General features: G+C 59.6%; 119 protein-coding genes and 1 tRNA gene (2 of these 120 cut by a window edge). 68 read left to right on the top strand and 52 right to left on the bottom strand.

Going from position 1 to position 108,727, the window contains the following annotated elements; genetic code table 11:
* From Q0792_RS11185 to Q0792_RS11175, 3 genes are all read right to left on the bottom strand, one after another.
* Nucleotides 1–47, bottom strand: the 5' portion of a protein-coding gene (locus Q0792_RS11185) for a DUF2145 domain-containing protein (RefSeq protein ID WP_298840209.1). It extends 760 nt beyond the left edge of the window; the window shows 47 of its 807 coding nt (coding positions 1–47); the start codon lies at nt 45–47; its stop codon lies off the left edge, out of view.
* Nucleotides 48–73: 26 nt separating this feature from the next.
* A complete protein-coding gene (locus tag Q0792_RS11180) occupies nt 74–400 on the bottom strand; it encodes a hypothetical protein (RefSeq protein WP_298840208.1) in 327 nt (108 codons plus the stop codon).
* Between the two features lie 188 nt (nt 401–588).
* The gene (locus Q0792_RS11175; protein ID WP_298840205.1) at nt 589–2,067 is read right to left on the bottom strand and encodes an NAD-dependent succinate-semialdehyde dehydrogenase; all 1,479 of its coding nucleotides are present in this window, start codon (nt 2,065–2,067) and stop codon (nt 589–591) included.
* Nucleotides 2,068–2,150: 83 nt separating this feature from the next.
* Between Q0792_RS11175 and Q0792_RS11170 the strand changes: the two genes are divergently transcribed.
* Nucleotides 2,151–2,945, top strand: coding sequence for an alpha/beta hydrolase (locus Q0792_RS11170; RefSeq protein WP_298840202.1), 795 nt, complete (start codon nt 2,151–2,153; stop codon nt 2,943–2,945).
* A 446-nt stretch (nt 2,946–3,391) separates the two neighbouring features.
* Here Q0792_RS11170 and Q0792_RS11165 read toward each other — a convergent pair whose 3' ends face one another.
* Nucleotides 3,392–3,820: an organic hydroperoxide resistance protein gene (locus Q0792_RS11165; RefSeq protein ID WP_298840199.1), complete on the bottom strand. Its 429-nt coding sequence runs from the start codon at nt 3,818–3,820 to the stop codon at nt 3,392–3,394.
* A gap of 106 nt (nt 3,821–3,926) precedes the next feature.
* Between Q0792_RS11165 and Q0792_RS11160 the strand changes: the two genes are divergently transcribed.
* From Q0792_RS11160 to Q0792_RS11150, 3 genes are all read left to right on the top strand, one after another.
* Nucleotides 3,927–4,391, top strand: coding sequence for a MarR family winged helix-turn-helix transcriptional regulator (locus tag Q0792_RS11160; protein ID WP_298840196.1), 465 nt, complete (start codon nt 3,927–3,929; stop codon nt 4,389–4,391).
* Nucleotides 4,392–4,507: 116 nt separating this feature from the next.
* Entirely contained in the window at nt 4,508–4,771 is a 264-nt protein-coding gene (locus Q0792_RS11155; protein WP_298840193.1) for a hypothetical protein, read from the top strand.
* A gap of 13 nt (nt 4,772–4,784) precedes the next feature.
* Nucleotides 4,785–5,435 (top strand): DUF1523 family protein, encoded by a 651-nt coding sequence (locus Q0792_RS11150; protein WP_298840190.1) that lies wholly within the window; start codon nt 4,785–4,787, stop codon nt 5,433–5,435.
* Nucleotides 5,436–5,439: 4 nt separating this feature from the next.
* On the opposite strand, the gene Q0792_RS11145 is transcribed toward Q0792_RS11150, so the two are convergent.
* Both Q0792_RS11145 and Q0792_RS11140 read right to left on the bottom strand, forming a co-directional pair.
* Nucleotides 5,440–5,820 carry a histidine triad nucleotide-binding protein gene (locus tag Q0792_RS11145; protein ID WP_298840187.1) on the bottom strand — a complete coding sequence of 127 codons (381 nt, stop codon included), beginning with the start codon at nt 5,818–5,820 and terminating at the stop codon, nt 5,440–5,442.
* A gap of 15 nt (nt 5,821–5,835) precedes the next feature.
* On the bottom strand, nt 5,836–7,413 hold the full coding sequence (locus tag Q0792_RS11140; protein WP_298840185.1) for a DUF5928 domain-containing protein: 1,578 nt from the start codon (nt 7,411–7,413) through the stop codon (nt 5,836–5,838).
* A 128-nt stretch (nt 7,414–7,541) separates the two neighbouring features.
* Here Q0792_RS11140 and Q0792_RS11135 point away from each other — a divergent pair, with 128 nt between their 5' ends.
* Nucleotides 7,542–8,360, top strand: coding sequence for a sulfotransferase family protein (locus tag Q0792_RS11135; protein ID WP_298840182.1), 819 nt, complete (start codon nt 7,542–7,544; stop codon nt 8,358–8,360).
* Nucleotides 8,361–8,366: 6 nt separating this feature from the next.
* Here the strand turns inward: Q0792_RS11135 and Q0792_RS11130 are convergent, their stop codons facing one another.
* Entirely contained in the window at nt 8,367–9,221 is an 855-nt protein-coding gene (locus Q0792_RS11130; protein ID WP_298840180.1) for a hypothetical protein, read from the bottom strand.
* A 130-nt stretch (nt 9,222–9,351) separates the two neighbouring features.
* Here Q0792_RS11130 and smpB point away from each other — a divergent pair, with 130 nt between their 5' ends.
* The 3 genes from smpB (at nt 9,352) to Q0792_RS11115 (ending at nt 11,944) form a co-directional block, all read left to right on the top strand.
* On the top strand, nt 9,352–9,840 hold the full coding sequence (smpB, locus tag Q0792_RS11125) for an SsrA-binding protein SmpB (RefSeq protein WP_298840177.1): 489 nt from the start codon (nt 9,352–9,354) through the stop codon (nt 9,838–9,840).
* Nucleotides 9,841–9,905: 65 nt separating this feature from the next.
* A complete protein-coding gene (gene sseA / locus Q0792_RS11120) occupies nt 9,906–10,760 on the top strand; it encodes a 3-mercaptopyruvate sulfurtransferase (RefSeq protein ID WP_298840174.1) in 855 nt (284 codons plus the stop codon).
* Entirely contained in the window at nt 10,760–11,944 is a 1,185-nt protein-coding gene (locus Q0792_RS11115; protein ID WP_298840171.1) for an amino acid aminotransferase, read from the top strand. The genes sseA and Q0792_RS11115 overlap by 1 nt, the downstream gene beginning before the upstream one ends.
* Nucleotides 11,945–11,992: 48 nt before the next feature.
* Here the strand turns inward: Q0792_RS11115 and Q0792_RS11110 are convergent, their stop codons facing one another.
* From Q0792_RS11110 to Q0792_RS11100, 3 genes are all read right to left on the bottom strand, one after another.
* Nucleotides 11,993–12,460, bottom strand: coding sequence for a hypothetical protein (locus Q0792_RS11110; protein WP_298840168.1), 468 nt, complete (start codon nt 12,458–12,460; stop codon nt 11,993–11,995).
* Nucleotides 12,461–12,625: 165 nt separating this feature from the next.
* On the bottom strand, nt 12,626–13,936 hold the full coding sequence (locus Q0792_RS11105) for an ammonium transporter (RefSeq protein WP_298840166.1): 1,311 nt from the start codon (nt 13,934–13,936) through the stop codon (nt 12,626–12,628).
* Between the two features lie 27 nt (nt 13,937–13,963).
* Complete coding sequence (locus Q0792_RS11100) at nt 13,964–14,302, bottom strand: P-II family nitrogen regulator (RefSeq protein WP_298840163.1); 339 nt, start codon at nt 14,300–14,302, stop codon at nt 13,964–13,966.
* Nucleotides 14,303–14,559: 257 nt separating this feature from the next.
* On the opposite strand from Q0792_RS11100, the gene Q0792_RS11095 reads away from it, so the two are divergent.
* Nucleotides 14,560–16,761 carry a transglycosylase domain-containing protein gene (locus tag Q0792_RS11095; protein WP_298840161.1) on the top strand — a complete coding sequence of 734 codons (2,202 nt, stop codon included), beginning with the start codon at nt 14,560–14,562 and terminating at the stop codon, nt 16,759–16,761.
* A gap of 18 nt (nt 16,762–16,779) precedes the next feature.
* On the opposite strand, the gene Q0792_RS11090 is transcribed toward Q0792_RS11095, so the two are convergent.
* Nucleotides 16,780–17,379: a phospholipid-binding protein MlaC gene (locus Q0792_RS11090; protein WP_298840158.1), complete on the bottom strand. Its 600-nt coding sequence runs from the start codon at nt 17,377–17,379 to the stop codon at nt 16,780–16,782.
* Complete coding sequence (locus Q0792_RS11085) at nt 17,369–18,139, bottom strand: VacJ family lipoprotein (protein ID WP_298840155.1); 771 nt, start codon at nt 18,137–18,139, stop codon at nt 17,369–17,371. The genes Q0792_RS11090 and Q0792_RS11085 overlap by 11 nt, the downstream gene beginning before the upstream one ends.
* 337 nt (nt 18,140–18,476) lie before the next feature.
* Between Q0792_RS11085 and Q0792_RS11080 the strand changes: the two genes are divergently transcribed.
* The 5 genes from Q0792_RS11080 to Q0792_RS11060 are packed head-to-tail and all read left to right on the top strand — an operon-like array spanning nt 18,477 to nt 22,073.
* A complete protein-coding gene (locus Q0792_RS11080) occupies nt 18,477–18,935 on the top strand; it encodes a RidA family protein (protein ID WP_298840152.1) in 459 nt (152 codons plus the stop codon).
* Nucleotides 18,932–19,702 (top strand): glycerophosphodiester phosphodiesterase family protein, encoded by a 771-nt coding sequence (locus Q0792_RS11075; protein WP_298840149.1) that lies wholly within the window; start codon nt 18,932–18,934, stop codon nt 19,700–19,702. Before Q0792_RS11080 ends, Q0792_RS11075 begins: the two co-directional genes overlap by 4 nt.
* A gap of 48 nt (nt 19,703–19,750) precedes the next feature.
* Entirely contained in the window at nt 19,751–20,938 is a 1,188-nt protein-coding gene (locus tag Q0792_RS11070; RefSeq protein ID WP_298840146.1) for a GNAT family N-acetyltransferase, read from the top strand.
* Nucleotides 20,935–21,219, top strand: coding sequence for a 4a-hydroxytetrahydrobiopterin dehydratase (locus Q0792_RS11065; protein WP_298840143.1), 285 nt, complete (start codon nt 20,935–20,937; stop codon nt 21,217–21,219). Before Q0792_RS11070 ends, Q0792_RS11065 begins: the two co-directional genes overlap by 4 nt.
* Before the next feature lie 5 nt (nt 21,220–21,224).
* The gene (locus Q0792_RS11060; RefSeq protein WP_298840141.1) at nt 21,225–22,073 is read left to right on the top strand and encodes a mechanosensitive ion channel domain-containing protein; all 849 of its coding nucleotides are present in this window, start codon (nt 21,225–21,227) and stop codon (nt 22,071–22,073) included.
* Between the two features lie 85 nt (nt 22,074–22,158).
* Here Q0792_RS11060 and Q0792_RS11055 read toward each other — a convergent pair whose 3' ends face one another.
* A complete protein-coding gene (locus Q0792_RS11055; RefSeq protein ID WP_298840140.1) occupies nt 22,159–22,647 on the bottom strand; it encodes a peroxiredoxin in 489 nt (162 codons plus the stop codon).
* A gap of 95 nt (nt 22,648–22,742) precedes the next feature.
* On the opposite strand from Q0792_RS11055, the gene Q0792_RS11050 reads away from it, so the two are divergent.
* Genes Q0792_RS11050 through Q0792_RS11040 form a run of 3 tightly spaced genes read left to right on the top strand, consistent with a single transcriptional unit; the run spans nt 22,743 to nt 24,705 of the window.
* Nucleotides 22,743–23,951, top strand: a complete 1,209-nt coding sequence (locus Q0792_RS11050; RefSeq protein ID WP_298840139.1) for an FAD/NAD(P)-binding oxidoreductase — start codon at nt 22,743–22,745, stop codon at nt 23,949–23,951.
* Nucleotides 23,948–24,505, top strand: a complete 558-nt coding sequence (rsmD, locus tag Q0792_RS11045) for a 16S rRNA (guanine(966)-N(2))-methyltransferase RsmD (protein WP_298840138.1) — start codon at nt 23,948–23,950, stop codon at nt 24,503–24,505. Before Q0792_RS11050 ends, rsmD begins: the two co-directional genes overlap by 4 nt.
* Before the next feature lie 17 nt (nt 24,506–24,522).
* Complete coding sequence (locus Q0792_RS11040) at nt 24,523–24,705, top strand: hypothetical protein (RefSeq protein WP_298840137.1); 183 nt, start codon at nt 24,523–24,525, stop codon at nt 24,703–24,705.
* Here Q0792_RS11040 and map read toward each other — a convergent pair.
* Together map and sfsA are read right to left on the bottom strand one after the other, a co-directional pair.
* Nucleotides 24,696–25,514 (bottom strand): type I methionyl aminopeptidase, encoded by an 819-nt coding sequence (map, locus tag Q0792_RS11035; RefSeq protein ID WP_298840136.1) that lies wholly within the window; start codon nt 25,512–25,514, stop codon nt 24,696–24,698. The genes Q0792_RS11040 and map overlap by 10 nt on opposite strands.
* A 66-nt stretch (nt 25,515–25,580) precedes the next feature.
* Entirely contained in the window at nt 25,581–26,288 is a 708-nt protein-coding gene (gene sfsA, locus Q0792_RS11030; protein WP_298840134.1) for a DNA/RNA nuclease SfsA, read from the bottom strand.
* 48 nt (nt 26,289–26,336) lie between these two features.
* Between sfsA and Q0792_RS11025 the strand changes: the two genes are divergently transcribed.
* Genes Q0792_RS11025 through Q0792_RS11010 form a run of 4 tightly spaced genes read left to right on the top strand, consistent with a single transcriptional unit; the run spans nt 26,337 to nt 29,329 of the window.
* Nucleotides 26,337–27,062, top strand: coding sequence for a molybdopterin-binding protein (locus tag Q0792_RS11025; RefSeq protein ID WP_298840132.1), 726 nt, complete (start codon nt 26,337–26,339; stop codon nt 27,060–27,062).
* On the top strand, nt 27,059–27,799 hold the full coding sequence (locus Q0792_RS11020; RefSeq protein ID WP_298840129.1) for a GNAT family N-acetyltransferase: 741 nt from the start codon (nt 27,059–27,061) through the stop codon (nt 27,797–27,799). Before Q0792_RS11025 ends, Q0792_RS11020 begins: the two co-directional genes overlap by 4 nt.
* The gene (locus tag Q0792_RS11015; protein WP_298840126.1) at nt 27,792–28,364 is read left to right on the top strand and encodes a peroxidase-related enzyme; all 573 of its coding nucleotides are present in this window, start codon (nt 27,792–27,794) and stop codon (nt 28,362–28,364) included. The genes Q0792_RS11020 and Q0792_RS11015 overlap by 8 nt, the downstream gene beginning before the upstream one ends.
* Nucleotides 28,361–29,329, top strand: a complete 969-nt coding sequence (locus Q0792_RS11010) for an OmpA family protein (RefSeq protein ID WP_298840124.1) — start codon at nt 28,361–28,363, stop codon at nt 29,327–29,329. Before Q0792_RS11015 ends, Q0792_RS11010 begins: the two co-directional genes overlap by 4 nt.
* Before the next feature lie 66 nt (nt 29,330–29,395).
* Here the strand turns inward: Q0792_RS11010 and Q0792_RS11005 are convergent, their stop codons facing one another.
* Together Q0792_RS11005 and Q0792_RS11000 are read right to left on the bottom strand one after the other, a co-directional pair.
* Complete coding sequence (locus Q0792_RS11005; RefSeq protein WP_298840121.1) at nt 29,396–30,301, bottom strand: LysR family transcriptional regulator; 906 nt, start codon at nt 30,299–30,301, stop codon at nt 29,396–29,398.
* Between the two features lie 270 nt (nt 30,302–30,571).
* Entirely contained in the window at nt 30,572–32,599 is a 2,028-nt protein-coding gene (locus tag Q0792_RS11000) for an NADPH-dependent 2,4-dienoyl-CoA reductase (RefSeq protein WP_298840119.1), read from the bottom strand.
* A gap of 97 nt (nt 32,600–32,696) precedes the next feature.
* On the opposite strand from Q0792_RS11000, the gene Q0792_RS10995 reads away from it, so the two are divergent.
* Together Q0792_RS10995 and Q0792_RS10990 are read left to right on the top strand one after the other, a co-directional pair.
* Nucleotides 32,697–33,155 (top strand): GNAT family N-acetyltransferase, encoded by a 459-nt coding sequence (locus tag Q0792_RS10995; protein WP_298840116.1) that lies wholly within the window; start codon nt 32,697–32,699, stop codon nt 33,153–33,155.
* Nucleotides 33,152–33,634, top strand: coding sequence for an RNA pyrophosphohydrolase (locus tag Q0792_RS10990; protein ID WP_298840113.1), 483 nt, complete (start codon nt 33,152–33,154; stop codon nt 33,632–33,634). Before Q0792_RS10995 ends, Q0792_RS10990 begins: the two co-directional genes overlap by 4 nt.
* On the opposite strand, the gene Q0792_RS10985 is transcribed toward Q0792_RS10990, so the two are convergent.
* From Q0792_RS10985 to nth, 3 genes are read right to left on the bottom strand one after another with little or no spacing between them, the layout of a single operon-like run.
* Nucleotides 33,625–34,227 carry a GNAT family N-acetyltransferase gene (locus Q0792_RS10985; RefSeq protein WP_298840110.1) on the bottom strand — a complete coding sequence of 201 codons (603 nt, stop codon included), beginning with the start codon at nt 34,225–34,227 and terminating at the stop codon, nt 33,625–33,627. The genes Q0792_RS10990 and Q0792_RS10985 overlap by 10 nt on opposite strands.
* Before the next feature lie 2 nt (nt 34,228–34,229).
* Nucleotides 34,230–35,219 carry an adenosine kinase gene (locus Q0792_RS10980; RefSeq protein WP_298840107.1) on the bottom strand — a complete coding sequence of 330 codons (990 nt, stop codon included), beginning with the start codon at nt 35,217–35,219 and terminating at the stop codon, nt 34,230–34,232.
* Nucleotides 35,216–35,860, bottom strand: a complete 645-nt coding sequence (nth, locus tag Q0792_RS10975) for an endonuclease III (protein ID WP_298840104.1) — start codon at nt 35,858–35,860, stop codon at nt 35,216–35,218. The genes Q0792_RS10980 and nth overlap by 4 nt, the downstream gene beginning before the upstream one ends.
* Nucleotides 35,861–36,007: 147 nt before the next feature.
* On the opposite strand from nth, the gene Q0792_RS10970 reads away from it, so the two are divergent.
* The 4 genes from Q0792_RS10970 to Q0792_RS10955 all read left to right on the top strand — a co-directional run bounded on the left by Q0792_RS10970 (nt 36,008) and on the right by Q0792_RS10955 (nt 39,332).
* Complete coding sequence (locus tag Q0792_RS10970) at nt 36,008–36,982, top strand: Hint domain-containing protein (protein WP_298840101.1); 975 nt, start codon at nt 36,008–36,010, stop codon at nt 36,980–36,982.
* 50 nt (nt 36,983–37,032) lie between these two features.
* Nucleotides 37,033–37,899, top strand: coding sequence for a bifunctional helix-turn-helix domain-containing protein/methylated-DNA--[protein]-cysteine S-methyltransferase (locus Q0792_RS10965; RefSeq protein ID WP_298841850.1), 867 nt, complete (start codon nt 37,033–37,035; stop codon nt 37,897–37,899).
* Between the two features lie 132 nt (nt 37,900–38,031).
* Entirely contained in the window at nt 38,032–38,685 is a 654-nt protein-coding gene (locus Q0792_RS10960) for an OmpA family protein (protein WP_298840098.1), read from the top strand.
* A 104-nt stretch (nt 38,686–38,789) separates the two neighbouring features.
* Nucleotides 38,790–39,332 (top strand): NADPH-dependent FMN reductase, encoded by a 543-nt coding sequence (locus Q0792_RS10955; RefSeq protein ID WP_298840095.1) that lies wholly within the window; start codon nt 38,790–38,792, stop codon nt 39,330–39,332.
* Here the strand turns inward: Q0792_RS10955 and Q0792_RS10950 are convergent.
* Nucleotides 39,329–39,745 (bottom strand): VOC family protein, encoded by a 417-nt coding sequence (locus tag Q0792_RS10950; RefSeq protein WP_298840092.1) that lies wholly within the window; start codon nt 39,743–39,745, stop codon nt 39,329–39,331. The genes Q0792_RS10955 and Q0792_RS10950 overlap by 4 nt on opposite strands.
* Nucleotides 39,746–39,774: 29 nt before the next feature.
* Here Q0792_RS10950 and Q0792_RS10945 point away from each other — a divergent pair, with 29 nt between their 5' ends.
* Nucleotides 39,775–40,584 carry an acyl dehydratase gene (locus Q0792_RS10945; RefSeq protein ID WP_298840088.1) on the top strand — a complete coding sequence of 270 codons (810 nt, stop codon included), beginning with the start codon at nt 39,775–39,777 and terminating at the stop codon, nt 40,582–40,584.
* Here the strand turns inward: Q0792_RS10945 and Q0792_RS10940 are convergent.
* The gene (locus Q0792_RS10940) at nt 40,579–41,610 is read right to left on the bottom strand and encodes an FAD-binding oxidoreductase (protein ID WP_298841848.1); all 1,032 of its coding nucleotides are present in this window, start codon (nt 41,608–41,610) and stop codon (nt 40,579–40,581) included. The genes Q0792_RS10945 and Q0792_RS10940 overlap by 6 nt on opposite strands.
* 63 nt (nt 41,611–41,673) lie before the next feature.
* Here Q0792_RS10940 and mnmD point away from each other — a divergent pair, with 63 nt between their 5' ends.
* Together mnmD and Q0792_RS10930 are read left to right on the top strand one after the other, a co-directional pair.
* Nucleotides 41,674–42,351 (top strand): tRNA (5-methylaminomethyl-2-thiouridine)(34)-methyltransferase MnmD, encoded by a 678-nt coding sequence (gene mnmD / locus Q0792_RS10935; RefSeq protein WP_298840085.1) that lies wholly within the window; start codon nt 41,674–41,676, stop codon nt 42,349–42,351.
* Nucleotides 42,352–42,386: 35 nt separating this feature from the next.
* Nucleotides 42,387–43,217 carry a DMT family transporter gene (locus Q0792_RS10930; RefSeq protein ID WP_298841845.1) on the top strand — a complete coding sequence of 277 codons (831 nt, stop codon included), beginning with the start codon at nt 42,387–42,389 and terminating at the stop codon, nt 43,215–43,217.
* Here Q0792_RS10930 and Q0792_RS10925 read toward each other — a convergent pair.
* Nucleotides 43,182–45,155 (bottom strand): lytic transglycosylase domain-containing protein, encoded by a 1,974-nt coding sequence (locus Q0792_RS10925; protein ID WP_298840082.1) that lies wholly within the window; start codon nt 45,153–45,155, stop codon nt 43,182–43,184. The two genes, Q0792_RS10930 and Q0792_RS10925, sit on opposite strands and share 36 nt — an antisense overlap.
* A 125-nt stretch (nt 45,156–45,280) precedes the next feature.
* Here Q0792_RS10925 and dapA point away from each other — a divergent pair, with 125 nt between their 5' ends.
* Together dapA and Q0792_RS10915 are read left to right on the top strand one after the other, a co-directional pair.
* Nucleotides 45,281–46,156 (top strand): 4-hydroxy-tetrahydrodipicolinate synthase, encoded by an 876-nt coding sequence (dapA, locus tag Q0792_RS10920; RefSeq protein ID WP_298840079.1) that lies wholly within the window; start codon nt 45,281–45,283, stop codon nt 46,154–46,156.
* Nucleotides 46,157–46,257: 101 nt separating this feature from the next.
* Nucleotides 46,258–47,433: a M20 aminoacylase family protein gene (locus Q0792_RS10915; RefSeq protein ID WP_298840077.1), complete on the top strand. Its 1,176-nt coding sequence runs from the start codon at nt 46,258–46,260 to the stop codon at nt 47,431–47,433.
* Here Q0792_RS10915 and Q0792_RS10910 read toward each other — a convergent pair.
* The 6 genes from Q0792_RS10910 to Q0792_RS10885 form a co-directional block, all read right to left on the bottom strand.
* The gene (locus Q0792_RS10910; protein ID WP_298840074.1) at nt 47,418–48,290 is read right to left on the bottom strand and encodes a DmsC/YnfH family molybdoenzyme membrane anchor subunit; all 873 of its coding nucleotides are present in this window, start codon (nt 48,288–48,290) and stop codon (nt 47,418–47,420) included. The two genes, Q0792_RS10915 and Q0792_RS10910, sit on opposite strands and share 16 nt — an antisense overlap.
* Entirely contained in the window at nt 48,290–49,042 is a 753-nt protein-coding gene (locus Q0792_RS10905; RefSeq protein ID WP_298840072.1) for a 4Fe-4S dicluster domain-containing protein, read from the bottom strand. The genes Q0792_RS10910 and Q0792_RS10905 overlap by 1 nt, the downstream gene beginning before the upstream one ends.
* A gap of 256 nt (nt 49,043–49,298) precedes the next feature.
* Complete coding sequence (locus Q0792_RS10900) at nt 49,299–52,112, bottom strand: molybdopterin oxidoreductase family protein (protein WP_298840069.1); 2,814 nt, start codon at nt 52,110–52,112, stop codon at nt 49,299–49,301.
* Between the two features lie 16 nt (nt 52,113–52,128).
* Nucleotides 52,129–53,127, bottom strand: a complete 999-nt coding sequence (gene pta, locus Q0792_RS10895; protein ID WP_298840066.1) for a phosphate acetyltransferase — start codon at nt 53,125–53,127, stop codon at nt 52,129–52,131.
* Nucleotides 53,128–53,167: 40 nt separating this feature from the next.
* The gene (gene xsc / locus Q0792_RS10890) at nt 53,168–54,946 is read right to left on the bottom strand and encodes a sulfoacetaldehyde acetyltransferase (protein WP_298840063.1); all 1,779 of its coding nucleotides are present in this window, start codon (nt 54,944–54,946) and stop codon (nt 53,168–53,170) included.
* Between the two features lie 83 nt (nt 54,947–55,029).
* Nucleotides 55,030–56,514, bottom strand: coding sequence for a PLP-dependent aminotransferase family protein (locus Q0792_RS10885; RefSeq protein ID WP_298840060.1), 1,485 nt, complete (start codon nt 56,512–56,514; stop codon nt 55,030–55,032).
* Between the two features lie 264 nt (nt 56,515–56,778).
* Here Q0792_RS10885 and Q0792_RS10880 point away from each other — a divergent pair, with 264 nt between their 5' ends.
* Together Q0792_RS10880 and Q0792_RS10875 are read left to right on the top strand one after the other, a co-directional pair.
* Nucleotides 56,779–57,138, top strand: coding sequence for a nuclear transport factor 2 family protein (locus Q0792_RS10880; protein ID WP_298840057.1), 360 nt, complete (start codon nt 56,779–56,781; stop codon nt 57,136–57,138).
* A 79-nt stretch (nt 57,139–57,217) separates the two neighbouring features.
* The gene (locus Q0792_RS10875) at nt 57,218–57,706 is read left to right on the top strand and encodes a GNAT family N-acetyltransferase (protein WP_298840055.1); all 489 of its coding nucleotides are present in this window, start codon (nt 57,218–57,220) and stop codon (nt 57,704–57,706) included.
* 110 nt (nt 57,707–57,816) lie between these two features.
* Here Q0792_RS10875 and Q0792_RS10870 read toward each other — a convergent pair whose 3' ends face one another.
* Nucleotides 57,817–59,211: an aminotransferase class III-fold pyridoxal phosphate-dependent enzyme gene (locus tag Q0792_RS10870; protein ID WP_298840051.1), complete on the bottom strand. Its 1,395-nt coding sequence runs from the start codon at nt 59,209–59,211 to the stop codon at nt 57,817–57,819.
* 586 nt (nt 59,212–59,797) lie between these two features.
* Between Q0792_RS10870 and Q0792_RS10865 the strand changes: the two genes are divergently transcribed.
* From Q0792_RS10865 to Q0792_RS10855, 3 genes are all read left to right on the top strand, one after another.
* Nucleotides 59,798–60,799 carry an ABC transporter substrate-binding protein gene (locus tag Q0792_RS10865; protein WP_298840046.1) on the top strand — a complete coding sequence of 334 codons (1,002 nt, stop codon included), beginning with the start codon at nt 59,798–59,800 and terminating at the stop codon, nt 60,797–60,799.
* Nucleotides 60,800–60,909: 110 nt separating this feature from the next.
* The gene (locus Q0792_RS10860; protein ID WP_298840043.1) at nt 60,910–61,716 is read left to right on the top strand and encodes a taurine ABC transporter ATP-binding protein; all 807 of its coding nucleotides are present in this window, start codon (nt 60,910–60,912) and stop codon (nt 61,714–61,716) included.
* On the top strand, nt 61,713–62,981 hold the full coding sequence (locus Q0792_RS10855) for an ABC transporter permease (protein ID WP_298840040.1): 1,269 nt from the start codon (nt 61,713–61,715) through the stop codon (nt 62,979–62,981). Before Q0792_RS10860 ends, Q0792_RS10855 begins: the two co-directional genes overlap by 4 nt.
* An 88-nt stretch (nt 62,982–63,069) precedes the next feature.
* On the opposite strand, the gene Q0792_RS10850 is transcribed toward Q0792_RS10855, so the two are convergent.
* Nucleotides 63,070–65,298 (bottom strand): DEAD/DEAH box helicase, encoded by a 2,229-nt coding sequence (locus Q0792_RS10850; protein ID WP_298840038.1) that lies wholly within the window; start codon nt 65,296–65,298, stop codon nt 63,070–63,072.
* Between the two features lie 164 nt (nt 65,299–65,462).
* On the opposite strand from Q0792_RS10850, the gene Q0792_RS10845 reads away from it, so the two are divergent.
* Nucleotides 65,463–66,917 (top strand): aldehyde dehydrogenase family protein, encoded by a 1,455-nt coding sequence (locus tag Q0792_RS10845; protein WP_298840036.1) that lies wholly within the window; start codon nt 65,463–65,465, stop codon nt 66,915–66,917.
* Between the two features lie 307 nt (nt 66,918–67,224).
* Here the strand turns inward: Q0792_RS10845 and Q0792_RS10840 are convergent, their stop codons facing one another.
* From Q0792_RS10840 to Q0792_RS10830, 3 genes are all read right to left on the bottom strand, one after another.
* Entirely contained in the window at nt 67,225–68,049 is an 825-nt protein-coding gene (locus Q0792_RS10840) for a peptidylprolyl isomerase (protein WP_298840034.1), read from the bottom strand.
* Nucleotides 68,050–68,465: 416 nt separating this feature from the next.
* Nucleotides 68,466–68,541 (bottom strand) — tRNA-Ala (locus Q0792_RS10835).
* A 93-nt stretch (nt 68,542–68,634) separates the two neighbouring features.
* The gene (locus Q0792_RS10830; protein ID WP_298840031.1) at nt 68,635–68,964 is read right to left on the bottom strand and encodes a TIGR02300 family protein; all 330 of its coding nucleotides are present in this window, start codon (nt 68,962–68,964) and stop codon (nt 68,635–68,637) included.
* A 112-nt stretch (nt 68,965–69,076) separates the two neighbouring features.
* Between Q0792_RS10830 and Q0792_RS10825 the strand changes: the two genes are divergently transcribed.
* Together Q0792_RS10825 and Q0792_RS10820 are read left to right on the top strand one after the other, a co-directional pair.
* A complete protein-coding gene (locus Q0792_RS10825) occupies nt 69,077–69,769 on the top strand; it encodes a M48 family metallopeptidase (protein WP_298840027.1) in 693 nt (230 codons plus the stop codon).
* A gap of 48 nt (nt 69,770–69,817) precedes the next feature.
* The gene (locus Q0792_RS10820) at nt 69,818–70,468 is read left to right on the top strand and encodes a GntR family transcriptional regulator (RefSeq protein WP_298841843.1); all 651 of its coding nucleotides are present in this window, start codon (nt 69,818–69,820) and stop codon (nt 70,466–70,468) included.
* A 15-nt stretch (nt 70,469–70,483) separates the two neighbouring features.
* Here the strand turns inward: Q0792_RS10820 and Q0792_RS10815 are convergent, their stop codons facing one another.
* Nucleotides 70,484–71,446: an acetyl-CoA carboxylase carboxyltransferase subunit alpha gene (locus tag Q0792_RS10815; protein ID WP_298840025.1), complete on the bottom strand. Its 963-nt coding sequence runs from the start codon at nt 71,444–71,446 to the stop codon at nt 70,484–70,486.
* A 59-nt stretch (nt 71,447–71,505) separates the two neighbouring features.
* Nucleotides 71,506–72,102: a LysE family translocator gene (locus Q0792_RS10810; protein WP_298840022.1), complete on the bottom strand. Its 597-nt coding sequence runs from the start codon at nt 72,100–72,102 to the stop codon at nt 71,506–71,508.
* A 72-nt stretch (nt 72,103–72,174) separates the two neighbouring features.
* Between Q0792_RS10810 and Q0792_RS10805 the strand changes: the two genes are divergently transcribed.
* A complete protein-coding gene (locus Q0792_RS10805; protein ID WP_298840019.1) occupies nt 72,175–72,627 on the top strand; it encodes an Lrp/AsnC family transcriptional regulator in 453 nt (150 codons plus the stop codon).
* Nucleotides 72,628–72,683: 56 nt separating this feature from the next.
* Here Q0792_RS10805 and Q0792_RS10800 read toward each other — a convergent pair whose 3' ends face one another.
* Complete coding sequence (locus Q0792_RS10800) at nt 72,684–73,148, bottom strand: DUF302 domain-containing protein (RefSeq protein ID WP_298840017.1); 465 nt, start codon at nt 73,146–73,148, stop codon at nt 72,684–72,686.
* A 60-nt stretch (nt 73,149–73,208) separates the two neighbouring features.
* A complete protein-coding gene (locus Q0792_RS10795; protein WP_298840015.1) occupies nt 73,209–74,165 on the bottom strand; it encodes an L-malyl-CoA/beta-methylmalyl-CoA lyase in 957 nt (318 codons plus the stop codon).
* A 252-nt stretch (nt 74,166–74,417) separates the two neighbouring features.
* Between Q0792_RS10795 and dgcN the strand changes: the two genes are divergently transcribed.
* The 6 genes from dgcN to Q0792_RS10765 all read left to right on the top strand — a co-directional run bounded on the left by dgcN (nt 74,418) and on the right by Q0792_RS10765 (nt 80,820).
* Nucleotides 74,418–75,419: an N-acetyltransferase DgcN gene (gene dgcN, locus Q0792_RS10790; RefSeq protein WP_298840013.1), complete on the top strand. Its 1,002-nt coding sequence runs from the start codon at nt 74,418–74,420 to the stop codon at nt 75,417–75,419.
* A 62-nt stretch (nt 75,420–75,481) separates the two neighbouring features.
* Complete coding sequence (gene dgcA / locus Q0792_RS10785) at nt 75,482–76,447, top strand: N-acetyl-D-Glu racemase DgcA (protein WP_298840009.1); 966 nt, start codon at nt 75,482–75,484, stop codon at nt 76,445–76,447.
* A 205-nt stretch (nt 76,448–76,652) separates the two neighbouring features.
* Nucleotides 76,653–77,513 carry a D-amino-acid transaminase gene (locus Q0792_RS10780; RefSeq protein ID WP_298840007.1) on the top strand — a complete coding sequence of 287 codons (861 nt, stop codon included), beginning with the start codon at nt 76,653–76,655 and terminating at the stop codon, nt 77,511–77,513.
* A gap of 51 nt (nt 77,514–77,564) precedes the next feature.
* Entirely contained in the window at nt 77,565–77,993 is a 429-nt protein-coding gene (locus tag Q0792_RS10775; protein WP_298840006.1) for a MaoC/PaaZ C-terminal domain-containing protein, read from the top strand.
* Nucleotides 77,994–78,054: 61 nt separating this feature from the next.
* Nucleotides 78,055–78,558, top strand: coding sequence for an aggregation factor core (locus Q0792_RS10770; protein WP_298840004.1), 504 nt, complete (start codon nt 78,055–78,057; stop codon nt 78,556–78,558).
* Between the two features lie 135 nt (nt 78,559–78,693).
* The gene (locus tag Q0792_RS10765) at nt 78,694–80,820 is read left to right on the top strand and encodes a sterol desaturase family protein (protein WP_298840002.1); all 2,127 of its coding nucleotides are present in this window, start codon (nt 78,694–78,696) and stop codon (nt 80,818–80,820) included.
* On the opposite strand, the gene Q0792_RS10760 is transcribed toward Q0792_RS10765, so the two are convergent.
* On the bottom strand, nt 80,821–81,132 hold the full coding sequence (locus Q0792_RS10760) for a DUF1244 domain-containing protein (RefSeq protein ID WP_298839999.1): 312 nt from the start codon (nt 81,130–81,132) through the stop codon (nt 80,821–80,823).
* A 211-nt stretch (nt 81,133–81,343) separates the two neighbouring features.
* On the opposite strand from Q0792_RS10760, the gene pyk reads away from it, so the two are divergent.
* The 8 genes from pyk (at nt 81,344) to Q0792_RS10720 (ending at nt 86,747) form a co-directional block, all read left to right on the top strand.
* A complete protein-coding gene (pyk, locus tag Q0792_RS10755; protein WP_298839996.1) occupies nt 81,344–82,792 on the top strand; it encodes a pyruvate kinase in 1,449 nt (482 codons plus the stop codon).
* Between the two features lie 33 nt (nt 82,793–82,825).
* On the top strand, nt 82,826–83,050 hold the full coding sequence (locus tag Q0792_RS10750; RefSeq protein ID WP_298839994.1) for a hypothetical protein: 225 nt from the start codon (nt 82,826–82,828) through the stop codon (nt 83,048–83,050).
* A gap of 128 nt (nt 83,051–83,178) precedes the next feature.
* Nucleotides 83,179–83,379, top strand: a complete 201-nt coding sequence (rpmI, locus tag Q0792_RS10745) for a 50S ribosomal protein L35 (protein WP_189368062.1) — start codon at nt 83,179–83,181, stop codon at nt 83,377–83,379.
* A gap of 18 nt (nt 83,380–83,397) precedes the next feature.
* Nucleotides 83,398–83,763: a 50S ribosomal protein L20 gene (rplT, locus tag Q0792_RS10740; RefSeq protein ID WP_219504822.1), complete on the top strand. Its 366-nt coding sequence runs from the start codon at nt 83,398–83,400 to the stop codon at nt 83,761–83,763.
* Between the two features lie 120 nt (nt 83,764–83,883).
* Nucleotides 83,884–84,288 (top strand): rhodanese-like domain-containing protein, encoded by a 405-nt coding sequence (locus Q0792_RS10735; RefSeq protein WP_298839981.1) that lies wholly within the window; start codon nt 83,884–83,886, stop codon nt 84,286–84,288.
* A 111-nt stretch (nt 84,289–84,399) separates the two neighbouring features.
* On the top strand, nt 84,400–85,209 hold the full coding sequence (locus Q0792_RS10730; protein WP_298839979.1) for an ABC transporter substrate-binding protein: 810 nt from the start codon (nt 84,400–84,402) through the stop codon (nt 85,207–85,209).
* A gap of 4 nt (nt 85,210–85,213) precedes the next feature.
* A complete protein-coding gene (locus Q0792_RS10725) occupies nt 85,214–86,023 on the top strand; it encodes an amino acid ABC transporter permease (RefSeq protein ID WP_298839977.1) in 810 nt (269 codons plus the stop codon).
* A complete protein-coding gene (locus Q0792_RS10720; protein WP_298839975.1) occupies nt 86,010–86,747 on the top strand; it encodes an amino acid ABC transporter ATP-binding protein in 738 nt (245 codons plus the stop codon). Before Q0792_RS10725 ends, Q0792_RS10720 begins: the two co-directional genes overlap by 14 nt.
* 9 nt (nt 86,748–86,756) lie before the next feature.
* On the opposite strand, the gene Q0792_RS10715 is transcribed toward Q0792_RS10720, so the two are convergent.
* Nucleotides 86,757–87,776, bottom strand: a complete 1,020-nt coding sequence (locus Q0792_RS10715; protein WP_298839973.1) for a LacI family DNA-binding transcriptional regulator — start codon at nt 87,774–87,776, stop codon at nt 86,757–86,759.
* Between the two features lie 338 nt (nt 87,777–88,114).
* On the opposite strand from Q0792_RS10715, the gene pheS reads away from it, so the two are divergent.
* The 5 genes from pheS to Q0792_RS10690 all read left to right on the top strand — a co-directional run bounded on the left by pheS (nt 88,115) and on the right by Q0792_RS10690 (nt 93,819).
* The gene (gene pheS / locus Q0792_RS10710; RefSeq protein ID WP_298839972.1) at nt 88,115–89,188 is read left to right on the top strand and encodes a phenylalanine--tRNA ligase subunit alpha; all 1,074 of its coding nucleotides are present in this window, start codon (nt 88,115–88,117) and stop codon (nt 89,186–89,188) included.
* 40 nt (nt 89,189–89,228) lie between these two features.
* Nucleotides 89,229–90,002, top strand: a complete 774-nt coding sequence (locus Q0792_RS10705) for a type 1 glutamine amidotransferase (protein WP_298839970.1) — start codon at nt 89,229–89,231, stop codon at nt 90,000–90,002.
* 54 nt (nt 90,003–90,056) lie between these two features.
* Nucleotides 90,057–90,866: a polyhydroxybutyrate depolymerase gene (locus Q0792_RS10700; RefSeq protein WP_298839968.1), complete on the top strand. Its 810-nt coding sequence runs from the start codon at nt 90,057–90,059 to the stop codon at nt 90,864–90,866.
* Between the two features lie 76 nt (nt 90,867–90,942).
* A complete protein-coding gene (gene pheT / locus Q0792_RS10695; RefSeq protein ID WP_298839966.1) occupies nt 90,943–93,342 on the top strand; it encodes a phenylalanine--tRNA ligase subunit beta in 2,400 nt (799 codons plus the stop codon).
* Nucleotides 93,343–93,369: 27 nt separating this feature from the next.
* Nucleotides 93,370–93,819 carry a YtoQ family protein gene (locus Q0792_RS10690; RefSeq protein WP_298839965.1) on the top strand — a complete coding sequence of 150 codons (450 nt, stop codon included), beginning with the start codon at nt 93,370–93,372 and terminating at the stop codon, nt 93,817–93,819.
* A 53-nt stretch (nt 93,820–93,872) separates the two neighbouring features.
* On the opposite strand, the gene Q0792_RS10685 is transcribed toward Q0792_RS10690, so the two are convergent.
* Nucleotides 93,873–94,577 (bottom strand): glutathione S-transferase N-terminal domain-containing protein, encoded by a 705-nt coding sequence (locus Q0792_RS10685; RefSeq protein ID WP_298839963.1) that lies wholly within the window; start codon nt 94,575–94,577, stop codon nt 93,873–93,875.
* Between the two features lie 148 nt (nt 94,578–94,725).
* Between Q0792_RS10685 and mscL the strand changes: the two genes are divergently transcribed.
* Complete coding sequence (gene mscL, locus Q0792_RS10680; protein ID WP_298839961.1) at nt 94,726–95,154, top strand: large conductance mechanosensitive channel protein MscL; 429 nt, start codon at nt 94,726–94,728, stop codon at nt 95,152–95,154.
* A gap of 66 nt (nt 95,155–95,220) precedes the next feature.
* On the opposite strand, the gene Q0792_RS10675 is transcribed toward mscL, so the two are convergent.
* Complete coding sequence (locus tag Q0792_RS10675; protein ID WP_298839959.1) at nt 95,221–96,465, bottom strand: peptidoglycan-binding domain-containing protein; 1,245 nt, start codon at nt 96,463–96,465, stop codon at nt 95,221–95,223.
* A 203-nt stretch (nt 96,466–96,668) separates the two neighbouring features.
* Nucleotides 96,669–96,950, bottom strand: a complete 282-nt coding sequence (locus tag Q0792_RS10670; RefSeq protein WP_298839957.1) for a DUF1330 domain-containing protein — start codon at nt 96,948–96,950, stop codon at nt 96,669–96,671.
* 88 nt (nt 96,951–97,038) lie between these two features.
* Here Q0792_RS10670 and Q0792_RS10665 point away from each other — a divergent pair, with 88 nt between their 5' ends.
* The gene (locus Q0792_RS10665; RefSeq protein ID WP_298839955.1) at nt 97,039–97,956 is read left to right on the top strand and encodes a LysR family transcriptional regulator; all 918 of its coding nucleotides are present in this window, start codon (nt 97,039–97,041) and stop codon (nt 97,954–97,956) included.
* Here the strand turns inward: Q0792_RS10665 and ald are convergent.
* Entirely contained in the window at nt 97,936–99,054 is a 1,119-nt protein-coding gene (gene ald, locus Q0792_RS10660) for an alanine dehydrogenase (RefSeq protein WP_298839954.1), read from the bottom strand. The genes Q0792_RS10665 and ald overlap by 21 nt on opposite strands.
* Before the next feature lie 139 nt (nt 99,055–99,193).
* Here ald and Q0792_RS10655 point away from each other — a divergent pair, with 139 nt between their 5' ends.
* On the top strand, nt 99,194–99,655 hold the full coding sequence (locus Q0792_RS10655; RefSeq protein ID WP_298839952.1) for an Lrp/AsnC family transcriptional regulator: 462 nt from the start codon (nt 99,194–99,196) through the stop codon (nt 99,653–99,655).
* Nucleotides 99,656–99,720: 65 nt separating this feature from the next.
* Nucleotides 99,721–100,851: a hypothetical protein gene (locus Q0792_RS10650; RefSeq protein WP_298839950.1), complete on the top strand. Its 1,131-nt coding sequence runs from the start codon at nt 99,721–99,723 to the stop codon at nt 100,849–100,851.
* Nucleotides 100,852–100,923: 72 nt separating this feature from the next.
* Here Q0792_RS10650 and rpsU read toward each other — a convergent pair whose 3' ends face one another.
* Entirely contained in the window at nt 100,924–101,130 is a 207-nt protein-coding gene (gene rpsU / locus Q0792_RS10645; RefSeq protein WP_008207378.1) for a 30S ribosomal protein S21, read from the bottom strand.
* 115 nt (nt 101,131–101,245) lie between these two features.
* Between rpsU and Q0792_RS10640 the strand changes: the two genes are divergently transcribed.
* Together Q0792_RS10640 and Q0792_RS10635 are read left to right on the top strand one after the other, a co-directional pair.
* Nucleotides 101,246–101,944, top strand: a complete 699-nt coding sequence (locus Q0792_RS10640; RefSeq protein ID WP_298839946.1) for a COQ9 family protein — start codon at nt 101,246–101,248, stop codon at nt 101,942–101,944.
* A gap of 74 nt (nt 101,945–102,018) precedes the next feature.
* Nucleotides 102,019–103,002: an NAD(P)H-quinone oxidoreductase gene (locus Q0792_RS10635; RefSeq protein ID WP_298839944.1), complete on the top strand. Its 984-nt coding sequence runs from the start codon at nt 102,019–102,021 to the stop codon at nt 103,000–103,002.
* Between the two features lie 20 nt (nt 103,003–103,022).
* Here Q0792_RS10635 and Q0792_RS10630 read toward each other — a convergent pair whose 3' ends face one another.
* Both Q0792_RS10630 and Q0792_RS10625 read right to left on the bottom strand, forming a co-directional pair.
* Nucleotides 103,023–103,310 carry a hypothetical protein gene (locus Q0792_RS10630; RefSeq protein WP_298839942.1) on the bottom strand — a complete coding sequence of 96 codons (288 nt, stop codon included), beginning with the start codon at nt 103,308–103,310 and terminating at the stop codon, nt 103,023–103,025.
* Nucleotides 103,307–103,939 carry a ribonuclease T2 gene (locus Q0792_RS10625; RefSeq protein ID WP_298839941.1) on the bottom strand — a complete coding sequence of 211 codons (633 nt, stop codon included), beginning with the start codon at nt 103,937–103,939 and terminating at the stop codon, nt 103,307–103,309. The genes Q0792_RS10630 and Q0792_RS10625 overlap by 4 nt, the downstream gene beginning before the upstream one ends.
* Before the next feature lie 140 nt (nt 103,940–104,079).
* On the opposite strand from Q0792_RS10625, the gene Q0792_RS10620 reads away from it, so the two are divergent.
* Complete coding sequence (locus Q0792_RS10620; RefSeq protein ID WP_298839939.1) at nt 104,080–104,856, top strand: DUF1013 domain-containing protein; 777 nt, start codon at nt 104,080–104,082, stop codon at nt 104,854–104,856.
* Between the two features lie 97 nt (nt 104,857–104,953).
* On the opposite strand, the gene Q0792_RS10615 is transcribed toward Q0792_RS10620, so the two are convergent.
* Both Q0792_RS10615 and Q0792_RS10610 read right to left on the bottom strand, forming a co-directional pair.
* Nucleotides 104,954–105,634 (bottom strand): cupin domain-containing protein, encoded by a 681-nt coding sequence (locus Q0792_RS10615; RefSeq protein ID WP_298839938.1) that lies wholly within the window; start codon nt 105,632–105,634, stop codon nt 104,954–104,956.
* 10 nt (nt 105,635–105,644) lie between these two features.
* Complete coding sequence (locus Q0792_RS10610) at nt 105,645–106,265, bottom strand: glutathione S-transferase (protein WP_298839936.1); 621 nt, start codon at nt 106,263–106,265, stop codon at nt 105,645–105,647.
* A gap of 104 nt (nt 106,266–106,369) precedes the next feature.
* Between Q0792_RS10610 and Q0792_RS10605 the strand changes: the two genes are divergently transcribed.
* A complete protein-coding gene (locus Q0792_RS10605; RefSeq protein ID WP_298839934.1) occupies nt 106,370–106,912 on the top strand; it encodes a TetR/AcrR family transcriptional regulator in 543 nt (180 codons plus the stop codon).
* Nucleotides 106,913–106,925: 13 nt separating this feature from the next.
* Here Q0792_RS10605 and recR read toward each other — a convergent pair whose 3' ends face one another.
* From recR to Q0792_RS10590, 3 genes are all read right to left on the bottom strand, one after another.
* On the bottom strand, nt 106,926–107,519 hold the full coding sequence (gene recR, locus Q0792_RS10600) for a recombination mediator RecR (protein WP_298839933.1): 594 nt from the start codon (nt 107,517–107,519) through the stop codon (nt 106,926–106,928).
* 39 nt (nt 107,520–107,558) lie between these two features.
* Nucleotides 107,559–108,482 (bottom strand): hypothetical protein, encoded by a 924-nt coding sequence (locus Q0792_RS10595; protein ID WP_298839931.1) that lies wholly within the window; start codon nt 108,480–108,482, stop codon nt 107,559–107,561.
* Nucleotides 108,483–108,546: 64 nt separating this feature from the next.
* On the bottom strand, nt 108,547–108,727 hold the 3' portion of the coding sequence (locus Q0792_RS10590) for a YbaB/EbfC family nucleoid-associated protein (protein WP_298839929.1). The gene runs 164 nt beyond the window's last position; the window shows 181 of its 345 coding nt (coding positions 165–345); the start codon falls outside the window, past its right edge; it ends in the stop codon at nt 108,547–108,549.

Here is a 108,727-nt window from a genome sequence, read left to right as displayed (position 1 = left end):
AGCATTGCCATAAGCATGATCATTGCGGCACAAAAAATGCGTTTCATATGAAATCTCCTTTTCGTTTTTCAGCTCAGTCGAGCGTCGGTGCCGCGCCGGGCGCCACGATGATATTGACAGTATGGGGCTGACCCACACGGCTGAGATCCGAGCCTGTGTGCACCGTGCTGGTGCCGACTTCTTCGAGAGCCGCGCCGGTGATTGCGATCGCAGAACCCACAGCGACGATAGGGACTGAGGCAACAGTGGCGGCGCCGGACACCACTGCAGTACCCGCGTGGCTCGCGGCCTGACCGCTGTGTTCCACTGCCTGAGCGGAGTGCTGTCCACTGGGGCCGGCTGTGGCGGCAGCAGCAGTTACGACAAGGGCGAGGCCAGCAAGGGCAGAGCGAATGAACATTGTAGATCTCCTTTTGTGAACAATGTTCATAACACTTAGAGATCGGATGACGTTGTATCAACAGTTTTGTGAACAAAGTTCACAAAAAGCATAGTTTCCCACCGAAATCTGGATTTAACCAATTGTAATCAAACAAAAGAAAAGGGGCCGCAAAAAGCGGCCCCTTTGTAACATTATGGGTTTTCCGGTCAGACGGACATACAGATGTACTTCATTTCGAGGTAATCCTCGATACCGTGGTGGCTGCCTTCGCGGCCCAGCCCGGACTGTTTGACACCACCAAAAGGGCCGACTTCGGTCGAGATAATCCCGGTGTTTACACCGACGATACCGTACTCCAGCGCCTCGGCCACTTTGTACACTCGGCTGAGGTCTTTGGCGTAGAAATACGATGCGAGACCAAAGATCGTGTCATTCGCCATAGCGATAACCTCATCCTCGTCCTCGAACCTGAAGAGCGGGGCCAGTGGACCAAAAGTCTCTTCCTGAGCAACTTTCATATCCTGGGTCACACCTGTGACCACGGTTGGTTCAAAGAAAGTGCCGCCTTTTTCATGCGCCTTGCCGCCGGTCAGGACTGCGCCGCCATGAGCGACAACGTCTTCCATGTGCTCTTTAACCTTGTCCACGGCTTCGGCGTTGATCAGCGGGCCGGTCGTCACACCGTCTTCAAGACCATCGCCAACCTTCAGGTTCTCAACCGCGACCTTCAGTTTCGCGGCAAAGGCATCATAGACACCAGCCTGCACATAAATGCGGTTCGCGCAGACGCAGGTCTGACCGTTGTTGCGGAATTTGCACATCATTGCACCTTCGACAGCGGCATCCAGATCGGCATCATCAAAGACAATGAAGGGGGCGTTGCCACCCAGTTCCATAGAACACTTCATCACCTGGTCCGCGGCCTGTTTGAGTAGGATTCGCCCTACTTCTGTCGAGCCGGTGAAGGTCAGTTTACGCACTGCAGGGTTCTCGCAGAATTCCTTGCCGATCTCGGATGAGGACGATGAAGGAACGACGTTGAACACCCCGGCGGGAATGCCCGCCCGTTCGGCAAGGACCCCCATCACAATTGCGCTGAGTGGTGTTTCCTTGGCGGGACGTGCCACAAAGGAACAGCCAACCGCGAGGGCCGGGGCCGCTTTGCGCGTGATCATTGCATTGGGAAAGTTCCACGGCGTGATGGATGCGGCGACACCGATGGGCTGTTTCAGAACGGTGATGCGCTTATCAGCCTGGTGGCCCGGGATCGTTTCGCCGTAGACCCGCTTGGCCTGCTCGCCCATGAACTCGATGAAGCTTGCGCCATAACCGATCTCGCCTTTGGCTTCGGCAAAGGGTTTGCCCTGCTCGGCAGTCAGGATGGTCGCCAGATCGTCGGCGTTTTCCATCATAAGATCATACCATTTGCGCAGGATGACTGCCCGCTCTTTTGCGGGGCGTGCGGCCCATGCTTTCTGGGCAGCTTCGGCCTGTGCGATGGCGCCGGCGACCTGTGCGCGGCTCAGGTCAGCAACTTCGGCGATGACGTCCCCGCGGGCAGGGTTTATTACGTCAAACGTGCCCTGTTCCCCATCGACCCATGCGCCACCGATATAGGCGCGGGTCTCCAGCAAAGAGGGGTCTTTGAGCAGAGATTTCAGGTCGGTGTTTAGAATATCTTTCATTTCGGGTCCTCCACGAAAATGGCTGTAGTTCTCAAACCAACTCTGGGTATGATTGTCCAGTTCCCAAATTGCAGGTGTAACAAATGAAGCCACTGGACGACGCATATGCCAATGCTCCCTACATACCTGGCGCAGACAGCTTTCTTCCGCGCTGGACTGCCGATGCCGCAGCCTTTCGGGACGGGTTAGGAGGCCGGGCTGAAACGGGTGTCTCCTATGGCGACACTCCGCGTCAGGTGTTTGATTTCTTCAACGCGGAAAGTAATCCGCGGGGTACCGTGGTGTTTGTGCACGGGGGGTACTGGAAAGCATTCGATCACACGATCTGGTCACATTTTGCGGGTGGGGCCATGGCGCGGGGCTGGTCTGTTGCGATGCCCGGGTATGACCTGTGTCCTGATGTCAGGATCCGGGACATCACCCGCCAGATCGCACGGGCAGTAACAGCGGTGGCGGACCGGACAGAGGGGCCAATTGCGCTTACCGGTCACTCTGCAGGGGGACACCTGGTGTCACGTATGACGGGACCCGGTGTGCTGCCCGAAGCTGTACGGATGCGTCTGGCCTGTGTTGCTCCGGTTTCGCCCGTAGCAGACCTGACCCCATTAACAGAAACCACCATGAACGACATTCTTTCTCTGGATGTCGATGAGGCCGCTGCGGAAAGCCCTGTATTTATGCCGGCCCCAGACATCCCGGTGGAAATCCATGTCGGCGCAGATGAAAGGCCGGTATTCGTCGAAAACGCCGAGCGCCTCGCACGCGTGTGGGGAGTGGAAGCAGTCGTCGAGCCAGAACGACACCACTTCGATGTGATTGACGCGCTCAGGCACCCGGACAGCAGGCTCACCCGGTTTCTGACGGCATCCGGGAGATAAACTGCGACTGTATCTGCCTGGTGCCAGCTGCAACCCGGTTGCGTTGCCCGGCTGTTCTGCCGGCTTTGTGGTGCAGGTCCGGACAGAACTGCGGAAAAGGGCGGAAATGGTTTTTCCGTCCGCGCCAGAATGACCGGGAGGAAACTGCCTCTTCCGGGGCGGGAACGGTCTGCCACCCGATGGTGTACGGAACCGACTGTACTCCATCGATGCCTGGCCTGACCCCTCGTCGGGTTTCGCGACAACGTCATGCAAACTTATGGAAAGCGCGATACGCCCCGGGATTTCCTCCCGGCACTGACGTCCAATTGTCTGTGCCGGGTTGCGATGCGATGGGGCATGCGCAGATCGGGGGCAGAGGTCGCGCCTTACCGGAATCCACGCACTCCCCGAACTACGCTTTTGCATCGCCACGGCTGTTTCTGCTGTGGCGATGCAGAATTGAATTACGCAAGAACCGGGGTGATGGTCAGGCTGCCCCTGGTTGCGTGGCTGTACGGGCAGACACCATGAGCGCCTTGAATCAGGTCCTGAGCAATATCTGCGCTTACACCCGGAAGAGAAACACTGATCCCGACTTCGAGGCCAAACCCCGGATCTTCTCTGGGGCCGATGCCTACACTGACACTCACGGTCGCGTTGTCCGGCACGCTGATCTTTTTCTGTCCGGCATAGAACCGCATCGCGCCGAGGAAGCATGCCGCGTATCCGGTTGCAAACAGCTGTTCGGGGTTCACGCCGTCGCCGCCGGCGCCCCCCAGTTCTTTCGGGGTCACCAGTGTTGCGCTGAAGCTGCCATCGTCGACAGTGGAAGTACCTTCCCGGCCACCACCTGTCGCGGTTGCACTGGTGCGGTATAAAATCTCTTTAGGCATATTTGCCTCCTGTTCTATGTGAGCGATTAAATCGTGTACGATATAAAAGTCTGACGGGCGCTTTGTCAAGCTTGTGATTTAATCGTTCGCGATATAAATGCGGTGTATGGACAACGAACTGAGCAGCAACGTCGTGGCAGATGACCCCATGGAACAGATGATCTGTTTTGATCTCTATGCAGCGTCGCAGGCCTTTACACGCGTCTACAAACCACTGCTGGAGCCTCTGGGGCTGACCTATCCGCAATACCTCGTGATGCTGAACCTCTGGTCGGATGCGCCGCTCACCGTTGGGGAAATCGGACGGCGTGTGAGCCTGGAGAGCAATACGCTGACACCATTGATCAAACGTCTTCAGGAGGCTGACCTTGTCACGCGCCGGCGCGATCCCGCAGACGAACGGCGCGTTGTGGTGGGGCTGACGCCGCGAGGCCACGCCCTCAGCGAGCAGGCGGCGCACGTTCCGTCGTGCATTCTGCAGGCGACGGGCATGGAGCCCGTGGAACTGGCAGATCTGCAGCGCCGGTTGCGTGGGCTTACCAGCAGAATGCTGACCTACAACAACAAATAGCACTTCCTCCTTTCTCCGGCATTTGCCATTCAGGGGCAAAAGTTGACGCAGGCGGATGTAAGTCCACTTTACATGTCTATATCTGTTCAGAAGAATTCGGGAAAAGGATAGTCACTATGGCGCTCGCCAGACTGGTTGTGATCGGCTTTGTCGTACTGACTGTGGTTTATATCTGCCTGTCGTTTTATTCCCGCGCGCGGCGTCGTGAAAAACTTGAAGCAGCGTGGGACGATGACGGCGGACCGGGTGCGCGCGCCGAATTTGTGCGCCGGGGTCTTGAAGACTATGATGGGTCATTGCGGCGCAAACTGATCCTGGGGGTCTATGTTGTGCCCACTCTGGTGGTCGCGCTGATCATCTACTTTACCAATTTCGCCTGAAAAGGATCCGCGTATGGCGTATGTAAAATGGAGCCTGATCCTCGCATTCTGGCTGATCGTGGCCGGCTTTTTTCACTATACACTGCCGCAGGTCGATATCGTGCGGATCACCGATACCTATGAAAAGCGTGAAAATCCCGGTGCGAACAGTCTGTTCTGGTCGAGCGGGGATGCCGGCAGTGCGTCCGGCACCAGTGGCCGGGACGTGTTCTTTATCCAGACGCGTCAGGTCGGCGACAGGGTGATGGTCTATCGCAATGAGGACACCGGCTGGAGCTGGCCTCCCTATTTCAAGTTCGACACATCAAATCTCCAGGCCGAGGCTGCTGATCTGCGCTCTACTGCCGCAGATCCGCAATACGTGGCGATCAGGCACTATGGCTGGCGCAACGAGTTTCTGTCGATTTTCCCCAACGCAGTTTCCGTCCGGCCGGTTGATGGCCCGGATGCCGCGAAACCACTGCCATGGGTCAACATTCTTATTCTGACACTGGTCGCGGCTGTCTGGTACGGCCTCTGGGTGCGCTGGCGGCGGTTCCGCGCACGCCGGATTGACCCGACGCTGGAGGAAATCCAGGACAGCTGGGAAGCAACCGAGGATGCGGTGGCTGAAAAACGCGGACGCCTGCGGCAGTGGTGGGCAGAGAAACGGCGCGGTTACTGAGCCGTCAGTCCGCTTTGGCGACCATCCGGCCCATGGGCCGACCGCCCAGAACATGTACATGCAGATGCGGGACTTCCTGAACACCGTGTGCGCCCGCGTTTGAGATCATCCGGAAGCCTTCCCCTGCTGTCAGAGTGACGCCTTCCATGCGGCACACTTCGCCAACCGCACGGGTGAAGTCGACGATTTCAGCATCTGACGCCTCTGCCGCAAAGTGATCAAAGCTGACATAGGCGCCCTTCGGGATCACCAGCACATGCGTAGGGGCCTGGGGGTACAGGTCGCGGAATGCGAGGCTGTGATCGGTTTCCAGAACCGTCGTATTGGGGATCTCGCCGCGCAGAATTCTGGCAAAGATGTTCTGGTCGTCATAGGAATAGCTCATGATCACTCCGTCATATCAGTCTGCGAACAGCGTATCCGCACCGGTAATTTCCAACGCACGTTCCGGCGGTATCGACAGGAAACCGGCAAGTGCCTGTGCATTCTCTGCATCGTCCCCGTTTTCCCGCATACGGGCAAAATTCTCAAACCCGGAATCCCGCAGCGCGTCACTTTCAAAGGTGATGTCGTTCCGGATGGTCGGCAACAGACGCTCCAGCGCTTCGCGTGAAGTATGTGGCCCTGCAAGACCTACGCGCATGGCATGACCGATCAGATAATCCTCGGTGAAGTTGCATTCGATTTCGAGCATACGCGTCACAGAACGGTCTGAGGCAAAGTCGCGCAGCAGATCTGTGTTACCGGGGTCGATACAGACAATCAGCCGGTCGGTCCCGTAGTAATCGAACAGCATCCGCATCAGTGCGCGTCTGTGCCGTGACCGTTTTTCGAGCGTGGCCTGGATGCCGCCCAGATCGGGCAAAGGTGTATCCTCTTCATTAAAGAGGTATTCGACCGCCGGAATGTTGGTGACCTGCCGCATCCGGTCGAGCACGCGTTTGGCCACATGCCATTTCTTGCAGATGATGATCATCAGCTCGCGTTCGCGCCCCAGGGTAGATTCCTTTTCCCAGAAACGCGGTGCAAACCGGCGGCCAACACGACCGCGCCCCGTCAGAAAACGGAAAAGGCCGGGGCCTTCGTCGGATATGCGGAATTCCATTCCCGTGGCTGAATAAAGCAGGCCAAGCCGGCGCTTGAGGTCCTGAGCCTCGGGGCTGATTTTCCGCGCAAAAAGAAAATCCTGACTGAGCAGCATGTCGTAATGATCGTTATAGAAGGTCAGTGGCATGCCGTAGTCGGTGAACATCAGAAATGTCAGCGGCCGGCTGCGAATTTCGTCATGTGGTGTCACATGCGGTACCACGGTCTGAAAGAAGGTTTCGTCCGGGATCCACGTGGTCGAAAAAAACCGCAGTACATCTTTGCGCGTTTGCGCAAATTCCAGAACGCGGGCGACCGTAGCACGGCGCAGGCACCACCACTGGCTGCCGATACGCATTTGCAGATCGTCCGGGATCCTGCGGGCCAGACCAAACCGTCGTTGCAGCGCCATTGCGCCGTAAAACAACCGGCTTTGCGCGCGTTCATTGAAAAAGTGGCGGTAGATCAGCCGCTCTTCCTTCATGCCGGTTTTGATCCAGTCGCTTTCAAAGTAGTCAAAGCTCTCGATGAAATCGGCATCGTTCCCGTCGAGATAGCTGTGCGTGTACTCTGCTGTTTTGATGGCCATGCAATCGCCGGACAGCATGTAGAAGTGCGTGGCCCTGGGATATGCGGTGCAGGCCACCTCGAGAGTGTTCAGCGTCGCCTGTACCAGCGACCATTCACCCCAGCCGCATTTCACACGCCTTCGGGCAAACGTAACGGCTGCATTGCCTGCCAGAGCCGTGCGGATCCGCTCATAGTCTGCGGCACTGGCGCTCGCATCAAAGTGGATCGCCATGTAATCGCCCGCCGCTGTCAGACGCTCCGCCTGCCGGATAATTGCGTCCGGGTCCTTGTGGCACAGCAGGATATAGGCGATTTTTGCCATTAGTTTTTCAGACGGCCGTTTTTTGACTGCTCATTATACTGATAAGGCCGAAGCCCAATTGAATAAACCTTGTTTATTTGCTTTTTTCGGGCGTAAGCGCACAGGCCTGTCATCAAAAGGAATTGCACATGGGTTTCCCGGGTACCTGGATGACCACAAGCCAGAGCATTGTGTATCGCGTTGTGCCCAAATGCGCCTGTTCGACCATCGGGCAGATCATGTATTTCTCGGACCATGGCAGATACTTTGACGGTGACATCCACGATGCCAGAGACGGCATGCACAAATGGGCGATGGACGACAGCAAAGAGCTGATCGAGGCCAATGTGCATGATCACAGGTCTTTTGCCTTTACCTGTGTGCGCAATCCCTACGCGCGCATTCTCAGCTCGTTCTTTGACAAAATCTGCGGGATTCAGCGGAACGGCAAAAGGTACAGGGGGAACCTCGTACCACAGCTGGCTCAGACCTATGGGGTCAGCGTCGGAGGTGAGGACGGCTCAGAGGAGTTTGATCAGATCGCGGCATTCCGCAGATTTGTGCTGTTCGCCCGTGATACCATCCGGTTCCGCAAGCCGATGGATCCGGACATCCACTGGTCTGCGATGTCAGGTCACATAAGCACTTTCATCGTGAACGGTGGTACCTATGACCGCATTATCTGGACCGAGGCATTCAACGACGGGATGCAACAGGTGCTGGACGCTGTGGAGACACCGCATCAGGTGGTGCTGGATGAAGTGCCGAGGTTCAATGAAAGTGCCGGGCACGGACCGCGACGTGCGCATCCGGTCGAGGACTACTTTGACGACCTGACAATGCATCTCGTCTATGAGATGTACAAAAAAGACTTCGAGCTTTTCCGATACGATTTTGAGAATCCGTCCAACAGGGCTCCGGACGGAGAGATCGATCTGGACGAGGTCCACGCCATACTGGGAGACTGACGCGCGTCAGGATTTGCCGGTAAACGGCCCCAGCATACTGGTCCTGTGGTCTACCTGGAAAATGTGGTTGTAAAGCTGGGCAACCCACTGTTTGCCTTCCATCGTCTGTTCCAGATGACCGAGCGCGGGTCCGATAAGTGGCTGCACGCGCGACCAGAAAAAGTCCGGAAACTGTTCCATCAGGTCAACAGCGCTTTCGTAACCCAGCTCGTCATTCATGCCGGTTTCGCTGAACTCCTGATAGAGCGCGCCGATTTTGCGGTGATAGAACGGGTCAGCCATCTGTCCGATCAGATCGGCAGCGCGCAACAGGGCTGGTTCGCTTGTTGTTGAGCCATAGTGCGGGTCATCCGGAACGGGAAACCGCGTATAGTCAATCGCTGCCGCAATGCGCTCTTCATCTATCAGGTCAGTGCCCGCAAAACGCTGCCGGACGTACATCATACCGCGATCAACGTGATAGGGGGCCAGAAAGGCATCAGACGCGCCACGTGGCGGTTTGACAGTGTCCCCCTTGTCGTTGATCACGACAAGATTGTCCTCGTCGCCTTCGACGATGTCCCGCAGGTACCCGATGTCGTGCAGCAGCAGGGCGATCACATAGTGCAGCCAGTCTTCTGCCTGAACCGATTCAGTTACCAGACGCCCCCGCATGATCTGCTGGCCCACCAGTGTGACCATGATTGTATGCTCGGCGTTGTGATAAAGCGCATCAGAATTGCCCAGCCTTTCCAGCACCATTCTTGCACAGCCGCTGATAAATGCGGCGTACTCCGGCTGGCGCCCCGAAAAGTAATCCAGGAACGTGTCGGACAGGTGGTTGGCAAAGGAAGAAGCCAGTTCTGCGGTCGGGTTAAACATCCATCGCTTCGGGTATGCTGTTTGTCAGTTCTCCCTGCATACACTATTTCAGCCAATGTGGGTATGCACTTCCCGCCCCGCGGGAGCGCATGGCTTGCGCGCACTGTCCCGAGCGCCTAAGTCTGCGCGCATGGCACAGGTGAAATCCGCTTCGAAATCAGACCCGAACTACAAAGTCGTCGCCGAGAACCGGCGCGCGCGATACGACTATGCGATCGAGACGGATCTTGAGTGTGGCATCATTCTCGAGGGTTCGGAGGTCAAATCCCTGCGCGAGGGCGGTGCCAATATCGCAGAGAGTTATGCGGCGGTTGAGGACGGTGAACTGTGGCTCGTGAACGGCTATATCGCGCCCTACAAACAGGCGAAAACCTTTCAGCATGAAGAACGCCGGCGACGCAAGCTGCTGGTGAGCCGTAAAGAGCTGGCAGACCTGTGGAACGCAACGCAGCGCAAGGGCATGACCCTCGTGCCGCTGGTGCTCTACTTCAATCACCGCGGTATGGCCAAGATCAAGATTGGCGTGGCAAAGGGTAAAAAGCTGCACGACAAGCGCGAAACTTCGGCCAAGCGGGACTGGTCGCGCCAGAAGTCCCGCCTGCTGAAAGACAACGGCTGACGGGCTTGCCAGCGGGGTCGCCTGGCGTTAGTCAGAGGCGTTTGCTCTTTCCGGGAAACCGTCTCATGTCCGATGATCCGAAAACGCTTGTTTCCACCGACTGGCTCGCGCAGCACCTGAAGGACCCTGATCTGCGGATTCTGGATGCATCCTGGTATCTGCCAGAGGCCGGTCGCAATGCGCGCGATGAATACAACGAGGCGCATATTCCGGGCGCGCGGTTCTTCGATATTGATGAGATTTCTGACAGCCGCTCTGACCTGCCGCATATGGCGCCCCCGGTAGAAAAGTTCATGTCGCGCATGCGTGCGATGGGTGTCGGCGACGGGCATCAGGTTGTTGTTTACGATGGTGCCGGTCTTCTGTCCGCTGCACGCGTCTGGTGGCTGTTCCGACTGATGGGTCAGGTGAACGTCGCTGTTCTCGACGGTGGGTTTCCGAAGTGGCGGGCCGAAGATCGCCCCACCGAGGACATGCCGCCTGTTGTGCGTGACCGCCACATGACCGTCCGCTTTCAGAACCACCTCGTGCGCGATGTCACGCAGGTGTCTGCGGCGTCCAAGCTCAGAGACCATGCCATTGTAGATGCCCGCGCGGCCATCCGGTTCCGGGGTGAAGCGCCTGAGCCCCGCGAGGGTCTGCGGTCCGGCCACATTCCCGGATCGCGCTCGGTGCCGTTCACGACGCTGCTCAATGATGACAAAACGATGAAGACCCCCGCCGAGACCCGCGCGGTGTTCGAGGCGGCCGGTGTTGACCTCGATAAGCCGGTGATCACTTCCTGTGGTTCTGGCGTGACAGCGGCCATTCTGGCCCTGGCGCTTGAACGCATGGGCCATTCCCGGTGGTCGCTTTATGATGGATCCTGGGCCGAATGGGGTATGTTCCCCACGGTCCCGGTGGCAACCGGAGAAGCCTGATGTTTGAGACCCTTCAAGAACGCCCCGCAGACGGCATTCTGACCCTGATGCAGCTGTACAAGGACGACCCGCGTCAGACCAAGATCGACCTTGGTGTGGGCGTCTACAAAGATGCCACGGGCCTGACGCCGGTCATGCGCGCGGTCAAAGCCGCCGAGCATCAGCTGTGGGAAACGCAGGACAGCAAGGTCTATACCGGCCTCGCCGGTGATCCCGCTTTTGGCGATGCGATGGTGCGTCTGGTTCTGGCCGATACGGTGGCACGCGACAACATCGCCGCCGTCGCCACACCGGGTGGGACGGGTGCGGTACGCCAGGCCTTTGAACTGGTGCGGATGGCGCGCCCGGACGCGCGGGTGTTTGTGTCGGACCCGACCTGGCCCAACCACCTGTCGATCCTGAACTATCTGGAAATGGAACGCGTCGATTACCGCTATTTCGACGACGAGAGCCGCGGCGTTGATTTTGACGGCATGATTGCCGATCTGAAGACCGCCAAAGCGGGTGATGTGGTGCTGCTGCATGGCTGCTGTCACAACCCGACCGGCGCCAACCTGAACATGACAGAGTGGCAGGCTGTGGTGGATGTGCTGGTCGAAACCGGCGCGGTGCCGATGATCGACATTGCCTATCAGGGCTTTGGGGACGGGCTGGAAGAGGACGCGGCAGCGACCCGTCTGGTGGCGTCATCGGTGCCGGAGTGCATCATCGCGGCGAGCTGTTCGAAAAACTTTGGTATCTACCGCGAGCGCACCGGGCTGCTCATGGCGGTGAGCCAGAACGCCGGCGCGCGTAAACTTCATCAGGACACCCTGGCCTTTCTGAACCGCCAGAACTTCAGCTTTCCGCCCGACCATGGTGCACGGATCGTAACGATGATCCTGAACGACGACGCGCTGCGGGCCGACTGGATGGCCGAGCTGGAAGAGGTGCGGGGCAACATGCTGGACCTGCGAAGCCAACTGGCAGGCGAATTGCAGCGTCTGTCCGGCTCGGACCGTTTCGGGTTTCTGGCACAGCACCGTGGTATGTTCTCGCGTCTTGGCACGACCAAAGACAAGGTCGAGCAGATGCGGAGCGAGAACGGAATTTACATGGTCGGTGACAGCCGCATGAACATCGCGGGCCTGAATGCGGACACCATTCCGATCCTGGCCAAAGCGATTATCGACGCGGGGGTCTGAGACCTGACGCATTGATTGCAGCCGGTTGGTAAGTGTGAGGTGACTCCGTCAGATATACATTGACGGCCGTGGCAGCTTTGACTTTCGATATATGACAGCTGCGGAGAGGGCACCGCTGGCAAGTGCCGGTAGGGCAAGAAGCATATAGTCGGCATCCGTCGGATCTGGTGGCCATCCACCGGGCATTCCCAACGTGCCACAACCAGCAGCCAGGCAACCGCTCAGTATGCTGGACGGATAGCGGGGTATTCCAAGCCGTCGAAGCACCAGCCGGCCGGTAACCCATCCCGCCAGTGCTGGTGGCAATGTCCACTGCCACGCAAGTACCGCAGCCATCAGTCCCAAAAATAGGAGAGTAGTGAACATTTCGAAGGTTTCTGAAAGCGTTCGGCCGAGTTCGTCGGCAGAAAGGTACATGGCCGCCAGAACAAGAAACAACACCGTTAAGACCGTCGAACAAGGGATCAACAACAGCAGCCTTGTGTCGAGACCGGCATCCAAAAGAGTCCGTTTCATATATGCTCTCCGATCAGTAAACGCATTCTGCAGTCGGGTCGCTCACGGTTGCGGCATGAATACGGCCTGATCATGGGCATCGCCTGCAACTGAAACGGATTTCAGAATAAAAAAACCCGGGCGCGAACGCCCGGGCCAGTGCTGTTCCTCGGGAGGAGAGGAAAATCAGCCTTTTGAGAAGTCCGGATAGGCTTCCATGCCCAGCTCGGATGTGTCGAGACCGTTGATCTCCTCTTCTTCGCCAACGCGGATGCCCATGACGGATTTGAGGATGAACCACAGGATCAGCGATGCGACAAAGGTGAACACACCGTAGGCCACAATACCTGTCAGCTGTGCGCCCAGTGTCGCGCTGCCGCTGAAGACGACCGCGATGGTGCCCCAGATACCTGCAAAGAGGTGGACCGGGATTGCGCCGACGACGTCATCGATTTTCATCTTGTCGAGCATCGGGACAGTGATGACCACGATCAGGCCGCCGACTGCACCGATCAGCAGAGCACCCAGCAGGCTTGGCGCCAGCGGTTCCGCTGTGATGGACACCAGACCGGCCAGTGCGCCGTTGAGTACCATTGTCAGGTCGACCTTTTTGTACATCAGCTGTGTGAGGATCAGAGCCGCGACAGCACCGGAAGCAGCTGCCATGTTGGTGTTGGCAAAGATGCGGCCCACGTCTGTGATGTCGCCCACGGTACCAGCTGCCAGCTGCGAGCCGCCGTTAAAGCCGAACCAGCCGAGCCACAGGATGAACGTACCCAGTGTGGCCAGCGCAAGGTTTGAGCCGGGCATCGGGTTGATACGGCCTTCTTTGTACTTGCCAATACGCGGACCGAGGATCAGAGCGCCTGCCAGAGCCGCCCATCCGCCGACAGAGTGCACGACGGTCGAACCGGCGAAGTCGGAGAAGCCCAGTTCAGACAGCCAGCCGCCGCCCCACTGCCAGGATCCGGATATCGGGTACAGAACGCCGGTCAGGACGACCACGAATACCAGAAAGGGCCAGAGTTTGATGCGTTCAGCAAGTGCGCCCGACACGATCGACGCGGTTGCCGCCACAAACATCAGCTGAAAGAAGAAGTCGGATGCAACCGAGGCATAACCGAGGTCAGCATCAGCAGCGGCAAGTCCCACCGGCTCCAGCGAGGTGAACAGATCACCTACTGCAAAATAGCCGTTGAAATCGCCGGGATACATGATGCCATAGCCGCAGAGCCAGTACATGATGGAAGCAATCGAGAAGAGCGCGATATTCTTTGTCAGCTGCATCGTCACGTTCTTGGAGCGCACGAGGCCAGCTTCGAGCATGGCAAATCCCGCAGCCATCCAGAAAACCAGGAAGCCGCCCACGAGGAACAGCAGCGTGGTCATGATATAGGGGCCGACCTCGTCAAAGGACGGAGCGGCATCCTGTGCCAGCGCCAGCGATGGCAGCACGGTAAGCGCGCCCGCGATGGCAAGAGTTTTCAAGTTTGTCATAAGTCTTATCCCTGAGTTGCGGCCGCTTTACAGCGCATCTTCATTGGTTTCGCCGGTGCGGACGCGCACCGCCTGATCAACACTCAGCACAAAAATCTTGCCGTCACCGATCTTGCCGGTGTGCGCAGTCTTTGTGATGGTATCGACGATCTGGTCGACGCTGCTTTCCGGCACCACGATCTCGATTTTCACTTTTGGCACGAAATTCACGGCGTATTCAGCACCACGGTAGATCTCTGTGTGACCTGACTGTGATCCGAAGCCTTTGATTTCTGTGACCATCATCCCGCGTACGCCGGCGTCGGTCAGCGCTTCGCGCACCTCTTCCAGCTTGAACGGTTTTATCGTTGCAATGATGAGTTTCACCTAACGTCCCCTCGACTTGAGCAGGTCTCCCCGCAGTTCTGTGCCCGAAGGTGTGGCCTGTGGGGGTCCGTACATGAAAGATCAGGGGCCGTCTGAAGGTTAAAATTGGAGCCATTCTGCACAAATTTTAAACACAGCGAAAAATATGCCCAAAAAATGTGCGAAAAAATGATGCAAGTTGGGTGAGAGTTCTCCTCAACAATCCTTCAAAAGCGGAGTAAGCTGCGCAAAACAACAATGGGCCGGGCAGGTTCTTCATGAGTGATTCACCCAGAGGCAGGAAGCCGCTGGTAGCTGACAGGCGCTACGGTAAAGCGCCCGCCACAAAAAAACGTGGCAAGGCCAGCGCGGCAAAAAGAAAACCTGCGAAACAACGCAGACGCGCGCGTCCCCAGCGGCGTGGGCTGATCGGTCTGTTCCAGCGTCTTGTACGCTGGATCGTGCGACTGGTGTGGCGGATTACGTGGCGCGCTGGTCTGCTGGCTGGTGCTGTTCTTGCACTGTTTGTGGGTTATTATTACACGACGCTGCCCCCTGTTGAGGACCTGCTTGACGGGCGCGCGCGCGGCTCAGTTACACTGCTGGATTACGAAGGCCAGGTGTTTGCCTGGCGCGGGGATCAGTTTGGCGGTGCAGTCACCGCACAGACCGTTTCCCCGCATCTCAAAAACGCTATTGTTGCGACAGAAGACAAACGGTTCTACCGGCATTTCGGTGTAAGCCCACGCGGTGTCGCCAGTGCTGTGCGCATTAATCTGCGCGAAGGACGGGGGCCACTGTCCGGCCACGGCGGGTCAACGATCACACAGCAGACCGCAAAGCTGTTGTGTCTGGGTGTGCCCTATGATCCGGCCACGCAGACAGAGGCCGAATACGAACGCGAGTGCCGCCGTGGCACGATTCAGCGCAAGGCCAAAGAGGCGATCTATGCGCTGGCGATGGAAGCGCGGTATTCCAAGGACGAGATCCTTACGATTTACATGAACCGGGCTTTTCTGGGCGCCGGTGCCCGCGGATTTGAGGCTGCTAGCCAGCGGTACTTTGGCAAATCTGCTGCCAATGTCGATCCGGCCGAAGCCGCCATGCTGGCAGGTCTCCTTGTTGCACCGACACGATTTGCGCCGACAAATGACCTGACGCGATCGCGCAACCGGGCAGCGACCATCCTGCGTCTGATGAACGAGCAGGGGTACCTTTCGGACGCCGAGACTGCGCAGTTCCAGAACGATCCGGCACAGCTGTCAGAGGCCGCAGAGGAACGGTCCGGCGGATATTTCGCGGACTGGGTCATGTCCACCGGTCCTGAATTCTTTACCCGCAAGACGACGGAAGACGTGATCATCCGCACCACGCTCGACCAGCGCATTCAGCGCAGCGCCGAGCAGGCCATGACCTGGGTTTTCGACAACAAGGTCCGTGAAGGCAGCAAAGCACAGGCGGCCATTGTTGTGATGTCAGCCGATGGTGCTGTCAGAGCGATGGTCGGAGGACGTCGTACAAGAGCGGACGGCGCATTCAACCGGGCAGTGCAGGCCAAACGCCAGACCGGCTCGGCGTTCAAACCGTTTGTTTATGCCGCGGCCCTCGATCTTGGGTATTCGCCCAATGATACGGTTGAGGACGCGCCGCTTACGATCGATATCCCGGGATCGGGCCCATGGTCGCCGCGCAACTACACGAACAGGCACTATGGCACAGTGACCCTGACACGGGCGCTGCAGGACAGTCTGAATATTCCGGCGGTCAAGGTTTCTGAATTTGTCGGGCGGGATCTGGTGCGCCAGGTCGCGAGCGAGTTTGGCCTGCAGAGCGATCTGGCGGCTGGTCCCGCGCTGGCGCTTGGTGCATCCGAGAGCACACTGATTGAAATGACCAGCGCGTATGCGGGTATTCTGAATGGTGGTTCTTCGGTCGAACCCTACGGCCTGATCGATCTGCGTCTGCTGGGTGACGAGGAGCCGCTGATGGGGACCGGGGGCGGCATCGGCGAGCGTGTCATTCAGGAGGACGCTGCGCGCCAGCTCATCTGGATGATGGAAAAGGTCGTGTCAGAAGGCACGGGCCAGCGCGCGCAGTTCGGAGGAAGGCAGCTTGCCGGAAAAACAGGAACGACCCAGGCCGCGCGGGATGCCTGGTTTGTCGGTTTCTCGGCGGATTATGTGGCCGGCGTATGGATGGGGTACGACGACAACACGCCCCTGACTGGTGTGACCGGCAGCGGGCTGCCTGCGGAAATCTGGCGCGAAACGATGCAGCGGGTGCACGAGGGCGTGCCTGCGCGCCCGTTGCCGATGATGGCGCCTGATGCGGGCGGTGAAACACGCGATCCGGGTGCATCGACCGGTGGCGGGTCGGGTGGTGGCGTCGGAGGGTTACTGGAAAACCTGCTGCGCGACATCCTGGGTGGAGATTCCAGTAACAGGCCGCCCCCCGTTGCGAGGAGCGGCTCTGATCGCTGAGCTGGTTCAAGGCAGATGTCAGCCGGTGGTGCGCAGATCGCTGATCAGCTGGTCGATGTTGCCGCGCCGGTTATCCAGCATCGCGCCGATCTCGGTACGCTCTGTCAGCAGCAGGTTCACGCCCTCAACAAAGATATTGTAGAGTTTGTCCGAACCGGACCGGTCTGACACCAGAAAGGTGACGTTGACCGGTTCCTGGCCCTGCAGGAAGGCTGTCGACTGGATTTCGTATCCGGAGCGAATTTCGCGCGAAGACCGGAACTCAATCCGACCGCCGATAAAATCGCGGAACTGCTTGCCGTACTTGCGGGCCAGATAGCCCTGAAAAGCCTCTGCAAACGCCCGGTGCTGGCTCGCTGATGCGCTGCGACCGTCGTTGCCCAGGGCATACCGTGCCATGGTCGGCACATCCGCGTATTTCGCAAACAGCTTTTCAAAGTCCCGGATGGTTGCCGCTTCGGACTTGCCAGCTGAAATCACGCGGTTGATCTCGCCAACCACGGTATCTACCAGCTTGCGCGCCTCTGCTTCGCTCAGTGCATAGGCCGGCGCGGCGGCAGCCAGGGCTGCTGCAGTTGTACCGGCAAGAAAAGTGCGTCTGTTCAGATCATTCACCATAGATATCCTCATACGGGTCAGCTGCATCGGCCTGATCGTCCCCAAGCTCGAACCGGCGGTTCTGCAGGTAGATCTGACGGGCCTGTGCGTAGCTGTCCTCACTTTCATAAAGAACAGAATCGATCTGGCGGCTGAACTTTTCGCGATCATTCAGGACCGAGGCAGCCAGCGCCGTGGGCGGTACATACCGTTCCGGATCGTCGTCGATCGTGTAAATTGTCAGCGGGTTGGTAAAGAAGTCCACCACAAGGCCCACTGCGTCGCGCTGGGTCGACGGGCCAAAAACCGGCAGTTCGATATAAGCGCCTTCGCCGCTGCCCCAGACAGCAAGCGTTTCACCAAAATCGGTTTCACGCGACGGGATGTTCAGCTCGCCCGCGGCATCAACCAGTCCGCCGATGCCGATTGTCGTGTTCATGAGAAAGCGCGTCAGCGAAACGCCCGCGCTTCTGAAATCACCCTGCAGCAGGCTGTTTACAACATAGCCCGGCGTAGAGAGGTTTTCTGAAAAATTATTGACGAGATCGCGCATTTCCACAGGTACAACAGCGCCGTAGCCTTTGGCGACAGGGCGGACCAGATTGCGGTCGAGGCCCTTGTTGAAAGCGTGAATACTGCGGTTCGTTGATTCATAGGGATCATTGATCCCGTTGCTGCGTGTTGCGACATCCTGGGATGTCGCGCATGCGCTGATGAAAAGTGCGGCGGTCAGGGCCAGAGCAATACGGCCGGTGGCCTGGCGGAAAAGTGAAAGTGACAATGGTGCAATCCTGCGAATCTGATCAGTGCTGTAACTAGGCATATTATCGGCAAAGCCCAGAGGGCGTTTACATGGAATTCTGGTGTTGTGGCAGTTGAGCGACATGGAAAGAACCAGACGCCAGTGACATTACCGTAAGAATGTTGGCAGATCGTGAAAATCGCAACCATCGGCGGTTGAAATACTACTGCCAAGGATGACAGATGTGAAGCAGTCTCGGCTGTCACTTTCATGGCGGCGGGCGATCCCGCGCCTGGATGGTCGCGGATTGGGCAAATACATGCCGGATGCGACGGGGTGAGACACACCTGGCACCGGCGAACGGAAAGGACCAGAAATGAGCATTTCGGAAAGACTTGCGGAACTCGGTGTCAGCCTGCCTGACGCACCGGCCCCTGCCGCCAATTACGTGCCTTTTGTGCAGGTTGGCAGCACTCTTTATGTCTCCGGCCAGGTTTCGGCGGGTCCGGATGGACTGATCACCGGCAAACTTGGTGATGATATGTCTGTTGAGGATGCCGCTGGGGCCGCCCGTCAGTGCGCAATCAGCCTGCTGGCGCAGGTCCGGGCTGCCTGCGGTGGTGACATTGAGCGTCTTGTCAGGGTCGTCAAACTCACCGGTTTCGTCAATTCGACACAGGATTTCGCAGATCAGCCAAAGGTAATCAACGGCGCCTCCGATTTCCTTGTGGAAGCACTGGGTGATGCAGGGCGCCACGCGCGGTCGGCTGTTTCTGCTGCGTCGCTGCCGTTCGGTGTCGCTGTCGAAATCGAAGGCATTTTTGAAATCCGATGAAGCAGCCGCTGCCTGATGTATTTTTGCAGGTGCCTCTGGCGCACCGGGCGTTGCATGATGTGAACAACGGTCGCCCGGAAAACAGCCGTGCTGCTGTCCGGGCGGCAGTCTCTGCCGGGTATGGCATAGAAATCGATGTGCAGTGCAGCGCGGACGAGGATGCGCTGGTATTTCATGACTACAGCCTTGAGCGACTTGCGGAAGCCGACGGACCGGTCCGGGGCCGGGCCGCCGCTGACCTGCGGTCGATCCGGCTCAGAGGCGGTGACGGCGAGGGAATACCAACCCTGCCCGAAGTGCTGGAGCTTGTGGCGGGTCAGGTGCCATTGCTTATTGAGATCAAGGATCAGGACGGCGTCATGGGCCCTGACATCGGCGGTCTTGGTGCCAGGGTGGCTGAGGCGCTTGGTGGGTATGCAGGTCCGGTTGCTGTGATGTCTTTCAACCCGCACGCTGTCGCGGAAATGGCCAGACTTCTGCCGCAGGTGCCCCGAGGACTGGTCACTGATCCTTATGAACCAGCCGACTGGCCTTTGCCCGACGCGACCTGCGAACGGCTTCGCGCCATCCCGGATTATGGCCACACAGGCAGCAGTTTCATCAGTCACAAATGGCAGGACCTTGGCAGGCCACGGGTTGCCGAGCTGAGGGAGCAGGGCGCTGATATTCTTTGCTGGACGGTGAAATCTGCCGCAGACGAGGCCGAGGCGCGCCGGATCGCGCAGAATATTACCTTTGAGCAATATACCGCACCACTCCGGGCTTGAACCCGTCGTCCGCGACCACAGGTTAGGTGCAAACGTCGGGGCGCGGGCATGCACGAACAGGAAGTAGAAATTTCGGTGGTGGCCAGTCTGCGCGATATCAGTGCCGCGGACTGGGATGCCTGTGCCTGTCCGGAGGCCCGCGACGGAGCAAGACCGGATGATCCGTTCACGACGCACCGGTTCCTGAGTGCGCTTGAGGAGAGCGGGTCTGTCGGAACCGGCACGGGGTGGCAGCCCCAGTACCTCGCGGCGCGCATCGGAGGTGAACTCATCGGCGTCGCGCCGATGTACGTCAAATCGCACAGTCAGGGCGAGTATATCTTTGATCACAACTGGGCGCATGCCTATGAACGCGCCGGTGGGCGGTATTACCCCAAGCTGCAGATCGCGGTGCCGCACACACCGGCAACCGGTCGTCGTCTGCTGGTCCGCCCGGGTTTTGAGGAGACCGGCACCGCGGCACTGATCCAGGGCGCCGTGCAGCTTGCCCACAACAACCGGGTGTCTTCTCTGCATCTGACGTTCTGCACCGAAGAAGAGAGCCACCGTGGCGCGGATCTTGGCCTGATGGTCCGGAAAACGCAGCAGTTTCACTGGCACAACGACGACTACGCGACGTTTGATGATTTTCTGGCGGGTCTGAGTTCGCGCAAACGCAAGAACATCCGCAAGGAGCGCGCACAGGCGCAGGGATTTGGCGGCACGATCCGGACGTTTTCGGGCGATGACCTGGAACCTGAACACTGGGACGCTTTCTGGGCGTTCTACCAGGATACGGGCGCGCGCAAGTGGGGCACGCCCTATCTGACCCGACGGTTTTTTGACATCGCACAGGAAACGCTGCGCGACGATATGGCGCTTGTGATGGCCGAGCGGGACGGCCGCTGGATCGCAGGCGCCCTCAATTTTATTGGCGCGCAGGCGCTTTACGGTCGGTACTGGGGATGCACGGAGCATCATCCCTGCCTGCACTTTGAGCTTTGTTACTATCAGGCCATTGATATCGCGATCAGGCTCAGACTGGCGCGGGTGGAGGCAGGTGCACAGGGAGAGCACAAACTGGCCCGCGGATACCTGCCAAAGCCGACATGGTCACTGCACTGGGTCGGAGATCCGGGTTTCTCTGATGCAATTGCGCGCTACCTCGAAGCGGAACGGGACGCTGTCGATGAAGAGATCAGCGTTCTGACAGATTACGGACCCTTTCGCAGGGCAGATGTGGAGGAACAGCAATGACCGGAAAGATGACAGATGGAGACCGCGCCGATCTGCTTGCAAATGGCTGGCAGATGGTAGATGGACGCGACGCAATCGCCAAAACCTTTGTTTTCGGCAATTTTGTCGAAGCATTCGGATGGATGACCCGCGCGGCCATCTGGGCGGAAAAACTGAACCATCATCCCGAATGGGACAACGTGTACAAAACTGTAAATGTAGTGCTGACCACGCATGATACCGGCGGGCTGAGCGACCTGGACGCGCAGCTGGCGCGCAAGATGGACAGCCTGACGGAGTAAGACCAATGAACGAACTGCTGTCGACGGAAATCTGGCAGGGAAAAACCCTGGCGGACGTCCTTTCTGTTGATTTTCTGCTGAGCACTGTCGGCTCGATTTTTGCCGCCATTGCCATTCTTCTGCTCGGCTGGATTGTTTCCGCCTGGCTGCAACGACGTGTCCAGAACCTGGGACGCAGGCACAGACACCTCGACGACATGCTGTTCGACTTTTTGTCGTCCATCGTGCGCTATGTGGTCCTGGGCTTCACCGCGCTTTTCGTGCTCAACACCTTTGGCGTTCAGACCACATCGGTGGTTGCGGTCATTGGTGCTGCGGGTCTTGCAATCGGTCTTGCCCTGCAGGGGACGCTGTCCAACGTGGCCGCCGGTGTGATGCTGATCCTGTTCCGCCCGATCAAAATGGACGATTTTGTGGACGTCGGCGGCACAATGGGTACCGTCAAAGCCATCACGCTGAATTTTACCGAGCTTGCTGATCTGAGCAACGTGCAGGTGATCATCCCCAACTCGATGGTCTGGGGCAATATCATCACGAATTACTCGACAAACAAAACGCGCCGGGCCGAATGGACCTTTGGCGTGGGATATGGCGCGAATCTCGCGCAGGCTGAAAAAATTATCCGCGATACCATCATGGCTGATCCGCGGTCGATGGCCGATCCGGAGCCTTTTATCCAGGTGAACAACCTGGGCGACTTCTCGGTCGATTTTCTGGTCCGGGTCTGGGTCGAATCGTCGGAATTCTTTGCCTACCAGGCTGATATGAAGCGAGCGGTCAAAGAAGCTCTGGACAGTGGCGGAGTGGATATTCCTTTCCCGACGCGCACAGTGATCCAGTCAGCCGCAGAATAATCAGGCGGAAACCCCTTATCAGACAGTGAAAAGGGCCGGGAAACGCCCGGCCCTTTCTTGCAGTGCGGGTCAGCGACCCGGGCGTTTACATGCTGGCCAGAAGGCCTTCTCCGGCAGAGACTTCGCAGACGCCGGGGCTTTCTTCGGGCTGGAAGAGCATCACCTTGCCGTCGTCGACGAGCATGGCATAGCGCTTTGAGCGGTCATTGAGGCCGGCTGGTGGTGCACTGAATTCCATACCGATGTCTTTCGTAAAGGTGCTGTGCGGGTCGCCCAGCATCGTGATGCCCGCAGCAGTGGCACCCGTCGCCTCACCCCAGGATTTCATGACAAACGGATCATTGACGGACACGCAGATGATTTCCTGCACGCCTTTGGCCTCAAGCGCCTCTTTCGTGCGGATAAAGCTGGGCACATGCGCAGAGTGGCAGGTCGGCGTGTAAGCGCCGGGCACGCCGAAGATGACGACTTTGCGACCCTTGGTCTTGTCCGCCAGAGAGACCGGTGCCGGTCCTTCCGCGCCCATTTCAACCAGAGTTGCGTCGGGAAGCTGATCGCCCTGTGAAATCGTCATGTGATACGCCTTTCCTGTAATTGCGTTCGTTCTCCTGCCCGATATAGGTTGCCGGCAGTGGGTGGACCACAGGAAATGAAGTCACGGAGGCCGGAATGGGACATGTTATTGTGATCGGAGCAGGCCAGGCAGGTGCTTCCTGTGTTGCCCGGCTGCGCAGTGGTGGCTACGGCGGTGGCATTACGCTGATCGGTTCCGAGCCCGTGCCCCCCTATCAGCGCCCGCCCCTGTCCAAGGCCTATCTGATGGGGGACATGGCTCTGGAACGCCTGTTCCTGCGCCCGGAGTCTTACTACGCCGAAAACGACATCACGCTGAGAATGAACACAACCGTCACGGCAATTGACCGCGCAGCGCGCACCGTCCGGATCTCTGATGAGACCCTGACCTATGATCACCTTGTACTGGCCACCGGGTCTGTGCCGAACCGCCTGCCAGCCGCAATCGGCGGTGATCTGCAGAATGTCTTTGCCGTGCGTAACATTGCAGATGCAGACGCGATGGCCCCGCATTTTCGCGACGGCGCGCATGCACTGATTGTGGGCGGCGGGTACATCGGTCTCGAGGCCGCAGCAGTTGCCGCAAAAAGCGGTGTTCAGGTAACGCTGATCGAAATGGCGGACCGTATTCTGCAGCGTGTCGCAGCCCCACAGACCAGCGATTATTTCCGTGCGCTGCACATGGCGCATGGGGTGGATATCCGGGAGAGCACCGGCCTTGAACGTCTGCTCGGCGACGATGCTGTGTCTGGTGCCAAACTGTCAGACGGCAGCAATATTACCGTCGATTTCGTGATTGCCGGTGTCGGTATCCGCCCTGCAACAGCGCTGGCAGAAGCGGCGGGCCTCACGCTGGACAACGGTATTGCCACCGACGCACAGGGCCGCACGTCAGATCCGAACGTCTGGGCTGCCGGTGACTGTGCATCATTCCCGTTCAGAGGAAACCGTATCCGGCTGGAAAGCGTGCCCAACGCCATTGATCAGGCAGAACAGGTGGCGGACAATATCCTCGGCGCGGACGCGGAATATGTCGCAAAACCGTGGTTCTGGTCGGACCAGTACGATGTCAAGCTGCAGATCGCCGGTCTGAATACAGGCTACACCGATGTGGTGACCCGCACCGGTGAAGGGCAGACGGCATCCTTCTGGTATTTCCGCGATGACGTGCTGGTGGCCGTAGACGCGATGAATGACCCGCGGGCCTATATGGTGGGCAAACGTCTGATCGAAGCGGGCAAATCGGCAGACCCGTCGGTGATTGCCGATGCATCGGCAGATCTGAAAGTGTTGATGCGCCCGTGAGGATCATCGCCGGCAAACACCGCAGCGTACCACTGGCGGCCGTGGGCAAGGGAGATGCCGGCGCGCATCTGCGGCCCACCACGGACCGTGTGCGGGAAAGCCTGTTCAATGTCCTGAACAGTTATGACGTGATTGATGGGGCACATGTGCTGGATCTTTTTGCGGGTACCGGCGCACTGGGCCTGGAAGCATTGTCCAGAGGTGCGGCGTCAGTGACCTTTGTGGACGATGGCCGCGCAGCGCAAAAACTCCTGCGCGAAAACATCGCAAAGCTGCGTGCAAAGGATACAACGCGCATCATCGCGCGGGATGCCCTGCGGTTGCCGGCCTGTAATGCGACGCCCTGCGATCTGGTTTTTCTGGACCCGCCTTATGGGAAGGGGCTGGGCGAGAAGGCTCTGGCGGTTGCAGACGACGGGGGATGGCTGGCACCGGATGCGCTGGTGGTCTGGGAGGAATCAACTTCCGTCGGGACGCCGCACGGCTTTGAGCACAGGGATCACCGACGCTATGGCGATACCCATGTGACACTGTTGTCGAAATTTTCCGGATGATCTGCCAGGATAGGGCCATGTTTGCCACGGCTCGCTTCTCTATCCGGTTTTTTGATGCGGACACCGCAACCGCGCCGGAAAGACCCGTGCGCCGCAAATCACCGGTGTTTATCGGCGATGCGGTCCAGCCCTGGGGCCCGGATACACTGCTGCTGGATCTGATGCGCCGCGACGCGGAGAGCGATACGGATCAGTCCTGAGGCTGTGTGGGGTGAAACCTGCCGCCGGGCGACAGCGTAAAGATCTCGCAGCCATCTGCGGTGACACCGATGGAATGTTCAAACTGCGCAGACAGCGATTTGTCGCGGGTCACAGCCGTCCAGTCATCTGCCAGTGTTTTGGTCTCGGGCCGGCCAAGGTTGACCATCGGTTCGATCGTAAAGAACATGCCCTCTTCAAGCACGGCGCCGGTGCCCGGGCGCCCGTAATGCAGCACATTGGGGGGCGCATGAAAGACGCGGCCCAGCCCGTGCCCGCAGAAATCGCGCACCACTGACATGCGGTGGCTTTCCGCATAGGTCTGGATGGCATGCCCGATATCGCCGAATGTGTTGCCGGGCTTTACGGCTTCGATACCCAGCATCAGTGCGTCATGCGTCACCTGAATGAGGCGCTCTGCCTTGCGGGGCAGTTTGCCGGCGACATACATCCGGCTGGTATCGCCAAACCAGCCGTCTACGATAACGGTGACGTCAATGTTGAGAATGTCTCCGTCTTTGAGAGATTTGTCGCCCGGAATGCCGTGACAGACCACGTGATTGACCGAGATACAGCTTGCGTGCTGATAGCCCTTGTAGCCTATCGTTGCAGATGTTGCGCCGGCTTCCTCGACCATTTCGGTAATACGTTTGTCGATTGCGCCGGTTGTCTGCCCGACGAAAACGTGGTCCGCGATGTCGTCGAGGATACGCGCTGCAAGTGCGCCCGCGGCATGCATGCCTGCAAAGTCGCCGGCTTCATAAATGCGTATGCCGTCTTTGGTCTGACGGCCCCGAAGATCTTCGTTCACGTGGGTCTCCATCGTGGTGTCGTTTTGCGGCTTCTAGCGTGCCTTCACGTCAGGCACCAGTCGCGTTCAGAGCCTGAAAGGCAGCGGTTTACCGACCTCTACCCCTTTGGGCGAGATATTGGTGCCAAAGCACAGAGTTTCAACGCCCGAAGATGTCGCAGCCTCCCAGGCAGCCATATAGGCAGGATCAATATCACCCGCGAGGGTCACTGTCTGCGCGTCTGTTCGCTGGACCAGATAGAGCATGACGGCGCGGTGGCCTGCGCCGGCAACCCGTGCCAGTTCGCCCAGATGCTTTGCACCACGCGCGGTGACGCTGTCGGGGAATTCCGCGACACCGGCCGCGCGGCTCAGCGTTACGCTTTTGACCTCGATGTAGACATCCCTGAGACCTTCACCGCTCAGCAGAAAGTCGATGCGGCTCTTCTCACCATAGGGCACTTCGGGCCGGACAAGCGGCCAGTCGGCAAAAGGGGCAAGCTCACGGGCCATCAGCGCCATTTTCAGCGCGCGGTTTGGCACGCTGGTGTCGACACCGGTGAAATGACCGTTTTCGTGATCAACCAGCCGCCAGCCGAATTTCAGTTTCTTTTTCGGGTCGTCATTTGGCTCCAGCCAGACGCGTGTACCGGGCTCTGCAAGTCCCATCATCGAACCGGGATTTGCACAGTGGGCGGTAATTTCGCGCCCGTCTGATTCCAGAACGCAGTCGGCGAGAAATCTTTTGTAGCGGCGTGTCAGCCGGGCTGGCACAAGATCGGTTTGAAAGCGCATGATGCCCCGTCTATACCTCTGAGAGGAAGGGACGCAAGGAGGGTGCTCATGGCAAATCCAACGGCTGCGATGCTGGTGATCGGTGACGAAATTCTGTCTGGCCGCACGCGCGATGCAAACATGTATCACCTCGCGGGCAAGCTGACCGAAGCGGGTATAGATCTGCGCGAGGTCCGGGTCGTGAGTGACGACGCCGAGGCCATCATCTGTGCCGTACAGTCACTTGCGGCGAGCTTTGATCACGTGTTCACCAGCGGTGGCATCGGCCCGACTCATGACGATATTACTGCCGACTGCATTGCGCAGGCTTTTGGTCGGGACATCGACGTGCGTGAGGACGCCCGCCGGCTGCTGGCCGATCATTACGCACGGACGGGCAAAGAGCTGAACGCGGCGCGCCTGCGCATGGCGCGTATTCCCGAAGGAGCGGCGCTGATTGAAAATCCTGTTTCAATAGCGCCCGGTTTCATCCTTGAGAACGTCTATGTCATGGCTGGCGTGCCATCCGTATTTCAGGCGATGGTCGAGACCATGCTGCCCAGGCTGGCGGGCGGCGCACCGCTGGTTTCCGAGACACTGCGGATAGATCAGGGAGAGGGCGATATCGCCGGCCCGCTTGGTGTTCTGGCGCAACAGTATCCGGCGCTGAGTATGGGCTCGTATCCTTTTCAGCAGGACAACGGTGCCTACGGCTCGAACGTCGTGATCCGGGGACAGGATCCGGCGATGGTAAAGGCGGCCATGGACCAGCTGTCGGCAGCCTTTCCCGGATGATACCGGATACCGCTGATCTGCTTGCGGCAGTTGATGCAACATGGCCCCCGGCGGCTGCTGTGCGGATCGGGCCATGGACAATCCGCGATGGGCAGGGCGGCGGAAAACGGGTTTCGGCAGCAACGGCAGAGGCCGAGGTTGCCGGCGATGATCTGGCGCTTGCCGAAGAGCAGATGCAGGCACTGGGCCAGCCGCCGCTTTTCATGATCCGCGCTGGCGAAGAACGTCTGGATACGCTGCTTGCGGCCCGGGGCTATGTGGTGGTCGACCCTGTGCGGTTGATGGTGATGCCGGTTGCGGGCCTGACCGATAAACCGGTTCCCCCCGTAACCGCTTTTGAAATCCGCGAGCCACTGGCGATTATGGCGGAAATCTGGGAGGCAGGCGGCATCGGTCCGGCACGTCTGCGGGTGATGGGGCGTGCCAGAAACGGAACGGGTATATTGCTGCGCTGGAACGAGAAACCTGCCGGAACGGGTTTTGTGGCCCACAGCGCCAATATCGCAATGGTGCACGCTGTCGAAGTTCTGGAACATCAGCGCAGGCAGGGCGTCGCGGCCTGGATTATGCGCGCAGCGGCCTTCTGGGCTGAACGTCAGGGCGCAGATCAGATGGCCGTGCTCTGCACAGAAGCCAACAGCGCTGCAAACGCCTTGTATTCCGCGCTGGGCTTTGAGCCGGTCGCACAGTACCATTACCGTATGAAACCCACGTCAGGAGCCGCCGACTATGGCTGAGACAGATCTGCCCACAGCACTGAACCTCCCGGCTGTTGACCCGCTTCCGGAACCAACGCGAAAATATTTTGAGGTCTGTCAGGAAAAGCTGGGCATGATCCCGAATGTCCTGCGCGCATATGCTTTTGACATTGAAAAACTTGATGCGTTCACTGGCATGTACAACAATCTGATGCTGGCGCCTTCGGGACTGAGTAAGCTCGAGCGTGAGATGATCGCGGTGGTCGTTTCATCGATCAACAGGTGTTTTTACTGTCTGGTGGCACATGGCGCTGCAGTGCGCGCGATGTCGGGAGATCCGATGCTGGGCGAGGCTCTGGTGATGAATTACCGGGTTGCTGCGCTGTCTGCCAGGCACCGTGCCATGCTGGATTTTGCGGCAAAGATGACCACTGCCAGTGCCACAATCGAAGAACCGGACCGTCAGGGTCTGAGGGATGTGGGGTTCACTGAACAGGACATCTGGGACATTGCCAATGTGGCAGGGTTTTTCAACATGACAAACCGGGTTGCCAGTGCAACTGATATGCGCCCCAACGACGACTACCACGCTCAGGCCAGATGAGTGCACCGGCGTCAGCCTGGCGCGCAGCCCTGCTGGTTGCCTGTACCGCCCTTGTTCCCCACCCGGGGTACGCATTTGCGCCGGAGCTGCCGCTGGGCGCGCGTCAGACCGTGGAACGCGACAGCGAACTGGACAGTTTTGACGCGCCGGTCGGGCGATTTGCAAACGGCGTGCTCCCGTCAGTCACAATCGAAGGCGCCATTTCGCGGCGTGCATGGCGTATCGGTACGGCTGGGATGACTCCGCTGCAGATCATTGTGCCGCTGCGGGATCAGATCGAAGCCGCCGGCTACGAGGTTATATTCGAATGCTCGGCACGGACCTGTGGTGGCTTCGATTTCCGCTTTGCCACCGAAGTTCTGCCCGGGCCGAACATGTATGTGAACCTCGCGCGGTTCCGGTACCTGACCGCGTTTTCCGGACCGCGCGACGCGCCGGACGGAGCCATCGGTATTCTCGTGAGTGCGACGTCTGCGTCGTCCTATGTGCAGATCATCACTGCTGGAACAGGGCCGCAGGCAGAGGCGCTGCTGCCCGAGACCGCCGTTGTGGCGCCCGGCGATGCCGCACCTGAACCTGTCCCGCTGCCGGTAACCGGCGAAGCTCTTCTGGAACAGGGTCATATGGTTCTGGAGGATCTGATATTTGCCACCGGATCAACGGACCTGGGAGATGGGGAATACACCTCTCTGGCAGATCTTGCAGCTATCATGACCGAGCAACCCGGCATGCGGATCGCGCTGGTCGGTCACACCGACACCGTTGGGGGGCTGGAGCCGAATATCGCTTTGTCCCGCGCCCGTGCGCGTTCTGTCCGGCAGCGGCTGATCAGCGGTTATGGCATTGATCCGGGCAGGATGGAGGCAGAAGGCATGGGGTATCTCGCGCCCATGGCAAGCAATCTGACCGAAGAGGGCCGCCGTCGGAACCGCCGTGTCGAGGCGATTGTTCTGAGCGTCGAATAAAAAAGCCCCCGATGCACGAAGACACCGGGGGACAGGGTGGTCACCGAGGATTGGTGGATTGTTCTGTTACCAGTCCGATGGGCCTTTTTCTGCAAAGGCATGGACAAGGAAATCGATGAAGGCGCGGACTTTGGGCTGGGTAAAACGACCCGGTGGATACACGGCATAGATGCCCTGGGTCTCCATCGGCAGATCAGGGATGGCGTCTTCGACAAGCCCCTGTTCCATCGCTTCGGCGTAGAGGAAACTGGGCAGGTAGGCGATGCCAAGACCTGAGATGGCCGCATTGAGCAGCGACTGACCGTCGTTGACACTCAGCCAGCCGGCAGTACGCACGTGGCGTTTCTCACCGGAAGGTGCCGTCAGTTTCCAGACATTTCCGGACGACTGGTTGGAATAGTGAAGCAGTTTGTGATCGTTCAGATCGTCAATCTTCTCGGGACGGCCGTATTTTTCAAAGTAGTCCGGGCTGGCGATCATACGTTTTGTGGTTTCCGTCAGCTTGCGTGCACGCAAGGTGCTGTCTTCCAGCTCTCCGATACGCACCGCCATATCGAACCCTTCGGAAATCAACTCGACGTACCGGTTGTTGAGCACCATGTTTACGGTGATATCCGGGAAATCGGACAGAAACTCACTCAGAACCGGCGACAGGTGGTTCACACCAAAATCTGTAGCAACAGAGATGCGCAACAGGCCCGACGGCGCGCTTTGCATAGACGTGACAAGGGCGTCCGCCTCGCCTGCATCGTTCAGAACGCGGCGCGCGCGATCATAATAGGCAAGACCGATCTCAGTGGGGCTGACACGGCGAGTGGTCCGGTTCAGCAGGCGCGCACCAAGACGTGCTTCCAGTGATGATACGTGTTTGGAAACAGCGGACTTGGAGATTCCCATCTTTTTGGCCGCATCTGTAAAGCCGCCCTGGTCCACGACCGTTGCGAATGCTTCCATTTCTGTGAGGCGGTCCATTGCCGATCCCTTCAATCTCTGCGTTGAAGGCTTGTATGGCGGTGAAATCGGGCAGGATCGGGGCGTATCTGAGACAGTATCGCGGTTTTTGCTAGGATCGTTCAGAACGCGGAAACGCTGAGCGCCCCACGTCAACCGTGGAAATCACACCCCTAAGAATTTAATAATATTGAATATATTCTCCTCAGGGTTGTCGGCCTGCGACGTTTGCTGTGTTTACACTTTGGGCAAAACGATGCCGGAAAGGGGAGATTCAGTTGTGTCAGGGCTTCAGAGAACGGCCGCGAGCCGCGTACCCTGGTCGATTGCTCGTTTCGCATCCAGTTCTGCTGCTACATCTGCCCCCCCAATAACATGACAGGATATTCCCCTGGCCTGTAACGCGTCCGCGAGGCTGCGGTCCGGCAATTGCCCGGCGCACAGAACGATTGTATCCGCTTCGATAAGTTCGGGGTTCTCTCGCGCCTCGCCGCGCGAGACGACCAGACCGCCCGCCTCAATGCGCTCGTAGTTCACACCGCCGATCATTCTGACGTTTTTCATTGCCAGTGCCGCCCGGTGGATCCAGCCGGTGGTTTTCCCCAGACGTTTTCCGGGTTTCTCGGCCTTGCGTTGCAACAGCACAACATCCCGGGCAGGTGCTCCGGGCTGCGGGCCTTCGGGGGCGAGACCAGAGCGATGCTCGGCCGGATCGGTCACACCCCATTCGCGCATCCACTCCGGCAGGTTCACCGTCGGGCTTTCCCCTTCGTGCACGAGGTATTCGGCGACGTCGAAACCGATCCCGCCTGCACCAATAACGACCACGCGCCTGCCAACAGGGGCTTTGCCCTGCAGGACGTCGATATAGCTCAGCACATTCGGCGCATCCTGACCCGGGATTTCAGGATCGCGGGGGACAACACCGGTGGCGACGACGACGTCGTCAAATCCCGTCAGATCATCCGCGGAAACGTCACGGCCCAGTTCGACGGTGACACCCGCCGTATCAACCATCGTGCGATACCAGTCTACCAGCCCGTGGAATTCTTCCTTTCCGGGCACCTGACGGGCCATGTTCAGCTGTCCGCCGATCTGGTCAGCACGGTCGAACACCGTAACGGCATGGCCGCGTTGTGCCGCTGTGATCGCCGTCGACAGACCAGCGGGACCAGCGCCGACAACAGCGATCTTTCTTGTGCTCGCGGCAGGTGAAATTGTCAGCTCGGTTTCATAGCAGGCGCGTGGATTGACAAGGCAGCTTGATATTTTCCCCGAGAAAGTATGATCAAGGCACGCCTGATTACACGCGATACACGGTGCGATCTGCGCATTGTTGCCCGCAATCGCCTTGGCGACGAAATCGGCGTCAGCAAGCATCGGGCGGGCCATCGAGACCATATCAGCACAGCCTGTTGACAGAACCTCTTCTGCCACGTCGGGCGTGTTGATCCGGTTTGAGGTGATAACGGGGATGCCAACTTTTCCCATCAGCTTTTTGGTCACCCAGGCAAAAGCAGCACGTGGCACCGAAGTTGCGATGGTCGGGATACGCGCTTCGTGCCAGCCGATACCGGTATTGATGATCGTGGCACCTGCGGCCTCGACTGCCTGCGCCAGCTGCACGACCTCTTCATGCGTCGAGCCGTTGGGTACAAGGTCGATCATCGACAGCCGGTAGATCAGGATGAAATCCGTGCCGACCGCCTCGCGCACACGGCGCACCACCTCAACCGGCAGGCGCATCCGGTTCTCATAGGATCCGCCCCAGCGGTCCGTGCGTTTGTTGGTATGTGTGACCAGGAACTGGTTCAGGAAATAGCCCTCGGAGCCCATGATCTCGACACCGTCATACCCGGCCTCGCGCGCCCGCATGGCACAGGTGACAATATCGCTGATCTGTTTTTCGATACCCTCCTCGTCCAGTTCGGTCGGCGGAAAGGGTGAAATGGGGGATTTGATGGCCGAAGGAGCCACGCATTTCGGGCCATATGCGTATCGTCCGGCATGCAGGATCTGCATGGCGATTTTGCCGCCTGCCTCGTGGACGCGATCCGTGACAACACGGTGGTTGGCCACATCATCATCCGAGACCATCATGGCAGCGCCCGGCAGAACGGAGCCTTCGAGGTTCGGGCCGATCCCGCCGGTGACCATCAGTGCGACCTCGCCGCGGGCACGCGCCGCATAGAACTCGGCAACACGGTTCCAGTCTTTGGTTTCTTCAAGACCCGTATGCATAGACCCCATCAGGACGCGGTTTTTCAGCGTGGTGAAACCCAGATCCAGCGGCGCCAGCAGATGCGGATAATTGGCCATCGGAAAAACCCTCCCTGGTTTTGATTGCGCTCACTTCACATTTTCACATATCCGGTGTCACGTCGAACGCCGCGTCACAGCAGAGCAGGAAAAGAGAATGATCAGATGGGCAACTGCTGCAGACGCGGATCTGCTTGGTCACGTCTTCTTTCGGGCAGTGCGCGAAGGCCCGAGCCCTTATACCGAGGCCGAACGTGCCGCATGGATGCCCCATGTGCCCGAAGCGGTATCATGGGCCGCGCGCCTTGCGGAGAAAAGCTGTATCCTCAAAGAAACTGAATCCGGCCCGGTTGGTTTCATGACCATTGAATCCGGCGGCTATATCGATTTTGCCTACATCCTGCCGGACTATCGCGGACGGGGTGTTTTCCGTGCGCTTTACCTTCCTGTTGAAGAGCACGCGCGCGCCAGCGGCGAAAACCGGCTGCACACCCATGCCAGTCTAATGGCTCAACCAGCTTTCCACGCTGTTGGCTTTCGGGTAGTCCAGCACGAAACAGCAGAACGTGCAGGTCAGTTTCTGCGCCGCGCTGAGATGGAGAAGAGCCTGATATGACGCCAGACGAAATCGCCGGACTACCGTACCGCCCCTGTGTCGGTGTCATGCTGATGAACCCGGCGGGCGAGGTGTTTGTCGGGCAGCGCATCGACAGCCGGATTGCAGCATGGCAGATGCCCCAGGGCGGGATTGACGACGGAGAGCAGGCGCAGGACGCCGCGCTGCGCGAGCTTACCGAAGAAACCGGCGTCACCGCCGACAAGGTCACCGTCGTTGCCGAAAGCCCGCGTTGGCTGCCCTATGAACTGCCTCATGAACTGGTGCCCAGACTCTGGAAAGGCCGGTTCCGCGGTCAGCAACAGAAATGGTTTCTGCTGCGGTTCCACGGCACAGACGATGACATCCGGATTGAACAGAAGCATCAGGAATTTTCTGAATGGCGCTGGCTGCCGGTTGACGATCTTGTCGACAATATCGTGCCGTTCAAGCGGGATGTTTACGTCGCTGTACTTGAGGATTTCCGCGACTATTTCTGAGCGCGGAAGATCGGCACATTGGGTCCGTGGTCTTCGGGCAGCACACCGATGACGCGCGGGTCGTCGTCTATCTCGACCTGCTGGCGGCAGGGTGTGAACCCACTGCGTCGGTAAAACGCAAGGGCCTGCGGGCTGTCGATGGTACAGGTATGCACGTGGAACCGGGTGATCGGTTTCGCCCAGGCGCGTGTGATCGCCTCGTTCATGAGGTACCTGCCTGATCCGGTGCCGATCAGTGCTGCGGTCAGGCCGAAATAGGCAAGCTCGCATTCACCCGGCACTCTGAAATCCAGCTCCAGCAAGGCTTCATCGTGACCATCGTGGCGCAGGGTAAAGACCTCGACGCCGGGGTCACCCAGAATATCCATGAGTTCCGCATCGTTCTTACGCAGGCGGCCATACCAGAGCCAGTCCTGCGAGCCGACGCGCCGGAAAACGTCACGGTACCACTCAGGCCTGGCGTCAACCTTGTGAAAGCTGACCCCTTCGGGCAGCGGGATCTGTCGTGTGTCCGCCCTCGACGTCATCTCCAGATGGGTGACGATCATCGCCACTTTGCCTGGCGGAACGTCATGGAAGCCATCCGCGATCATTTTCAGACGAGACCTTCTGCCTGGAAAACCTGCATCATGTCCTTTTGCGGGCGCGGACCGATATGGCTGATCACTTCGGCGGCACAGGCGTTGCCCATGCGTGCACAGGTCTCGATGTCCCGCGATGTGGCCAGGCCATAAAGAAAACCCGCAGCGAACTGATCACCGGCACCGGTGGCGTCGACGGGGGTTACTTCCTGCACGGGTATGTCGTGACGGCTGCCGTCGGCAATCACCGAAACACCGTCGCCTGAACGCGTGCAGACCACCAGCGGACAGATCTCAGCCGTTTTGCTCAGCGCCAGCTCCAGGTCATCTGTTTCGAACAGGGATTTGATTTCGTGTTCATTGCCGATCACGTAGTCGAGGTCGTTCCCGATCAGTGTAAGAAAGTCTGCCCGGTGGCGTTCGACACAAAAGGGGTCCGAAATGGCAATGCCGGCAATGCCATTACCTGCCTTGGTCGCCCGGGCAGCTTCGCGGAATGCGGTTTTGCCGGCGTCGTGGTCAAAGAGGTATCCCTCTAGGAACATGATCTGTGTATTGCCGGAGACCTCGACCGGCACATCATCAGAGGTCAGTCCTGTGGAAATACCCAGGTAAGTATTCAGCGAGCGCTCACCGTCAGGCGTGACAAAAATCATGCATCGCGAGGTTGGTGTTTCACCGTCCTGCACCGGCGGGTTGACGAAATCGATGCCATTGTCGGTCATAGCACTGGCATAGAATTTTCCCAGCGCATCGTCGCGGACACGGCCGATGAATGCGGTCTGCAGGCCCAGAGCACCGACGCCTGCAACCGTATTCGCCACAGCGCCGCCAGGCGTCTGCAGGCGGTCGGACATAGAACCATAAAGCGCCTCTGACCGGTCCCGCTCTACCAGCTGCATGATGCCTTTTTCGATTCCCATGTGGTCGAGAAAGCTGTCATCGGCGTGGCTGATCACATCGACAACGGCGTTGCCGATACCCACTAACTTGTATTTTTTCATTCGGTTTTGTCCTCAAAAGAGCAGAGATCACGGATAATACAGGTGGGACACTGCGGCTTGCGCGCTTTGCAGTGATAACGCCCGTGCAGGATCATCCAGTGGTGCGCATGGAGCTGAAAATCAGCAGGAATATTGTCTTCGATGGCCCGTTCGACGGCTTCGACTGTCTTGCCGGGTGCAATGCCCGAACGGTTGCCCAGCCGGAAAATATGCGTATCGACCGCCTGCGCCGGTTGCTGCCACCACATGTTCAGCACCACATTGGCCGTTTTGCGCCCGACGCCGGGCAGGCCCTGAAGTGCGGCGCGGCTGTTGGGCACCTCGCCGCCGTAATCGTCCACCAGGATCTGGCTGAGCTTCATGACGTTCCTGGCCTTCTGGCGGTAGAGACCAATCGTTTTGATGTGTTCGGTCAGACCCTCAAGCCCCAGATCCAGCATCTTCTGCGGTGTGTCCGCGATCGGGAACAGTTTGCGTGTTGCTTTGTTGACACCTGCGTCTGTGGCCTGAGCGCTGAGTGCAACCGCTACAACCAGAGTATAGACGTTCACATGTTCCAGCTCGCCTTTAGGGGCCGGATCGGCCTCGTGAAAGCGGGTGAAAATCTCGCGGATCGTATGATAGCCGAGTTGTTTTGCCATGGTGCCGCGTTATGCGTGGATTCACCGGGCGGGGCAAGCGCAACGCCGGCGGGATAGCTAAAAGCAGAGATAAATCCCGGGTTTTTTATGATGTGACTGTTTACGCGACTCTGGCAAAACAGGGGGACCCATTCAGCCGGAGCCACCATGACTTTTCCAGACCGTTTTGTCTGCGCGCCTGACGCGCTTGTTTTTGATCCGCAGGCGCAGACACTCACCCTGGACCCGGCGAAATCCTATGATGTCTGCGCCACGGGCCTGGCTGTGGCCCCGGGCAGCGATCGGGGGCAACCCTCGCGTGGCGCGGGCTGGTGCATTGCGGATGACGGGCACGTGTCCCTGCGGGCGCCGGATGGGACCGGCGTCACTCTTTTCTGCGTAAAGCGGAACGGGAACTTGTGCGGGTATCTCGTACCCGAAACGATGGCGCCTGGTGCACCTCTGAAGGTCGTGAGTGGGTGGAACGGGCATGAGGCGGCTGGCGGCAGAACGCGCCCGGTGCCGGGCCCTGCGTTTTTTGGTCCCGGCACAATGATCCGGACTGAAGAGGGTCCGGTGCCTGTAGAGTGGCTTGAGACGTCGGACCGGGTACTGACCCGCGATAACGGCTACCAGCCGATACTGTGGATTGACCGGACAAAAGCCGACCCGGGCGTTCTGCGACAGAATCCTGATCTTGCGCTGGTGACCGTCCCGGCGGGTTCAGTTGCACCGGGTGTACCGGCGCATGATCTGCGGGTGACCGGAGGGTTGCGGATCATTCTGCGTGGTGTCGGTGATGGTGCCGCCGACCGGCTGAACGAAGTTCTCGCGCCGGTGCAGGCATGGCGTGACTGTGGCGTCGCGGCGCCGGTACGGCCAGCGCGCAGCTGCCCGATGACGCGCGTTCTCTGTGCAAACCACGAGATCATTCTTGCTGAAGGAACCTGGGTGGAAACCTTCTGTGCAGACGCAGACACATATGATCAGATTGCGGAGGGCAAACAGAACAGATTGTCACAACTGCTGGGGCCACACCTGCATAACGGGCGGACCGCACGGCCCTGGATCGACCGGTCACAGGCCGGGCGCATGATCACAAAAGCGCGCAACGCCTTCCAGGCCTTCGACGAAAGCGCTTAAACCGCAGGTTTCGGGTCGAAAGCCCGAGCGTGACAGATTATTCTGAGGGCATGACACAGCACAGCCAGATAGCCGACACACCCGAGAGCGCCTACCATTACCAGGTGATCCGCCGCGCGATCAACATGATTGACAGTGCCGAGGAAAATGTCTCGCTGGAAAGTATCGCCGCCGATATGGGGATGAGCCCAGCACACTTTCAGCGCGTCTTTTCCCGCTGGGTTGGTGTCTCCCCCAAACGGTATCAGCAGTATCTGATGCTCGGACATGCCAAATCGCTGCTCAGCGAGCGCTTTACCACGCTGGAGGTGTCGCAATCTGTCGGGCTCTCGGGGTCAGGCCGTCTGCATGACCTGTTTTTACGCTGGGAGGCGATGAGCCCGGGAGACTTTGCGCGCAAGGGCGACGGGCTGACTATATTCTGGGGCTGGTTTGAAAGCCCCTTTGGCCCGGCGATTGTAATGGGGACCGAAAAAGGGATCTGTGGCATCGGCTTTGCCGCTGAGATGGGCGAGGAAGCAGCTTTTGAGGATATGCTGAAGCGCTGGCCCAAGGCCGAATTCACAGAAGATCCCATGATGCTGCGCCCGTGGGTCCTTCAGGCCTTTGGCGCGGGGGACGGCTCGCTGGATGCAGCACCATTGTTCCTGATAGGCGCACCTTTTCAGATCAAGGTCTGGGAGGCGTTGCTCAGCATTCCGTCCGGGCAGGTCACGACTTATTCGGAAATCGCCCGTGTCGTGGGCGCTCCCCGCGCCGTGCGTGCCGTCGGAACGGCCGTCGGGCGTAACCCGATCAGCTGGCTGATCCCCTGCCACAGGGCTCTGCGCAAATCAGGCGGGCTGGGCGGATATCACTGGGGGCTACCCATGAAGCGCGCCATGCTGGCCATGGAAACGGTGTATGCTGAACACTGAAAAGTGACACAGGCAGGTTTCTGCCTGGCGGAAATTCCCCTTTGTTTGCGGCGGAACCACGCCCATATATACTGCGTTCCTACAACGACGCCCCGCCCGAACGGGGCCGCAACCACAGAAGGCAGTACGAATATGACACGTTTAAAGACCCCGGCAGCACTCGCACTCGCGGGAACACTGGCTCTGGCAGCCTGTACCGATCCAGGGCAGCTCGGCGCAGGATCTGAAACGCCGAAGGCGCAGCAGGGCGCACTGATCGGCGCAGGCGTAGGTGCCATCGCGGGCCAGATCGCGGGCGGTGATACAAAAGCGACCATCCTTGGTGCCGCACTTGGTGCCGCAGTGGGCGGCGCGGCGGGCTATAACCTCGACAAGCAGGAAGCGGAGCTGCGCAACCAGCTCGACAGTGACGTGACCATCACAAACACAGGTGACCGGCTGATCGTGTCCATGCCGCAGGACCTGCTTTTCGCCACTGACAGCTTTTCGGTAAGGCCGGATCTGCAGGATGACCTTGTTTCGGTAGCGCGGAGTCTGAACCAGTATCCCGCCTCGATCGTCCAGGTTATCGGTCACACTGACAGCGACGGTGATGCGGCGTACAACCAGGGGCTTTCGGAGCGGCGGGCGGGTTCTGTTGCCAGTGTTCTGATCAACGCGGGCGTCCCCGGCAGTCGTATACAGACAATCGGTCGCGGCGAGACGCAGCCTGTTGCGAGCAACCTCAACGCAGGCGGCAAGGCGCAGAACCGCCGTGTAGAGATTGTAATTCTTCCAACCGCCTGAGCAGCGACATTCGCTGACAGGGGCCACACCAGCGGGTGTGGCCTCTTGCTTTTGTGCGGCGTCGCGCCACCTCTGCGACGTGGAGTGTAACCAAGGATGAGATGATGGCTGATGTAAAACTGCTGGGCCTTTCCGGCTCGCTGCGCGCAGAGTCCGCAAACACAATGCTGGTGAAAGAAGCAGCCCGTCTGTTTGGCCCCTGCAGTTTCGGGCTCGGAGACCTTCGGATGCCACTCTATGACGGTGACGCCGAAACCGCAGATGGCATACCTGACATGGTGCAGGATCTGTCTGACAGGATCGCGGCGGCTGATGCGGTGATTATCTCAACGCCTGAGTACAACAAAGGACCATCGGGGGTTCTTAAAAACGCGCTGGACTGGGTGAGCCGGACAGAGGGTAATCCCTGGGCGGGGAAGCCACTGGCCGTGATGTCGGCAGCGGCCGGACGCGCGGGCGGAGAGCGCGCGCAGATGGTTTTGCGCGGGTTTATGGTACCTTTCAGGCCACGCATCCTTCAGGGGCCGGAGATTCACCTCGCGGACTGCACAAACCAGTTCGACGACAATGGTCACCTGACCGGTGAAGTCTACCGTCGGGAACTGACAACACTGATGCAAGCACTGGCCGAGGAGGTTGCGCGCTAGTCTGCCGGCACCGAGATTTCGATCAGGTTTCCGTCCGGGTCACGCACATAAACCGACCGGATAGGGCCGGTTGCGCCTGAACGGTCTACGGGGCCGTCAATAATATCAACCTGATGCACTGACAGATGCGCCACCCACTCTTCCAGTGGCGCATCCGTCAGAAAACACAGGTCTGCGGTCCCGGGATGCGGATGGGCTGCTTTAGGCTCAAACTCGCGCCCTTTCTGGTGCAGGTTGATCTTGTTCTGCCCAAAGGTCAGCGACCAGCGGCGGGACCCGTCAGCGGCATCAAACTGGCGGCCGCGCATTCCCAGCACCTGTGTGTAGAAACGGACGGTTTCGGGGATACTGGCAACGGTCAGGACCAGGTGATCAAAGGTCCGGACACGGCATTGAAATTCGCTCTGGCTCATGGCACCTGTTTCGCAGGGAGAATACGTGCATGCAGGATGCAATGCTGGCCAGCACAAGTCAAAGTGACCCTGTTGATCCGTCGCGCGCCAATGCGCTGCTCGCAACGCTGGAGCATGCCGGCAGGATCGTGTCGGGTGATCCGCTGCCGCCTTTTTTCCATCAGCTTTATTTCTGGGATGCGCGTCCGCCGTCGGAACTGGGTCCGGACGGGCATCCGAAAACGGGCGGACTGATCCCTGATACGGGTCTGCCGCGCCGGATGTGGGCCGGAGGGCGCCTTGTTTTTGACGCTCCGTTCAGGGCAGGCATCGTGGCGAAAAAAACAAGCGTTTGTGAAAATGTAGTTCGCAAGACCGGTCGGAGCGGACCGCTGGCGCTCGTGACACTGCGTCATGAATTTCGGCAGAACGGCAGGCTTTGCGTCACGGAATGGCAGGATCTGGTGTATCGCGAACCGGCGCGGGTAGGCGCCCCGGATCCCGCCGTGGCTCTGTCACCCGTGAACGAAGAGACTTCAGAAACAGTGAAGTTTACGACCACTCAGCTTTTCAGGTACTCGGCGCTTACGTTTAACGGACACCGGATACACTATGACGAAACCTATGCCCGGCAGGTCGAGGGTTACGATGGTCTGGTGGTGCATGGGCCTTTGCTGGCGCAGATGCTGATGTTGTTTGCATGCACGGACAGTGTGCCGCTGCGACGGTTTTCGTTCAGGGCGACGGCACCGCTTATGCACCACGAAAGTGCCATGCTTTGCCGGCGTGGTGGTGAGCTGTGGGTGCGTGCTGTCGACGGTCGCCAGTGCATGCAGGCAACGGCCGAATTTGCGTCATAGCGACGCTTCGACACCGAAACCTTCCGGAATGGTGTTACGGTTTTCCAGTATCAGGTCTGCCATGACGACGGCGATGCGTGGCGCCATACCGAAGCCGATCTTGAACCCGCCATTGGCGATGAAATGCCCGGGCCTGTCGGGCCAGGGGCCCAGCATTGGCGCACGGCTGCGCGCTCTGGGACGCACACCGGCCCAGCGTTCCAGAACGGGGGCATTGGCCAGAACAGGAACGAGGCGTCTCGCTTTTTCGATGAGATCATCGAGCTGGCTGTCGGTTGAAACCGGATCTGAATAGTCGCGCTCTGACGTAGAGCCGATCGCAACGGTGCCGTTGAGATGCGGGATGATGTGCAGGCCGTCAGCAAAAAGCTGCGGCTGGCCGGATGCGTCATAACCGAGCACTGCCGCCTGTCCTTTTACACCGTTTCCGACCGGTCTGTGGTTCTGTGCGTTGAGCATCTCAAGGCCTTGCAACCCGGCGGCCCAGACAACCTGCCCGCGGTCTTCCCCCTGCGTGCTTATGCTGACGCCCCGCGTTTGCAACGCCGCTACGAGGGCGGCGCAGCCCAGACGGGGATGCACAAGCGCGCTCAGCGTATCCCGGATCAGAAAACCCGCAGGACTGGGCGGTGCCCAGCCAGTGTCGGGTACCGGCTCGACGCTCCAGTCGGCGTGATCGCCCCAGAGTTCGCGCGCCGAGGCACACCGGCTCTCAGCCAGTGCCAGAGCCCTGGCATCAGCAATGGGCTGCAGGCGTCCGCTGCGCAGGTAACCGGGCTCAGCGCCGCTGACGTTCCTGACATCTGCCCAGAAGGTTTCTGCCGACAGCAGGCTGTCCAGCTGGAAGGCTTTTTTGGCGTTCCAGTTTTCCGGCACATGCGGGGCCAGCGCGCCGACGACACCACCGCTGCTGCCTGCCGCAGGGCCGCCCGGGTCAATGATCTGTACTTTTGCGCCGCGTTCTGTGCAGATCCATGCGATGCTCAGGCCTAGAATACCCGCTCCGCGTATCGTAATTTCGACCATTGCCAAAGACTGCCTTGTGCCCCAGTGTCGCGCCTGATTGCGGGCACCTTACAGGGTCGGATAGTGCGGAACCAGATGGCTGAACTGAGCTGGAATCCCGGGGATGTACCGGTGTCGGAGCAGTTTGATGACCCTTACTTCAGCCTCGAGAACGGCTTTGAGGAAACGCGCCACGTGTTTCTGGGTGGTAATGACCTGCCTGCACGCTTCGCGCCGGGGTTTCACATTGCAGAGCTCGGCTTTGGAACCGGGCTGAATTTTCTGACGACGGTGCTGGAATGGCAGCGCGCGGGTCGCCCCGGAACGCTGCATTTCACTTCATTTGAAGCCTTCCCGATGACACCGCCTGAAATGGCACGCGCACTGGCGGCGTTCCCCGTGCTTGCTGATCTGGTGCCGCGGCTGGTCGCGCACTGGTCTGCGGAAGGCTGTTGCGCTGACATCGTGCCGGGTGTGCGTCTCGAGGTGCTGATCGGTGATGCGCAGGCGTCCCTGTCTGACTGGGACGGAAAGGCTGATGCGTGGTATCTGGATGGTTTTTCCCCGGCAAAGAACCCGGACCTGTGGTCGCCGGATCTTATGCGGGCGGTTGCCGGGCATACGTATCCGGGAGGCACTTTCGCAACCTATACTGCAGCGGGGTTTGTGCGTCGCAGTCTGGAAAGCAGCGGTTTTGACGTTGTCCGCAGCCCTGGGTTCGGCCGCAAGCGCCATATGAGCCGGGGTGTGCTGCGCCCGTGATACAACCCGACAATCTGCGCGCCGCTGTCCTGCTGATGCTGCTCACTACTTTTGTGTTTGCGCTGCAGGATGGAATCTCACGGCACCTCGCCGGCAGCTACAATGTGATCATGGTGGTCATGATCCGGTACTGGTTTTTTGCAGCATTTGTAATCGCTGTGGCTTCGCGCCGAGAGGGCGGTGTACGTGCCGCTGCGGCCACCAGACAACCGGTTTTGCAGGCCTTCAGGGGTTTCCTGCTTGCTACAGAAGTCTGCGTGATGGTGGCTGGATTTACGCTGCTGGGACTGGTCGAGAGCCACGCGGTCTTTGCCTGCTATCCTCTGCTTGTCGCGGCACTCAGCGGTGTAATCCTGGGTGAGCGCGTTGGATGGCGCCGCTGGCTGGCCATTGCCGCCGGTTTTGCCGGGGTGATGACCATTCTGCAGCCCGGATTTGGTGTGTTTGACCCTGTGGCTGTTGTGCCGCTGATCGCCGCGATAATGTTTGCGCTCTACGCGCTGCTGACGCGATACGCGGCACGCCTGGATACAACAGCAACAAGTTTTTTCTGGACGGGTACGGTCGGAGCGGTGACCCTGACTGTTCCCGGCCTCTGGTTCTGGGAGCCTATGATCGCTTCTGACTGGGCGTGGATGTCGGTTCTGTGCGTGACAGGCGCGCTGGGCCACTGGTTGCTGATCCGGTGTTATGAACTGGCCGAGGCCAGTGCGGTGCAGCCCTTTGCATATTTCCAGCTGGTGTTCGCAGCGGCCATCGGGCTGCTGGTATTTGGCGAAAGTATCCGGACAGAAGTGGCACTGGGCGCGCTGGTGATTGTCGCCGCCGGGTTATTCACCCTTTGGCGCGAAAGACAGCAGCGTTGAACCTGTGAGCTCTTCGGTAAACGAAACGGGCATCGGCTCCTTGCCAAGCATTGCACGATAAACAGGGAGACTTTCGGCAACGCGCATCACATAGTTCCTGGTTTCCCGGAAAGGAATATGTTCGATCCAGTCCACCACATCCACAGTGCCCCGACGCGGGTCGCCATAAATCTGCATCCATCGGTCCGGTCGGCTGGGGCCCGCGTTATAAGCCGCAGACATCATGACGATGTTGCCGCGAAACCGACCCGCCATAACGGAAAGATAAGTAGCGCCCAGTTCAGCATTATATGCGGGGTCAGATATCATACGCTCCGTGCTGTGCTGCGACAGTCTTCCAAGCCGCCGGGCGACTTCGCGGCCGGTTGCAGGCATGATCTGCATCAGGCCCCTGGCGCCAACGCCGCTCTGAACGGAGGGGTCAAATTCGCTTTCACGTCGCGCGATGGCCAGCGTCATCTCAGGCGCCATCGGAAGATCCTGGCGCGCAACCGGGTGCAGTGGATAGTATCCGCCCGGGATAACGATGGCCTGCCGCGCGGCGCGTTTTCCGATCGTTACAGCGAGGTGCGGCTCGCCCAGGTCAAGAGCCGCCTGGGCCAGAAGACCGGCATCATTCCGGTCAAGGCTTTCAGTGAGATGAGTCCAGAACCTTTCCGCCAGGCTCAGTTCGCCGGACGCCTGCAGCAGCAGACCTGCCTGAAACACATCATTGTTTGTCAGGATGGAATTCCGCCAGTCGCCTGACGCCGTTTCGCCGGCCAGGTCCATGTCGAACCCGATACCAGCGCGTTCTGCTGCCAGCAGGCCGTAGAACGACGTCTGGTACTGCGCCGCGTCCAGGTATGCCTGATCCGCGCCGGCCACATTGCCCATGGCTTCGAGGGCGCGTCCGCGCCAGTATCCCGCGCGCCCTTTCGAAATCGGTGACTTCACTGCGGCATTGTGGTTTTCAAAATGCCTGAGCGCCGTCTCCGGTTCGCTCAGTTTGCGCAACGCAATAAACCCGGAAAGCCATTCCAGATCGGCATAATCGGATCCGGCTTTCAGGAAATGACGCGAGGCCAGCTCATATGCCAGTTCCGGGTCGCCATCGCGCATTTCATCGCGTGCAAGCGACCTGCGGCGGTTTGCCCATTCGCCCGGGCGGCCGAGCGCCTCTGCACTGACGGAGGTGGCCCGCAAAAGCGTTTTCGCATCAGCTGTGCGGCCTTTCCGGGATCGCCAGATAAACCTGTCATACTGCAACCCGCCGTCCTCTGCGTGCGTATCAGGTATCGCCGCAATCAGTCCGTCGACACCTTTTTCGCCCTCCCGCAGGGCGATCCGGGCCTTTGCAACAGCGACCGCCGCGTCGGATGCGAGCGGGAACATACGCCGCGCATTGCTGTAGGCACCCTTCCAGAGCATCGAATCCAGCCGCGCGTCGTGATGCCCGCGCAGGTAGCCGGCGTACCGGGCCTGAAAGGTCGACTGTTCGTCCGGGCTCATCGGGAAATTGCGCCAGGCATTGATCACCAGTGCGCGGGCCTCCTCGGGCGCGCCGGCCTCATTTCGCGTATCGGCAAATGCGAGAACGCCCGTCGGAGTCTGCGGTGGTGTTTCCGAGAAAAAGGCGGCAATGCCTGCTGTGCCGGATCGCGCGATTGCTTCCTCTGACTGGCGGCGGAGATACCGCTCGCCCGGCCAGTCCGGTCTTCGTTTCAGAAAAGCAGCAACTTCTGCAGCACTGCCCCGTCCGTCCCGCAGGCGCGCCCATTCGACAATATCTGCGGCCACTGCGCCGTCTCTGGCGGCGACGCGGGCTGCATTGTCCCAGTTGCCACTGCGCAGCGCATCAAAGGCGATCGCAAGTGGTCTTGGTCGCTCTGCCGCGGCGGGCAGGGCCATCAGTAAAACGACCCCGAGAATCGTCAGCTGGCGTCTGATCACTTGCATTTCCCAACGTTTGAAGGCTAGAGCCTCTGAGCATAGACCGTCGTCAGTAACGATCAAATCACGATCGTGCTTAAAAGATGGTAAAACCCAGGCCATTTGCCGGCCACAACTAAAGGAGCGTGAACATGTTCAAAGGCTCGATGCCTGCCCTCGTCACGCCGTTTCGGAACGGCGAGCTGGATCTGGATACACTCAAGAAACTTGTCGAATGGCATATCGGAGAAGGCAGTAACGGCCTTGTTCCGGTTGGCACTACCGGTGAAAGCCCGACCCTGACGCACCGCGAACACGAAACCGTGGTTGAGGAAGTCGTGAAGGCTGCTGCGGGTCGCGTGCCGGTTATTGCCGGTGCAGGTTCCAACAATACAACCGAGGCGATCCGGCTCGTCCGGCACGCGGAATCGGTCGGTGCAGACGCGGCACTTGTGGTGACACCTTACTACAACAAGCCCACACAATCCGGCCTGATTGCGCATTTCACCGCCCTGCATGATTGCGCGGAACTGCCGATAATCATCTACAACATTCCCGGACGTTCGGTTGTCGATATGACGCCGGAGACCATGGGCAAACTGGCCGAACTGCCGCGCATTGTCGGCGTCAAGGACGCCACTGGTGATCTCGCGCGTGTCTGCGACCAGCGTATGACCTGCGGGCCGGACTTTATTCAGTTGTCGGGCGAGGATGCGACAGCGCACGGGTTCAATGCCCAGGGCGGTACGGGATGCATTTCTGTCACGGCCAATGTCGCACCGAAGATGCTCAGCCAGATGCAGGCGGCCTGTCTTGCGGGCGATTACGCGACTGCGCTGGAAATTCAGGACCGTCTGATGCCCCTGCACAAGGCCATCTTCACCGAGCCAGGCCTCGTCGGCGTTAAATACGCCATGTCCCGCCTCAATCTGTGTTCGGATGAGGTCCGGCTGCCGCTTACCGGTCTGTCGGATTCGACACGCGCGCTGGTCGAAGATGGCCTGCGTCATGCTGGCCTGACGAACTAACCCGACAAAGGCGGGGTTTTGTGCCCCGCCTTACCCGGGCGTTGACCCGGAGCCGAACATCTCCAATGGTAGGGCATGGCACCCGGACATGGAGAAACCCTTTGAATATTCTGCCTGAAATTGAAAACGAAACGGACACGCTGACTGCGCTTTACCGTGATCTGCACGCGCATCCTGAGATCGGGTTTCAGGAAGTGAGGACCAGCCGAATTGTTGCAGAAACGCTGGAAAAATGGGGCGCCGATGAGGTGCACAGCGGCATTGCCGGAACCGGCGTTGTAGCACTGATCCGCGGGCGCGGGCAGGGGAACCGCCGGGTAGGTCTGCGCGCAGATATGGATGCCCTGCCCATCGTTGAAGACAGCGGACTGGCATGGGCATCCGGGAACGAGGGCGTCATGCACGCCTGCGGCCACGACGGTCATACAACCATGCTGCTGGGGGCGGCAAAACACCTGGCGGCGACACGGGAATTCGACGGCACTGCCGTGCTGATTTTTCAGCCAGCCGAAGAAGGTCTGGGGGGCGCGCGGGGCATGATTGCTGACGGCCTTTTCGAGCGGTTTCCCTGCGACGAGGTTTATGGTCTTCACAACTACCCCACAGGTGTTCCCGGAAAATTCGGAATCTGCAAAGGAGCCGCACTGGCCGGGGCTGCGTTTTTCGATATCGAAGTGCGGGGTGCCGGCAGTCACGCGGCTCATCCGCACGAATCCCGCGATGCGCTGATGGTGGCGGCGAGCCTGGCCACAGAACTGAATACTGTTCTGGCGCGCAGCATCCCGCCCCAGGACACCTGTGTTCTGTCCGTGACCCAGCTGCACGCAGGAACAGCCTACAACATCGTGCCGGGCGCGGCCTCGCTCGCGGGTACGATCCGGTACTTCCGGGACGAAATTTACACGTTGGCGGCTGAACGCATGCAGGCGATCTGTGATGGGTTCGCGCTGGCGCATGGCGTGAAAATCGATCTGGAACTGCGCAACGTTTTTGACGTGCTGGTCAACGACCACGATCTGTCAGACGCCTATGTCGAGGCGGCCGCCGACATTGTGGGCCCGGAGAATGTGTCGGTGAATGATGCGCCGACCACGGGGTCTGAGGATTTTGCGGATATGCTGCGGATCGTGCCGGGCGCCTATTGCAGCCTGGGGCACAGCGGCACGTTGCCGCTGCACAACCCGGGGTTTGTTCTGGGCGAGGAAATTCTGCCCGTTGGTGCCTCGATCATGGCAAGGGTTGTCGAACGGCGTATGCCGCTTCAGCGCTTACCGTAGTAGAGCCCGACCACATGTTCGGCTTCGGCAAAGAAAAGCCAGCGGGCGGTCAGAACACCGGCCACGTGGCTGATCACCGCGAGCAGGGCAAGGAAATGTGAGAACGGCAGCGCCAGCAGGATCACTGGCAGAGCGACCATAAGCACCAGCGAAATGATCCGCAGTTTCTGGCTGTGTTTGCGACCAATTTCGTGCACGAATTCGCGCAGCAGATAGTTGGTGCCGGTGTGCGGAGGCTCAAAGGCGCGGACTTTGCCGATGCCGCCCAGTCCGGTTGCAGATGCCATATCGGTGCCGGAGGCAGCGAGAGCTTTGTCTCCCATGCTCCAAGTCAGAAGCTGCACGGCACCGGCAATGATCAGCAGCACGAGGGCAGCCGTGACCTGGCCCGAGAGCAGCGCGCCGCCCGCAAGCGAGAGGGACAGGAACTTGACCGGTGTGACGGGCATATTCCAGCGTGGGATGGTTTTCAGCTGGGTGTAGATCATCGAGGTTGTAAAGACAGTCGCCATCGACAGGGCCGCACCGATGATGCCCAGAAGGCTGTAACGTTCGCCCAGAAAAACAAGGCCTGCGCCGTAGAGACCCATGGCCACCAGCGCACCAACGGCACACCAGGCCTCGCGGCTGAGCCAGCTGGAACGCCATTGCGTAAAGGCCTTGATGGCCCGTTCAGGCCGGCCGAGGTGGAAGGTCGAGGACAGCAGACCGCCCACCGCCATCGCATAGGCGATGGCGAAAAAAGCAAAGGCTGTCCAGCCGGTGACAGAAGGGTATCCCAGCCCCAGCCAGGTCAGTAAACCAAAGCCCAGGCCGCTGAAAACAGTGAAGAAAATGACGGAAGGTGCGGGATGCATCAGAGTTTCTCCAGTGTTTTGTCGAGCCAGCCGAGGAAGCCCTTGGGCTCCTGGGCGACAGGTTCCAGGAAGGGGGCCAGAACGTCAAACTCGGGCATAGCGTCTTTGGGCCGTGGGGGCAGATATTTGTTCACCGGCTTTGTGCCCTGCTCGGGCATCAGGTCCATGCCGCCACGCTCGGCGACGAGTTTGCTGACGTCGCTGTCCGGATCACCCAGATCACCGAAGTGGCGCGCGCCTGCCGGGCAGGTGCGCACACAGGCGGGCTGGCGGTCTTCTTCGGGCAGGTTCTCGTTGTAGATCCGGTCCACGCAGAGGGTGCATTTCTTCATCACCCCTTCGGCCTGGTCGAGTTCGCGCGCGCCGTAGGGGCAGGCCCAGGCGCAGAGACCGCAGCCGATGCAGTCGGATTCGTTCACCAGAACGATGCCGTCTTCGACCCGTTTGTAGCTGGCGCCTGTGGGGCATACGGTCACGCAGGGCGCGTCTTCGCAGTGCAGGCACGATTTGGGAAAGTGAATGAGCTGGGCCGCGGCATCTGCGGCTTCTGGCTGGACCTCAAACGAGTGCACACGGTTGAGGAAGGTGCCGGAGTTATCCGCACCATAGGCATTCTGATCACTGAGAGGCGCGCCGTAGTTTTCCGTGTTCCAGCCTTTGCAGGAGATCACACAGGCATGGCAGCCGACGCAGGTATCGAGGTCGATCACAAGGCCCAGTTTCTTGTCGGTCTGTGTTGGCAGAGTGGTCATTTCGGGCCCTCTTTTCTGGCCGTCGGTGCGGCGTCGTTAACACGTCGGTTGAACGTCGGTATTCCGTCAGTGCGTCGCGTACGGTTGGGTAACTGAGGAGAAAGGGTTGTGGGCTCTGCCCCTGCGCGCCGGATTTGGTGAGAGGACGCACCTTCCGGAATGGGGCTCCGCCCCGCTGCGGGCCTGAAACGCTCCGCCGGAGCGTTTCCGGGACGGCCCTCGCCCCCCGGAGTATTTCGGGAAGGGTGAAGAAGTATCATTTGCCCACCTTCCATTTCAGGTCTTTGGGACCTTTGCCGACCGGCGATTTTATGGCGTCAAAGCCGGGTTTGGATTCGTCGGGAGCAGGGGTTTTTTCGATCCGGACTTTGAGGTCGAACCAGGCCGCCTGGCCGGTGATCGGGTCGGAGTTGGCCCACCGCAGTCCGTCGCCTTTGGGGGGCAGTAATTCGTGGATCAGGTGGTTCAGAAGAAAACCGCGGGTGGCTTCGGGCGCGTTTTCTTCGAGCGCCCAGGCGCCTTTGCGTTTGCCGATGGCGTTCCAGGTCCAGACGGTGTTTTCGTTGAGTGCGGCCATTTCCAGGACGGGTACCGTGATCTCGCCGTGCGGCGATGTCACTTTGGCCCAGTCGCCATCCGCGAGGTTGTTTTCGCGCATCAGTTTTGTCGGCAGGTAGAGCGGGTTGTGGCCGTGCAGCTGGCGGAGCCAGGCGTTCTGCGAGCCCCAGGAGTGGTACATCGCCATAGGGCGCTGGGTGAGCGCCGTGACGGGGAACGCATCCGCTTTGTTCTCTTCTTCAGAGGAATACCAGATTGGCAGGGGGGACATTTTCTCTTTGATACGCTCGCGCAGGTGTTCGGGCGGCTGGCGTTCGCCATGGCCTTCCGCGGCCAGCTGGAATTTGCGCATCGGCTCGGAATAAAGCGAAAAGAGGTAGGGTTCGGGCTTGTCATAAAGCCCCATGCCCACGGCCCAGTCCTGGTAGGCGGCGTTCCAGGGTTTGTAGTAGTTGGCCCCGGCAGGGATATGTTCGACAAAGAAGCCGCCGTTTTCGATGTAGCGGTCGAGCTGGTTGGGGTTCACTGCACCCCGGCCGGCCTGGTCGCCGTTTTCGCCCCGGAAGCCCGCCAGTGGGCCAATGCCCGGCTTGCGTTCGTGGTTGACGATATAGTCGCCGTAGTCGGCATATTTCTGGCTGCCGTCCTCGTTGGTGAAGCCGGGAAGTTTCAGCATCGCGCCCAACTCGCAGAGCATGGACTGGAACCCTTTGACATCGCGGTCAGGTTCGATCACCGGCCAGCGGATGGCGTCTGCGGCGGCATCGGCCTCGCAGATCGGACGGTCGAGAAGCGAGATACAGTCGTGGCGCTCCAGATAGGTGGTGTCGGGCAGCACCAGATCGGAATAGGCGACCATTTCGGAGCTGTAGGCATCCGAGTAGATCAGTTTCGGAATAACATACTCGCCGTTCTCGTCCGTGTCCGTCAGCATATCGATCACGCCCCGGGTGTTCATGGACGAGTTCCAGGACATGTTGGCCATATACATGAACAATACGTCGATCTTGTAGGGATCGCCCGCATAGGCGTTCGAGATTACCATATGCATCAGCCCGTGGCTGGACATGGGGTTTTCCCAGGTAAAGGCCTTATCGATCCGCGCCGGCGTGCCGTCGTCCTTAAGAGCCAGGTCGGCGGGGCCGTGTACGAAACCGAGGTGCGGGCCGTCGAGTGGTGCGTCCGCCGTGACTTTGCAGTGCGGTTTCGGGTGCGCGGTGGCCGGTTTCGGATAGGGCGGTTTGAACCTAAAGCCGCCGGGCACTTCGACGGTACCCAGAATGATCTGCAGCGTGTGCAGGGCGCGGCAGGTCTGGAACCCGTTGGCGTGGGCCGAGATACCGCGCATGGAGTGGAAGGAGACCGGGCGGCCGATCATTTTGTCGTGCTTTTCGCCGCGGAAGTCGGTCCATGCGTGGTCCAGCTCGAAGCTTTCCTCGAAGGCGACGCGGGCAAGTTCAGCGGCGATGGCGCGGATGCGGTCGGCGGGGATGCCGCAGCGGTCGGCCACGTTTTCCGGTGCGTACTGATCATCTAGATACATATCCGCCATCTGGTGGAAGACCGGGCGGTGGGTCCGGCCGTCTTTTTCGTAGGTGGCCGCGAGATCGGGTTTCACGCCGGGCTGATCAAAGGGCGTGAGCTTGCCGGTGGCGCGGTCGATGACCAGCTCTTTGCCGTTCTCGTCCCGCATCAGCAGGCCATGATCGTCCGCTCCGGGGTTATTGATCACCAGCACTGGCGCGTTGGTGTATTGCGCCAGGTAGTTGAGATCCATTTTGCCCGCCTTCATCAGGCAGTGGATCATCGACAGGATAAAGAGCCCGTCGGTGCCGGGGGTGATGCCGACCCAGTCATCGGCCACGGCGTTATAGCCGGTGCGGATCGGGTTCACGCCGATCACACGGGCGCCCCGCTTTTTGATTTTGCCGATGCCCATCTTGATGGGGTTGCTGTCGTGATCCTCGGCCACGCCGAAGAGCATAAAGAGTTTGGTGTGATCCCAGTCCGGCTGGCCAAACTCCCAGAAGGCACCGCCCATGGTGTAGATGCCCGCCGCAGCCATGTTCACGGAGCAGAAGCCGCCGTGGGCTGCATAGTTACAGGTGCCGAAATTCTGGGCCCAGAAGGACGTAAAGGACTGTGACTGATCACGGCCCGTGAAGAAGGCCAGCTTTTCGGGATTGTCGCGGCGGACGGGCTCGAGCCATTCAGTGGCGATCTTCAGGGCCTCGTCCCATTCGATCTCCTCGAACTCGCCGGAGCCGCGCGGGCCCACACGCTTCAGCGGTTTGCGCAGACGCGAGGGCGCGTTGACCTGCATGATCCCTGCCGAGCCTTTGGCGCAGAGCACGCCCTGGTTCACCGGGTGGTCCTTGTTGCCCTCGATATAGGCGACCTTGCCGTCTTTCATGTGCACGTTGATGCCGCAGCGGCAGGCGCACATGTAACAGGTGGTCTTGCGCACCTCGTCAGAGACTTTCGGGCTCAGATCAAGGACTGGCTGGTTCATGGAAAAATCCCTTCGGTTAGCGCGCGACCTGAAGGACAGTCACGGCGATCATATTGGTCACGTCGGCAGCGTTGCAGCCCCGGCTGAGGTCGTTGGCGGGTCTGGCCAGCCCCTGCAGCACCGGGCCGATGGCCTCGGCCCCGCCGATGCGCTGTGCGATCTTATAGCCGATATTGCCCGCATCGAGGTTGGGAAAAATCATCACATTGGCCTGGCCTGCCACATCGGAGCCTTTGGCCTTGGAGGCGGCGACTTCGGGCACAAAGGCCGCATCAAACTGCAGCTCTCCGTCAGCTTTGAGGTCGGGATGGTTTTCTTTCAGCAGTGTCACAGCGTCGGTCACTTTGGTGACCTTCGAGTGTTTTGCGGAGCCCATCGTCGAGAAAGACAGCAGAGCCGCGACCGGCTCCACACCAAGCAACTGCCGGCACGACGCAGAAGAGGCAACGGTGATTGCGGCGAGTTCTTCGGCGGAGGGATCAATAACAAGACCACAGTCACCAAAAATCATCGCGTCCCGGCCAGAGGGGTGATTGTCCGGCAGAGCCATAAGGAAAAAGCTGGAAACCAGCGGCGCCTCAGGCGCTTTGCCGATCACCTGAAGGGCCGCGCGTACGGTGTCGGATGTGGTCGCAACAGCGCCGCCAACGGTGCCGTCGGCGTGGCCCTGGCGGACCATCATCGCGGCAAAGACCAGCGGGTTGCGGACCTGGGTCTCAGCGATCTCGGGTGTGACACCCTTGTGCTTGCGAAGTTCAAAAAAGGCGGTGGCAAATTCAGCGGACAGCGCGGATGTTTCCGGGTCCTGGATCTGAATTGCGGGATTGTTGGGGGTGCCGGCGTCCACAAGCTGTGCGGCGACATCGTCCTGCGGACCCACAAGGGTAATACGGGCAGTACCGGCCTTGACGGCGGCAATGGCGCCGGCCACGATCCGGGGATCGTGGCCTTCGCTCATCACGATGTGGGCAGGCCGGGCGTTGGCGCGTTTCGTAAGATCGCGCAGTACGCTCATGGCCTCATCCCTTTCTTTATGCAGGTGCGTTGATGCACCCTCAGACAGTCTGCTGACGCATGTCGTCTTTGCTGATGCCAGCAACGGCAACCGGCTTCTTCATCGCGTCGCGACGGAAGGGGTCACCCAGTTCCTGGTTGATCATGGCTTCGATCAGCGTGGTCACGCCGTTCTCCATCTGGTCCTTGATCGCCTGGTCCAGCGCCGCTGTCAGTTCGTCCATTGTGCGGGCGACAACACCTTTGAGACCACAGGCGCTCGCGATACCGGCATAGGAGACTTCCTCGTCCAGTTCGGTACCGACGAAGTTGTCGTCGAACCAGAGCGTCGAGTTCCGCTTTTCAGCGCCCCACTGGTAGTTGCGGAAAACGATCTGTGTGATCGCGGGCCAGTCGCCGCGGCCGATAGCCGTCAGCTCGTTGACCGAGATGCCGAAAGCACCGTCGCCTGCGAAACCAACAACCGGTACGTCCGGCTTGCCGATTTTCGCGCCAACGATCGAGGGCAGGCCGTAGCCACAGGGGCCAAAGAGGCCGGGGGCCAGATATTTGCGGCTCTCGTTGAAGGACGGATAGGCGTTACCGATCGCGCAGTTGTTGCCGATATCCGAGGAGATGATCGCCTCGACCGGCAGAGCGGCCTGAATGGCGCGCCACGCCATGCGCGGGCTCATCCAGTCCGGCTTGGCCGCACGCGCACGCACGTTCCAGTCAGTGCCGGGGTCGTCCTGCTCTTCGTTCATGGACGTCAGCTCCTGCGCCCATGCGGATTTGGTTGTCGCAATGGTGTTCTTGCGCTCGTCCCGGTTGGTATCGCCCGCATCGTCAGCAAGTTGCGCGGTGATGCCGCTTGCCACTTTCGCTGCGTCCCCGACGATACCCACGGTGACCTTCTTGGTCAGCCCGATCCGGTCGGGGTTCAGGTCAACCTGGATGATCTTCGCATCCGAGGGCCAGTAATCGATGCCATAACCCGGCAGTGTCGAGAACGGGTTCAGACGCGTGCCGAGGCACAGAACAACGTCGGCCTGGCTGATCAGCTGCATGCCGGCTTTGGAGCCGTTGTAGCCCAGCGGACCTGCAAAGAGCGGGTGGTTGCCGGGGAAGGCGTCGTTGTGCTGGTAGCCCACGCAGACCGGTGCATCGAGGCGCTCGGCCAGCACGCGGGAGGCTTCGATGCCGCCTTTGGACAGCACAGCACCGGCGCCGTTCAGGATGACCGGGAATTTCGCTTCGCTGAGCATTTTCGCAGCTTCGGCCACGGCGGCGTCACCACCCTGTGGCAGTTCAAAGTCAACGATGACCGGCAGTTCGATGTCGACCACCTGGGTCCAGAAGTCGCGCGGGATGTTGATCTGCGCCGGCGCAGAGGCGCGTTTGGCCTGCATGATGACACGGTTCAGCGTTTCCGCGATACGCGACGGGTCGCGGACTTCTTCCTGATAGGCAACGCAGTCAGCGAACAGGTTCATCTGTTCCATTTCCTGGAAGCCGCCCTGGCCGATTGTCTTGTTGGCCGCCTGTGGCGTGACCAGCAGAACCGGTGTGTGGTTCCAGTAGGCTGTCTTTACAGCTGTCACAAAATTGGTGATGCCCGGGCCGTTCTGCGCGATCATCATGCACATTTTGCCTGTGGCACGTGTGAAGCCGTCGGCCATCATGCCGCCGGAGGTTTCGTGGGCGCAGTCCCAGAATTTGATGCCTGCATCCGGGAAGATGTCAGAGATCGGCATCATGGCTGAACCGATAATGCCGAATGCATTGTCGATGCCATGCATCTGGAGAGTTTTTACAAAGGCTTCTTCGGTCGTCATCTTCATGGCGGTAGCTCCTGAGGGCTGGGTTGGCGATTCTTGGTTTGGTGAGACAGTAGTGTTTACATAATGGTGGTGTTAGGGCCAGATCAGGATCGGGCTAGTGCCAGATTGGCCATCTCCTCGATTTCTGATGCTACCAGTGAAACACCTTCGGCAATGCGCTGGGCGGGTATCGAGGAATAGGCCAGCCGGTAGAACTCACCTGGCTGAGCAGGTCCTGCGAAAAAAGAATGGCCCGGCTCGATCAGAACGCTGCGGTTCTGCAGCCTGCGGGCCAGTTCCTGGGTGTCCACATGCTCGGGAGCGCGCATCCAGAAAGATGAGCCGCCGTTGGCCCCCTGACCGGCAATCTGCAGGCCGTGATCGGCGATGGCGCGTGTCATCACCTCGCGGCGCTCATGCAGGGCGTTTCCCATGCGTCGGATCAGGGCGTCGTGGTGGCCGAGTGACAGGAAGTAAGCGGCGGTGCGCTGGACGTGTCCCGGCGGGTGTCTCAGGACCGAGGCGCGCAGGGCGCGGGCTTCGCGGATGAAGGGTTCTGAACCAACCAGATAGCCCAGCCGCAGCCCGGGAAAGAGGGACTTTGAGAAGCTGCCCACGTAGATGACCCGCCCGTCGGCGTCCAGGCTCTTGAGCGCCGGAGACGGACTTTTGAGAAAAGACATCTCAAATTCATAGTCATCTTCCACGATCAGCGCATCCATCTCCGCGGCCCGTTTCAGCAGATCGTGCCGGCGGTGCATCGGCATTGTCCCGGTTGTGGGACACTGATGGCTGGGGGTTGTGAAGATCACATCTGTGTCCGGAGGAATGGCGTCAGGTGGCATGCCATCGGGGTCGACGCGCACTGGCGTGACATGACAGCGGGACTGCGACAGAATGTCCCTAAGTGCATGATAGCAGGGATCTTCCAGCGCAGCCCTGCGCCGCTGTGTCAGCAGAATCTGCGTCGTCAGCCAGAGTGCGTTCTGAGCGCCCAGTGTGATCAGAATCTGCTCGGGCCGGGCTGCAATTCCACGTCTGGGCAGCGTGTGCCGCGCGATAAACTCAATGAGCTGAGGGTCGTCCTGGTCGTAGTAATCGGTCGTCAGCGCTGTGAAATCCTTCTGACCCAGCGCTTTGAGTGCGCAGATCCGCCAGTTGGCGTGATCAAAAAGCGACGGATCGGCCTGGCCGTAAATGAATGGAAAGCGGTAGCTGGCCCAGTCTGGCGGCTTGCGCGGCATGTCTCCGCCAGAGAATTTCTGGCCGATGGCCCGGGTCCAGTCGATGGCGTCGGGCCCGGCCTGACTGGGCGCGAAAGCAGGTGGGACCGGGGCGTTTTCAGAAACATAATACCCCGACCGCCCGCGTGAGGAGAGATAGTCGTTTGCCAGCAGTTCGGTATAGGCGATCGTCACTGTGATCCGGCTGACCCCGAGGTGGGTAGCAAGCTTGCGGGTCGACGGGAGTTTTTCGCCGCGCTGAAACCGTCCCGACAGGATACCCTGAGCGATCATCTGCTGGATCTGCGACTGCAGCGTGCCCTGAGCATCAGGATGCAGAAAGAAAGTTTCGACCGGAAGCGCCATATGGCAAGCGTACACTGGACTTATCGGTGAAGCAATCTGGTATTAATTTTTGAGGAAAATGCTTAGATGTGACTTAGTATTCAAAGCGTTGCGGCGCCTTTGATATCTATTATTGAAACTATTTGTATCATTAATCGTGAAAATTGCAAGTCTGATGTGCGGGCTTTGGCGAATCTGCCGGCGAAACCAGCACGAAAGCAAAAGAGCTGAGCCGCCCCGGCAAAAAAAGTGGTAACTGTCGGGCATACCGGAGGGAGTATTGCAATGTCTGTTGGACAACTGATTGAGACATATGTGAAGGCCTGGCAGGCAGAGGATGCGACGGATCGTGCAGATTTTCTGGCAGCTTGCTGGCACATTGACGGGCGCTACCAGGATCCCGGTGCCGATGTGAATGGCCGCGATGCCCTGGCCGATCATATTGCCGGTGTACACAAGCAGTTTCCCGGCGCGCGCATCGAACTGACCAGCGGCGTCAGCACCCATCATGACAATTTTTACTTTGCCTGGCACCTGGCGCTGGCGGACGGCAGTATGCTTGTGGCGGGCGTGGATTTCGGCACGCTGTCGCCCGATGGGCTGATCATGTCGATCTGTGGTTTTTTCGGGCCGCCGGGTGGGTAGGTATTATGCGGGGTTGTGTGTTTTGAGTGTCCGGTCGGAGCCCACACTTTCCCCGGAAGTGATGTGCTAAAGTGTCGGAATGACAGCCGCCAGAAAATATAATTTCCGCAAAGTGACGATGGGCGATCTACCCATGCTGCTGGGGTGGCAGGCGCAGCCACATGTCCGCGAATGGTGGGCTTCAGACGAACCTTACAGCTATGAGGAAATAAGCGATCCCCGCGTGTCGCGCTGCATTGTCTCTGTTGATGGACATCCATTTGCCTTCATGCAGGATTATTCCGTCCACGGGTGGGAGGAGCACCATTTTGCGCATCTTCCAACGGGCGCGCGGGGGATCGATCAGTACATCGGCGATCCCAACATGATCGGAGTTGGGCATGGGACAGCTTTCATCGGCGCGAGAATGAGGTTTCTCTTTGATCGCGGTGCACCGGTGATAGCGACCGACCCTCACCCGAACAATGCACGGGCGATTGCAGTTTATAAAAAGCTGGGATTTGCCCCAACAAGGCAGCCTCAGGAAACGCAATGGGGAAGTATACTGCCAATGCTGGCAAGGCCCTGAACCCGATATAGCGAATTGCAGTGGTGTCCTGGACTGCTGATCTTCCTCCACCCCCACAAAAAAGGCCCCGGCGGAAAACCGGGGCCTTTCTGCGCAGTAGGTCGTGTGCGTCAGCTGAACACGCGGGTCAGCGCGGTGTCGACCGCTTCGACGATCTGGTTGATGTCGTCTTTGGTCGCGATCAGGGCGGGCGAGAAGCACAGCGTGTTGTTCTTGCTCGGGATCGAGCGGTTGGTGGCACCGATGATGACGGCCTGGCTCATGCAGTCTTTGACAACGGCCTGAACCTTGGCTTCGGCCAGCGGCTCTTTGGTGTCGCGGTCTGCCACCAGTTCGGCGCCCAGGAACAGGCCCTTGCCGCGCACGTCGCCGATGACGGCGTGTTTGTCTTGCAGCGCGCGCAGTTGGTCGAGCATATAGTCACCCATGGCCACGGTGTTGCCGAGCAGGTCCTCATCCTCGATGATGCGCATGTTTTCCAGTGCTGCCGCCGGACCCGCCGTGCAGCCGCCAAAGGTGGAGATGTCGCGGAAGTAGTTCATGTGATCCGTCGCGTCGTCCATGAACATGTCAAAGACGGCGTTCGTGGTCGCCAGGACAGAGATCGCCGCATAGCCCGAGGCCACGCCCTTGGCCATGGTGACCATGTCGGGCTGGATGCCGTAGTGCTGGTAGCCGAACCATGTGCCGGTCCGTCCGACGCCGCAGACGACCTCGTCGATGTGCAGCAGGATGTCGTACTTTTTGCAGATCTCGGCAACGCGGGGCCAGTAGCCGTCGGGGGCCTCGATCACGCCGCCACCGGCTGTCACCGGCTCAAGGCAGAGCGCGCCCACGGTGTCGGGGCCTTCGCGCAGGATGACTTCCTCGATCTGGTTGGCTGCCCATTCGCCGTAGTTCTGATCGGGCGCGCCTTCCTGCTCGTGTTTGCGGTATTCGAGGCAGTGCGGCACACGCACGAAACCGGGGGCAAAGGGGCCGTATTGCGCATTGCGCTCGTCCTGGCCGCCTGCTGACATCGTGGCCAGCGTGGAGCCGTGATAGTCGCGGTCACGGTAGAGGATTTTGTATTTCTTGCCGCCATAGCGTTTGTGCGCGATCTGGCGCACCAGTTTGAACGCCTTTTCGTTCGCCTCGGAGCCGGAGTTGGCATAGTAGACGCGGTCGAGGCCGGGCATTTTGGAAATGAGCTTTTCCGCAAAAAGCGCGCCGGGCACGGTGCCGACCGTGCCGCCGAAGAAGTTCATTTTGACGATGGCGTCGCGCACGGCGTCGCCCATGCTTTCGCGGCCATAGCCCACGTTGACAGTCCAGACGCCGCCGGAGACCGCGTCAATGTGCTCGACGCCTTTCTGATCCCAGACGCGCAGGCCTTTACCCTCGATAATGATCTTGGGGTCAGCACCCGTGAAAAAGGGCTGGTGCTGAACCAGGTGGTGCCAGACGTTCGCGCGGTCCGCTTCGATCACGCGGCTGATGTCGTTCTCGTTGAAATTGCCGTCCATGGGTCAGGCCTTTCCTTATACATAGAATCAGGTGAAATCGGATCGCATTTTATCCGGATTAAACTGAGATGACTGTTTTTGCGGCACTGGAAGTAGGGCCAGAAGTGTAGCAAAGATAAGGCCAGAATGTTGCTTCACACAAGTGCCTGGGCCGACAAGGACCGGTAAAAACAAGGTTACAGGAGGTTTTGCAGTGTTTTCCTGCAGAATATCACCTGTGTTGTCGTTCAGGACAGATCGGCAAAGCGACCATAAGCGAGGCTGTCAGCCTTGTCTGGACTCATCAGGGTCCGGCAACTGGACATTTGTTCTGAGTCAGCAACGTCATCAGTATGTCCGCGCGCGCGGCGGGTGACCAGAGGATCCCTGGCAGGGCCCCGATGCACAGGCAGCACGCAGGGAACGTAAGATGGATTTTGTGGCATGTGCCGGTTAATTCAGCCTTTCGTCTCAATAAGGCACTTGCAGGCTCAGGAAATCTGACATTGGATGGAAGTGTGCACAGGAAGAAAATAAGCGGCAGCAGGCCGTAAAGCACAAACAGGCCGGTTCACACTGGCCGGTATATGATCAACGGGAGAACACAATGATCAAAAAGACAGCATGCGCTTTTGTAGCAGGCGCAGTAATGGCGATGACGGCCCAGTCGGCAGTCGCGGATGGCCACGGTGAGATCACCGTCGGTTACTTCCTCGAGTGGCCGATGCCCTTCCTCGCCGCCAAGGCATCCGGTGCCTATGATGAAGCGTTGGGCATGAAAGTAAACTGGGTCAGCTTCGAGACCGGGACAGCGATGTCCGCAGCAATGGCGTCCGGCGACGTTCAGATCTCCGTCAGCCAGGGTGTACCGCCCTTCGTGGTTGCCTCATCCGGTGGTCAGGACATCCAGATTGTGGATGTCGCGGTTTCCTACTCTGAAAACGACAACTGTGTTGTTGCTGAAGCGCTGGAAATCGACAAAACAAGCGCGGGCGAACTGGCCGGCAAGAAAGTCGCCGTGCCGCTTGGAACGGCTGCACACTATGGCTTCCTGCGTCAGATGGACCACTTCGGTGTTGATGTCGCCAGCCTGCAGGTTGTTGACATGGCACCACCAGAGGGTGCTGCTGCACTGAGCCAGGGCGCTGTTGATTTCGCCTGCGGCTGGGGCGGTGGTCTTGCCCGCATGAAAGAGTACGGCAACGTGCTTCTGACAGGCACCGAAAAACAGGAACTGGGTATTCTGGTGTTTGACGTAACATCTGCGCCCGCATCCTACATTGCGGAAAACGGCGAGACTGTTGCCAAGTTCCTCAAGGTGACCGCTGACGCCAACGCAGAGTGGGCCGCAAACCAGAGCCCCGAGATGCTGGCGGTGATCGCCGAACAGTCCGGTATGGACGCTGACGCGGCTGGAGCTTCCATGGCAACTTTCGAATTCCCAACAGTTGAAGAGCAACTCTCTGACGCCTGGCTGGGCGGTAATGCTGCTTCCTTCATGAAGGGTGTTGCAGACGTGTTCGTGGGCGCCGGTTCCATTGACTCTGCGCTCGACAGCTATGTGGACACGGTCAACACCGGTCCGCTGAAGGCTGCCAGCGAAATGTAAAACAAACCGGAACGGCGCGGGACATTCCGCGCCGTTCCTCTTTCAGGCCCGAGGCGGGGCAAACCCCGTCCGGTCAGCAGCTCCGAAAGAGCGTACCAGGTGGGGACAAAATGACTGGTTTATCCATAAACAATTTATCCATGCGCTTTGATCTTCCCAACGGAGATCATGTTCAGGCGCTGCAGGATGTATCTCTGGATCTCAAGGCGGGCGAGCTGCTGAGCGTTCTGGGGCCGTCCGGATGCGGCAAGACCACACTTCTGAACATCGTGGCAGGTTTTCTGGCGCCGACTTCAGGGGAACTGATCCTGAACGGGCACAAGGTCACCGGGCCGGATGCAGAGCGGGGCATGGTGTTCCAGCAGGGCGCACTCTTTGAGTGGATGTCCGTGCGGGAGAATGTCGGGTTTGGCCCCTCGATGAAGGGCACGCCGAAAAAGGACAAGGATGAGACAGTCAACCACCTGCTGGATGTTGTCGGTCTGCAGGATTTCAAGGAAAAGGCGGTCTATGAGCTGTCCGGCGGCATGCAGCAACGTGTTGCTCTGGCCCGGTGTCTGGCCAACGACCCCGATGTCATTCTGATGGACGAACCGCTGGGCGCGCTCGACGCGCTGACCCGCGAGAAAATGCAGAGCCTGGTGCTCAAACTGTGGAAAGAGACCGGCAAGACGATCATCCTGATCACCCACTCGGTCGAGGAAGCGCTGCTGCTGGGCGAACGTCTGATTGTCATGGCGCCGCGTCCGGGCCGGATCCACAAGGAATACCGTCTGCCTTTTGCGGACCTCGGCGTCGATGCAGACCTGCGTGAGGTCAAGAAACATCCCGAGTTCGGCCCCCGCCGCGAAGAAATCCTGAACATGATCTGGGATATGGAAGAAGAAATTATGGGCGGAAAGGAGGATGCGGCATGATCCCTCTCCTTATTTACATCGTCATCTTTGTTGCCGCGTTCTTTATCGTGACCAAAGTGGTCCAGGGCGCGGGTCTCAAGGATTATACGTCGCTCAAGACCGTAACGTTCGGTGACGAGAGTGCGGTGCGGCCCAACCGTGCGGCCGGCATTATCTCGATCCTGACTATATTCCTGATGTGGGGGATTTTCACCGGCTCCAGCCTGTTGCCTGGCTTTCTGCATGCACCGGGTCCTTTTGAGGGGACGACTACATTTACCTACACCGCGCAGGTCGAGGGCCAGGCCCCCGATGATGCGACCGTCACAGTCATCGTTCATCCGCGCGAGGTGGAAACCGACGCGCCAGAGGTCGATCCTGGGGATGGTTTTGCCAAGAACGACTCTGCGGCTATTGCACAGTGGCGTACCGGCCTGATCAATGTGGCCCGCAATGACGATATCTCCAAAGCGGACGGCAACAGGGTCATCGCAATCAACGGGCAGAAGATCGCGCCCGGCGAAACCGTGAAGGTCGACGGTGGATCCGTGACACTCAGCGACAAGGGCACGCCGAACTTTGAACCGATCAAGGGCTGGCAGATGGAACCGCTCTATCTGCCGTCGCCCGAGGCCGTCTGGGTGCGCTCCATCGAGATTGCGAAAGAGGGCTTCCGGAACTTCACCCTGCTGGAGCATCTGGGCTATTCGCTCTTCCGCGTTGTCGTGGGCTTCTTCTTTGGCGCGCTGGTGGGTATTCCGCTGGGTTATGCCATGGGTCTGAGCGACTGGTTCCGCGGCTGGTTTGATCCGATCGTGGAATTCATGCGCCCGGTGCCGCCGCTCGCGCTTATTCCGCTGGTAATCATCTGGGCCGGGATCGGGGAGGCCGGTAAGATCATTCTGCTCTTCCTGGCTGCCTTGTGGATCATGGCCATTGCGGCGCGATCCGGTGTGTCGGGCGTCAAGATTTCCAAGGTGCACGCGGCCTACTCGCTGGGCGCCAGCAAGTGGCAGATCATGCGTCACGTCATCGTGCCCAACTCGCTGCCGGAGATCTTTACGGGCGCGCGGGTTGCGATGGGTGTCTGCTGGGGCACGGTGGTTGCGGCCGAGCTCGTTGCCGCCGAACAGGGTGCCGGTATGATGATTATGACAGCGTCCAAGTTCCAGAACACCGACATTGTGATCATGGGTATTATTCTGATCGGTGTCATCGGTTTTGGCATCGACATGCTGATGCGCTGGGCCGAGCGTCTGCTGGTGCCCTGGAAAGGCAAAGGCTGATCTGTCCCAGGCAGTTATTCAGAAATGGCGGGGCCCCCCTGGGGCCCCGTTTTTTTTAGCGACGGGCAAAAGCGCGCCCGTCTGTATCTCAGCCCCGCCGTTTGGGTGTGGCGTTCGGCCCTTTGCCGGCCTTCGGGCCAGGTTTCTGCCCACGCTTGTTTGGTGGCACGAAACGTTTTGAGGTGTCTGCGGCACGTTTGCGGCTGGCGCTGTCGTCCCGGCCACCTTCCGGTTTTCCGGCAGGTTTGCCACCAGCTTTTCCGCCCGGCCTGCCAAAGGATTTGCCGCCGGGTTTTGCGCCATGTTTAGCGAACGGCTTACCACCTGGTTTGCCGCCCGGCCTGCCCGGCCGCTTGTCTCCGGAGCGCGCTGCGGGGCGCTCGTCTCTGTCGCCGCGGTTCTCGGCATCGCGTTCTCTGCGGGCGGTTTTCGCTGCATCACGGTTTTCTTTGGTCCAGACCGCTTTCGTACGCGTGCCCGACCGTTCCGGGCTGTCCGGAGCGCGTGATTTCGGTTTGGGTGTTTCGCCCGGCTTCATCGGAGACCGGTCTGTTTTGTGCGATTTCGGTGGCTTTTTGCCCTTGGGCGCGGCTGCTGGCTTATGCGGTTTATCCGTTGCAGCAGATTTCTCGCGGCGGGGTGCGCGCGGGGGTGCTGCATCAGGGTCATAGGCGGGTTTTGCCGGCCGCGGGCCGCGGTCGGTTCTGCCTTTTCCGCGTTCCTCGCGCGGCCCGCGTTTGTCGGGTGCGGGCGGGCCGTCGCGACGGGTCAGAGTGACGCCCTCCTCCAGTTGCATATCCGGCCCGAGCGCTGCTGTCAGTGCATCAACCCGGCTCTCCAGGACCTCGATGAAACTCTCTGTGGGGCGTATCCGGATCGCGCCGATATCGTCTTTGGTCAGGTCGCCACGGCGGCAGATCATCGGCAGCAGCACCCGCGGCTCTGCGCCGTCGTTGCGTCCCATCTGCACGGAGAACCACACAGAAGGACCAAAGGCCTGGCGTGGCCGGTCATCGGGCGTACCTGCATCGGTGAGTTCCTCCGGCGCCGAGAGGCGCGTGCGGAACAGGTTGACGAACCCTGCCGCCAGCTGTTCTGCGGTGAACTCGCCCGCCAGCCGGGTTGCCAGTGCGCTCATGTCTTCAGGGACCGGGTCTGTCCAGACGCTGTCCTCCATCAGTCGGGCTTCATCCATGGATGTGACATCGGCTGCCGAAGGCGGGTCTGCCCATTCGACTTTCAGTTTGGCCCAGCCGATCAGCCGGTTTGCCTTGGTCCGGAACTTCGGTGGAACGATCAGGGCCGAGACACCTTTGCGTCCCGCCCGCCCTGTCCGGCCCGAACGGTGCAGCAGGGTATCCGCGTTAGATGGCAGTTCTGCGTGGATCACCAGTTCGAGGTTGGGCAGGTCGATGCCGCGTGCGGCAACGTCGGTCGCCACGCAGACCCGCGCGCGCCCGTCCCGCAGCGCCTGCAGGGCATTGGTCCGTTCGGATTGTGTCAGCTCGCCTGAAAGCGCCACGACCGAAAAACCGCGGTTCGTCAGTTTCGTGGTCAGCCGGGCGACAGCGGCGCGGGTGTTGCAGAACACGATCGCATTGCGCGCTTCATAATAGCGCAGCACGTTGATGATGGCGTTTTCGGTATCGCGCGGATGTGTGTTGAGCGCGCGGTATTCAATGTCGGCGTGCTGGCGGGCTTCACCTGCGGTTGCGACGCGCCGGGCGTCTCTCTGGTAGCTTTGTGCGAGCTTTGCAATGGCGGCTGGCACTGTCGCGGAAAAGAGCAGGGTGCGGCGGTCTTCCGGTGCTTCGGACAGGATAAACTCCAGCTCTTCACGAAAGCCCAGATCAAGCATCTCGTCTGCTTCGTCCAGCACCACGGCGCGCAGGGCAGAAAGGTCAATATTTCCGCGTTTTATGTGATCACACAGACGCCCTGGCGTGGCCACGACCACATGTGCGCCCCGGTCCAGCGCACGCCGCTCGGTACGCTGGTCCATGCCGCCCACACAGGAGGTTACGACAGCGCCCGCGTCTCCATAGAGCCAGGTCAGCTCGCGGCACACCTGCATGGCAAGTTCGCGCGTTGGCGCGATGATCAGTGCCAGCGGGGCGCCGGCAGCGTCAAAATGGGTCTGATCGCCCAGCAGTGTCGGTGCAATCGCAAGGCCAAAGGCCACGGTTTTGCCGGATCCTGTCTGGGCGGAGACCAGCAGATCGGCATCGCCCAGGCCGGGATCGGTGACCGCCTCCTGAACAGGTGTCAGTGTTTCATAGCCCTGTCGGGCCAGTGCATCGGCGAGTGTGGTGATCACGGAAGGTTCCAGTCTGTTTCGCGGCACATGCCACGTTTGCCGCGTCGTTATGCTTTTCCTTGGCGGGAGTCGACCCATTCCTGTCCGGCACAGTGCGCGTCGGCCATTGCCGGCGTGCGGTGTCCGGGGCAGACTGATGTCATCTGATCGCAAAGGATTGCTGCATGACCATCCGCCCCCTTGGCCTTGATCCGTCTCACTGCCTGATCGCAGGACGCTGGCAGGTACCCTCTGCCGGGGAAAGAATTGCGCTGATCAACCCGTCGGACGGCAGTACTCTGTGTGGTGTTGCAGCGGGTAATGCTGACGATATCAACGCCGCTGTCGCCGCGGCGCAGGCCGCGCGGGACGGCGAGTGGGGCCGCCTGACGGCCTCCGAGCGGGGCCGCATCCTTGCCCGCATCGGTGTGCTGGTGGCAGAGAATGCAGGACATCTGGCTGAACTTGAAGCACTTGATGTGGGCAAACCGCTGACCCAGGCGCGTGCAGATGTGGCTGCCCTCGCGCGGTATATGGAGTTTTATGCCGGAGCTGCCGACAAGGTGCACGGGTCAACCATTCCCTATCTGGAGGGGTACACTGTCTACACCCTGCGCGAAGCGCACGGCGTCACCGGCCACATTATTCCCTGGAACTATCCTATGCAGATCATTGGCCGGTCCGTGGGAGCCGCACTTGCGATGGGGAACGCCTGTGTGCTCAAGCCCGCAGAAGAGGCCTGTCTGACGGCTCTGGCCTTCGGAGAACTGGCCCGACAGGCCGGATTGCCTGATGGGGCGCTGAATATCGTACCGGGCAGTGGCGCGGTAGCCGGAGCGGCGCTGAGCGCGCATCCCGGCATACAGCACCTTTCGTTCACCGGTTCCGTGGCCACAGGGCGCCTGGTGCAGCAGGCTGCCGGGTCCAATGTGGTGCCGGTCACGCTGGAGCTGGGGGGGAAATCGCCGCAACTCGTGTTTGACGATGCCGACATCGACGGGGCGCTGCCTTTTCTGATCAATGCAGGTATCCAGAACGCGGGCCAGACCTGTTCTGCCGCTTCGCGTATCCTCGTGCAGCGGGGTGTCTATGATCAGGTTCTGAGTGCAATGGCCGAACGCTACCGCGCGCTGACAGTGGGCCCGGCACTGGGCGATCCGAATGTGGGGCCGCTGATCTCGTTGCGGCAGAAGGACATTGTGACTTCTTATATTGATGCGGGGGCCGATCTGTCCGTGGCAGCCACAGGGCAGATTGCGGAGGACGCGCCCGCGGGTGGCGCCTATGTGACGCCAACGCTGTTCGGAGGGGTGCCGCCTTCACACAGACTGGCGCAGGAAGAAATTTTTGGCCCGGTGCAGGTTGTCATCCCTTTTGACGACGAGGCCGAAGCGCTCGGGATAGCCAATGGTACGGAATATGGCCTCGTCGCCGCCGTCTGGACGCGTGACGGCGCGCGCCAGATGCGACTGGCCCGCGCGCTGAGGGCAGGGCAGGTGTTTCTCAACAATTACGGTGCCGGTGGTGGCGTGGAGCTGCCGTTCGGCGGCAGCGGACTCTCGGGCCACGGACGGGAAAAGGGATTTGAGGCTCTCTACGCCTTCTCCTCGCTGAAAACGGTTGCCGCGCTGCACGGCTGAATTTGCTGTGGCACAGGTCAACGTGGTGCAGGGGGCGTAACCCGACCTCTGGGTGGCTTTCCCGGAAGCGCTCGATACACCGACAGCGGTACTCTGGCCCGGTAGCCGGAATGCCTGTTTTGCGGACAAAGGCGCAGTTCGTGTCCGGCGCCATGCACATGCGGGCGACAATCAATCAGATTTCGAAACCAAAGCGTGGTGGCTCGGTTTGATCTCCTTCGGAGTACCGCCCTTCGAATGTCCTCAGCGCGCGGGTAATGCGCACTCCTTTCGCCCGGCGGTTTGCATGAGGTCTGCCGCCTGCGCGTCAGTCTGCAATCAGATCCAGGTTGCGGATAAGGGACGGATCGACCCCGGAATCCGAATTGACGATTGTTGCTGCTGCCATGGCCGCGTCAACAGCCGATTGAGCACGTCCCTCGGCGAGTTGTTCCTCGAGGTTACGGCGCACTGCCTCAAAGGCGGGCGGCCCGACTTCGCGTTTGTCGTTGAGGATCAGAACATGCCAGCCAAACTGGGTTTCAACCGGCGGTGATACTTCGCCCACCTCCAGCGCCAGCGCGGCCGCTTCAAAAGGTGGCACCATCTGGCCCATCCCGAACCATCCCAGATTGCCACCATTTGGTCCGGACGGACCGGTCGAGAAGGTTCTGGCCAGCTCTGCAAAATCCTCACCCTCTGCCAGCTGCGCGACGAGCGAGGCGGCCTCAGCTTCGGTTGCGACCAGAATATGGGAGGCGTTGAATTCAGGCTGCGGGGCAGCGTTGCCGTAGGTTTTTTCGTATTCCGCGCGCAGGTCTTCTTCGGTCATGTCGGTCGCCTTTGTGATAGCGAAATTCGCTATCATTGCGGTTTCCTGCGCTTCGATTTGGAGTCGCAGCGCACGGTCAAGGTTGTCACCAAGGCTTGCCGCAAGGGCCTCCTGCCGGATTGACTGCGAAAGCAGCCCGCTGAAAAGCTGTTCATCCGGCAAATCCTTAAACTGCTGCGGCAGGCTGTCGAGTATGGCAATCAGTTGTCCCAGCGTAATCTCCTTGTCATTGACGGTCGCGAGGACCGTATCGGCATCCTGCGCAACTGCAGGCGCAGCGAGAGAGGCAACAAGGGCGGCGGAAGCAACAAACTGTTTCATGGGTGTCCTTCTGGATTTTACAGCACGCACTGTGCAAATGATCTGCCCGCTCTTTAAAACTCTGCCTGTGCGCCTGACCGGGACTTCGCGTTTACACCCGAAGACAGCATGTTGTTCTCAGAGGAATGGAACGCACATGGCGTTTTGTGAGCCGTACATTCAGCAATAACCGCGCCGTGTCGCGCGGACAAGCAGGCGTCACTAAGTTTTTACCCGCCCGGGCAACAGCCTGCAGGGTCGCGAGGCTGACTTTGCAGGCCTGATAAAGCGCCAGTCTGAATGGGCGCAAAGCGGCCCTGCACTGGCTGCGATCGGAAAGGGCGGTCCTGGTGTCCTGAAGAGCTACTCTGCCGAACGACAACTTCCACGGCGCCGCCAAAAGGGTAACCGCAATGCCTGGAACAATTCAGAAGATTTGGTGGAGCCTAGCGGGATCGAACCGCTGACCTCCTGCATGCCATGCAGGCGCTCTCCCAGCTGAGCTAAGGCCCCAAACCTGGACATATGTCCGGTGCGCCGCTGAATAGGCGCAACGCGGGGCGGGATCAAGCGTAAAAATGACCCGCCACGCGAGATGTCAGAAAATCAGCTGTCTTCGTCTTCCGACGCGACATCTGCAATCTCGTCAAGCGAGACGTTGTCATCATCTTCGTCGTCGTCGTCCAGGATGTCGTCGCCGAGATCCACATCAACGTCGTCGTCGTCATCAAGGACCACGTCTTCTGAATCCGCAGCCGCTTTGGCTTTGGTTGTGGCCGCGTCTTCGGCATCAGCAGCGATCATACGCGACTTGGACTGGTCAACCTCGACCTGTTCGCCTGTGTAGGGGCTGATGATCGGATTGGCATTCAGGTCATAGAAACGTTTGCCGGTTGTGGGGCAGAGGCGCTTCGTTCCCCATTCTTCCTTGGGCATGAAAAACCCCCTTTGCAATTGCGGTTCGTCTGTAGATGATTCCGGCCAAGTGCCATAAGCAGCGGGGGCTGTAAAGACCTCGCCTGCTCCAGATGACCACAGGAAGCGTGACATGTCCGATATCATCCTGCCGGGGAACCCGCCAATTCCCCTTATCCTGCGCCGCTCAGGACAGGCGCGTCGGATTTCGCTCCGGGTCTCGCAACTCGACGGGCGCGTTACGCTGACCTTGCCGCGCCGGGTATCCGAACGCGAGGCGTTGCGCTTTGCCGAAGAAAAGCAGGGCTGGATTCGCAGGCACCTCGCATCCCGAGGCGAGGACGTTTTGGTCGGACCGGGAACTGTCGTTCCAATCGGCGGTGAACCCCATGAGATTATTCAGGGCGCTGGGCGCCGGGTGGTGATTGCAGATGGCCGTGCAGAGGTGCCCGGTGATCCTGCGCGGGCCGGTCTGCGGCTTGCCGCCCATCTGCGCGCCATCGCCCGCGACCGGTTGTCAGAGGCATCGGATAATTACGCTGCCCTTCTGGGCAGGCCCTACAGTGCAATAACGCTGCGTGACACCCGTTCGCGCTGGGGTTCCTGCACGTCCGAAGGCCGGCTGATGTATTCCTGGCGCCTTATTCTCGCACCGCCGGAAGTGCTGGACTATGTTGTGGCGCATGAGGTTGCGCATCTCGCGGAAATGAATCACTCGGCGGCTTTCTGGGACGGTGTGCGGCGGATTTACGGGGATTATGAGGCTCCACGTCGCTGGCTGCGCCAGAACGGCAATGCGCTGCACCGCTACAGATTTGTGACGTGATCACAGATTCTCTTGACCTGTGGAATGTTTGTGATCACAAAAAGAAGCATGCTGCCTTTGCAACGCCAAACCGATGCCGCGCCCGCCGCCCACGACAGGGTGTACCGCACCCTGCGGGGGCGGATCATGCAGGGCGAGTTGTCCCCTGGCCAGGCCCTGACCCTGCGGGGTATCGGCCGCGAGTTCGGTGTCTCGATGACGCCGGCGCGGGAATCGGTGCGACGGCTGGCGGCCGAGGGGGCGCTGACAATGTCCTCGTCTGGCCGTATCTCGACACCCGAGCTCAGCAATGAAAGGATAGAAGAGCTTGCCGCGCTGCGTGCGCTGATTGAGGTCGAGCTGGCCAGCAGGGCACTGCCGCGCGCGCACATGGCGCTGATTGAGCGGTTGCAGACCATCAATACCGCTGTGGCGGAGACTGTCGCGCACCGCGACGCGGTGAGCTACATCCGTACCAACCTGGAATTTCACCGCACGCTTTATCTGCGGGCGCAGGCCCCCGCGATGCTGGCCATGGCGGAAACGGTCTGGCTGCAGCTCGGTCCAACGATGCGGGCGCTCTATGGCAAGCTGCGCAAGACGGAACCGCCACAGTTTCACCGGCTGATCATAGCAGCCCTGCGTGCTGGCGACGAGCCGGGTCTGCGGCTGGCGGTGCGGTCGGATGTGACGCAGGGCCTGCGGATGCTCGCCAGCTGAGACTGGTTGCCGTCGTCAGGCGGCAAGGCCCTGGTTGCCCAGATCAATAAACTTGCGGCGACGGTCCGCGACCAGCGCCGCAGCATCCTTGCCCTCGAGATCCGCGAGCATGCCTGCGATGGCTTTGCCTACTGATTTGATCGACGTGACTGCGTCGCGGTGTGCGCCGCCCCTGGGCTCGGGGATGATACGGTCGATCACGCCCAGCTGTTTGAGATCCTGCGCAGTAAGACGCAGCGCCTCGGCGGCCTCGCGCATCTTTTCGGCGTCCTTCCAGAGGATAGAGGCGCAGCCCTCGGGACTGATCACAGAATAGACCGAGTGTTCCAGCATCGCCACGCGGTTGGCCGTGGCAAATGCTACCGCCCCGCCGGATCCGCCTTCGCCGATCACAACAGAAACCAGCGGGACGCCGATCTGCAGACATTTTTCGGTGGCGCGTGCAATGGCTTCAGACTGGCCGCGTTCCTCTGCGCCTTTGCCCGGATAGGCCCCGGGCGTATCCACCAGAGTGACCACGGGCAGGCCAAAGCGGTGCGCAAGATCCATCAGACGAATGGCTTTGCGGTAACCTTCCGGCCGCGCCATCCCAAAGTTGCGTTCGATGCGGGATTTGGTGTCGTTGCCCTTTTCGTGACCGATCACCATAACGGGGCGGTCGTCGAGCCGGGCCAGCCCACCCATCACCGCGTGGTCATCGGCAAAATTACGGTCGCCGGCCAGCGGAGTGTAATCGGTGAACAACGCGTCGATATAGTCCTGGCAGTGTGGTCGCTCCGGATGACGGGCAACCTGGCATTTCCGCCATGGTGTCAGCGATTTATACAGTTCTTCCAGCATAGCCTGGGCTTTGAGGTCGAGCGCCGCTGCTTCTTCGGTGACGTCCATGTTCTCGTCGGCCCGCGCCATCGCCCGCAGTTCTTCTGCCTTGCCTTCAATTTCGGCCAGGGGTTTTTCAAAGTCCATATACTGGGTCATGGCGCACTCCGCTCTGTGTCCGTTGTATATGGCGGGCATTGGCGGGCAATGCAACGGCCTCAGACCGGCAGCAGCACCGGCAGCAGCGAGGCGATCAGCAAAGCCGCCATGGTCAGATTAAAGATCCGCAGCCGCCTGCGACTGGTCAGGATGCGTGCGACCTGCTGTCCCAGAACCGTCCACATCGTGATTGCGGGCAGGTTCACCATCGAGAACACCAGCGCGACGATGCAGAACGCCAGCAGGGTCGCATCGCCTGCGTATACCGTCAGCGCTGTCAGCGCCATGGCCCAGGCTTTTGGATTGACCCACTGAAAGGCGGCAGCCTGAAGAAAGGTCATCGGGTGCCCGGTCGCCGCGTGTCGGGTGATGGGGGCTGCGTTGGCGATTTTCCAGGCAAGCCACGCCATGTAAATCACCGACAGTGCCTGCAGGATTGTGTAGCTGACCGGCCAGGCATCAAAGATCTGAACCAGTCCGGCCCCGACGAGAATGATCATCACGCCAAAGCCGATGGAGATGCCCAGCATATGTGGCACCGACCGCACAAAGCCATAGTTTGCACCGGATGCCATCAGCATCAGGTTGTTGGGCCCCGGCGTTGCAGAGCTGACAAAGGCGAAGGTCGCGAGGGCGAGGAGTATATCGGGTGTCATCGCGCAACTATCGCCGCGTCTGAACCGAATGTGGTTGCAAAGGTGATCGGACACGGGCAATTATTGCAACTTATGGCAGGAAAAGATGCAAAAACTGATCAGATATTGCGTGAACTTTCGCGCGATGGTCGGATCAGCAATATCGAACTGGCGGAACGTGTCGGGCTTTCGCCGTCAGCCTGTCTGCGGCGGGTGCAGGAACTGGAACGCTCGGGCGTGATAAAGGGCTACCGGGCGGTGCTGGACCGTGCGGCCATGGGGGCAGGGTTTGTTGCCTATATTGGTGTGGGGCTTGGGTCGCATACCAAGGACAGTCAGGAATCGTTTGAGCGTGCTATTTCGCGGGCACGAGAGGTGGTTGAATGCCACAATATTACTGGCACGATTGAATATCTGTTGCGCGTGGAATGTGCCGACCTGCCGGCCTACAAGCATTTTCACACCGATATTCTCGGGGCTATGCCCCAGGTGACTTCGATCACATCCTATGTGGTGATGGGATCGCCCAAGGATGAACGTGCGTGACCCCCCGGGTCGGGGTTTTTGTCTCTGAAAGGGATATTTTCAGCCTGAGGTAACGGTTATTCCGCAGCCGCTCGGGCGATCGATTCGAACCTGGTGTCCAGTTCAGCAGCAAGGGTTTTGAGCGCGTCCCCGCCCTCGTCGTAGTAGGGCGCAAAAACGAAGCCTGGTGTCTTGTACGACAGAGTCGCAGTGCCGTCCGCGTTTTCTGTGACATAAAACCGGATCGGCGCCTCAATCATCGCAGGCGTCGACAAAGCCAGAATTTTCACAGCAAAATCATTGTTAAAGACGCCGACCACCCGGTTTCCGGGGATGTCGATCCCACGTTTGCGCGCGGTCGCGGTGGGTCCTGCCTGTGTCACGACGCCCATGCGGTTCTTTTTGACGGCGGACTTCAGATCACCCAGCAGGGTCGCGTGATCTTTGGTGGTTGGCAACACGGCCCAGCCGTCACGTGGTGCCATTTCCGCTGTGGCAGGGGTGCCAAGGCAGAGGGCCAGAAGGATAAGGAAACGGCGCATGAGGAACTCCTTTCCAACGAGAGAGCCACGCAGCGCGCCGCCTGCCAAGTCACATCTGCGTCAGCCCGCGATCATCTCGGACTGGCGTACGATCACCTCGGCCTGTTTGATCGAAGCGATATCTACCAGGCGGCCTTTGTAAACGGTCGCGCCTTCGCCGTTCGCCTTTGCCTGTTCCATGGCGGCAAGGATTTCGCGTGCCTCTGCCACGGCTTCGTCGGACGGGGTAAAGACTTCGTTGGCGATGGCCACCTGTTTGGGGTGGATCGCCCATTTGCCGACCATGCCGAGGGTGGCGGACCGCCGTGCCTGTGCGCGGAAGCCTTCATCGTCCGAAAAGTCTCCGAACGGGCCATCGACGGGCAGTACGCCGTGTGTCCGGCATGCAGCAACAATGGCAGCCTGGGCCCAGTGCCAGGGATCCGACCAGTGCTTTTCACCGTCGCGGATCATGTAGTAGTTTTCCTGTGTACCACCGATGCCGGTGGTCGCCATGCCCATGGAGGCGGCAAAATCTGCGGCGCCGAGGCTCATGGCAGCAAGGCGGGGCGAGCTGGCCGCGATCTCTTCGACATGGGCGATGCCGGCCGCGGATTCGATGATCACCTCGAAGGTGACTTTCCTGGACCGGCCCTTCGCAGCTTCGATTGCTGTTGCAAGCGCGTCCACAGCGTAAACATCTGCCGCGCATCCGACCTTGGGGATCATGATCTGGTCGAGGCGGTCTCCGGCCTGTTCGAGCAGGTCCACGACGTCGCGGTACCACCACGGCGTGTCCAGGCCGTTGATCCGAACAGAAAGGGTTTTGCTGCCCCAGTCGATGTCCGAAATCGCAGCGATTATGTTGTTCCGTGCGCTGTCTTTGTCGGAGGGCGCTACGCTGTCCTCAAGATCGAGGTTGATCACATCGGCTGCCGAGGCGGCCATTTTCTCAAAGATTGCCGGTCGCGAGCCTGGTCCGAAAAGCTGACAGCGGTTCGGGCGGGCAGGGGGGGCAGGTTGGATACGGAAGCTCATGGAGGCTCCTTGGGTAATAAAATTACAGGTTCGTTGCTTTGCGTGGTATTAAATTGCGCGACATGCTGCAAGTGCATTTTGCAGTCGCAGCATGTGAGTCGATGTCGCCTCGGAGACTTCTCCGCTGAATTATTCACCAGATATCGAGTTTTTTCGAAGAAATTTGCGTGATGGGTATGAATTTCGTCGATTTCACGATGTCATTGCGGCTGCTTCGGGTGAAATTGCGACAAACCTGACGGAGGCTTACTCATGATCCAGACACCTTACCTTTTGTTCCTCGGGGACGCTCCTGACCAGCTGGCGGCCAAGGTCGCTCAGGGTATCAAAGACTGGCGTCCAGAGAATGCTGTCGGTCAGTTCCGACTGCCGGGCTGTGGTGCGGACATGGGCCTGACGGACATGTCTCTGGAAGAGGGCCTGAGGGCCGGAGCCAAAACGCTGGTGATCGGCGTTGCCAACCGCGGCGGCGTTATCTCGGATGAATGGAAAGTGGTTTTGGTCAAGGCGCTGCAGATGGGTTATGACCTGGCCGCGGGCCTGCACAACCTGCTGCGTAACGAAGACGAGCTGCAGGCGGCGGCCAAAGTCAACGGCATGACCCTGCACGATGTGCGTGTCCCCTCGGTCGCCTATCCCATTGCCAATGGTCAGAAGCGCACCGGCAAACGTGTGCTGGCGATCGGGACCGACTGCTCCTGCGGAAAAATGTACACTGCGATGTCGATGGATGCCGAAATGGTCAAACGCGGCATGAAGTCCGATTTCCGCGCTACCGGCCAGACGGGTATTCTGATCACCGGCAAAGGCGTGCCGCTGGATGCTGTGATCGCCGATTTCATGGCTGGTGCGGTCGAATACCTGACACCCGATAATGATGCAGATCACTGGGATCACATCGAAGGTCAGGGCAGCCTGTTCCACGTGTCCTACTCGGGTGTAACGATGGCCCTTATCCATGGTGGGCAGCCTGATGCACTGGTGCTGTGTCACGAACCCACACGGACGCATATGCGGGGCTTGCCCCACTACAGTCTCCCGACGCTTGAGCAGTTGCGCGATACAGCGCTGCCGATTGCCCGCGTGGCCAACCCGGCATGTCAGGTGACCGGTGTTTCGGTGAACACCAAGGCACTGGACGAGGCAGCGGCCAAAGCCTGCCTGCAGGAAATCGAAGACCGGATGAACCTGCCCGCGACCGACCCATTCCGGTTCGGGGCAGAAAAGCTGGTCGACGCGCTGCTGGCGATGTAAGAGCCGCTTTGCGGCGGTCTGATGCCTCCGGCGGGGACAGTGACAGCCAGGAGAGAGCTGCGATGCAGATAGAAGTGACACGCGATGTTTTCCGGCTGGCGCAGGTTTTCACCATCAGCCGGGGATCGCGTACCGAAGCGAAAGTTCTTACGGTCCGGATCCGTGACGGTGGTGTCACGGGTGTCGGGGAATGCGTTCCCTATGCACGGTATGACGAGACACTTGAGAGTGTCACAGCCGAAATCGAGGGATTGCCGGGATCGTTCACACGCGCGGATCTTTATGATCTGTTGCCAGCGGGTGCTGCACGGAATGCCGTTGACTGCGCGCTGTGGGATCTTGAGGCGAAGCGCGCTGGTAAACGTGTGTGGGAACTTGCGGGGCTGCCAGTGCCGGGGCCGGAGATCACGGCCTACACGCTGTCGCTGGATACGCCTGAAAAAATGCGGGCCCAGGCGGCCGAGAACGCCTTCAGGCCGCTTTTGAAGATCAAGCTCGGCACGCCCGATGATATGCCACGCCTTGAGGCCGTGCGCGCAGGTGCGCCGGATGCAAGGATCATCATAGACGCCAATGAGGGCTGGAGTGCCGCCGTCTACGCCGAACTTGCACCGCATCTTGTGCGTCTGGGGGTGAGCCTGGTGGAACAGCCGCTGCCCGCAGGCGAAGACGAAGCGCTCATTGGCATGGAACGTCCGGTGCCCGTCTGCGCCGACGAGAGCTGTCACGATCGCGCCAGCCTGCCGGGCCTCAAAGGCAAATACGATGTGATCAACATCAAGCTCGACAAAACCGGAGGGCTGACAGAAGCGCTGGCCTTGCGCGAAGAGGGTCTGGCGCTGGGCTATGACGTGATGGTGGGCTGCATGGTTGGCTCGAGCCTCGCGATGGCCCCGGCGACCCTGGTGGCCCAGGGCGCACTGGTCACGGACCTGGACGGGCCGCTTTTGCTGGCTGAGGACCGGGAGACACCTCTGGTATTCGACGACGCCGGTGTTCATCCGCCGGGAGCAGCGCTCTGGGGATAAGGTTATGGTGTCCGGGTCCTGTGCGACTGTAAAACGCTGACCTGTTGCACCGTCCTGTCGCGGTCCGGCAACACCTGCTTGCAACCGGGCCGCGCACATGCCTGGATGTGACCAAATTCTGTGGTCAGGGGCCCAGGCACCCTGCCAAAAAGCAATACACCCGGATTCCTGATTTCCGGGCAGGACGAACGTCAAGGAGAGAACGATGCGCACTGTATATCTGAACGGCGAGTATATGCCCGAGAACGAGGCACAGATCTCGATCTTTGACCGCGGCTTTCTGATGGCGGATGGCGTCTATGAGGTGACGTCGGTGCTGGGTGGCAAGCTCATCGATTTTGACGGTCACGCGGTACGCCTGCAACGGTCTCTCGATGAGCTGGAAATGCAGAACCCGATCAGCAGGGAAGATCTGCTGGAAGTACACCGCGAACTGGTGCGCGTGAACGGGATCGACGAAGGCATGATCTATCTGCAGATTACGCGTGGCGCACCGGGCGACCGGGATTTTGTGTTCCCTGACCCTGCAACAACTGCCCCGACCATTGTGCTCTTTACCCAGAACAAGCCTGGTCTTGCCAACAGCCCGGCAGCGCAAAAGGGCATGAAAGTGATCAGCATTGATGACATCCGCTGGGGGCGGCGTGACATCAAAACCGTCCAGCTTCTTTATCCGTCGATGGGCAAGATGATGGCGAAAAAGGCCGGCGCCGATGATGCCTGGATGATCGAGGACGGCTATGTGACCGAAGGAACCTCCAACAACGCCTATATCGTGAAAGGCAACAAGATCATCACGCGCGCGCTCAGCAACGATATCCTGCACGGGATCACGCGTGCGGCGGTGCTGCGGTTCGCGCAGGAAGCGCAGATGGAGGTAGAAGAACGCAACTTTACCATCGACGAAGCGAAAGAGGCGGATGAAGCCTTTATCACTTCGGCCAGCACCTTCGTGATGCCGGTGGTCCAGATTGACGACGCGGTTCTGGGGGATGGTACGCCCGGTCGCGTGGCACCTCGCCTGCGTGAGATATACCTTGATGAGAGCATGAAGGCGGCGGTCTGACCGCTGCCGGGGCCGGTTTATAACGCGGGGTATCTCTCCCGCGATGCGCTGATGGCGCGTGTCGGTCACGAGATTGGCCGGTCCGGTTCTGTAACCGTCAGTCAGGAACAGATTGCCCGGTTTGCCGATGTCACCCGTGACGGTCAGGAGATCCATCTAGACTCCAAAGCCGCCCGGGACGCTGGCTTTGCCGGACCGGTAGCGCACGGGTTCCTGACGTTGTCGCTGCTCTCTGCCTTTGCCTACGATGCTGTGCCGCGCGTCGAAGGTCAGACCGCGTCGGTCAACTATGGGTTTGACCGCGTCAGGTTCATTACCCCCGTAGTGACTGGCGATGAGATAGCAGCCCGCTTTATACTCGAGGGGGTCGAGGAGCGTGCGGATGGCAGTCTGATGCTGGTTCTTGATGTCGCAGTGTCCATTCCGGGAAGCGACGCGCCTGTACTCAGCGCCCTGTGGCGGATTCTGATCCTTTTCTGACGAGCTCTGTGCAGACGGCGCAGCAGCGCTATCTGCAGCGTAACAGGAAAGAGGAAAAAACATGTTCAGATACGCGGCGGTCGCCATTTTGCTCTCCACACAGGCTTCCTTTGCCGATATTGCGGTACGGTTTGTCGAAAGCGCGCCCAAGGACCGGTTCATTATTGAAAACACAGGTGACTGTGCGCTGACTGCGTCGGGTCTGACGCTGGACATGACCGGGTCTGCCGGTGGTCTGATCTTTGACGTCACAGGCAGTGGCGCAGGGGTTGAAGTCTTTCAACCGTTCGATCTGGTCGCGGGTGCGGCTTCGCTGGACGGCGTCCCTCAGGTCCGCGATGGTGACCGCGCCATATCGCTGAGCATCAGGGCGCTGGCGCCCGGTGATCAGATCGCCTTTACCATCGATGTAGACGATACGGCCGAGGCACGCGGGATCATGGTGTCGGGTGCCGAAATCACAGGTGCGGCGGTACGTATTACCGGGGAATCCGGCACACGGTCCGCTGAATTTGATGCCGGGGCCGCGGCAACGGTCGTTGCAGAACCCTGCGCATCTACCTGAGCCCGGATGAGCTGTCCGGGTGCTGCGGATAGTCTGATACTGATGTCAGATCCGGGCTATTTTCGCCTGAACAGCCCTATTGTTGACAGAATCCGGGTGTATCCCGACTCCTGAGAACACGCAGGGGCGCCACCCATGGACACCGTTTTCGGGTACTTTCGGTATCTGCTGAATATCTTTTTCAACATGAACGAGCGATTTGCGCTCCTTTACATCGGCTGCACGGTGTTGCTGGCGTTTGCTGTCTGGTGCTGGCGTGGCCGGCCCGGCTCTTTTCTGAAATGGCTGGTGCCGGCGCGTATTTATCTGCACCGCTCGAACCTTCTGGACATAAAGCTGTTTCTCGCGGTGCGCTGCATTGCGTTTTTCGGCGTACTGGGAAGCCTGTTTTTCCCTACGGCAGTAGCCTATTTCGTCCTGTCCTGGCTGTCCGAGAGCTTTTCCGGCGGGTTCAGTCAGCCGCCGGTGACCTGGGAGCGCAGTCTGATCGCGACAGTCGTGATCGTTATGGCATCGGATTTCTGCAAGTACTGGGCGCACAGGCTTCATCATGAATGGAAAGTGCTCTGGCCCTTTCATGCCGTGCATCACTCGGCCGATGTTCTGACCCCGCTGACGGTGCAAAGGGTACATCCCATCGAACCGATCATCCGCAATCTGTTCATTACCGTGCTCGTTGGCATTGTGCAGGGCGTACTGCTCTACGCACTGATCGGAAAAATTGATCTGGTCACGCTGGGCGGGGCAAACGCGATGTATGTGTTGTTCAACGCCCTGGGTGCCAATCTGCGCCACAGTCATATCTGGCTGAGCTATGGCCGTGTCATGGAGCATATTTTTATCTCGCCTGCCCAGCATCAGGTCCACCATTCGGTCGCCCTTGAGCATCACGACAAGAACTACGGCTCGATGTTCGCCATCTGGGACTGGATGTTCGGCACATTGTATGTGCCCGAAAAAATGGAACACATCACCTATGGGGTTTCCGATGGTACAGGCAAGCCGTTGCCCCAGCCCTATGTGACGCTGCGCGATGCCATGATCAAACCGTTCATCGAGGCGTGGCAGGCATTCCGGCAACAGCAGGCAGAGCATGCAGCCCGCCGCGCAGCGATGCCACCCGTTGTCATGTCGCAGGGGTTTTCGATCTGGCTGGATTTTCTGCGGGCCGCTGCCGCCCTGACGGTTCTGTTCGGCCATATGGCGCACATTCGTTTCACGCGCGGGGACTATTATTTTCTGCGCGAAATCAATATCGCCAGCGACTCTGTGATTGTGTTCTTCGTATTGTCAGGTGTGGTGATCTCCTATGCCGCCACCCGTGACGGAACGCTCGAGCGTTTTGCCTTTAACCGGCTGACCCGCCTCTGGTCTGTCGTGCTGCCGGCACTGGTGCTGACGGTCATCTTTGATGCCGTCGGGACCAGCATCCGCATGGAGGCCTATCCGGCCGGGTACTATAACCCGGCGCCCGTATCCGAGATGTTCCTGCGGGGTCTGACCTTTACCAATGAGTGGCAGGGGCAGTGGGACAGGGTCCGGCTGGGCACGAACGGGCCACTCTGGTCGCTGAGCTATGAGGTTGGCTTCTACATGATGTTTGGCGTGGCGGTCTTCCTGCGCGGGGCTCTGCGCTGGGTGCTGCTGGCCCTGCTGATGCTTCTTGTGGGACTCCCGATCCTCGCGCTGCTGCCCGCCTGGCTTATGGGCGTTCTGGTCTGGCACGGATCGCGCAGACCAGCCGGGGAAGCAGCCGTGCCCGCACGGGACTGGGCGCGCGCGGTTCTGAGCGTCGGCGCTCTGATCCTTCTCAGGCTCAATGGTGTGCCGGAACTGCTTTCAGAATTCACCGCGCAGGCGCTGGCGCCTGTCAGCCATCACAAGCTGCTGAACTATTCGGATGAAGTCCTTTGGAATTCGATCATCGCAGCCTTTGTGGCGCTGCATCTGTCGGGGGTGAAGAACATTGCTGACCGGATGACGATCCGGAGCGAGGGCTGTACTGTCCGCGCCATACGCTGGATCGCCGGTGCCAGTTTCTCGCTCTATGTGATGCACTATCCCACACTGCATCTGCTCGATGCGACCCTGCCAGAAACGCTGCCGGGGTATGACCTCTGGCTGCTCGGGCTGACCTTGCTGATCTGTTTCGGGTTCGCCGCCCTGTTCGAACGCCCGCTGAAAACTTTCAGACGGCTCGCCGACCCGGTCTGGCGCCGGGCCGGATCGCCGTTCGGGCGCGCGCCGGCCGCACCGTCCTGATCAGCTCTTGCCGACGTTCTCTTCAAAGGACTTCTCAAAAGCAGTCTTCTGAGCGCCGGTTGCTTCGGTCTGATATTTCGTTTTCCACTCGTCCATTGTCATGCCGTAGAAAAGCTCGCGCGCGGCGTCTTTGGACATGTCGATGCCCTTTTCCGCAGCGGCTTCCTGATACCAGCGCGACAGGCAGTTGCGGCAGAATCCAGCGAGGTTCATCATATCGATGTTCTGCACATCTGTGCGATCTTCCATGAGGTGCTTCTGCAGGCGCCGGAACGCGGCAGCCTGGAGCTCGATCTCTGTCTGCGTGGGCATATAGGGGACTCCGTGATGATCAGACATCAAAAGTGGGCACGCCCGCCGCGTTGTCAAGCGCTGCGCCGTCATGACGCTGTCATGTCTGCCGATGCACTCTCTGTGCTGTTGCGCCCTGCGCCGCGATGCGGCATAAGGCTCGCAACCCGTTAGCGATAACGGTTCCACCGGGTGCCGATGACCCGGACAGATCAGAGGGACGACCGAAGTTATGAGACGCACGCGCAATGTAAAGATCGTGGCCACACTCGGCCCTGCCTCCAGCAGCTACGAGATGATCCGGGCGCTGCACGATGCCGGCGCGGATGTTTTCCGTCTGAACATGAGCCACGGCAGTCACGATGAAATCCGCGAACGCCACAGTATTATCCGGCAGATCGAAAAGGATACCGGTGGCAGTATCTGTATCCTGGCTGACCTTCAGGGACCCAAACTGCGCGTCGGCGTTTTTGCCAGCGATGATGGCGAGATGCTGGAAGACGGTGCGAAATTCCGCATGGATCTGGATGATACGCCAGGTGACGTAAACCGTGTGCAACTGCCGCATCCGGAAATCTTTGCCGCACTGGAGCCTGGTGCCACACTGCTGGTCAATGACGGTAAGATCCGCCTGACCGTGGATGACTGCAGCGCTGAGCATGCCAACTGTACCGTTGCAGCCGGTGGCGTGATCTCGAACCGCAAAGGTGTGAATGTCCCTGATGTCGTTCTGCCGCTGGCGGCTCTCTCGGACAAGGACCGTAAAGATCTGGAATTCGTCTGTGAACTGGGTGTCGACTGGCTGGCCCTGTCCTTTGTTCAGCGTCCCGAAGACGTGCTGGAGGCGTCTGACCTGGCGAACGGGCGTGCTGCGATCCTGTCGAAAATCGAAAAGCCTGCGGCCGTCAAAAACTTTGACGACATCCTGGCTGTCAGTGACGGCATCATGGTCGCGCGCGGTGATCTTGGTGTGGAACTGCCTGTGCAGAATGTCCCGCCCATCCAGAAACGCCTGGTACGCAAGTGCCGTGCAGCGGCGCGGCCGGTCATCGTAGCGACGCAGATGATGGAGAGCATGATCGAAAGCCCGGTGCCGACACGTGCCGAAGTCTCGGATGTTGCCACAGCCATTTATGAAGGTGCAGACGCGGTCATGCTGTCAGCGGAATCGGCGGCCGGAGCCTATCCGATCGAAGCGGTAACCACGATGAACAACGTGGCAACCGAGGTCGAACAGGACCCGACCTACACCCAGATCATCGAGTCTTCGCGCGAGGCCAAGGGCCGGACCATCGCGGACGGTATCGTTTCTGCTGCGCGCGAGATCGCTGAGACCACGAACATCAAGGCGATCTGCTGTTTCTCGCAGAGCGGCACAACGGCAGCACTGGTTGCGCGCGAGCGGCCGCGCGTTCCGATCATTGCCATGACATCGGTGCCGCGCACTGCGCGCCGTCTGACGCTGACCTGGGGTACAAACTGCGTCATCGTGGACCCGCTCGACCGCTTCAAGATGGCGGTTGTTCAGTCTGCACGTGCCGCGACACGGCAGGGGTATGCTGACAAGGACGACATGATTGTCGTGACGGCCGGTGTGCCCTTCAATGTACCGGGCAGCACGAATATTCTGCGCGTGGCTCCCTGTGACGAGCGTTTGATTTTCAATACCGATCCGGAGTAACCTTCCTCCACGTAAGGCGGAATGGAGTTTGAGATGGATCCGGATCTGGCGCTGGTTGTCGGCATTGTGGTTTCCGTACTCTCTGTGCCTCCCCTGATTTCTGCGCTTTCGGAACGTCGGCCTCCGCGGGTTGGCGCTGTTGCGCTGCTGCTGGGTATCGGCCTCATCGGTTATGCAATGGCGACGGTGCAGGGCGGCTACACGCTGACAGGTATTCCCAGGGTTTTTGCGCGGGTCGTAAACCTCTATATCTTCTGAAGCCCGGGTGCTGATTCAGGGCTTGCCTTAGACAGGCGTCCCCCCTATAGAGCAGCCTTCCACCGCGCGACCGGCTTATGTGGCATGCCGAGTCGTGCGTAAACCGACCCAATATCGAGGAGACGGAAATGCCCAAGATGAAGACCAAGTCGAGCGCCAAAAAGCGCTTCAAGGTGACAGCCACCGGCAAGGTGATGTCCGGCCAGGCAGGCAAGCGACACGGAATGATCAAGCGTACGCGCAAGTTCATCCGCGACGCCCGCGGCACAACCACTCTGTCCGCACCGGACGCCAAAATCGTCAAGGGCTTTATGCCCTACGACCGCTGAGCCTGAAGGAGATCACACATGTCCCGAGTTAAAGGCGGAACAGTCACACACGCACGACACAAGAAGGTCATCAAGGCAGCCAAAGGCTATTATGGTCGCCGCAAGAGCACCTTCAAGGTCGCGCGCCAGGCCGTCGATAAGGCCAATCAGTACGCAACCCGTGACCGCAAGAACCGCAAGCGCAACTTCCGCGCGCTGTGGATCCAGCGGATCAACGCGGCAGTGCGCAGCCACGACGAAGCGCTGACATACAGCCGCTTCATCAACGGTCTGAATCTGGCCGGCATCGAAGTAGACCGTAAGGTTCTCGCCGACCTGGCGGTACACGAGCCCGATGCGTTCGGTGCAATCGTCAAGCAGGCGCAGGACGCGCTGGCTGCCTGATCCGGTTCCAGAACACGAATTCATAAGGCCGCTCCGGAAACGGGGCGGCTTTTTTCATGGGTCTCGCGTTTTTCCATTCACGTGGCCATAGTGGGCGCTGAGACAGCGAAAGGAATTCCCATGGCCGGACACATCAGATCATCTGCCGAAATGGTCGCCGGGGCGCGGGCGCGCATTGAAGAAGTTGAAACAAAAGATGCCATTGCAATGGTCGGCCGGGATGATGTGCTGATCGTCGACATCCGCGACGTGCGCGAGCGACAGCGCAGCGGTTTTATCCCGGGCAGCTTCCACGCCCCGCGCGGCATGATCGAGTTCTGGGTCGATCCCAAAAGCCCGTACTTCAAAGAAGAATTTTCGGGGGACAAAAAGTATGTGTTCCATTGTGCATCCGGCTGGCGATCAGCGCTGACCGTTGCGACACTGCAGGACATGGGGTTTGAAGCGGCTCACCTGAAAGAAGGATTTTCCACGTGGGAAGAACAGGGCGGTCCGGTTGAAAGGATACCTCCGGCAGACAGCTGAAACATGCAGCAGACACCTTGTACGAACCACGCCGTGTCGCTTCGCGCTTGCGTGTCATTGCCCGGGGCGCGATAAATCCGGCAGACAATCACACCCGGGGAGTAATGGATCATGTGGAAAACGACTGTAACCGCTGGGCTGATGGCAGCCTGTCTGGCCGGCGCTGCCGCTGCACAGAGCTGTTCTGACGGCAAGACGCTCGCTGAGGGAAAGCTCACCATCGCGACGGGCAACCCGGCCTATTACCCCTGGGTGCTGGACGATGCCCCCGAGGCGGGCAAGGGTTTTGAGGCGGCTGTCGCCTATGCGCTGGCTGCTGAAATGGGATTTGATGCAGCAGATGTGGTCTGGACCCGAACATCCTTTGATCAGGCAATCCAGCCAGGTGCAAAAGACTTTGACATGAATATGCAGCAGTTCTCGATTACCGAGGCGCGCGACAAGGTCGTGGACTTCTCGGAACCGTATTATACAGCGCCGATGGCTGTTCTGGTGCGCGGTGCGGACGGTCTTGCTGCTGATATGGAAACGCTCAAAGGGCTGCAGTGGGGCGTCGTGGCTTCGACGACAGCACTTCCCGTGATCATCCGGACAATTGCGCCCGACAGCAACCCTCTGATCTATGATGACAACGCAAATGTCGTTGAGGCCATGAAAGCAGGCCAGGTCGACGCGGCGCTGTTCGATCTGCCGACAGCGCTCTATCTCTCTGCTGTCGTGCTGGAGGGGGGACAGGTGCTGGGGCAGTTCCCGGCGGATGAAACCGACAACCCCGACCACTTCGGGGCGCTTATGCCCGAAGGTTCGGCGCTCAAGGAGTGTGTGGATGCTGCCCTGGGCGCTCTGAAGGCTGATGGGAGCCTTGCAGCAATCGAAGCTGAGTGGCTGCAGGAAGCAACGGGTGTACCGCTGATCCGGTAAGCCGATGAACCGCAGGCAGGCATATGAGGCGGCGCAGCGGCGCCGTTCGCTGACCGTTGCAGGCGTCAGCACCTTTGTGGTCGTTGCGGCCATAATCCTGCTGGTACCACTGGCTCCTGGCTGGCCTGCGGTCAGGGCGAGCTTCTTCGACGGACAGGTCTTTGCCGAAACGTTTCCGACGCTGCTCAGGGCCTTCATGATCGACATCATGATCTTTGCATGGTCAGTGCCGCTTATTATGGGCCTGGGGCTGGCCATTGCACTTGCGCGGGGTGCGCGGTCGCCCGCTCTTTTTCCTCTGCGGATATTCGGTGCGGTCTACGTGGACATCTTTCGCGGCGTGCCTGTGGTTCTGACGATCTATCTCATCGGTTTCGGCATTCCCGGTCTGGGCCTGCCGCGCCCCTGGAACAGCCCCTATATCTGGGGAACCGTTGCGCTGGTACTGACATATTCGGCCTATGTCGCCGAGGTGCTGCGGTCGGGTATTGAAAGCATCCACGCCAGCCAGCGCAATGCAGCCATATGCCTGGGCCTCAGCGAGCGGGACACCATGCGCTACGTGATCCTGCCGCAGGCGATCCGCCGTGTGGTTCCGGCAAACATGAACATGCTGGTGGCGCTGCAGAAGGACGTCGCCCTGTTGTCGTTCATCGGACCGGTTGAAATTCTGCGCCAGGCTGGCATCTACAAAAGCCTGCTGGCAAACTTCACACCATATGTGGTTGCGGCGGTGATTTTTCTGCTCGTGACAGTGCCCGCGACGCGATACGCCGATTACCTGCTGAACCGGGACCGCGATGCCAGAAGCTAAACTCTCCTGTCGCGGCATTCAGAAGTCTTTTGGCGACAATCACGTTCTGCGTGGTATCGACCTTGATGTGGCGGAGGGTGAGATGATCTGCCTGATCGGCGCGTCGGGTTCCGGCAAATCCACGCTGCTGCGTTGCATCAACCAGCTTGAGACGATTGATGAAGGGGCCGTGCTGCTCGAAGGGCAGGACATTTCGGAACCGGGGATTGATCTCGGCCCTGTCCGCCGGCGTATCGGGATCGTTTTTCAGTCCTACAATCTGTTTCCGCATATGTCGGCGCTGGAAAATGTGCTGCTCGCACCGCGCCGGGTTCTGCACGAACAGGGCGGCGCACTCGAAACACGCGCCACAGAGCTCTTTGAGCGTTTCGGACTGGCCGCCCATATGCAGAAATACCCTGACCAACTTTCCGGCGGGCAACAGCAGCGGGTTGCCGTGATCCGCGCGCTGGCCATGCGACCCGAGATTATGCTTTTTGACGAAATCACGGCAGCGCTGGACCCGGAACTGGTGGGAGAGGTTCTGGCAGTCCTGCGTCACCTGCGCAGTGAGGGGATGACGATGTTGCTGGCCACTCACGAGATGGGCTTTGCGCGTGAACTGGCGGACCGTGTGTGCTTTATGGATGGTGGGGTGATCGTTGAGGAGGGCCCTCCCGAGCAGATATTCACGGCACCACGTGTGACACGAACGCAGGAGTTTCTGCGGTCTGTACTGCGTTAGGCAGGCAGCTTATGCAGCGGGCAGGTTCTCGGCGATAAAAATATTCACGCCGCAGGCCTGCGCGCCGACAATGTTCCGGTCCAGTGCTGTGCTGACAGCTTTCTTGCCAAGTTCATCCACGTCATGGGCCACAACGAGCCGGTACGTGCCGTTGCGCAGTGCTGTACGGCTTGCTTCCGAGACCTCGTGCCCGATCACAACCGGCTGCGTTCCGGTGGTCACCCGCAATGCATCGATCAGGTAGGGCTGTCCGCCACCGGCAATATAGACACCACGAAGGTTGCGGCGGTCTGCCATCAGATCCCGCACAATTGCTTCGGCCTGCGACGGGTCCGCGCCATAGGGATGGCATGCCTGAACCGCGAGTTCCGGCCGGTTGATGGCAAGTGCCTGCTGAAAACCGGACTGCCTGTCCAGCAGGTGGCGGAACTGCGGGTGTCCGATCAGCACCGCAACGCGCCCGCGACCGGAGGGCACAAGGTCAGCCATGAGTTGTCCCGCTGTCCGCCCGGCGGCGAAATTATCCTGGCCCACATAGGCCGAGCGCCGGGACATTGGAACATCCGATACAATCGTGACAACGCGAATGCCCCGGTCCGCGAGGTTGTTGATGGCCAGGCCGGCCTCGTGATTGTCCACGCCGACGGTGATCACGGCCGTTGTTTGATTGTTCACCGCGCTCAGTCGCTCGACCATGGTTTCCGGGCGGTACGGATCAAAACCGCTGATCCTCAGGTCGACACCATGTTCGGTGGCAGCGCTGACCGCAGCATCGATCCCCTTGCGCAGGTGAGAGAAGAACGGATTTGTGCCCTCGGGCAGGAAAACTTCGATGCGCGCATTCCGGGCTGTCTGGTGCAGGGACAGTGAGCTTGGCGCATATCCAAGCTCTGCGATCGCCTGTTCAATCTGTCTGCGGGTCTTTTCCTTGACGCCCGGGCGCTCGTTCAGCACGCGATCAATGGTGGACCGCGACAGCCCCGTCATTCTCATAATATCGCTGATGCGCGCCCTCTTCCGGCTGACCATAAATGCTCCCTGTCTCCGGCCTTTGGCAGATTGCAGCCCGCTGGCTGCGAAACTCCTTTCACCGGCATTTGTGTTTTGTAACCGCTATCATGGCTTGTCTGAGCTACAAAAGTCATAAAATGAGGTTAATGCGTATATCTGGTAAAATGGTTCGTTCAATTACGCATTCAGGTTGATCATGCCCATATAAACAGGCCTGAGGGTAGATCAAAAATGAAGTAATTACCTCATTTCTCTGCCGGCTGCGTTCCGGCGCGCCACGAGCCGGTGCGCCAGCGCGCCCTTGCAATCAGTGATCATTCTGCTAGCACCGGCGAAGACCGAAGAACGAGGCAGAGATGGACGATCTCAAGCACAAATATCTCACCCGTATTGCCGGGGCCGAAGACGAGAACGCGCTGGAAGCGATCCGTTTGGAAGCCGTCGGAAAAAAGGGTGAAATCTCGCTCAAAATGCGTGAGCTGGGCAAGATGACACCTGAAGAACGTCAGGTGGCCGGCCCCGCGCTGAACGCGCTCAAAAACGAGATCAATTCGGCGCTTGCCGCGCGCAAGGCAGGCCTTGCTGATGCCGCACTCGACGAGCGTCTGCGCACCGAATGGCTTGATGTAACGCTGCCTGCGCGCACCCGCCGTACCGGTACCATCCATCCGGTCAGCCAGGTGACAGAGGAAGTTACTGCAATTTTCGGAGAGATGGGATTTTCTGTCGCCGAGGGTCCGCGCATAGATACCGACTGGTATAATTTCGATGCTCTGAACATTCCCGGCCATCACCCCGCGCGCGCTGAAATGGATACGTTCTATATGGCCCGCGCCGAGGGCGATAACCGTCCGCCGCACGTTCTGCGCACCCATACGTCGCCTGTACAGATCCGCACGATGGAAGAGCGCGGCGCGCCGTTGCGGATCATTTGTCCGGGCGGTGTGTATCGTGCCGACTACGACCAGACCCACACACCGATGTTTCACCAGGTCGAAGGTCTGGCGATCGACAAAGACATCTCTATGGCGAACCTGAAGTGGGTGCTTGAAGAATTCTTTTCAGCATTCTTCGGTATCGAAGGGATCAGGACACGTTTCCGCGCATCGCACTTTCCCTTTACCGAGCCCTCTGCAGAGGTTGATATCCAGTGTTCATGGATCGACGGGCAGCTGCGCATCGGTGAAGGTGATGACTGGATGGAGGTGCTGGGCTCCGGCATGGTGCATCCCAAGGTACTGAAAGCTGGTGGAATCGACCCCTATGAGTGGCAGGGCTTTGCCTTTGGTATGGGGATCGACCGGATCGCAATGCTGAAATATGGTGTGCCCGACCTGCGGGCATTCTTTGACAGCGACCTGCGCTGGCTCCGCCACTATGGCTTTGCCAGCCTCGATCAGCCGACACTGCATGGTGGCCTGAACCGCTGACCGGTCTGCGCGCGCGACGGCAACTGAGAGCACCCGGCACATGGCGCTGAAGATTGTGGTCGTTGACAACGATCCCGCAGAGATCAATGCAAAGAAACGCGCGACATATGGCGAGACCACAGGAGAGGGCTATGCATCTGCACTGCGCGCCGTTGCGCCTTCGTGCCATGTCACCATCGTTGCGCCCTATGATGGCGAGCCACTGCCAGAGCTGGGCGGTCTGGACGGTGCGGTGTTCACGGGATCAGCGGTAGACTGGACAACAGACGACGCCCGGGCTGAACCTCTTGCAATCGCCATGCGCACTGTCTTTGCGGCGGGTGTTCCGTGTCTTGGATCCTGCAACGGCTTTCAGCTCGCGGCCTCGGTTCTGGGTGGTGCGTCTCAGCCATCCCCCAGCGGTCGGGAAGACGGGCTGGCCCGTAACATAAGGCTGACACCGGAAGGGCGGCGACACCCGCTTCTGGAGGGGCGGAGTGATGGCTATGCAGTGCCCTGTGTGCATCGCGACGAAGTTGTTCGTGTGCCCGAGGGCGCAACAGTTCTGGCATCGAACAACCATTCACCGGTGCAGGCCATGGCGTATGAGCGCGAAGGTGTTCGTTTCTGGGGTATGCAATACCACCCGGAGTACAGCCTCGCATTCATCGGCGCCCGCGTGCGTGACTGGGAACTGCTTCCCAACGCAGAAGCGGATGATCTGATGTCGGCGGATCAGGACCCTGCAGCTTCAGACCGCCTGGGCGTGCGTTTTTCGGACATGCAGTCAGAAACGCGTCTGACGGAAATTCGCAACTGGATACGCAGCCTCTGAACCCTCATCATCTTGTGAGGTGACACCACCTGTCGCCGCGCTAGAGTGCACCCCATGAAGCTGCTTTTTCTCGTCCTTTCCTCTCTGTTTTTCCAGACATATGCTGTATTTGCCATGGGGCCGACGCAGGACGCCTGTACGGACCAGACGCCCTGCAGGATCGGTGACCGCAGCTATCACGTAAAACTGCCTGACGACTGGGATGGCGTAACGCCGATGCCGGTGCTGCTGCATTTTCATGGATGGCAGCGTCAGGGCAGTCTGATCGTCCGGCATCAGCGTATTTCCGGCGCCACACGGCGGCGCGGCGTCCTGCTTGTGGCGCCCAACGGCCTGGGCCGCAGCTGGGATTTCTGGCGGGCAGGTACGCCCGATGTGGCCTTTGCACGCGCCGTTCTTGAAGACGTGCGCAAAACTTATCCGGTCATTGACGGGCAGATATTTGTCTCCGGATATTCCTGGGGGAGCAATATGGCATGGCGGTTTGTCTGCGAGGACGGCGCGGATGTCGCAGCGCTTCTGGCGATCTCCGGCACCCTGTCCCAGGCTGAGGACTGCGCAACCGCGCCAGGCCAGGTGCGTCAGGTATATGGACTGAACGATCAGGTCCTTGATTTCCCCTTCGGGCCGGGCGGGGACACCGAATATCCTGTCTATCTGTGGCGTGAGAAATTCGGATGCGGCGCCGGCACGCCGGAAGGCCCCTGGAATGCCCGCGACTTTCTGACATTCCGGCGCACGACATGGGATTGTGACGGTGGCAGTGTCAGCCTTGATATTCACCCTGGCGGGCATTTTATTCCGCACGGCTGGATCGCCCGCCAGCTGGATCAGATACTGGGTCTGCCCTACAGCTATCCCTGAAACACTGCTATGGGTTTTCCCCCGCCCCGCTTTGGTCTATCAGGACGCGGACACCCAAAGACCCGGCGGATACCTCATGAAATTCACGCTTTCCTGGCTCAAAGACCATCTGGATACGACAGCCACCCTGGATGAGATCCTTTACGCGCTGACAGACCTCGGCCTCGAGGTCGAAGGTGTCGAGGACCGCGCCGCGCGGCTGAAGGATTTTACTCTGGGATATGTGGCGTCTGCTGAGAAGCATCCCGATGCAGACCGCCTGCGTGTCTGTCAGGTGGACACGGACGAGGGCCAGAAACAGATCATCTGCGGCGCACCCAATGCCCGGCAGGGGATCACGGTCGTCGTCGCGAAACCCGGCGTCTATGTGCCGGGCATCGACACGACTATCGGCGTCGGCAAAATCCGTGGCATCGAGAGCTTTGGCATGATGGCGTCCGAGCGAGAGCTGGAGCTGTCCGATGAGCATGATGGCATCATTGAGCTTCCTTCGGGCGAGGTCGGGCAGTCCTTTGTCGACTGGCTGGCAGCGAATGATCCGGCCAAGGTCGATCCAGTGATCGAAATCGCCATTACGCCCAACCGTCCCGATGCGCTCGGCGTGCGGGGCATTGCGCGCGATCTTGCCGCGCGCGGTGTCGGGACTCTGAGAAAACGCGATGTTGATGCAACCGAGGGCGCTTTTCCCTGCCCGGTCAGTGTCACGATCGAGGGCGATACGCTGGATCAGTGTCCGGTTTTCTACGGGCGCGTTATCCGGGGCGTAAAGAACGGCCCAAGCCCGGCATGGCTGCAGGATACTCTGCGGGCCATCGGTCTGCGCCCGATCAGTTTTCTCGTGGATGTGACCAATTTTTTCACCTACGACCGAAACCGTCCGCTGCACGTTTTTGATGCCGACAAGATTGCGGGCAATGCGTTGCGGGTTCACCGCGCCCAGGGTGGTGAAACGCTGCTGGCGCTGGACGAGAAAGAGTACACCTTTTCAGAAGGCATGACCCTGATCTCTGACGCCGACGGTGTCGAAAGCATCGGCGGTATCATGGGTGGCATGGCGTCCGGCTGTACGGAAGAAACGGTGAACGTTTTCCTTGAGGCGGCCTACTTTGACCCGGTGCGCACGGCCTATACAGGTCGCGCGCTCAAAATTAATTCGGACGCGCGCTATCGCTTTGAGCGCGGAATCGATCCCGAATGGACGCCCTATGGTATTGAGCATGCCACGCGTATGATCCTCGATCATGCCGGGGGCGAGGCATCAGAGGTGATCGTGGCAGGGAAAATTCCTGATACGTCGAGGGCGTACCGGCTTGATGCCGCCCGCGTTCAGTCCCTGGTCGGTATGGATATTCCCGAAAGTGAGCAGCGCCAGACACTGACATCTCTGGGCTTTATCCTGGAAGGCAATATGGCTCACGTGCCCAGCTGGCGGCCGGATGTACAGGGCGAGGCGGATCTTGTGGAAGAAGTGGCGCGGATCGCGTCTCTGACAAAGCTTCAGGGCAAACCGCTGCCGCGCCTTACAGAAGGTGTTCCGAAACCTGTGCTGCTGCCGATGCAGCGGCGTGAAGCGGTCGCGCGACGGACATGTGCTGCGCTTGGCTACAACGAATGCGTGACATACAGCTTTATTGATGTCGCTTCTGCTGCGTTGTTTGGTGGCGGAGACGAAGCCACGCGGCTCGAGAACCCGATCAGTTCGGATATGAGCCATATGCGCCCTCATCTGCTGCCCGGACTGCTTCAGGCCGCTGCGCGTAACCAGGCGCGGGGCTTTGCGGATATGGCGCTCTTTGAGGTTGGCCCGGCGTTCAGCGGCGGTGAACCCGGGGAACAGCATCTGCAGGTTTCCGGTCTGCTGATCGGACGGAACGGACCGAAGGATGTGCATGGCTCTGACCGGGCTGTGGATGTCTTTGACGTCAAGGCCGATGTCGAGGCGGTTCTCGCGGCAATCGGTGCGCCGGCGCGGGTTCAGATCATGCGCAACGGCGCTGGCTGGTGGCATCCCGGACGGCATGGCGTGATCTGCCTTGGCCCCAAAAAGGTGCTTGGTGTCTTTGGCGAGGTGCACCCGCGTGTGCTGGAGGCGATGGATGTGAAAGGTCCGGCAATGGCCTTTACGGTCTGGCCTGCCGAGGTGCCGATGCCACGAAAGGCCGGCGCGACGCGTGCGGCCCTTGAGATCAGCGATCTGCAGGCGGTCGAACGTGATTTTGCCTTTGTTGTGGATGCGGGCGTTGAGGCGCTTACATTGATCAATGCCGCCATGGGGGCGGACAAGGCGCTGATTGCAGATGTGCGGATATTCGATGAATTCATCGGTGGAAGTCTTGGTGAAGGTAAGAAGTCTCTGGCCCTGACCGTGCGGATGCAGCCGAAAGATCAGACACTGACCGAAAAAGACATTGAGGCGGTAAGTGCCCGGGTCGTCGAAAAGGTGACCAAAGCCAGCGGTGGCAGCCTGCGGGGCTGACGCCGGAACCTCTGAAAGGACTGTAACATGACACTGAAAGTATATCTGGCAGGCGAAATTCATACAGACTGGCGTGAGCAGATCGTCGACGGTGCTTCCGGGCTCGATGTGAGCTTTGACAGCCCCGTCACCGACCACGATGCCAGTGATGACTGTGGCGTGGCCATCCTGGGTGCCGAGGAGAACAAATACTGGCACGACCACAAGGGCGCTATGGTCAATGCCATCCGCACACGCAAGGGCATTACCGATGCGGATGTGGTTGTCGTGCGTTTTGGCGAAAAATACAAACAGTGGAATGCAGCCTTTGATGCGGGCTATGCCTCTGCGCTGGGCAAGTCGCTGATCGTTCTGCATGGCCCCGAACATGCACATCCGCTCAAGGAGGTGGATGCGGCCGCACTGGCAGTTGCTGAAGAGCCGCGGCAGGTTGTCGAAATTCTGCGCTATGTGCTGACCGGAAAACTTCCGGTCTGAAAAGGTTCAGAAACGGAATGAAAAACGGCGGGTCACTGACCCGCCGTTTTGATTTATGCCGGCGTGCGCGGCGGTATGTTTTTGGCTTTGTCCACGGCGGGTCGCGCGTAGAACCTGTCGCGGTAGGCCACAACGTTCGCGAAATCTGAATAGCCCACGGCATCTTTGGCGCCGTAGAAGTCCAGCGCGTTTATCCATGGCGCAATTGCGATATCTGCAATGGAGAAATCGCCTGCGATCCACTCCTTGCCCTCCAGTTCCCGGTCCAGAACGCCAAGCAGGCGTTTTGCTTCGTTAACGTAGCGCTCCTGCGGACGCTTGTCCTCATACTCCGAGCCTGCGAATTTCCAGAAGAAACCAAGCTGCCCCAGCATCGGGCCCAGCCCGCCCATCTGGAACATCACCCACTGGATGATGCGGGCTTTCTCGGCTGCATTGCTGCCCATCAGCTTGCCTGACTTCTCGGCCAGGTAGATCAGGATCGCACCGCTTTCGAAGAGTTTCAGCGGTTCTCCGCCAGGGCCATCAGGGTCGATGATCGCGGGGATCTTATTGTTTGGGTTGAGTGACAGGAATTCCGGGCTTTTGACGTCTGAATCAGACAGGGTCACCGTGTGCGCCTCGTAGGGAATACCCATTTCTTCCAGTGCAATAGACACTTTCACGCCATTCGGGGTCGGGAAAGAATAGAGCTGCAGTACGGTGGGATCCTGCGCTGGCCACCTGTTGTTGATCGGGAATGTGGACAGATCAGCCATAGGGCCTGTCTCCTCTGAGTTGTTTATGGGGTAAAGCTAGTCCTCTTTCCCCCTAAAAACAGTCTCGTACACGCGCAGTAATGTGTTAACACGCGCACAGGGGGCACTGCAGCAAACTGTGGGCCTGAAACTTGTGCGAGGGACAGCAATGCTGAACGAATTCAAGAATTTCATCGCCAAGGGTAATGTCATGGACATGGCCGTTGGTATCATTATCGGTGCGGCCTTTACTGCGATCGTCACCTCTCTGGTTGGTGATCTGATCAACCCGATCATCGCCCTGTTTACCGGCGGTATCGATTTTTCGGGCTGGTTCTATGTTCTGGGCGATGAAACTTTCGCTTCCATCGAAGCTGCAACTGAAGCCGGCGTGCCTGTGTTTGCTGTTGGCAAATTCGTTATGGCCATCATCAACTTCCTGATTGTTGCATTTGTCGTCTTTCTGCTGGTGAAAATGGTCAACCGGATCAAGGAAGCTGCAGAAGAAAAGGAAGAAGCGGCGCCCGAGGAGCCCAAGGGCCCCAGCGAGCTGGACGTCCTGCTGGAAATCCGCGACGCGCTGGCCAAAAAAGACTGAGGTCAGAGCCGAAAAAAAAGGCCCGCAGCAATCTGCTGCGGGCTTTTTTTTGTCCTGCTGACTGGCTCAGTTTTTGTTCAGGTTCAGTGCCGGAAGCGCGCCGCCGCCGCTCAGCGCCTGAACGGGTGCAGGAGCGACTGTACTGATCGAGGCTCTGATAACGGCATTACGCGCGCGTTTCTTGGCCGGCAGTACGGCAGGCTCTGCGCCATTCTCCATTGCGGTCAGCGCCGTGTCATACCAGCCCAGTGATGAGCCACGTGGTGCGTCTGTTCCAAAGCCCCAGCGCACATGGTGTCCGACAAACTCAGCATAGGGCGCCTGACCTGTGGCAAGCATGACAGTCGCCGCACCAAGCGCCATTGCTGCATCGTCTTCGCGATAGCCAAGGCCAAGGCAGATTTTGCCGTACCCGGCTGCGGTCGCCATGTCGCCGTTAAACAGAGCATTTGCCGTCTGCTGGGCTGTCACAGCCACCGATGCGGCACCCTGTGTCGCAATTTCGGAAATCGCGGGTGACATGGCATCGGAAATCTGCGTGCAGCCTGCCCGCAACTGGGCATCTGACTGGTCCACGGACGCGCGCAGCAGATCGCTCTGACGGATCGCGTCGGCGCGGGCGTCACAGAACTGTTCACCCAGTGCCTGATCGGGGTTCGTGACGTTGCTTGCGAGGATAACGCCGTTCGCCTGCGTCTGCGTGTTCACGACCTTGCAGTGACTGACCATCGATGCAGAGGATTGCGCGCCGCTCAGCGACAGCGGTGCCAGCGGTGCAACTGCCGCGGCAGTTGTTGTATTCGGTGCAGCCGGTGCAGCGCCACCATAGCGGCTGGCCGCATAGTTCGGATCAGCAAAGGCCTTGAGCAGCCCCTGCGTGCCTTCGTTGGCCACGACCTGCGGATAGGCGCTGCCGCCACCGGCCTGCAGCCGCTGGTGGCTGGAGACCAGAGCGATGCGCTGGTATTCCTCGAGATAACCCGTCGCCGGATAGCCCATATAGGCCTGGTAGTTCGCGATGGCCGTGCGTGACCTGCGGCCCAGCGATCCATCGACAACGCCGACGGGGAAGCCGAACGCGTTCAGCGAAGACTGTACTTCGCGGTTCTGCTGGCGCTGATAGCTGTTCGAATAGTTCTGGCGCTGAACAGTCTGCTGCTTTTTCTTGTTGTTATTGACCTGCTGATTGACGATGGCTCCCACAGCGGCACCGACGGCGAACGCGCCAAGGTTGGAATCTGCCATCGCAGTGGAAGTTGTGAGCATCATGGCAGCGGCCAGCGCTGCGGAAACTGTGTTACGTTGTTTCATCGTTATTTCCCGCAATAAATGAACTTATATTGGCTGATTAAACCCGATTCTGAGCGTTCTGGCACGGAATTTCTTGACGACTGGCATGATACAGCCTGAACCATCCGGGAGGGTGGCACGCAACCGCCGGGGAACAAACACAAAAGGAGGAACACACCGGAAAGGTATGCTCCTCCTGGCAGGCTTCGTACGGGCGCCGGGTTTCAGAGAAGCGTGATCTGCGTGTCTGCGCCGGTTGTGCGAAGGGCATGTGTTTCTGTGAGGTCGGGGTCGCTGATCCAGGCGTGGGCCGCTTCGCGGTCGGGGAAGCTGAGCACGGCGATGCCGTCAGGAAGAGGTCCGGTTCCCTCGATCAGCGACAGGTCGGTTGAAGCCTGGACAATATTACCCCCATGGCGCGCGAGCGCTTCCGCGGCTTTCTCGCGATAGGCGGCCATGCTTTCGGGGTCTTTCATGCGCAGGGTTGCAACGGCGTAGGTGGTCATAGCGGTTCCTTTCTCATTTTGCTCCCTCAGGTTAGCCGCGCCTTATCTGTGCGAAAACAGCTCAACACTGCAGATAGGTTGTGCAATAATGATCGGCATGATGGACTGGAACGATCTGCGCTATGTGCTCGAATGTGTACGACATGGCGGTCTGAGCGGCGCAGCCAGAGCGCTGCGGGTTAACCACGCGACCGTGTCACGCCGGATTTCGGCCGCTGAAGAGGCCATGGGCGCGCGATTGTTTGACCGCTCCCCCGCAGGTTACCGGCCTACTGATGCGGGCCTCGAAGCGGCCCGCGCGGCGGAGCAGATGGAGGCTGTTGGCCATGAACTCAGCCGCAGCCTGAGTGCCAGAGATCAGCGGTTGAGCGGCCCTCTGACGATTACCGCGCCCCAGTTGCTGGTAGAGCACGCGCTGGCGCCGATCCTGAAAGATTTTCGCACACTATATCCGGACATAGAACTCAAAGTCGTGGCCGCGAACAGGCAGCTTAACCTGACCGCGCACGAGGCGGATGTTGCCTTCAGGATTGCTGAGGCGCCGGCAGAAACGCTGGTTGGACGACGCGTGAGCGAACAGTCAGCGGCGGTCTATGTCGGACGTGAGCAGGCCGATCGCCTGCGGGCCGACCCGACCCTGCCGCTTGACTGGATCCGGTTTGCGCACTGGCCGGGGCCGCCTGATGCCCTCAGGCAGGCATGGCCAGACCGAAGGGTGGCGATGACTGTCGACGACATGTATGCGGCGCTCGCGGGCGTGCGCGCCAGCATCGGTGCGACGCGTATGCCGTGTTTCCTGGGGGACGCTGAACCAGGCGTCGAGCGTTTGTGGGGGGTGCCGCTGATCCCCTATCGTCCCTTGTGGATCCTGACCCACGCTGATCTCCGGCGAACGCGCCGTGTGGTCACATTTACCGAATTTGCGGCCTCCCGACTGCAGAGCCTGCGCCCTCTGTTTGAAGGACGCAGGCCCGGAGAGGGTGCGTCAGCCCTTCACGACAAGTGATGGTGCCACCACGTCAATTCCGAGTGCTTTGCCAACTGCGTAGTACGTCAGCCTGCCATCGTGGACGTTCAGACCGTTCAGCAGATGCGGGTCGTCCTGACAGGCCTGTTTCCAGCCCTTGTCCGCCAGTGACAGCATAAACGGCATGGTGGCGTTCCCCAGCGCTATGGTCGAAGTCCGCGCCACGGCACCCGGCATGTTGGCAACACAGTAGTGCATGATGCCATCCACATCATAGATCGGGTCCTGGTGCGTGGTGGCGCGCGACGTTTCAAAACAGCCACCCTGGTCAATCGCAACATCTACAAGTGCTGCACCTGGTTTCAGTTCGGACAGCTGCGCGCGGCTGATCAGTTTCGGCGCTTCTGCTCCTGGGATCAGAACCGCGCCAATGATCATGTCTGCGGCGCGCGCAAGTTCAATGGTGTTGCCGGCAGAGGCATAGCTGGTACGGAACTGCCCGCTGAAGACGTCATCGAGATAACGCAGGCGGGGCAGGGAGCGGTCCAGAACGGTTACGTCCGCGCCCATGCCTGCGGCGATCCGGGCTGCATGCGTGCCGACGACACCACCACCGATAACGACAACGCGGGCGGGTCCGACACCCGGCACGCCGCCCATCAGAACGCCGCGGCCGCCGTTTGCCTTTTGCAGCGTCCAGGCGCCGACCTGTGGTGCAAGACGCCCCGCAACCTCTGACATAGGCGCCAGAAGCGGCAGCCCGCCGCGGTCATCTGTCACGGTCTCATAGGCGATACAGGTCGCCCCCGATGCAAGCAGATCGTGGGTCTGATCCGGGTCGGGGGCCAGATGCAGATAGGTGAACAGAACCTGACCCTGGCGCAGCATCTTGCGCTCGCCGGCCTGAGGTTCCTTGACCTTAACGATCATGTCCGCGCGGGCAAAAACGTCCTGCGCTGTGGCGGCGATGCCGGCACCGGCCTCGACGTAATCCGCATCCTCGAAACCGGCGCCTGTGCCGGCCTGCGTCTCGATCAGCACCTCATGTCCGTGTGCAACAGCTTCGCGCGCGGCATTGGGCGTCATCCCGACGCGAAATTCCTGCGGTTTGATCTCTTTCGGGCAACCGATAATCATGGGATCTCCTCCAAATCCGTACCTGAAGGGTAAATACAGGCGCAAAGGCGCAAGACGGAACGATTTATGCCTCGCGTTAGCGTGCAAACTAAGAATACTCTTCGAAGAACAGACAAAATTATGGAAGATACTTGCACAGATGGCACTGGATACGACGGATAAACGGATACTGGCCGCCCTTCAGAAATCGGGGCGGATGTCGAACTCTGATCTGAGTGAGGCGGTTAACCTGTCCCCGTCGGCCTGTCATCGCCGGGTCCAGCGTCTGGAAAAAGAGAAGTACATCAAAGACTATGTGGCTCTGCTGGATGCCCGGAAAATGGGTGTGCCGACGACTGTCTTTGTGGAAATCACCCTGCAGGGTCAGGCCGATGAGGTGCTGGATGCGTTTGAGAAGGCGGTGTCGCGCATTCCGGATGTGCTGGAATGTCATCTGATGGCCGGGTCCGCAGATTACCTGCTGAAGGTCGTTGCCGAGAACACCGAAGATTTCGCGCGCATCCACCGTCAGTATCTGGCACGCCTGCCGGGTGTCGCTCAGATGCAGTCCAGTTTCGCGCTGCGCACCGTTTTCAGGACCACGGCGCTGCCGGTTGCCTGACAGGGATCAAAGTTGCGTTCCGGAGAGTTGTTGCTAGCCTGCAGGAGCATCAAAAGGAATGACATGTGAACGCCGGGCGGACACAGGTTGCCGGACAACCGGCGCAGGGCGGTAACGCAGCAGGGCCGCAGGCCACTGCACGAGCTGACCCCGGTGCGTTTCTGGGAGACCTCGCTGCGAGGGCCGGGTCGTCGGCTGCAACTGCGTACCTCGCGGGCATCGCGCAGCGGGCAAAAGCTTTCGGCGGGGATCGGACCGTCCAGGGGAAAGTCGTCCAGCGGGTACGGGATCTGAACACGATCTATGCTGCTGACAAATACAATGTGAACCCGCAGAGCGGTGCGGACGACAAGGCAGAATGGCTCAGTCTTTTCAGGCGCGCGCAGGACATTCTGCGCGACGGGGACAATCTGCGCGAGGCACTGCGGCAGCTTTCCTCCGAGATGGCACAGACCGGCCGGACCCTTGCGAGATCGCTGGCAATGCACCTCAATGCCGAAGATCAGCGCCGCGTTTTCCTGACCGGTTTCGTGCCACCGGCGGCATTTACCCGCCTCGTGCGCGAAGAGCTTTACCTGTTTGAGGATTTCGTCCGGCAGGGGCACGGCGTTTATTCGCACCAGCTGCAGTTTTACATCCTGTTACACAATATGGGTGAAACCGCCGCAAATCTCATTCGCAGAGAGGCGCTCAACAGTCGCTGGAATGCAAGTGTCGGGATAGGTGCTGCGACCATGTGGGACAATATCGTTGATGGTGTGAACGCGAATGTGGACAAGCTTGACGACCTGACCGTCCCGAACAACGTGACAAAATATGTTATTGAAACCCTGCGCGAGGAGCAGGGCGCGGAGGCCCGTGCGGCTGCATCAGATGAGGTCGCACGTTCATTTGACGAACATGGAGAAGACCGCGACCGGATACGCGCGCGGTACCCCTCTCCTGATACGCTCCGTGGTGCACTGAAGGCGGCGCAGAAACGGTTGCGCAAACTGGAGAAGCGTCGCGGAACGTCGAAAGAAAAAGATACGGACCGTGATGAAGCAGTGCAGCTTGAGGAAAGCATCATACACGAGGTGCAGGTGAACACGACAACTGTTGGTGGGCAGAAAATGACGATCGAATGGACCGGGTGGATCAGAAAAAATGAGCAGAGTGTGATCTGGCTGGAGCCCACGATCGGCAAGGTGGTCTGACGGATTGGCAAAAGAAAACCCCCGCGGCCTGAAGCACGCGGGGGCAATTCCGGTCGCACAAGGCGAAGGTGCTCAGAGCATTCCTTCGCGCTGGGCTTTTTTGCGTGCCAGTTTACGGGCACGCCGGATCGCTTCAGCTTTCTCGCGCGCTTTTTTCTCGGATGGCTTCTCGAAATGTTGCTTGAGCTTCATCTCGCGAAAGACACCTTCACGCTGCAGCTTTTTCTTCAGAGCCCGAAGGGCCTGATCGACGTTGTTGTCGCGAACACTTACCTGCATGTGGTTTTCACCACCTTTCTAAGTTGAGTTGCAAGGATTTGCAGGAAGTGGGCATATAGCAAGGAGGACCTATATTGTCCAGTACCACAGTGCGCCGCCACAGGGAGTTTGCCACATGACAGTACCTTATGAGACTGCAAAGCAGCAGCTGCTTGATGCCGCCCTGATGCATGTACCCTTTGACGGCTGGTCCGAAGCCACATTTCAGGCTGCGATTCGCGATACGGAGCTCTCGCCGGAAACTGCCCGGTCCGTCTGTCCGCGCGGGTCGGTTGATCTGGCGATCGCCTTTCACCGTCTGGGCGACCAGGCCATGCGCGACAGGCTGGCGGCGACCGATCTGTCGGATATGAGGTTTCGTGACAGGGTGACCGAGGCGGTATGGTTCCGGCTCGAGGCGGCCGAGGACAAGGAAGCCGTGCGCCGGGGCACAACGCTTTTTGCGCTGCCGGTCTATGCCGGCGATGGCGCGCGCCTCATCTGGGAGACGGCAGACAGCATCTGGACGGCGCTGGGCGACACGTCGGACGATGTGAACTGGTACACCAAACGCGCAACCCTGAGCGGCGTCTGGTCGGCGACTGTGTTGTACTGGCTGGGGGACGACAGTCCGGATCATATGGCAACGCGTGCCTTTCTGGAGCGCCGGATCGGCGATGTGATGCAGATCGAAAAGCTCAAGGCACAGGCGCGCAAAAGCCCGGTGCTGAGCCGGCTGATGGCAGGTCCCAGTCACTTTCTGGGAAAAATTCGCGCGCCGCAGGCCGCCCGGCGGGATGATCTGCCCGGCCGCTGGACCAGTCCGGATAACTGACCGCCGGCATGGCACACGGGTTTTCTGCCAGACCGGGTGCTGATACGTAACGGTCAGTCAGAAGGACAGTTTCAATGACAGATACAATGCGCGCGATCGAGATTTCTGAGCATGGCGGTCCGGATGTACTCCGGCCTGCCACACGCCCCGTGCCGGCACCGGGCTACGGCCAGGTCGTGATCCGTGTGGCCTATGCCGGGGTCAACCGGCCCGATGCGCTGCAACGGGCAGGGCTTTACAACCCGCCGCCGGGTGCCAGCGACCTGCCCGGGCTAGAGGCGTCGGGCGAAATTGCAGCACTGGGCGAGGGCGTGTCCGGCCTGGCAGTCGGTGATGCGGTCTGTGCACTTTTGCCGGGGGGCGGTTATGCGGAATACGTGGCCACACCCGCGGCGCACTGCCTGCCTGTGCCCGCCGGCATGGGGCTGCGCGAGGCCGCCTGTCTGCCAGAGACGTTCTTCACCGTCTGGTCCAATGTCTTTGGCCGGGGCGCGCTGAAGGCGGGTGAACGGTTTCTGGTGCACGGTGGGTCGTCCGGGATCGGTACGACAGCGATACAACTGGGCCGCGCCTTTGGAGCGCGGGTTTTTACCACCGCCGGCAGTGATGAAAAATGTGCGGCCTGCCGGGCGCTTGGCGCTGAACTGGCGATCAATTACCGCAAAGACGATTTTGTCGAAAAAATCCGCGCAGAGGGTGGTGCGGACGTTATCCTCGATATGGTGGGCGGCGATTACATCCCGCGCAACCTCAGGGCGCTGGCAGATGACGGGCGCCTTGTACAGATCGCCTTTCTGGGCGGGATGAAAGCAGAAGTGAATTTTGTGCAGCTGATGACGCGCCGGCTGACCATGACCGGCAGTACCCTGCGCCCGCAAAGCGATCTTGCCAAGGCACAGATTGCTCAGGAGCTGCGTGAGGCCGTCTGGCCGCTGCTCGAAGCGGGCAAGGTGGCACCTGTAATGGATCAGGAATTTCCGCTGGAAGAAGCGGCTGCCGCGCATACACGTATGGAAAGCTCGGGCCACATCGGGAAAATCGTTCTGAAGGTCAGCTGAGCTGCCTTGCCGGGAGGAGATCAGATACCCAGCAGAGTGCGTATGAGCAAGGGCACCACGGGCAGCGCTGTGAAAACAGTAAAAGTGCCCAGAAAGAACGCGGCAGCGAGGTTAAGCCCCTGCAGCGGCCAGATGATCCGCCTGCTGACAGCGAACCTGCGGGCTGCCAGATAATTGAGCGCAAAAATCATGGCGACGCAGAACAGAAAAACCATCGGAAGCGGACCGAACCCTGTCCACAGCAGCCCGTAACGCAAGGCCAGCGGCAGCACGAGGTTGATTGCGGTAAAGACTGCAAAGCCTTTCATCTGATTGCGTCAAAAAAGGCGCTGGGCGAGGAACAGTCGCGCAGAACATCCGGGCCACATCTGCGTGGTGCGAGGTCGCGGTCCAGACATATTCGGGCCTCCTGGATCTGGTCCTGTTTGCAGGTGATCGTGATCATATCCGCGCTCAGCCCGGGGTTGTCGCGCAGAAACGCCTCTTCGACCACGGACGCGGGCAGACGAACAGCCTTGTTCAGTTTGCGAAAAACAGCCGGTCGCGTGACCGTGCCGTAGGCATCTCTCGACAGAGCATAATATCCGGCCGCCGACAGCCCCGAGCAGGTTCCGTGCTTCTTCCACTGGTGCCACGCGAGGCCCGAAGTGCCCATAATGTCCGCCATTTCCGAGGTCATGCGCCGCGACGGCTGACGCTCGGCCGTTTTGCAGTACTCGGGATATCCCCGTTCATACTGGGGCCAGAGGCCGTGCAGAATCCAACCATGACCTTTGCCGGGATCGCATTGCGGCGACCCGCGCGCATCACCCGTGCGGGAGCACCAGTTGGGTGACCAGCTCAGCGACATGACGTAGTAGTCAAATTCACCGGAGCGGTCCTGGGCACCGGCGGCCGGCGCCAGCGTGATCATCAGCCAGAAAAGCAGACAGCGCATTGGGTCTTTCCTTATCTCGTTGTGACGACTATATACGCCGCAAGTTCCCCCACAATGGTAACCCGTTCCGGCCTCCGGAACCGCCCCTCCAGGCGATGGGAAAGACGTGGGTCAACAAGTGGATTCGCAGGAGAAAAAACATGGCAAAACCGATCATGGCCAAGGCTACCGCCGTCTGGCTGGTGGACAACACGACAATCAGTTTCAAGCAGATCGCAGATTTTGTCGGGATGCATGAACTGGAAGTGCAGGGGATTGCCGACGGCGACGTCGCTCAGGGCGTAAAAGGGTTCGACCCGGTGGCCAACAACCAGCTGACGCAGGAAGAGATCGATACGGCCCAGTCCAATCCACTGCACAGGCTTCAGCTGAAATATAACGCTGCTGCCGAAGGCGAGCAGAAGCGCCGCGGCCCGCGCTATACACCGCTCAGCAAACGTCAGGATCGTCCGGCGTCTATCCTGTGGCTGGTAAAGTTCCACCCGGAGCTCAGCGATGGCCAGATCAGCAAACTGGTGGGGACGACAAAACCGACCATTCAGGCGATCCGCGAACGCACCCACTGGAACATTGCAAACATCCAGCCGATCGATCCTGTTGCACTGGGTCTGTGCAAACAGTCTGAGCTGGATGCTGTGGTTCAGAAGGCCGCTGCCAAAAAGGCCGCGGATGCGCCTGTGATGAGCGATGATGAACGCCGCAAGCTGGTGAGCACTGAGCAGAGCCTCGGGATGGATGCAGAGCCGAAAATCCCGACGGCAATTGAGGGGCTGGAGACCTTTACGCTGTCTGGCGAAAACGCAGACGAAGATGACGAAGACAAAACCTCTGCGGGTGATTTCTCGGATGCCGACAGCTTCTTTAACCTGCCGGACAGCTCGGATGAGGACGAGGAAGAAGACACCTCGCGCGGCTGAGCCGTCCAGCAGTTATGATGAAAAGCCCGGCGTCCTGTGACGCCGGGATTTTTTTTCGACAGGTTCCTGAGCCGGCGACGGAGGTTTAACCCTTCAGTCAGGTCGCGGGCGCCACAGGCGGTCGGGCCAGGTGCCGCCGTTTTATCCAGACTTTCGCGCCATCAGGACCTGCAACAGCGTCTGTAGCTGACCCGCAGGGCAGGCGCAGCCACGAGTCCTTGCTGAAAGCCTCGCCAGACTCTTCAAATCCGCCGTTCAGAACGAGCACTTCCATCCCGTCCGGTGCCTCGAGCAAAAGGCGGGCGCCCGGCGCCCAGTGCTCGGTGCATACGTCTTCGTTGTCATCGCTGTGCAGTGCCAGCCGCGTTACCCCGGGTGCGCCGTCTACTCCAGTGTAGCTGTCGACGTTTGTGTCCACCCGGAACTGGTTGCGGTCCTGCATGTCAAACTGCCAGAGCTTGACAAAGATCACGCACCCTTCCCGGGATCCGGGCGTATGGCTGGTCGTCGGCGGATTGCGCACGTATGTGCCCGCCGGAAAGTCGCCGTGTTCGTCCTGGAAAACGCCTTCCAGCACGAAGAACTCCTCGCCGCCTGTATGGGTATGGGCCGAGAAATGGCTGCCGGGCGCATAGCGCACAATCGAGGTGGCCCGCGCGACTTCATCGCCAATACGGTCCAGCATGCGTCTGTCCACGCCCGCCATGGGCGATGGTTTCCAGGGAATCTGTGCAGCATGCACAACCGCGCGTTTGCTGAAATCTGCGTTGAGTTCCATTGTTCTGTCCTTATCCTGCGATGCTGGGCCGGCTTGCAACCCGCTGGCGCCATGCAATCAGGTTAGCACAGTCTTCGGGCACTTCGATCTGAGCAAAATCCGCAAAGGCAAGGCCGGCAAACGCGGTGATATCTGCCATCGAAAACGCATCGCCCGCGACAAAGGCCTGATCCGCAAGGACGCTGTCAAAATAGCGCATCCCGTTCAGAGCACGGTCTTTCTGCATATGTCCCCATTCAGCGCACTGGTTTGTTTCGATATCGGGGCCGAGGCCCGGTGTTGCATGATGAAAATAGGCGCCCACGGCATCCAGCAGTTCAGCCTCTGCCCGGCGCTGCATCATGTGGGTTACCGCCCGTTCTCTGGGGGTCCTGCCTGCAAGTGCGGGGCTGTCTGATATCCCGTCTATGTATTCTGTGATTGCGGTGCATTCCGAAATGATCGTGCCGTCCTCCAGTTCAAGTGCCGGGACAAGGCCGCTCGGGTTCTTGGCGCGGAAGGCTTCGGTTTTATGCTCGCCGCCGGGAACGTCGACTGTGATGAATTCCACCGCGTCGGTCAGACCCTTCTCGGCAAGAGCAATTCGGATGCGGGCGGGGTTCGGAAAGCCCTCGAAGTCATAGATTTTCATAGCGGTGATTCCTTTAACTACCTAGTGATAGATAGGTGGTATCTGTTGACCTGCATCTCCGTCAAGCCTATCTGATGGCAGGTAGATGACCACCAGGGGACGAAATGGCCGGTACGCGGGAACTGCTGATGGATGAAGCCGAGCGCGGTGTGCGTTCCGGCGGGTACAATGCTGTAAGCTTTCGGGATCTTGCGGATGCGCTCGGGATCAAAAGCGCCAGCGTGCATTACCACTTCCGCAAAAAGGAAGACCTTGGTGTCGCGCTGGTAGACCGCTACAGCAAGCGCTTTTTTGAGGCACTTGATGCGCAGGCAGAGATTGCCAGGACGCCAGAGGATCGTATCCGGGCTTATTGCCGGACCTATCGCGACGCCCTGACCAGTTCTGATGCGATCTGCCTTTGCGGAATGCTGGGAGCAGAAACGTCCGGGCTGCCCGAAGCTGTTTCATCGGCTGTGCGTGAATTCTTTGAGGAAAATCTGGCCTGGCTCAGAGGCTCGCTGTCGGCGCATATGACGGATCATGACGCGCATGCCAGATCGGCCCATATTCTTGCGACACTTCAGGGTGCGATGATGCTCAGCCACAACATGGATGATCTCTCGGTATTTGATGCAGCAGCAGCCGGGGTTACGTCCGGTTTCTGATCAGTGGACTTTGTCAGATAGACTTCCGGGCCCGCATCGCTGCAGAGATTGTTCCATCATCCAGGTAGTCGAGTTCGCCACCAATGGGCACGCCCTGAGCCAGTGACGTCAGCCTGACGCTGCCTTCAAGCCGGTCAGCGATATAGTGAGATGTTGTCTGCCCGTCTATTGTGGCGTTCAGCGCCAGGATCACTTCTGTGATTTCCTCGGTCGCAACCCGGTCAATCAGCCTTGGAATGCGCAGTTCCTCCGGGCCCACAGCATCCAGCGCTGACAGTGTACCGCCCAGAACGTGGTAACGCCCCTTGAAAACACCTGATCTTTCCATGGCCCAGAGGTCTGCAACATCCTCGACAACACAGAGTTCGCCGTTGGCCCGTTTTTCCGATGTGCAGATGTCACAGACGTCTGTTGTTCCGACATTGCCGCAATTCAGACATTCCCGGGCTGTTTCGGCGACCACACGCATTGTGTCGGCCAGCGGGATAAGCTGCAGGCTGCGCTTACGGATCAGGTGCAGAACGGCCCGTCGGGCAGAGCGCGGGCCAAGCCCCGGCAGCTTCGCCATCAGCTCAATCAGCGCGTCGATATCTCTGGTGCTGCTCATCTGTGCCTGTTCCTGCTCCTGTCTGCCGGCCTGATACGGTTACTGGACAGGGACTGCCATCATCTGCTGGATGTACTGTATGCCTGCGGGCAGGAATGACAAGGCGGTGACGAAGGCGGTCGCGGACACCGAAATCTGTCCCCCGGGCGGCAGGGTCTTGATACCGGACACGATGCTCTGCGCCTCGCGCAGTTCATGTAGTTTCTTCAGGCCTTCCGTACTGACGTCAGGGTCTGTGAGGGCGGCGATGTGCAGCGAGATCTGCCTTTCGATCTTATCCAGCTCTTCTGACCTCAGCCGGTTCAGCCGGTTTGAAAGCGGGATGGTTGGTACTGCATATGTGGCTCCCACGGTCAGGAACGTACAGATCGAGAAAATGATTATCGGAGGCGTACTTTTATAGTCCGCCAGTGCAAGACCAAGTATCGCCATAGATCCGACAAAAGCGCACAGAAGTACCACGCGGCTGTTAAAGCGCAGAAACGCAGGCACCGGCTCCTGGGACAGGTTCAGGATATCCAGCGGAACCGTCGGCAGCACGCGCAGAAATCCGCGCCAGTAGCGGTAGACAGCCCAAAAGCCAAAGCCGATCATGGAACTGCCGGCACAGATGAACAGCCCGAAGGCAATACGCAGGGTTTCATTCGTCTGATGCGGTGCAATCGTGTAGGCACCCAGTCCCAGTGCCCCGCCATAAACCAGACCGGCGAGGACAGCAGGAGGGTGCGCGATAATGCGGTTGACCCGGTCCTGAAGTGACAGGTGGCTGGCGACAAAGTCAGGTCGGGGCAGGTGCAGCAGCATCTCGGCAAGGTCGCGCGAGATATGCAGGCCAAAAACATAAACAACAAAAGCATTTATCACGACCAGTACAACCAGCGCCCAGTCTGACAGCGGTACCCCGGCCTGAGATTCAAGCCACAGGTAGATGACGGCCATAGCTGTCGTAGCGATACTGGCCACCAGACCAAAAACGCGCCATAGCGGCGGTGTCGTGATGTCTTTTATGGCCTCAGGTCGCACGCGCTCAGAATGGCAGCTTCATGTCCGCCGGCAGTCCCATGCCTTCGGTCAGCCTGGCCATCTCTTCCTGCGCGCGCTCGGAGGCTTTGGTCTGAGCGTCTTTGATTGCCGCCAGGATCAGATCCTCGACTACTTCTTTGTCGTCGCTGTTGAAAATCGACGGGTCAATGTCCAGTGTCTTCAGC

The organism is uncultured Roseobacter sp. (assembly GCF_947495025.1).
In the GTDB taxonomy this organism is placed as follows: Bacteria; Pseudomonadota; Alphaproteobacteria; order Rhodobacterales; family Rhodobacteraceae; genus Roseobacter.
The sequence above is the reverse complement of the archived record's forward strand: the minus strand, read 5'-3'. Positions and strand labels throughout refer to the sequence as shown.

Excerpts from the sequence above, each read along its gene's own strand:
- Q0792_RS11180 (WP_298840208.1), bottom strand. The coding sequence starts at position 400 with ATGTTCATTCGCTCTGCCCTTGCTGGCCTCGCCCTTGTCGTAACTGCT.
- Q0792_RS11175 (WP_298840205.1), bottom strand. The coding sequence starts at position 2,067 with ATGAAAGATATTCTAAACACCGACCTGAAATCTCTGCTCAAAGACCCC.
- Q0792_RS11170 (WP_298840202.1), top strand. The coding sequence starts at position 2,151 with ATGAAGCCACTGGACGACGCATATGCCAATGCTCCCTACATACCTGGC.
- Q0792_RS11165 (WP_298840199.1), bottom strand. The coding sequence starts at position 3,820 with ATGCCTAAAGAGATTTTATACCGCACCAGTGCAACCGCGACAGGTGGT.
- Q0792_RS11160 (WP_298840196.1), top strand. The coding sequence starts at position 3,927 with ATGGACAACGAACTGAGCAGCAACGTCGTGGCAGATGACCCCATGGAA.
- Q0792_RS11155 (WP_298840193.1), top strand. The coding sequence starts at position 4,508 with ATGGCGCTCGCCAGACTGGTTGTGATCGGCTTTGTCGTACTGACTGTG.
- Q0792_RS11150 (WP_298840190.1), top strand. The coding sequence starts at position 4,785 with ATGGCGTATGTAAAATGGAGCCTGATCCTCGCATTCTGGCTGATCGTG.
- Q0792_RS11145 (WP_298840187.1), bottom strand. The coding sequence starts at position 5,820 with ATGAGCTATTCCTATGACGACCAGAACATCTTTGCCAGAATTCTGCGC.
- Q0792_RS11140 (WP_298840185.1), bottom strand. The coding sequence starts at position 7,413 with ATGGCAAAAATCGCCTATATCCTGCTGTGCCACAAGGACCCGGACGCA.
- Q0792_RS11135 (WP_298840182.1), top strand. The coding sequence starts at position 7,542 with ATGGGTTTCCCGGGTACCTGGATGACCACAAGCCAGAGCATTGTGTAT.
- Q0792_RS11130 (WP_298840180.1), bottom strand. The coding sequence starts at position 9,221 with ATGTTTAACCCGACCGCAGAACTGGCTTCTTCCTTTGCCAACCACCTG.
- smpB (WP_298840177.1), top strand. The coding sequence starts at position 9,352 with ATGGCACAGGTGAAATCCGCTTCGAAATCAGACCCGAACTACAAAGTC.
- sseA (WP_298840174.1), top strand. The coding sequence starts at position 9,906 with ATGTCCGATGATCCGAAAACGCTTGTTTCCACCGACTGGCTCGCGCAG.
- Q0792_RS11115 (WP_298840171.1), top strand. The coding sequence starts at position 10,760 with ATGTTTGAGACCCTTCAAGAACGCCCCGCAGACGGCATTCTGACCCTG.
- Q0792_RS11110 (WP_298840168.1), bottom strand. The coding sequence starts at position 12,460 with ATGAAACGGACTCTTTTGGATGCCGGTCTCGACACAAGGCTGCTGTTG.
- Q0792_RS11105 (WP_298840166.1), bottom strand. The coding sequence starts at position 13,936 with ATGACAAACTTGAAAACTCTTGCCATCGCGGGCGCGCTTACCGTGCTG.
- Q0792_RS11095 (WP_298840161.1), top strand. The coding sequence starts at position 14,560 with ATGAGTGATTCACCCAGAGGCAGGAAGCCGCTGGTAGCTGACAGGCGC.
- Q0792_RS11090 (WP_298840158.1), bottom strand. The coding sequence starts at position 17,379 with ATGGTGAATGATCTGAACAGACGCACTTTTCTTGCCGGTACAACTGCA.
- Q0792_RS11080 (WP_298840152.1), top strand. The coding sequence starts at position 18,477 with ATGAGCATTTCGGAAAGACTTGCGGAACTCGGTGTCAGCCTGCCTGAC.
- Q0792_RS11075 (WP_298840149.1), top strand. The coding sequence starts at position 18,932 with ATGAAGCAGCCGCTGCCTGATGTATTTTTGCAGGTGCCTCTGGCGCAC.
- Q0792_RS11070 (WP_298840146.1), top strand. The coding sequence starts at position 19,751 with ATGCACGAACAGGAAGTAGAAATTTCGGTGGTGGCCAGTCTGCGCGAT.
- Q0792_RS11065 (WP_298840143.1), top strand. The coding sequence starts at position 20,935 with ATGACCGGAAAGATGACAGATGGAGACCGCGCCGATCTGCTTGCAAAT.
- Q0792_RS11060 (WP_298840141.1), top strand. The coding sequence starts at position 21,225 with ATGAACGAACTGCTGTCGACGGAAATCTGGCAGGGAAAAACCCTGGCG.
- Q0792_RS11055 (WP_298840140.1), bottom strand. The coding sequence starts at position 22,647 with ATGACGATTTCACAGGGCGATCAGCTTCCCGACGCAACTCTGGTTGAA.
- Q0792_RS11050 (WP_298840139.1), top strand. The coding sequence starts at position 22,743 with ATGGGACATGTTATTGTGATCGGAGCAGGCCAGGCAGGTGCTTCCTGT.
- Q0792_RS11040 (WP_298840137.1), top strand. The coding sequence starts at position 24,523 with ATGTTTGCCACGGCTCGCTTCTCTATCCGGTTTTTTGATGCGGACACC.
- sfsA (WP_298840134.1), bottom strand. The coding sequence starts at position 26,288 with ATGCGCTTTCAAACCGATCTTGTGCCAGCCCGGCTGACACGCCGCTAC.
- Q0792_RS11025 (WP_298840132.1), top strand. The coding sequence starts at position 26,337 with ATGGCAAATCCAACGGCTGCGATGCTGGTGATCGGTGACGAAATTCTG.
- Q0792_RS11020 (WP_298840129.1), top strand. The coding sequence starts at position 27,059 with ATGATACCGGATACCGCTGATCTGCTTGCGGCAGTTGATGCAACATGG.
- Q0792_RS11015 (WP_298840126.1), top strand. The coding sequence starts at position 27,792 with ATGGCTGAGACAGATCTGCCCACAGCACTGAACCTCCCGGCTGTTGAC.
- Q0792_RS11010 (WP_298840124.1), top strand. The coding sequence starts at position 28,361 with ATGAGTGCACCGGCGTCAGCCTGGCGCGCAGCCCTGCTGGTTGCCTGT.
- Q0792_RS11005 (WP_298840121.1), bottom strand. The coding sequence starts at position 30,301 with ATGGACCGCCTCACAGAAATGGAAGCATTCGCAACGGTCGTGGACCAG.
- Q0792_RS11000 (WP_298840119.1), bottom strand. The coding sequence starts at position 32,599 with ATGGCCAATTATCCGCATCTGCTGGCGCCGCTGGATCTGGGTTTCACC.
- Q0792_RS10995 (WP_298840116.1), top strand. The coding sequence starts at position 32,697 with ATGATCAGATGGGCAACTGCTGCAGACGCGGATCTGCTTGGTCACGTC.
- Q0792_RS10990 (WP_298840113.1), top strand. The coding sequence starts at position 33,152 with ATGACGCCAGACGAAATCGCCGGACTACCGTACCGCCCCTGTGTCGGT.
- Q0792_RS10985 (WP_298840110.1), bottom strand. The coding sequence starts at position 34,227 with ATGATCGCGGATGGCTTCCATGACGTTCCGCCAGGCAAAGTGGCGATG.
- Q0792_RS10980 (WP_298840107.1), bottom strand. The coding sequence starts at position 35,219 with ATGAAAAAATACAAGTTAGTGGGTATCGGCAACGCCGTTGTCGATGTG.
- nth (WP_298840104.1), bottom strand. The coding sequence starts at position 35,860 with ATGGCAAAACAACTCGGCTATCATACGATCCGCGAGATTTTCACCCGC.
- Q0792_RS10970 (WP_298840101.1), top strand. The coding sequence starts at position 36,008 with ATGACTTTTCCAGACCGTTTTGTCTGCGCGCCTGACGCGCTTGTTTTT.
- Q0792_RS10965 (WP_298841850.1), top strand. The coding sequence starts at position 37,033 with ATGACACAGCACAGCCAGATAGCCGACACACCCGAGAGCGCCTACCAT.
- Q0792_RS10960 (WP_298840098.1), top strand. The coding sequence starts at position 38,032 with ATGACACGTTTAAAGACCCCGGCAGCACTCGCACTCGCGGGAACACTG.
- Q0792_RS10955 (WP_298840095.1), top strand. The coding sequence starts at position 38,790 with ATGGCTGATGTAAAACTGCTGGGCCTTTCCGGCTCGCTGCGCGCAGAG.
- Q0792_RS10950 (WP_298840092.1), bottom strand. The coding sequence starts at position 39,745 with ATGAGCCAGAGCGAATTTCAATGCCGTGTCCGGACCTTTGATCACCTG.
- Q0792_RS10945 (WP_298840088.1), top strand. The coding sequence starts at position 39,775 with ATGCAGGATGCAATGCTGGCCAGCACAAGTCAAAGTGACCCTGTTGAT.
- Q0792_RS10940 (WP_298841848.1), bottom strand. The coding sequence starts at position 41,610 with ATGGTCGAAATTACGATACGCGGAGCGGGTATTCTAGGCCTGAGCATC.
- Q0792_RS10930 (WP_298841845.1), top strand. The coding sequence starts at position 42,387 with ATGCTGCTCACTACTTTTGTGTTTGCGCTGCAGGATGGAATCTCACGG.
- Q0792_RS10925 (WP_298840082.1), bottom strand. The coding sequence starts at position 45,155 with ATGCAAGTGATCAGACGCCAGCTGACGATTCTCGGGGTCGTTTTACTG.
- dapA (WP_298840079.1), top strand. The coding sequence starts at position 45,281 with ATGTTCAAAGGCTCGATGCCTGCCCTCGTCACGCCGTTTCGGAACGGC.
- Q0792_RS10910 (WP_298840074.1), bottom strand. The coding sequence starts at position 48,290 with ATGCATCCCGCACCTTCCGTCATTTTCTTCACTGTTTTCAGCGGCCTG.
- Q0792_RS10905 (WP_298840072.1), bottom strand. The coding sequence starts at position 49,042 with ATGACCACTCTGCCAACACAGACCGACAAGAAACTGGGCCTTGTGATC.
- Q0792_RS10900 (WP_298840069.1), bottom strand. The coding sequence starts at position 52,112 with ATGAACCAGCCAGTCCTTGATCTGAGCCCGAAAGTCTCTGACGAGGTG.
- pta (WP_298840066.1), bottom strand. The coding sequence starts at position 53,127 with ATGAGCGTACTGCGCGATCTTACGAAACGCGCCAACGCCCGGCCTGCC.
- xsc (WP_298840063.1), bottom strand. The coding sequence starts at position 54,946 with ATGAAGATGACGACCGAAGAAGCCTTTGTAAAAACTCTCCAGATGCAT.
- Q0792_RS10885 (WP_298840060.1), bottom strand. The coding sequence starts at position 56,514 with ATGGCGCTTCCGGTCGAAACTTTCTTTCTGCATCCTGATGCTCAGGGC.
- Q0792_RS10880 (WP_298840057.1), top strand. The coding sequence starts at position 56,779 with ATGTCTGTTGGACAACTGATTGAGACATATGTGAAGGCCTGGCAGGCA.
- Q0792_RS10875 (WP_298840055.1), top strand. The coding sequence starts at position 57,218 with ATGACAGCCGCCAGAAAATATAATTTCCGCAAAGTGACGATGGGCGAT.
- Q0792_RS10870 (WP_298840051.1), bottom strand. The coding sequence starts at position 59,211 with ATGGACGGCAATTTCAACGAGAACGACATCAGCCGCGTGATCGAAGCG.
- Q0792_RS10865 (WP_298840046.1), top strand. The coding sequence starts at position 59,798 with ATGATCAAAAAGACAGCATGCGCTTTTGTAGCAGGCGCAGTAATGGCG.
- Q0792_RS10860 (WP_298840043.1), top strand. The coding sequence starts at position 60,910 with ATGACTGGTTTATCCATAAACAATTTATCCATGCGCTTTGATCTTCCC.
- Q0792_RS10855 (WP_298840040.1), top strand. The coding sequence starts at position 61,713 with ATGATCCCTCTCCTTATTTACATCGTCATCTTTGTTGCCGCGTTCTTT.
- Q0792_RS10845 (WP_298840036.1), top strand. The coding sequence starts at position 65,463 with ATGACCATCCGCCCCCTTGGCCTTGATCCGTCTCACTGCCTGATCGCA.
- Q0792_RS10840 (WP_298840034.1), bottom strand. The coding sequence starts at position 68,049 with ATGAAACAGTTTGTTGCTTCCGCCGCCCTTGTTGCCTCTCTCGCTGCG.
- Q0792_RS10830 (WP_298840031.1), bottom strand. The coding sequence starts at position 68,964 with ATGCCCAAGGAAGAATGGGGAACGAAGCGCCTCTGCCCCACAACCGGC.
- Q0792_RS10825 (WP_298840027.1), top strand. The coding sequence starts at position 69,077 with ATGTCCGATATCATCCTGCCGGGGAACCCGCCAATTCCCCTTATCCTG.
- Q0792_RS10820 (WP_298841843.1), top strand. The coding sequence starts at position 69,818 with ATGCTGCCTTTGCAACGCCAAACCGATGCCGCGCCCGCCGCCCACGAC.
- Q0792_RS10815 (WP_298840025.1), bottom strand. The coding sequence starts at position 71,446 with ATGACCCAGTATATGGACTTTGAAAAACCCCTGGCCGAAATTGAAGGC.
- Q0792_RS10810 (WP_298840022.1), bottom strand. The coding sequence starts at position 72,102 with ATGACACCCGATATACTCCTCGCCCTCGCGACCTTCGCCTTTGTCAGC.
- Q0792_RS10805 (WP_298840019.1), top strand. The coding sequence starts at position 72,175 with ATGGCAGGAAAAGATGCAAAAACTGATCAGATATTGCGTGAACTTTCG.
- Q0792_RS10800 (WP_298840017.1), bottom strand. The coding sequence starts at position 73,148 with ATGCGCCGTTTCCTTATCCTTCTGGCCCTCTGCCTTGGCACCCCTGCC.
- Q0792_RS10795 (WP_298840015.1), bottom strand. The coding sequence starts at position 74,165 with ATGAGCTTCCGTATCCAACCTGCCCCCCCTGCCCGCCCGAACCGCTGT.
- dgcN (WP_298840013.1), top strand. The coding sequence starts at position 74,418 with ATGATCCAGACACCTTACCTTTTGTTCCTCGGGGACGCTCCTGACCAG.
- dgcA (WP_298840009.1), top strand. The coding sequence starts at position 75,482 with ATGCAGATAGAAGTGACACGCGATGTTTTCCGGCTGGCGCAGGTTTTC.
- Q0792_RS10780 (WP_298840007.1), top strand. The coding sequence starts at position 76,653 with ATGCGCACTGTATATCTGAACGGCGAGTATATGCCCGAGAACGAGGCA.
- Q0792_RS10775 (WP_298840006.1), top strand. The coding sequence starts at position 77,565 with ATGGCGCGTGTCGGTCACGAGATTGGCCGGTCCGGTTCTGTAACCGTC.
- Q0792_RS10770 (WP_298840004.1), top strand. The coding sequence starts at position 78,055 with ATGTTCAGATACGCGGCGGTCGCCATTTTGCTCTCCACACAGGCTTCC.
- Q0792_RS10765 (WP_298840002.1), top strand. The coding sequence starts at position 78,694 with ATGGACACCGTTTTCGGGTACTTTCGGTATCTGCTGAATATCTTTTTC.
- Q0792_RS10760 (WP_298839999.1), bottom strand. The coding sequence starts at position 81,132 with ATGCCCACGCAGACAGAGATCGAGCTCCAGGCTGCCGCGTTCCGGCGC.
- pyk (WP_298839996.1), top strand. The coding sequence starts at position 81,344 with ATGAGACGCACGCGCAATGTAAAGATCGTGGCCACACTCGGCCCTGCC.
- Q0792_RS10750 (WP_298839994.1), top strand. The coding sequence starts at position 82,826 with ATGGATCCGGATCTGGCGCTGGTTGTCGGCATTGTGGTTTCCGTACTC.
- rpmI (WP_189368062.1), top strand. The coding sequence starts at position 83,179 with ATGCCCAAGATGAAGACCAAGTCGAGCGCCAAAAAGCGCTTCAAGGTG.
- rplT (WP_219504822.1), top strand. The coding sequence starts at position 83,398 with ATGTCCCGAGTTAAAGGCGGAACAGTCACACACGCACGACACAAGAAG.
- Q0792_RS10735 (WP_298839981.1), top strand. The coding sequence starts at position 83,884 with ATGGCCGGACACATCAGATCATCTGCCGAAATGGTCGCCGGGGCGCGG.
- Q0792_RS10730 (WP_298839979.1), top strand. The coding sequence starts at position 84,400 with ATGTGGAAAACGACTGTAACCGCTGGGCTGATGGCAGCCTGTCTGGCC.
- Q0792_RS10725 (WP_298839977.1), top strand. The coding sequence starts at position 85,214 with ATGAACCGCAGGCAGGCATATGAGGCGGCGCAGCGGCGCCGTTCGCTG.
- Q0792_RS10720 (WP_298839975.1), top strand. The coding sequence starts at position 86,010 with ATGCCAGAAGCTAAACTCTCCTGTCGCGGCATTCAGAAGTCTTTTGGC.
- Q0792_RS10715 (WP_298839973.1), bottom strand. The coding sequence starts at position 87,776 with ATGGTCAGCCGGAAGAGGGCGCGCATCAGCGATATTATGAGAATGACG.
- pheS (WP_298839972.1), top strand. The coding sequence starts at position 88,115 with ATGGACGATCTCAAGCACAAATATCTCACCCGTATTGCCGGGGCCGAA.
- Q0792_RS10705 (WP_298839970.1), top strand. The coding sequence starts at position 89,229 with ATGGCGCTGAAGATTGTGGTCGTTGACAACGATCCCGCAGAGATCAAT.
- Q0792_RS10700 (WP_298839968.1), top strand. The coding sequence starts at position 90,057 with ATGAAGCTGCTTTTTCTCGTCCTTTCCTCTCTGTTTTTCCAGACATAT.
- pheT (WP_298839966.1), top strand. The coding sequence starts at position 90,943 with ATGAAATTCACGCTTTCCTGGCTCAAAGACCATCTGGATACGACAGCC.
- Q0792_RS10690 (WP_298839965.1), top strand. The coding sequence starts at position 93,370 with ATGACACTGAAAGTATATCTGGCAGGCGAAATTCATACAGACTGGCGT.
- Q0792_RS10685 (WP_298839963.1), bottom strand. The coding sequence starts at position 94,577 with ATGGCTGATCTGTCCACATTCCCGATCAACAACAGGTGGCCAGCGCAG.
- mscL (WP_298839961.1), top strand. The coding sequence starts at position 94,726 with ATGCTGAACGAATTCAAGAATTTCATCGCCAAGGGTAATGTCATGGAC.
- Q0792_RS10675 (WP_298839959.1), bottom strand. The coding sequence starts at position 96,465 with ATGAAACAACGTAACACAGTTTCCGCAGCGCTGGCCGCTGCCATGATG.
- Q0792_RS10670 (WP_298839957.1), bottom strand. The coding sequence starts at position 96,950 with ATGACCACCTACGCCGTTGCAACCCTGCGCATGAAAGACCCCGAAAGC.
- Q0792_RS10665 (WP_298839955.1), top strand. The coding sequence starts at position 97,039 with ATGATCGGCATGATGGACTGGAACGATCTGCGCTATGTGCTCGAATGT.
- ald (WP_298839954.1), bottom strand. The coding sequence starts at position 99,054 with ATGATTATCGGTTGCCCGAAAGAGATCAAACCGCAGGAATTTCGCGTC.
- Q0792_RS10655 (WP_298839952.1), top strand. The coding sequence starts at position 99,194 with ATGGCACTGGATACGACGGATAAACGGATACTGGCCGCCCTTCAGAAA.
- rpsU (WP_008207378.1), bottom strand. The coding sequence starts at position 101,130 with ATGCAGGTAAGTGTTCGCGACAACAACGTCGATCAGGCCCTTCGGGCT.
- Q0792_RS10640 (WP_298839946.1), top strand. The coding sequence starts at position 101,246 with ATGACAGTACCTTATGAGACTGCAAAGCAGCAGCTGCTTGATGCCGCC.
- Q0792_RS10635 (WP_298839944.1), top strand. The coding sequence starts at position 102,019 with ATGACAGATACAATGCGCGCGATCGAGATTTCTGAGCATGGCGGTCCG.
- Q0792_RS10630 (WP_298839942.1), bottom strand. The coding sequence starts at position 103,310 with ATGAAAGGCTTTGCAGTCTTTACCGCAATCAACCTCGTGCTGCCGCTG.
- Q0792_RS10625 (WP_298839941.1), bottom strand. The coding sequence starts at position 103,939 with ATGCGCTGTCTGCTTTTCTGGCTGATGATCACGCTGGCGCCGGCCGCC.
- Q0792_RS10620 (WP_298839939.1), top strand. The coding sequence starts at position 104,080 with ATGGCAAAACCGATCATGGCCAAGGCTACCGCCGTCTGGCTGGTGGAC.
- Q0792_RS10615 (WP_298839938.1), bottom strand. The coding sequence starts at position 105,634 with ATGGAACTCAACGCAGATTTCAGCAAACGCGCGGTTGTGCATGCTGCA.
- Q0792_RS10610 (WP_298839936.1), bottom strand. The coding sequence starts at position 106,265 with ATGAAAATCTATGACTTCGAGGGCTTTCCGAACCCCGCCCGCATCCGA.
- Q0792_RS10605 (WP_298839934.1), top strand. The coding sequence starts at position 106,370 with ATGGCCGGTACGCGGGAACTGCTGATGGATGAAGCCGAGCGCGGTGTG.
- recR (WP_298839933.1), bottom strand. The coding sequence starts at position 107,519 with ATGAGCAGCACCAGAGATATCGACGCGCTGATTGAGCTGATGGCGAAG.